General features: G+C 66.4%; 103 protein-coding genes and 1 riboswitch (2 of these 104 only partly in view). Of the genes, 63 read left to right on the forward strand and 40 right to left on the reverse strand.

The features are described 5' to 3' along the window. The 3 genes from KPB06_RS23510 to KPB06_RS23520 all read right to left on the reverse strand — a co-directional run. Positions 1 to 18 carry the 5' portion of a virulence factor gene (locus tag KPB06_RS23510; protein ID WP_230951166.1) on the reverse strand. The gene continues 1,464 nt to the left of window position 1, outside the view, so only the first 18 of its 1,482 coding nucleotides appear in the window; the start codon lies at positions 16 to 18; the stop codon falls past the left edge of the window. Then, a complete protein-coding gene (locus KPB06_RS23515) occupies positions 15 to 2,186 on the reverse strand; it encodes a T6SS effector phospholipase Tle3 domain-containing protein (RefSeq protein WP_420831956.1) in 2,172 nt (723 codons plus the stop codon). Before KPB06_RS23515 ends, KPB06_RS23510 begins: the two co-directional genes overlap by 4 nt. A 160-nt stretch (positions 2,187 to 2,346) precedes the next feature. Then, positions 2,347 to 4,965, reverse strand: coding sequence for a type VI secretion system Vgr family protein (locus tag KPB06_RS23520; protein WP_275906011.1), 2,619 nt, complete (start codon positions 4,963 to 4,965; stop codon positions 2,347 to 2,349). Between the two features lie 21 nt (positions 4,966 to 4,986). Between KPB06_RS23520 and KPB06_RS23525 the strand changes: the two genes are divergently transcribed. The 3 genes from KPB06_RS23525 (at position 4,987) to KPB06_RS23535 (ending at position 7,386) form a co-directional block, all read left to right on the forward strand. Then, a complete protein-coding gene (locus KPB06_RS23525; RefSeq protein ID WP_275906010.1) occupies positions 4,987 to 5,172 on the forward strand; it encodes a hypothetical protein in 186 nt (61 codons plus the stop codon). A 772-nt stretch (positions 5,173 to 5,944) separates the two neighbouring features. Beyond that, positions 5,945 to 6,733: a hypothetical protein gene (locus KPB06_RS23530; protein WP_306427098.1), complete on the forward strand. Its 789-nt coding sequence runs from the start codon at positions 5,945 to 5,947 to the stop codon at positions 6,731 to 6,733. A gap of 150 nt (positions 6,734 to 6,883) precedes the next feature. Further along, positions 6,884 to 6,987, forward strand: a riboswitch (SAM-I-IV-variant riboswitch). A gap of 42 nt (positions 6,988 to 7,029) precedes the next feature. After that, on the forward strand, positions 7,030 to 7,386 hold the full coding sequence (locus tag KPB06_RS23535) for a hypothetical protein (protein WP_275906009.1): 357 nt from the start codon (positions 7,030 to 7,032) through the stop codon (positions 7,384 to 7,386). Positions 7,387 to 7,508: 122 nt separating this feature from the next. Here the strand turns inward: KPB06_RS23535 and tcmP are convergent, their stop codons facing one another. Beyond that, on the reverse strand, positions 7,509 to 8,348 hold the full coding sequence (gene tcmP / locus KPB06_RS23540) for a three-Cys-motif partner protein TcmP (protein WP_275906008.1): 840 nt from the start codon (positions 8,346 to 8,348) through the stop codon (positions 7,509 to 7,511). Between the two features lie 116 nt (positions 8,349 to 8,464). Between tcmP and KPB06_RS23545 the strand changes: the two genes are divergently transcribed. Continuing rightward, complete coding sequence (locus KPB06_RS23545; protein ID WP_275906007.1) at positions 8,465 to 9,730, forward strand: three-Cys-motif partner protein TcmP; 1,266 nt, start codon at positions 8,465 to 8,467, stop codon at positions 9,728 to 9,730. Here the strand turns inward: KPB06_RS23545 and KPB06_RS23550 are convergent. Both KPB06_RS23550 and glmS read right to left on the reverse strand, forming a co-directional pair. Continuing rightward, positions 9,723 to 10,547 carry a DUF5131 family protein gene (locus KPB06_RS23550; RefSeq protein WP_275906006.1) on the reverse strand — a complete coding sequence of 275 codons (825 nt, stop codon included), beginning with the start codon at positions 10,545 to 10,547 and terminating at the stop codon, positions 9,723 to 9,725. The genes KPB06_RS23545 and KPB06_RS23550 overlap by 8 nt on opposite strands. A gap of 309 nt (positions 10,548 to 10,856) precedes the next feature. Continuing rightward, positions 10,857 to 12,686 carry a glutamine--fructose-6-phosphate transaminase (isomerizing) gene (gene glmS / locus KPB06_RS23555; protein ID WP_059579767.1) on the reverse strand — a complete coding sequence of 610 codons (1,830 nt, stop codon included), beginning with the start codon at positions 12,684 to 12,686 and terminating at the stop codon, positions 10,857 to 10,859. Between the two features lie 156 nt (positions 12,687 to 12,842). Between glmS and KPB06_RS23560 the strand changes: the two genes are divergently transcribed. After that, positions 12,843 to 13,334: an Lrp/AsnC family transcriptional regulator gene (locus KPB06_RS23560; RefSeq protein ID WP_059640479.1), complete on the forward strand. Its 492-nt coding sequence runs from the start codon at positions 12,843 to 12,845 to the stop codon at positions 13,332 to 13,334. Positions 13,335 to 13,402: 68 nt separating this feature from the next. Here KPB06_RS23560 and KPB06_RS23565 read toward each other — a convergent pair whose 3' ends face one another. Then, a complete protein-coding gene (locus KPB06_RS23565; RefSeq protein ID WP_275906005.1) occupies positions 13,403 to 13,936 on the reverse strand; it encodes a methylated-DNA--[protein]-cysteine S-methyltransferase in 534 nt (177 codons plus the stop codon). Between the two features lie 413 nt (positions 13,937 to 14,349). Here KPB06_RS23565 and KPB06_RS23570 point away from each other — a divergent pair, with 413 nt between their 5' ends. Next, positions 14,350 to 15,642 carry an MFS transporter gene (locus KPB06_RS23570; RefSeq protein ID WP_059579857.1) on the forward strand — a complete coding sequence of 431 codons (1,293 nt, stop codon included), beginning with the start codon at positions 14,350 to 14,352 and terminating at the stop codon, positions 15,640 to 15,642. Positions 15,643 to 15,722: 80 nt separating this feature from the next. Here the strand turns inward: KPB06_RS23570 and KPB06_RS23575 are convergent, their stop codons facing one another. Beyond that, positions 15,723 to 16,826 (reverse strand): LacI family DNA-binding transcriptional regulator, encoded by a 1,104-nt coding sequence (locus KPB06_RS23575; RefSeq protein WP_081066557.1) that lies wholly within the window; start codon positions 16,824 to 16,826, stop codon positions 15,723 to 15,725. Positions 16,827 to 16,897: 71 nt separating this feature from the next. On the opposite strand from KPB06_RS23575, the gene KPB06_RS23580 reads away from it, so the two are divergent. After that, the gene (locus tag KPB06_RS23580) at positions 16,898 to 17,734 is read left to right on the forward strand and encodes an NAD-dependent epimerase/dehydratase family protein (RefSeq protein ID WP_089465355.1); all 837 of its coding nucleotides are present in this window, start codon (positions 16,898 to 16,900) and stop codon (positions 17,732 to 17,734) included. 28 nt (positions 17,735 to 17,762) lie between these two features. Here the strand turns inward: KPB06_RS23580 and KPB06_RS23585 are convergent, their stop codons facing one another. Further along, positions 17,763 to 18,083: a DUF1330 domain-containing protein gene (locus KPB06_RS23585; protein ID WP_059579788.1), complete on the reverse strand. Its 321-nt coding sequence runs from the start codon at positions 18,081 to 18,083 to the stop codon at positions 17,763 to 17,765. Positions 18,084 to 18,259: 176 nt separating this feature from the next. Continuing rightward, on the reverse strand, positions 18,260 to 18,718 hold the full coding sequence (locus tag KPB06_RS23590; protein ID WP_275906004.1) for a MerR family transcriptional regulator: 459 nt from the start codon (positions 18,716 to 18,718) through the stop codon (positions 18,260 to 18,262). A gap of 77 nt (positions 18,719 to 18,795) precedes the next feature. Between KPB06_RS23590 and KPB06_RS23595 the strand changes: the two genes are divergently transcribed. Beyond that, positions 18,796 to 20,028, forward strand: coding sequence for an NADH:flavin oxidoreductase/NADH oxidase family protein (locus KPB06_RS23595; protein WP_275906003.1), 1,233 nt, complete (start codon positions 18,796 to 18,798; stop codon positions 20,026 to 20,028). Between the two features lie 94 nt (positions 20,029 to 20,122). Here the strand turns inward: KPB06_RS23595 and KPB06_RS23600 are convergent, their stop codons facing one another. From KPB06_RS23600 to KPB06_RS23615, 4 genes are all read right to left on the reverse strand, one after another. Then, on the reverse strand, positions 20,123 to 22,240 hold the full coding sequence (locus KPB06_RS23600; protein WP_089465356.1) for a TonB-dependent receptor: 2,118 nt from the start codon (positions 22,238 to 22,240) through the stop codon (positions 20,123 to 20,125). 40 nt (positions 22,241 to 22,280) lie between these two features. Beyond that, the gene (locus tag KPB06_RS23605; RefSeq protein WP_089465357.1) at positions 22,281 to 23,750 is read right to left on the reverse strand and encodes a PepSY-associated TM helix domain-containing protein; all 1,470 of its coding nucleotides are present in this window, start codon (positions 23,748 to 23,750) and stop codon (positions 22,281 to 22,283) included. A 243-nt stretch (positions 23,751 to 23,993) separates the two neighbouring features. Then, on the reverse strand, positions 23,994 to 24,479 hold the full coding sequence (locus KPB06_RS23610; protein WP_124659356.1) for a hypothetical protein: 486 nt from the start codon (positions 24,477 to 24,479) through the stop codon (positions 23,994 to 23,996). 124 nt (positions 24,480 to 24,603) lie between these two features. Then, positions 24,604 to 24,927, reverse strand: a complete 324-nt coding sequence (locus KPB06_RS23615; protein ID WP_034205546.1) for a hypothetical protein — start codon at positions 24,925 to 24,927, stop codon at positions 24,604 to 24,606. A gap of 589 nt (positions 24,928 to 25,516) precedes the next feature. Between KPB06_RS23615 and KPB06_RS23620 the strand changes: the two genes are divergently transcribed. Continuing rightward, positions 25,517 to 26,149 carry a LysE family translocator gene (locus KPB06_RS23620; protein ID WP_059579804.1) on the forward strand — a complete coding sequence of 211 codons (633 nt, stop codon included), beginning with the start codon at positions 25,517 to 25,519 and terminating at the stop codon, positions 26,147 to 26,149. A gap of 71 nt (positions 26,150 to 26,220) precedes the next feature. On the opposite strand, the gene KPB06_RS23625 is transcribed toward KPB06_RS23620, so the two are convergent. After that, complete coding sequence (locus tag KPB06_RS23625) at positions 26,221 to 27,849, reverse strand: NADP-dependent glyceraldehyde-3-phosphate dehydrogenase (RefSeq protein WP_059579806.1); 1,629 nt, start codon at positions 27,847 to 27,849, stop codon at positions 26,221 to 26,223. A gap of 805 nt (positions 27,850 to 28,654) precedes the next feature. Between KPB06_RS23625 and KPB06_RS23630 the strand changes: the two genes are divergently transcribed. Further along, positions 28,655 to 30,784 carry a TonB-dependent receptor gene (locus KPB06_RS23630; RefSeq protein ID WP_059579808.1) on the forward strand — a complete coding sequence of 710 codons (2,130 nt, stop codon included), beginning with the start codon at positions 28,655 to 28,657 and terminating at the stop codon, positions 30,782 to 30,784. A 60-nt stretch (positions 30,785 to 30,844) separates the two neighbouring features. Here the strand turns inward: KPB06_RS23630 and KPB06_RS23635 are convergent, their stop codons facing one another. Next, complete coding sequence (locus KPB06_RS23635) at positions 30,845 to 31,792, reverse strand: LysR family transcriptional regulator (protein WP_059579810.1); 948 nt, start codon at positions 31,790 to 31,792, stop codon at positions 30,845 to 30,847. A 224-nt stretch (positions 31,793 to 32,016) separates the two neighbouring features. On the opposite strand from KPB06_RS23635, the gene KPB06_RS23640 reads away from it, so the two are divergent. Beyond that, complete coding sequence (locus KPB06_RS23640; protein WP_275906002.1) at positions 32,017 to 33,045, forward strand: DUF1338 domain-containing protein; 1,029 nt, start codon at positions 32,017 to 32,019, stop codon at positions 33,043 to 33,045. Between the two features lie 239 nt (positions 33,046 to 33,284). Here the strand turns inward: KPB06_RS23640 and KPB06_RS23645 are convergent, their stop codons facing one another. The 3 genes from KPB06_RS23645 to KPB06_RS23655 form a co-directional block, all read right to left on the reverse strand. Next, a complete protein-coding gene (locus KPB06_RS23645) occupies positions 33,285 to 33,482 on the reverse strand; it encodes a CsbD family protein (protein ID WP_059579817.1) in 198 nt (65 codons plus the stop codon). Between the two features lie 53 nt (positions 33,483 to 33,535). After that, on the reverse strand, positions 33,536 to 33,886 hold the full coding sequence (locus KPB06_RS23650) for a BON domain-containing protein (protein WP_059579819.1): 351 nt from the start codon (positions 33,884 to 33,886) through the stop codon (positions 33,536 to 33,538). Positions 33,887 to 33,973: 87 nt separating this feature from the next. After that, positions 33,974 to 34,138, reverse strand: coding sequence for a hypothetical protein (locus KPB06_RS23655; RefSeq protein WP_006484627.1), 165 nt, complete (start codon positions 34,136 to 34,138; stop codon positions 33,974 to 33,976). Positions 34,139 to 34,536: 398 nt separating this feature from the next. On the opposite strand from KPB06_RS23655, the gene KPB06_RS23660 reads away from it, so the two are divergent. The 5 genes from KPB06_RS23660 to KPB06_RS23680 all read left to right on the forward strand — a co-directional run bounded on the left by KPB06_RS23660 (position 34,537) and on the right by KPB06_RS23680 (position 39,702). After that, complete coding sequence (locus KPB06_RS23660) at positions 34,537 to 36,069, forward strand: helix-turn-helix transcriptional regulator (protein ID WP_275906001.1); 1,533 nt, start codon at positions 34,537 to 34,539, stop codon at positions 36,067 to 36,069. Positions 36,070 to 36,209: 140 nt separating this feature from the next. After that, positions 36,210 to 36,401, forward strand: coding sequence for a CsbD family protein (locus KPB06_RS23665; protein ID WP_059579825.1), 192 nt, complete (start codon positions 36,210 to 36,212; stop codon positions 36,399 to 36,401). A gap of 421 nt (positions 36,402 to 36,822) precedes the next feature. After that, positions 36,823 to 37,974, forward strand: a complete 1,152-nt coding sequence (locus KPB06_RS23670) for a branched-chain amino acid ABC transporter substrate-binding protein (RefSeq protein ID WP_059640455.1) — start codon at positions 36,823 to 36,825, stop codon at positions 37,972 to 37,974. A gap of 150 nt (positions 37,975 to 38,124) precedes the next feature. Then, positions 38,125 to 39,297, forward strand: a complete 1,173-nt coding sequence (locus KPB06_RS23675; protein ID WP_059579830.1) for an NAD(P)/FAD-dependent oxidoreductase — start codon at positions 38,125 to 38,127, stop codon at positions 39,295 to 39,297. Between the two features lie 195 nt (positions 39,298 to 39,492). After that, positions 39,493 to 39,702 carry a hypothetical protein gene (locus tag KPB06_RS23680; RefSeq protein ID WP_059579832.1) on the forward strand — a complete coding sequence of 70 codons (210 nt, stop codon included), beginning with the start codon at positions 39,493 to 39,495 and terminating at the stop codon, positions 39,700 to 39,702. A gap of 168 nt (positions 39,703 to 39,870) precedes the next feature. Here the strand turns inward: KPB06_RS23680 and KPB06_RS23685 are convergent, their stop codons facing one another. Beyond that, positions 39,871 to 41,052: a serine hydrolase domain-containing protein gene (locus tag KPB06_RS23685; protein WP_275906000.1), complete on the reverse strand. Its 1,182-nt coding sequence runs from the start codon at positions 41,050 to 41,052 to the stop codon at positions 39,871 to 39,873. A gap of 276 nt (positions 41,053 to 41,328) precedes the next feature. Here KPB06_RS23685 and KPB06_RS23690 point away from each other — a divergent pair, with 276 nt between their 5' ends. The 3 genes from KPB06_RS23690 to KPB06_RS23700 all read left to right on the forward strand — a co-directional run bounded on the left by KPB06_RS23690 (position 41,329) and on the right by KPB06_RS23700 (position 43,651). Further along, positions 41,329 to 42,456, forward strand: a complete 1,128-nt coding sequence (locus KPB06_RS23690; protein WP_059579863.1) for an aminotransferase class V-fold PLP-dependent enzyme — start codon at positions 41,329 to 41,331, stop codon at positions 42,454 to 42,456. 96 nt (positions 42,457 to 42,552) lie between these two features. Next, positions 42,553 to 43,122: a YdeI/OmpD-associated family protein gene (locus tag KPB06_RS23695; protein ID WP_275905999.1), complete on the forward strand. Its 570-nt coding sequence runs from the start codon at positions 42,553 to 42,555 to the stop codon at positions 43,120 to 43,122. Positions 43,123 to 43,216: 94 nt separating this feature from the next. Continuing rightward, positions 43,217 to 43,651: a lysozyme inhibitor LprI family protein gene (locus tag KPB06_RS23700; protein WP_275905998.1), complete on the forward strand. Its 435-nt coding sequence runs from the start codon at positions 43,217 to 43,219 to the stop codon at positions 43,649 to 43,651. A 724-nt stretch (positions 43,652 to 44,375) separates the two neighbouring features. Here the strand turns inward: KPB06_RS23700 and KPB06_RS23705 are convergent. Further along, on the reverse strand, positions 44,376 to 44,951 hold the full coding sequence (locus tag KPB06_RS23705; RefSeq protein ID WP_099317061.1) for a TetR/AcrR family transcriptional regulator: 576 nt from the start codon (positions 44,949 to 44,951) through the stop codon (positions 44,376 to 44,378). Between the two features lie 146 nt (positions 44,952 to 45,097). Here KPB06_RS23705 and KPB06_RS23710 point away from each other — a divergent pair, with 146 nt between their 5' ends. Beyond that, positions 45,098 to 45,790, forward strand: a complete 693-nt coding sequence (locus KPB06_RS23710; RefSeq protein ID WP_099317062.1) for a glutathione S-transferase — start codon at positions 45,098 to 45,100, stop codon at positions 45,788 to 45,790. A 56-nt stretch (positions 45,791 to 45,846) separates the two neighbouring features. Here the strand turns inward: KPB06_RS23710 and KPB06_RS23715 are convergent, their stop codons facing one another. Then, the gene (locus KPB06_RS23715; protein WP_275905997.1) at positions 45,847 to 46,305 is read right to left on the reverse strand and encodes a GNAT family N-acetyltransferase; all 459 of its coding nucleotides are present in this window, start codon (positions 46,303 to 46,305) and stop codon (positions 45,847 to 45,849) included. A 587-nt stretch (positions 46,306 to 46,892) separates the two neighbouring features. Between KPB06_RS23715 and KPB06_RS23720 the strand changes: the two genes are divergently transcribed. From KPB06_RS23720 to KPB06_RS23730, 3 genes are all read left to right on the forward strand, one after another. Then, positions 46,893 to 47,117: a hypothetical protein gene (locus KPB06_RS23720; protein ID WP_089465370.1), complete on the forward strand. Its 225-nt coding sequence runs from the start codon at positions 46,893 to 46,895 to the stop codon at positions 47,115 to 47,117. 215 nt (positions 47,118 to 47,332) lie between these two features. After that, positions 47,333 to 47,707: a VOC family protein gene (locus tag KPB06_RS23725; protein WP_089465371.1), complete on the forward strand. Its 375-nt coding sequence runs from the start codon at positions 47,333 to 47,335 to the stop codon at positions 47,705 to 47,707. Next, positions 47,707 to 48,384 carry a hypothetical protein gene (locus tag KPB06_RS23730; protein ID WP_275905996.1) on the forward strand — a complete coding sequence of 226 codons (678 nt, stop codon included), beginning with the start codon at positions 47,707 to 47,709 and terminating at the stop codon, positions 48,382 to 48,384. The genes KPB06_RS23725 and KPB06_RS23730 overlap by 1 nt, the downstream gene beginning before the upstream one ends. Positions 48,385 to 48,389: 5 nt before the next feature. On the opposite strand, the gene KPB06_RS23735 is transcribed toward KPB06_RS23730, so the two are convergent. Continuing rightward, on the reverse strand, positions 48,390 to 49,361 hold the full coding sequence (locus KPB06_RS23735; RefSeq protein ID WP_059579885.1) for a LysR substrate-binding domain-containing protein: 972 nt from the start codon (positions 49,359 to 49,361) through the stop codon (positions 48,390 to 48,392). 134 nt (positions 49,362 to 49,495) lie between these two features. Between KPB06_RS23735 and KPB06_RS23740 the strand changes: the two genes are divergently transcribed. The 6 genes from KPB06_RS23740 (at position 49,496) to KPB06_RS23765 (ending at position 55,924) form a co-directional block, all read left to right on the forward strand. Further along, positions 49,496 to 51,796, forward strand: coding sequence for an NADP-dependent malic enzyme (locus KPB06_RS23740; RefSeq protein WP_275920514.1), 2,301 nt, complete (start codon positions 49,496 to 49,498; stop codon positions 51,794 to 51,796). A gap of 132 nt (positions 51,797 to 51,928) precedes the next feature. After that, positions 51,929 to 52,267 carry a hypothetical protein gene (locus tag KPB06_RS23745; RefSeq protein ID WP_143328742.1) on the forward strand — a complete coding sequence of 113 codons (339 nt, stop codon included), beginning with the start codon at positions 51,929 to 51,931 and terminating at the stop codon, positions 52,265 to 52,267. Between the two features lie 556 nt (positions 52,268 to 52,823). Continuing rightward, positions 52,824 to 53,468, forward strand: a complete 645-nt coding sequence (locus KPB06_RS23750; RefSeq protein WP_230951169.1) for a hypothetical protein — start codon at positions 52,824 to 52,826, stop codon at positions 53,466 to 53,468. A 370-nt stretch (positions 53,469 to 53,838) separates the two neighbouring features. Continuing rightward, positions 53,839 to 55,038, forward strand: a complete 1,200-nt coding sequence (locus KPB06_RS23755; protein ID WP_059579892.1) for an aminotransferase-like domain-containing protein — start codon at positions 53,839 to 53,841, stop codon at positions 55,036 to 55,038. 12 nt (positions 55,039 to 55,050) lie between these two features. Then, a complete protein-coding gene (locus KPB06_RS23760; RefSeq protein ID WP_059579893.1) occupies positions 55,051 to 55,242 on the forward strand; it encodes a hypothetical protein in 192 nt (63 codons plus the stop codon). A 94-nt stretch (positions 55,243 to 55,336) separates the two neighbouring features. Continuing rightward, positions 55,337 to 55,924, forward strand: coding sequence for a pyridoxamine 5'-phosphate oxidase family protein (locus KPB06_RS23765; protein ID WP_059579896.1), 588 nt, complete (start codon positions 55,337 to 55,339; stop codon positions 55,922 to 55,924). Positions 55,925 to 55,949: 25 nt separating this feature from the next. On the opposite strand, the gene gcvA is transcribed toward KPB06_RS23765, so the two are convergent. Further along, the gene (gene gcvA / locus KPB06_RS23770) at positions 55,950 to 56,840 is read right to left on the reverse strand and encodes a transcriptional regulator GcvA (protein WP_059579899.1); all 891 of its coding nucleotides are present in this window, start codon (positions 56,838 to 56,840) and stop codon (positions 55,950 to 55,952) included. A 134-nt stretch (positions 56,841 to 56,974) separates the two neighbouring features. Between gcvA and KPB06_RS23775 the strand changes: the two genes are divergently transcribed. Then, entirely contained in the window at positions 56,975 to 57,679 is a 705-nt protein-coding gene (locus KPB06_RS23775) for an SDR family oxidoreductase (RefSeq protein WP_059580315.1), read from the forward strand. A 204-nt stretch (positions 57,680 to 57,883) separates the two neighbouring features. Then, positions 57,884 to 59,161 carry an epoxide hydrolase family protein gene (locus KPB06_RS23780; protein ID WP_059579901.1) on the forward strand — a complete coding sequence of 426 codons (1,278 nt, stop codon included), beginning with the start codon at positions 57,884 to 57,886 and terminating at the stop codon, positions 59,159 to 59,161. A 53-nt stretch (positions 59,162 to 59,214) separates the two neighbouring features. Here the strand turns inward: KPB06_RS23780 and KPB06_RS23785 are convergent, their stop codons facing one another. Beyond that, complete coding sequence (locus KPB06_RS23785; protein ID WP_275905994.1) at positions 59,215 to 60,600, reverse strand: aminotransferase-like domain-containing protein; 1,386 nt, start codon at positions 60,598 to 60,600, stop codon at positions 59,215 to 59,217. Between the two features lie 164 nt (positions 60,601 to 60,764). Between KPB06_RS23785 and KPB06_RS23790 the strand changes: the two genes are divergently transcribed. The 13 genes from KPB06_RS23790 (at position 60,765) to KPB06_RS23850 (ending at position 73,894) form a co-directional block, all read left to right on the forward strand. Further along, entirely contained in the window at positions 60,765 to 62,051 is a 1,287-nt protein-coding gene (locus tag KPB06_RS23790; protein ID WP_099317069.1) for a hydroxymethylglutaryl-CoA reductase, degradative, read from the forward strand. A gap of 87 nt (positions 62,052 to 62,138) precedes the next feature. Then, complete coding sequence (locus KPB06_RS23795) at positions 62,139 to 62,636, forward strand: hypothetical protein (protein WP_104013043.1); 498 nt, start codon at positions 62,139 to 62,141, stop codon at positions 62,634 to 62,636. Next, complete coding sequence (locus KPB06_RS23800) at positions 62,636 to 64,015, forward strand: tripartite tricarboxylate transporter permease (RefSeq protein ID WP_104013042.1); 1,380 nt, start codon at positions 62,636 to 62,638, stop codon at positions 64,013 to 64,015. Before KPB06_RS23795 ends, KPB06_RS23800 begins: the two co-directional genes overlap by 1 nt. A gap of 254 nt (positions 64,016 to 64,269) precedes the next feature. Continuing rightward, positions 64,270 to 65,313 carry an alpha/beta fold hydrolase gene (locus KPB06_RS23805; RefSeq protein ID WP_059640422.1) on the forward strand — a complete coding sequence of 348 codons (1,044 nt, stop codon included), beginning with the start codon at positions 64,270 to 64,272 and terminating at the stop codon, positions 65,311 to 65,313. Beyond that, positions 65,313 to 65,855, forward strand: a complete 543-nt coding sequence (locus KPB06_RS23810; protein ID WP_059579916.1) for a cytochrome P460 family protein — start codon at positions 65,313 to 65,315, stop codon at positions 65,853 to 65,855. Before KPB06_RS23805 ends, KPB06_RS23810 begins: the two co-directional genes overlap by 1 nt. A gap of 280 nt (positions 65,856 to 66,135) precedes the next feature. Beyond that, positions 66,136 to 66,456, forward strand: coding sequence for a DUF4148 domain-containing protein (locus KPB06_RS23815; protein ID WP_104013041.1), 321 nt, complete (start codon positions 66,136 to 66,138; stop codon positions 66,454 to 66,456). Positions 66,457 to 66,540: 84 nt separating this feature from the next. Further along, positions 66,541 to 67,332, forward strand: a complete 792-nt coding sequence (locus KPB06_RS23820) for an alpha/beta fold hydrolase (protein WP_059580317.1) — start codon at positions 66,541 to 66,543, stop codon at positions 67,330 to 67,332. A gap of 76 nt (positions 67,333 to 67,408) precedes the next feature. Continuing rightward, on the forward strand, positions 67,409 to 68,809 hold the full coding sequence (locus tag KPB06_RS23825) for an amidase family protein (RefSeq protein ID WP_104013040.1): 1,401 nt from the start codon (positions 67,409 to 67,411) through the stop codon (positions 68,807 to 68,809). Between the two features lie 372 nt (positions 68,810 to 69,181). Next, positions 69,182 to 69,652: a rhodanese-like domain-containing protein gene (locus KPB06_RS23830; RefSeq protein WP_104013039.1), complete on the forward strand. Its 471-nt coding sequence runs from the start codon at positions 69,182 to 69,184 to the stop codon at positions 69,650 to 69,652. 28 nt (positions 69,653 to 69,680) lie between these two features. Beyond that, positions 69,681 to 70,631: a serine O-acetyltransferase EpsC gene (gene epsC / locus KPB06_RS23835; protein ID WP_059640414.1), complete on the forward strand. Its 951-nt coding sequence runs from the start codon at positions 69,681 to 69,683 to the stop codon at positions 70,629 to 70,631. Next, complete coding sequence (locus KPB06_RS23840) at positions 70,628 to 70,849, forward strand: helix-turn-helix domain-containing protein (RefSeq protein WP_011356215.1); 222 nt, start codon at positions 70,628 to 70,630, stop codon at positions 70,847 to 70,849. Before epsC ends, KPB06_RS23840 begins: the two co-directional genes overlap by 4 nt. A gap of 137 nt (positions 70,850 to 70,986) precedes the next feature. Next, positions 70,987 to 71,919: a family 2A encapsulin nanocompartment shell protein gene (locus KPB06_RS23845; RefSeq protein WP_006479760.1), complete on the forward strand. Its 933-nt coding sequence runs from the start codon at positions 70,987 to 70,989 to the stop codon at positions 71,917 to 71,919. Beyond that, positions 71,894 to 73,894, forward strand: coding sequence for a family 2A encapsulin nanocompartment cargo protein cysteine desulfurase (locus KPB06_RS23850; RefSeq protein ID WP_226232388.1), 2,001 nt, complete (start codon positions 71,894 to 71,896; stop codon positions 73,892 to 73,894). Before KPB06_RS23845 ends, KPB06_RS23850 begins: the two co-directional genes overlap by 26 nt. 265 nt (positions 73,895 to 74,159) lie before the next feature. On the opposite strand, the gene KPB06_RS23855 is transcribed toward KPB06_RS23850, so the two are convergent. The 4 genes from KPB06_RS23855 to KPB06_RS23870 all read right to left on the reverse strand — a co-directional run bounded on the left by KPB06_RS23855 (position 74,160) and on the right by KPB06_RS23870 (position 78,017). Then, the gene (locus KPB06_RS23855) at positions 74,160 to 74,774 is read right to left on the reverse strand and encodes a LysE family translocator (protein ID WP_104013036.1); all 615 of its coding nucleotides are present in this window, start codon (positions 74,772 to 74,774) and stop codon (positions 74,160 to 74,162) included. A gap of 185 nt (positions 74,775 to 74,959) precedes the next feature. Further along, positions 74,960 to 76,600, reverse strand: a complete 1,641-nt coding sequence (gene groL, locus KPB06_RS23860; RefSeq protein ID WP_059579935.1) for a chaperonin GroEL — start codon at positions 76,598 to 76,600, stop codon at positions 74,960 to 74,962. A 12-nt stretch (positions 76,601 to 76,612) separates the two neighbouring features. Further along, positions 76,613 to 76,903, reverse strand: a complete 291-nt coding sequence (locus KPB06_RS23865) for a co-chaperone GroES (RefSeq protein ID WP_011694564.1) — start codon at positions 76,901 to 76,903, stop codon at positions 76,613 to 76,615. A gap of 154 nt (positions 76,904 to 77,057) precedes the next feature. Continuing rightward, positions 77,058 to 78,017, reverse strand: a complete 960-nt coding sequence (locus KPB06_RS23870) for a LysR substrate-binding domain-containing protein (protein WP_059579937.1) — start codon at positions 78,015 to 78,017, stop codon at positions 77,058 to 77,060. A 183-nt stretch (positions 78,018 to 78,200) separates the two neighbouring features. Between KPB06_RS23870 and KPB06_RS23875 the strand changes: the two genes are divergently transcribed. The 3 genes from KPB06_RS23875 to KPB06_RS23885 all read left to right on the forward strand — a co-directional run bounded on the left by KPB06_RS23875 (position 78,201) and on the right by KPB06_RS23885 (position 81,476). Then, positions 78,201 to 79,322, forward strand: coding sequence for a M20 aminoacylase family protein (locus KPB06_RS23875; RefSeq protein WP_373453019.1), 1,122 nt, complete (start codon positions 78,201 to 78,203; stop codon positions 79,320 to 79,322). A 50-nt stretch (positions 79,323 to 79,372) separates the two neighbouring features. Then, on the forward strand, positions 79,373 to 80,155 hold the full coding sequence (locus KPB06_RS23880; RefSeq protein WP_059579942.1) for an ABC transporter substrate-binding protein: 783 nt from the start codon (positions 79,373 to 79,375) through the stop codon (positions 80,153 to 80,155). Positions 80,156 to 80,291: 136 nt separating this feature from the next. Next, positions 80,292 to 81,476, forward strand: coding sequence for a porin (locus tag KPB06_RS23885; protein WP_059579945.1), 1,185 nt, complete (start codon positions 80,292 to 80,294; stop codon positions 81,474 to 81,476). 72 nt (positions 81,477 to 81,548) lie between these two features. Here KPB06_RS23885 and KPB06_RS23890 read toward each other — a convergent pair whose 3' ends face one another. Next, positions 81,549 to 82,568, reverse strand: coding sequence for a zinc-dependent alcohol dehydrogenase family protein (locus tag KPB06_RS23890; RefSeq protein ID WP_059579948.1), 1,020 nt, complete (start codon positions 82,566 to 82,568; stop codon positions 81,549 to 81,551). A 131-nt stretch (positions 82,569 to 82,699) separates the two neighbouring features. On the opposite strand from KPB06_RS23890, the gene KPB06_RS23895 reads away from it, so the two are divergent. Next, on the forward strand, positions 82,700 to 83,629 hold the full coding sequence (locus tag KPB06_RS23895; RefSeq protein WP_059579950.1) for a LysR family transcriptional regulator: 930 nt from the start codon (positions 82,700 to 82,702) through the stop codon (positions 83,627 to 83,629). A gap of 94 nt (positions 83,630 to 83,723) precedes the next feature. On the opposite strand, the gene KPB06_RS23900 is transcribed toward KPB06_RS23895, so the two are convergent. Further along, complete coding sequence (locus KPB06_RS23900; RefSeq protein ID WP_059579953.1) at positions 83,724 to 84,437, reverse strand: hypothetical protein; 714 nt, start codon at positions 84,435 to 84,437, stop codon at positions 83,724 to 83,726. A gap of 275 nt (positions 84,438 to 84,712) precedes the next feature. On the opposite strand from KPB06_RS23900, the gene KPB06_RS23905 reads away from it, so the two are divergent. The 5 genes from KPB06_RS23905 to KPB06_RS23925 all read left to right on the forward strand — a co-directional run bounded on the left by KPB06_RS23905 (position 84,713) and on the right by KPB06_RS23925 (position 89,908). Continuing rightward, positions 84,713 to 86,662: an arylsulfatase gene (locus tag KPB06_RS23905; RefSeq protein ID WP_059579955.1), complete on the forward strand. Its 1,950-nt coding sequence runs from the start codon at positions 84,713 to 84,715 to the stop codon at positions 86,660 to 86,662. A 15-nt stretch (positions 86,663 to 86,677) separates the two neighbouring features. After that, on the forward strand, positions 86,678 to 87,727 hold the full coding sequence (locus KPB06_RS23910; protein ID WP_059579958.1) for a formylglycine-generating enzyme family protein: 1,050 nt from the start codon (positions 86,678 to 86,680) through the stop codon (positions 87,725 to 87,727). Beyond that, a complete protein-coding gene (locus KPB06_RS23915; protein WP_059579961.1) occupies positions 87,724 to 88,536 on the forward strand; it encodes a MetQ/NlpA family lipoprotein in 813 nt (270 codons plus the stop codon). The genes KPB06_RS23910 and KPB06_RS23915 overlap by 4 nt, the downstream gene beginning before the upstream one ends. Then, the gene (locus KPB06_RS23920) at positions 88,530 to 89,516 is read left to right on the forward strand and encodes a YkgJ family cysteine cluster protein (protein ID WP_059579965.1); all 987 of its coding nucleotides are present in this window, start codon (positions 88,530 to 88,532) and stop codon (positions 89,514 to 89,516) included. Before KPB06_RS23915 ends, KPB06_RS23920 begins: the two co-directional genes overlap by 7 nt. 65 nt (positions 89,517 to 89,581) lie before the next feature. After that, the gene (locus KPB06_RS23925; protein ID WP_059579967.1) at positions 89,582 to 89,908 is read left to right on the forward strand and encodes an antibiotic biosynthesis monooxygenase family protein; all 327 of its coding nucleotides are present in this window, start codon (positions 89,582 to 89,584) and stop codon (positions 89,906 to 89,908) included. 10 nt (positions 89,909 to 89,918) lie between these two features. On the opposite strand, the gene KPB06_RS23930 is transcribed toward KPB06_RS23925, so the two are convergent. After that, complete coding sequence (locus tag KPB06_RS23930; RefSeq protein WP_059579969.1) at positions 89,919 to 90,776, reverse strand: hypothetical protein; 858 nt, start codon at positions 90,774 to 90,776, stop codon at positions 89,919 to 89,921. Positions 90,777 to 90,931: 155 nt separating this feature from the next. Then, positions 90,932 to 91,864 carry a LysR family transcriptional regulator gene (locus tag KPB06_RS23935; RefSeq protein ID WP_059579973.1) on the reverse strand — a complete coding sequence of 311 codons (933 nt, stop codon included), beginning with the start codon at positions 91,862 to 91,864 and terminating at the stop codon, positions 90,932 to 90,934. A 205-nt stretch (positions 91,865 to 92,069) separates the two neighbouring features. Between KPB06_RS23935 and KPB06_RS23940 the strand changes: the two genes are divergently transcribed. The 4 genes from KPB06_RS23940 to pdeR all read left to right on the forward strand — a co-directional run bounded on the left by KPB06_RS23940 (position 92,070) and on the right by pdeR (position 100,564). Beyond that, positions 92,070 to 92,843, forward strand: a complete 774-nt coding sequence (locus KPB06_RS23940; protein ID WP_059579976.1) for a putative hydro-lyase — start codon at positions 92,070 to 92,072, stop codon at positions 92,841 to 92,843. Positions 92,844 to 92,927: 84 nt separating this feature from the next. Then, positions 92,928 to 94,226 (forward strand): MFS transporter, encoded by a 1,299-nt coding sequence (locus KPB06_RS23945; protein ID WP_059579978.1) that lies wholly within the window; start codon positions 92,928 to 92,930, stop codon positions 94,224 to 94,226. Between the two features lie 121 nt (positions 94,227 to 94,347). Continuing rightward, positions 94,348 to 97,986 carry a hydantoinase B/oxoprolinase family protein gene (locus KPB06_RS23950; RefSeq protein ID WP_059579981.1) on the forward strand — a complete coding sequence of 1,213 codons (3,639 nt, stop codon included), beginning with the start codon at positions 94,348 to 94,350 and terminating at the stop codon, positions 97,984 to 97,986. A 574-nt stretch (positions 97,987 to 98,560) separates the two neighbouring features. After that, a complete protein-coding gene (pdeR, locus tag KPB06_RS23955; RefSeq protein ID WP_275905993.1) occupies positions 98,561 to 100,564 on the forward strand; it encodes a cyclic di-GMP phosphodiesterase in 2,004 nt (667 codons plus the stop codon). A 48-nt stretch (positions 100,565 to 100,612) separates the two neighbouring features. Here the strand turns inward: pdeR and KPB06_RS23960 are convergent, their stop codons facing one another. Continuing rightward, entirely contained in the window at positions 100,613 to 101,476 is an 864-nt protein-coding gene (locus tag KPB06_RS23960) for a crotonase/enoyl-CoA hydratase family protein (protein WP_059579986.1), read from the reverse strand. A gap of 697 nt (positions 101,477 to 102,173) precedes the next feature. Between KPB06_RS23960 and KPB06_RS23965 the strand changes: the two genes are divergently transcribed. Both KPB06_RS23965 and KPB06_RS23970 read left to right on the forward strand, forming a co-directional pair. After that, a complete protein-coding gene (locus KPB06_RS23965; protein ID WP_275906032.1) occupies positions 102,174 to 104,090 on the forward strand; it encodes a transglutaminase family protein in 1,917 nt (638 codons plus the stop codon). Positions 104,091 to 104,158: 68 nt separating this feature from the next. Next, on the forward strand, positions 104,159 to 104,323 hold the full coding sequence (locus tag KPB06_RS23970) for a hypothetical protein (protein WP_180278226.1): 165 nt from the start codon (positions 104,159 to 104,161) through the stop codon (positions 104,321 to 104,323). Positions 104,324 to 104,375: 52 nt separating this feature from the next. Here KPB06_RS23970 and KPB06_RS23975 read toward each other — a convergent pair whose 3' ends face one another. Beyond that, on the reverse strand, positions 104,376 to 105,425 hold the full coding sequence (locus KPB06_RS23975; protein ID WP_060315850.1) for an AraC family transcriptional regulator: 1,050 nt from the start codon (positions 105,423 to 105,425) through the stop codon (positions 104,376 to 104,378). A 70-nt stretch (positions 105,426 to 105,495) separates the two neighbouring features. On the opposite strand from KPB06_RS23975, the gene KPB06_RS23980 reads away from it, so the two are divergent. Next, positions 105,496 to 106,698, forward strand: a complete 1,203-nt coding sequence (locus KPB06_RS23980; RefSeq protein ID WP_226221570.1) for an MFS transporter — start codon at positions 105,496 to 105,498, stop codon at positions 106,696 to 106,698. A gap of 50 nt (positions 106,699 to 106,748) precedes the next feature. On the opposite strand, the gene KPB06_RS23985 is transcribed toward KPB06_RS23980, so the two are convergent. Next, positions 106,749 to 107,627, reverse strand: coding sequence for an aldo/keto reductase family oxidoreductase (locus KPB06_RS23985; protein ID WP_275905992.1), 879 nt, complete (start codon positions 107,625 to 107,627; stop codon positions 106,749 to 106,751). A gap of 101 nt (positions 107,628 to 107,728) precedes the next feature. Here KPB06_RS23985 and KPB06_RS23990 point away from each other — a divergent pair, with 101 nt between their 5' ends. Then, entirely contained in the window at positions 107,729 to 108,628 is a 900-nt protein-coding gene (locus tag KPB06_RS23990; protein ID WP_059580001.1) for a LysR family transcriptional regulator, read from the forward strand. Between the two features lie 151 nt (positions 108,629 to 108,779). Here the strand turns inward: KPB06_RS23990 and KPB06_RS23995 are convergent, their stop codons facing one another. Together KPB06_RS23995 and KPB06_RS24000 are read right to left on the reverse strand one after the other, a co-directional pair. After that, positions 108,780 to 109,541 (reverse strand): isocitrate lyase/PEP mutase family protein, encoded by a 762-nt coding sequence (locus KPB06_RS23995; protein ID WP_275905991.1) that lies wholly within the window; start codon positions 109,539 to 109,541, stop codon positions 108,780 to 108,782. A gap of 146 nt (positions 109,542 to 109,687) precedes the next feature. Further along, positions 109,688 to 110,155, reverse strand: a complete 468-nt coding sequence (locus tag KPB06_RS24000; protein WP_104013024.1) for a MarR family winged helix-turn-helix transcriptional regulator — start codon at positions 110,153 to 110,155, stop codon at positions 109,688 to 109,690. Between the two features lie 81 nt (positions 110,156 to 110,236). Between KPB06_RS24000 and KPB06_RS24005 the strand changes: the two genes are divergently transcribed. Together KPB06_RS24005 and KPB06_RS24010 are read left to right on the forward strand one after the other, a co-directional pair. Continuing rightward, positions 110,237 to 110,605 carry a YciI family protein gene (locus tag KPB06_RS24005; RefSeq protein ID WP_059580008.1) on the forward strand — a complete coding sequence of 123 codons (369 nt, stop codon included), beginning with the start codon at positions 110,237 to 110,239 and terminating at the stop codon, positions 110,603 to 110,605. Between the two features lie 94 nt (positions 110,606 to 110,699). Further along, on the forward strand, positions 110,700 to 111,317 hold the full coding sequence (locus tag KPB06_RS24010; protein ID WP_059580010.1) for a glutathione S-transferase family protein: 618 nt from the start codon (positions 110,700 to 110,702) through the stop codon (positions 111,315 to 111,317). Between the two features lie 60 nt (positions 111,318 to 111,377). Here the strand turns inward: KPB06_RS24010 and KPB06_RS24015 are convergent, their stop codons facing one another. Then, positions 111,378 to 112,100, reverse strand: a complete 723-nt coding sequence (locus KPB06_RS24015) for an HAD family hydrolase (RefSeq protein ID WP_059580012.1) — start codon at positions 112,098 to 112,100, stop codon at positions 111,378 to 111,380. 24 nt (positions 112,101 to 112,124) lie between these two features. After that, positions 112,125 to 112,485, reverse strand: partial view of an ornithine cyclodeaminase family protein gene (locus KPB06_RS24020; RefSeq protein ID WP_059580014.1) — the 3' end only. It continues 611 nt past the right edge of the window; only the last 361 of its 972 coding nucleotides appear in the window; its start codon lies off the right edge, out of view; it ends in the stop codon at positions 112,125 to 112,127.

The following is a 112,485-nucleotide window of genomic DNA, read 5'->3' on the forward strand; positions in this document are numbered from 1 at the left end:
AACGATCAGCACCTTCATACCGCTTCCCCCACCTTCAGATAAAACTGTCCTTCGCGTTCGTCCGTGATCGCGATCGGCATCCTGCCTTCACTGTTCTCTGTACGTACCCATTCATGCATCGGAATCTCGTCAAGCTGTCCGCGCATAAAGTACTCTGCATATTTCTTGTTCGGCTTGTCGTCCGGAATACCGTCTCCCATCCTCCAATCGGCTTCAAGCCGTAGCACCTTCATTTGCTCCGGCGTCAGATAGCAAACCCCGATCGCCACATCGTACGCAAGCGCCTTTTCGGCGTGCTTCGGATTGGTCATCGTCGTGGAGTGATTCGTCGGGCTGTTGGTCGCGCCACGATCGAGCCAATCGACAATCTGCTGATCTCGCCATTCCTTGTAGCCCTCCGGCATTTCGCTCTTGCCGTCCTCGCCGATTACGTGGCCATCACCATCGAGCCATTCCGTATTCAGCGTTCGCCGCGCTTCCATCCGCATCAACGCGCGATCCTCATAACGCTGTCCGGCTTCGCTCTCTGCCGTCCCTTGCGCGACACTGTCCGCGTTCTTCGCCTCGTACTGATCGTAGGGATCGTCCGCGCGCTTGTCTGCCTCGCTTTTGCTTGCGTCGCGCCATGCGGCCGGCGGATCGTTGCCTTCGTTGAAGTCGCTTGTCGCATTGCCGTCCTTCGTTTCGATGGGCTTGCCGAACCGCAACGCCTTCGGCGCGAACGGTTCGTCGAGTGCCGGCGCGTCCGCCACCACGGTCCAGCCCTGCGGCGGAACGGCGTTCACGCGGAACATGTTCAATGCCGAGCTGATCTGGGTGACGAAAAACATGATCGGCGCCGATGCAAGCGTGGCCGCCACCCCGAACACAGACTCGTTTCCCTTGAGTGCACCGATGAGATTGAACTTGGCAGGCGGCGAAGGCGGATACCAGAATCCCGCCGTCGTTCCCTTTTTGCCATGCCGCCAGTCGTCTTCCCAATAGCGATAGTGCTTCTGCACGCCAACCCGGAAGCCGGAGGCAAAGACGCGCTGCGTCAGCACGCCGGGGACACCGATATCGTTCAGTTCGTTCTTGTCGATGCCGCGCCAACCGATGCCTTGAACCGTGACCGCCGAGATCACCTGATCATGCGGACAGCAATACGCGGTGACGCGACCATACGTCGATCCGTTCAGGCCGTGGCGTATCCGATCCTCTTGTGCTGCATAAGATTTCTTGCTGGTCGGCGATACCCGTTCGTTCGCCATGTCTTCATCGATCTTGTCGGCGGGCAGTTCGTAGGCCTTCCGCGTGCCGATGATCGACAGAAACTTGCCGAACGTTTTCGTGCGGGCGGTGTAGGTCTGCCGTCCGCGACGGCCGCCACCGTCCCGGGTCGCGCGTTGCGACCAAGTATCCATGAACGTATCGGATGGATTCGGGCCATCTGCGCGCGCAAGACTGTACGGCGCATTCGCCAGTACATAGGCATCCGCCACGCAATGCCCGCTGCGTCCCCATGGATCTTCGACATCGGGTAGTGCATCGCCGAAGAAGGCCGCGGTAAGGCCCACGATGTTGCCCTGGCTATGGCACACGACGGTGATCGGCACGTCGGCCTGCATGCGGCGAATCGACTCGATCAACCTCGCAAGGCGCAACGCCGCGAGCACGCCATATGCGCGGGGTGGCGCGCGATACAGCGGCCGATTGGTCGGGTTGATCCCCTGGACGGTCAACCACCCGGCCGCGCGGTCGTCGAGGCCGCCGTGCCAGAGATCGGGCAGGCTCGCGCAACCGTTCGTGAACGGGCCGCCGCCCCAATAGTCCTTCTCGTTCAGGAAGATCTTGTCGCCGTACTCTTTCAGCTCCGCAGCCGTTGCGCGATAGCCCCAGCGGAAATGAATGACGGGCGAGAAGGACGGGTCATGCTTGACGTAGTTGTCCGCAAGCAGCTTCGGGTTCAAAAACCCGTCCGGCGTCACGCTTTCCGTGTACTTCGCCGGCACCAGTTGCCCGGCATCGATGCCGTGATACTTCAACTGATCGTCCAGCCGCCCGAGCCGGCGATTCAGGCCATCGCACAGCCCCTGCTCGGCGGCCTCGAACCATTCGCCTTCGGAGTTCACGCCATGCACGAAGATGACGACACCCGGCAACGGCATTTGCTTGACGCAGATCAGGCGGGTGTCTTTCGTCCACATCGCGACCCCGTCGGTCCGGCCGACGACGATCTGCGGCGCCTCCGGGCGCGACGCGGCCGCGTCGCGCACGTCGGCCTTCGCGGCGTGCTCGTTGGTGCGGATGTCCTCTTCCGGTCGAGGATCAAGAGATGACTGATTCATCCGGAATCCTGCGCTTTCGTTAAACATTCTTCTTGGTGAACTGCACCGCCAGCCTCTCGAACCGGTCGGTGTCGACCGCCGGCAGTTCCCCGGCCGTGTCGGTCGTCAAATTCGACAGCGTTCCCGAAGCCTTTCGAACCTGCCCTTCGAACCCCGGCACCGCGTTGCCGTCCGTGGGGCGGATCAGCTTCGGGACACGGCCGAGCGTATGTCGATCGAAGGCCGGCAGATCGGCGCTCATGCTGGCGGGGCCGTCCCATGCGTGACCGTTGGATTTCACGGTGAACTTGCCGGGGCATCCGAGTTCGATATTGCTCCCATGCAGCTTCAGATACGCGCCGCCCGCCGTGACGAATACGACTTCGTCGCTCGCCGTGCCGGCAAGCTTGCCGCCGGCCGCGGTCAACTGAATGCTTTTGCCGGACTCGATTTGCGTGTCGTCGTGCTGCGATTGAATGGCCACTTTCCCCTGATGCGCGATCGCCGATACGCCATTGCCGTGCGCGAACATCGCGACGCCATGCCCGGCATGCAGATTGATTCGCTCGCCGCTCGTGATTTGCACGTGTTGCTGCGCGATCTGATCGATGTTCTCGCCCGCATACGTGACGTGCGTTTTCGGCGTGACGTTCAGCGAACCCGCTTGCGCGCCGAACGCCATGAATGCGCGGGCGTCGCCGGTAGCGCCGGATTCGGAACTGCCGGGTTTCCAGTGACGGAACGCATCGGCGAGGGTGTCCTGACCGGCCGTGTCGGCGGAATGCCCACCATGCTGGCCGGCATGATCGCCGAGCGACTTGAACAGCGCCGTGCATTGATCGAGCAAATGGATCAGCTCGTCGCGGTCGAGCTGACCGCCGGTTGCGTGCGAACGCGCATAGGTCGTCAACAGCATGCCTTGGGCGGCGCGCAACGCCGCGGCGGCGTCGGTGCGCAGCTCCGCGCCTTCGCCCCGATCGTCTCCGTGGCCGTCGATGCGCGGCTGCGTCAGGTAGCCGAGATTCAACTGCGTGTGCGCATGTTCGCTTGCCAACTGCGCGGAGATCTGCGACGGCGTATCGTCGAGGCGAAGCTGGTTGTGCCGGCGCCCCCTGATTTCCCGCGTCTTGATGCCGGACACGTAGCGATTGCCTGGAAGCGCGCCGGTATCGCTGAAGGTCGCCGGCGGGTTCGCACCGTTGCTCAACACGCCGATGATCACCAGACGGTCCGGATCGCCCGACAAGCTTCCCAGCAGGACTTCCATGCCGACACGCGGCAGGAACAGCGCGCCGAAGCATTCGCCGGCGAGACTCGCCGCGACGCGAATCGGCGCGCTGTCGCCGGCCAGGCCGTTCGTACCGGCGCCTTGCGCATGAGCGTGGTCCGCCGGATCGAGACCGTGAAGCTGCACACGCACGCGGCCGGCCTTGTCGCAAAACACCTGCTCGCCCTGCGTGCCGACGATCGTGCCGGTCAGCAGGTGAACCGGCGGCACGTCGATCGTCGGATCGTAGGCCGGCTTGAGCGGTACACCGCGTTGCACGCACGTGAAGCTGTTTTCGTAGCGCGTGTCCGTTTGTCCCGATGCATCGGGCAGCGGAACGGTTGGCGTCAGGTTGCGGCTTGCCGCGAACAGCCCGCTTGCGCGGCCCGACAGGTCTTTCGGCAGGTTGTTCCAGATGACGTGTCGAATCGACGTGACGACGAACCGACGGCGATCGATCGACTTCATATCCAGCTCGGGGTCGCCCGCGAGCGTGAATCCGTATCCGACCAGCATGTCGCGCACGGTGCCGATGCCTTCGAAGCGCGCAGCTTCGAACTGATGGGCCAGCATCCGGTCGTGCGCGATGCGTGCGTGATCGTTCCACGAGTCGCCGACGTGCGGGATGTCGATCGCGACGTCGGTCAGCAAACGCGCGAGATCGTTCCCCGACTCGCCCTGGTCGATGCCGGTGAAGGCCTCGAAATCGTCCACGCGCGCGGTCTTGTAATCCCACGACGGGCGGCGGACCTTGCCCGCGGACAGACGCTGGTCGTACGCGAAGAGCGTCACGGTGTCGCGTTGCTCGACGCCGGCGTCGAGCGGGTGAAGGCGTACGGTGCCCGCCGGTGCGTCCGGAAGACGATGCGGATCGTCGCAGAACACGAGCGTGTGAATCGGCCGCTCGTCGGTCACGCCGCGTCTGCCGCCGGCCGGGGCGGCCTTCGCAAAGACCGTGATGCCTTCCCGGCGCAGCAGGCGCCGGATGAAGCGTGCGTCGGATTCGTTGACCTGCCGCGTCAGCTCGCGTGCCGGATAGCGATCGGCCCGCAAGGTCGACAGGTCGAAATCGAACGCTCGCGCGAGCGCGGGGCTGCGCTGTTTCCACTCGTTCATCAGCGTCGCCAGAATGTCCGGCACGCTGCGCGAGCGGAACAGGCGCGCGTTCGTGCGACGATCCATCAGCGACAGGGCGTCGCATACATGCAACTGATAGACGGTCAGTTCGCCGTCGGATTGACCGGCCCGCACTTCGTGCACGATTGCGTTGATGGCCCGGATGTCGCCTCGATCGGTCGTCAGCCGGACCGATACGGGCAAACCGAGAAACAGCGCAGGCGGCAGATGATCGTAGGTGGACACGCAGGTCAATTGCCCTTCGATGCCCGACATGAGCCCCTCGCGGATATCGGCATGATGGAGCGCCAGCAGATGACCGACTGCGCGTTGCGCCTGACCGAAATGAAGGGAGACTGGACGCTTGTTCCGGTCGACGAGACCCGACGCAAAGTTTCGCAAAGTTGCTGCTATCGACATAACGACAATCTCGTTATTTTTTGTTCCGGATTCGGATGGGTTCGAATCCGCCTCTCAGGGTGACAAGGCGATGATCTTTGGAATTTCGGAGCGAAGAATAGCAAGCTATTTCTATCTTTAACTGATATTTTTATTTTGAGATGGAAAATAACTTCTTTTGAAACAATGGTTAATGTTTGTTTGGTTTAGGCGGGGATTTTGTGTGAATGAGAATGTGTCGATTCAACTATTCTGGATTGGTATTTGTCTCGACTCGTTTTCCAATATCGTCGAAGTAGGGCTTTTTTGTCCGGACATGATTGAGTGGTAGGTTGAAAAATCGGAATTGTCCCGACTCAATGCGAGCAGCGATATGTCATGCCATTGAAATCGATGCGAGCGGGCTTGCGCTCTGGCGCGCGATATGCCCACTCGCCGATCGAATGTCGAAAATGCAGGATGATTTGATCAGCACCGCGCTTCACTACCGGTTGTCGAAGCGGGCGATGCGGGTATGCGTCGCCGGACTATCGGCGGGCGAGTCGCGGCGCGAATGCGCGCGTGAATGGCGTGCCGGATCCGAACGTGTGTCGCGAGTCAGGCGATGGCGCGGGATGCGTTTGCGGATGCGCGACGGGCGCCGCCGCGCGCTTTGCGTCGGTTGTTGTCGCCAAGGCAACACGGTAGTGTTGCCCATTGACGTGCCGCCGGGCCGACAATGAATCTGTGGCGACGCGTGCCGGCATCGGCCAATTCCAGATGGCGGGTGCGTGGCCGATCATTCCACCCTATAGTGCTCGTCGTTGATCGATCTGGAAGCGTTCGGGAGTTCGTCGTGTTTCACCGGAGATTCAAATTGGGTTGTTCACGCTTCGCGTGCATCGTCGCCGTGGCGATGCTGGCGCCAGTCGCGGCGCATGCACAAGTGGAGGCTGGCGACGGCGCGACGCACGTCGCGGCGGCTGTCGATCACGGCACGTCCGCGGCACGACCGATCGTCGGCGACGATCCGGTTGCCATCCGCGATGCGTTGCAGAAGCTGCACGTCAATACGCTCCCGCCTTCGTTGCGTGATCGGATTCGCGGCGCGGTCTCCGGCGCCGCCGGCCGGCACGGCCCGGATCCCGACCTGGCGGCCGTCGGTCTGGATCGTGACGTGACATTCGTGGTGCCGGTGCGGTACGGGCTGAGATACCGGTCACGGCCGCACCTGCTGACGCTGGATGTCGACCTGTTCGATGCGGAGCGCGACGGCCGGGCAGGCATCCTGCTCAGAAGGGTGACGACGGGGCCGCGAGGGCGTGGGCTCGTGATTGCGCCGGAAGCGAAGGCAAAAGGGTACATCCAGCACGTCGACATCATCGAACTCGACGCCGGACAAGGCAAAAAGACCACGGTCAGGAGCCGCATGCGGCTTTCGGCCGCCGAGTACGCGCGGACGCAAGGCGACTTCGCACTCGTTTTTTCCGGGCGCCTGGTTCGGCCTTACCTGACCGAACAAACCGAACACGCCGATCCGAGTATCGAGGAGCCGACGGACATTTCGACGAGAATCTCCACGTTGCACATGGATCTCCGCGATATCTGGCTGGTGAGTCCGTCGAGCGGCGTCGTGGTGTCGAAGAAGCTGCGGTTGTCGAAGTAGCGGTTCCGGCGGGCCGGTCATGCAGGCGCACGGATAGGGAAGGGCCGGATCAGCGGAACCATCCCGCCGAAGCGGCGCGTTCCGGGGCCGCTTGTTCAACGCCGGGTTTTCGGTATAATGGACCCAAGTTCGGAATGTCGAACGTGAGAATTCAAGCATCCAGAGTCGGGTTTTCCGACGCCAACCTGCCCTCCCGGGCAAGGTGGACGCCCTCGAGGCGATGCGGCCGATTGACGGCAACGAAACGGGAGCAGCATGGCTGGCACCGGTTCGATAACCATTCATCCGGAGCAACCATGAGCCAAGTTTCCTCCGCTTCCCATCCGACGGTCTGTGAAGACTGGTCGCGTTTTCTTCCCGGTTTCACGTTGACGCATACGGTTCATCTCGTTTCGAGACGGAATCCGGGCATTGTTTCGACCGCGGCTGCCGTACTCGAAGGCGAAACGGCGACGGTCGACCGGTGGGCCATCACCCGCTGTGGCGACGTGCTCGAACAAAAGATCGTGCTCGGCGAGATGACGGAAGGGCAAGCGGTTCGGCTGCGTGAACGGCTCGCCGCGCTCGATGGCGTGCTCCGGACGAGGGTCGAGCATCATTTCGTTCGGGTGGGGGCGCCACGGGCCGGACATGTGTCGGAGGATGGTCGTTAGTCTGGCTGCAAGTCGTTGTCTGGGCAACGCAGTTCCTTGGGAGGTCACCGTGGTACAGCGATAGGTACATGGCGCTACCTATTACCCGTTGTAGCGGACGCAGTCATCCACGCAACCAGCAGTCACATACCAGGGAAAGACTGCTGATGCGATGCCGGCAACGCAGCGTCATTCCAAAGCTTTGTAGCGAGCGGATGACGGGCAAGATGGATGAGGCGATATAGCGGTCCCTTGTTCGAATTGACGAATAGTGGCTTGGACTGGGCAACCTGCATCTTAGTGAGGTCGGTGACCAGCGATTCCCAATACTCAAGATACGCGCTGACTTGTGCGTGCTTGGGAATCTCTTTCAACCGCAAATTGTTGCGCCACCCCGGCGCGGCCGCATCCAACCGAGAACAGGCTAGATTGAAGTCGGTACCGATGTTTCGCTGAACGTCCATTACGCTGAAGTGAATCAAGAGATCTATGTTCGGCCGAGCGGCAAGCTTGCGGATAATCTCGAAGTCCAAGTGCTCGATGTTGAACGGATCGAGGAAGGCGAAGTGTAAGCCCCTCGGAAGCGTCCCAAGCACCCAGTCAACGGTCTTGGATGCGTTGCCTACACGTGCCTGTACTTTCGCGCCTGCTGCGCGAAGTCGCGAGCTACAAGCTTCCACGCTTCCGGGATCGGCATCGGCGATGTATATCTCGTCGAATGGCGCTCCGCCGCGTTCCGACATGCGCCACGCTGATAACACACCGCCATCGGAGATAACTCCCGATTCACGGTTCATGACTCGTCCGGGACCCGAAAAAAGGTCGATAAACGAAGCATATGGCCATTTGGCGCGAGCTTTGCGGGCTGCGTCGACATAACGAGACAGCGCTACATGCTTGTCTTCCGACCAAGGACCAACCTTCATGACCGGCAGACCATCCGCCGGATCGATGACAAACTTGTCGTCATTTTTTGGGGCCACGCTTTGTCTCGTATTTTGGGGAGGCATGGTGATGTCAAATAGTATGCCGCTATTTCGAAATATTTACTAAAACCTGATAATCTTTCGGTAGACCAAGAGCCCGCATTACACCAAGCATGGCAAAAACAGAAGACAAGTATTTCTGGCAGGTTGGACATCCCCCGCCGCTTCTTGACCAGCACAGCGCCGTTAAGCACGCGATTGTCGAGGAGTATGTTCAGCAATACATCGAGACCCTGATGAGTTTGCCGACCATGCCCAAACTAACTTTGACATTGGTCGATGGGTTTGCCGGCGGCGGCGAGTACCTCAACGAACAGGCAAAATCAGTTGATGGCACGCCTCTGCTTATGATGCGGGGGACGCATCTGGCGCGAGCCGCTCTCAATGTTGGTCGGCGCACGCTGCGTGAAGTGGACACTGAATTTTTCTTCGTGGAGAAGAAGCGGGAATCTGCGGAGTATCTTTGTCAGCACTTGGAAAGGCGGCGAGCGGAAGGCGCCATCGCGCAGCAGGACTTCGAGCGGTCCAGAGTACTGAATAGTGGATTTCTCGATGAGCTACCGAGAATTGTGGAGCGTATCAAGGCACGCCGAGGCGGCGGCCGGGCGATTTTTCTGCTTGACCAGTACAGCTACAACGCCGTTCCGATGGACAAGCTTCGATGGCTGATGACCGAACTGCCGAACGCAGAAGTCATCATGACCTTCAATGTCGACTCGCTTCTTACCTATATCAGTGACAGAGAGGCAAATCGGAAGGCAGTGCGCAGTATCGGCATTGAGCAGTACATCCCATGGAAACAACTGGGGCAAATTAAGGCGGAGTCTGGACGGGTGGCGCTCCAACGTTACGTCGCGCATGGGATCAAAACCGAAACAGGCGCGCCGTACATGACACTGTTCTTTGTTCGGCCAGACTCGGCCAATCCGTGGAGCTACTGGCTTGTGCACTTGTCGCAGCAATACAAGGCCCACGACGTGATGAAGTCGCTGCACTGGGCGCACTCAAGCGAGTTCGGACACGAGCTTGAACCGGGACTCTTCATACTGGGCTACGATCCGAAGCGGGATGAGCAATATACTGGTCAGTCCATCCTCTTCGACGCTGGTGGGGCAGAACTCTGCATCGAGACATTGAAGGAAGACCTCGGCCGCATCTTGTCAGACCGCCAGCAGCCGCTCACCGTCCGGCAACTGCTCACTGACCACATTTCCAACACTATCGCAGACGAAACTCGGCTGCAAATGGTTATCCGGGGCTTGCATACATCAGGGAGTATTGTGGTGTCGAATAAAGACGACAGAGTGCGGCGGCCGTCAAAGCACTACAAGCCCTCCGATATCATCGAATACTCGCCGCAGCGAAAGTTCTTTACGTAAGCTGCACGCGGTCGGGCATATCGTCCCAGGTACGTCCTTCGAGGAGCCGCCCGTTCGCGCCCTTGGAGCGACGTACGCCGTCGCTGCCCCATGTACCCCACTGCTTGAAGAAGAATTTCACGCCTTGCTCCTCGCACTGGAGCTTGACGCCCTGCACCCACTCTTCGAGCATTGGGCGTGCCTTCGCGCCTGATTCGCCACCCACGATGACCCAGTCAATGTTCTCGAGATTCAGTGTTCCGAGGTCTTCGAGTAGCGGTTCGACGGACAGGAAGCGCACACCGCCTTGCACCGCCCGCAGCTCATCGATGCGAGGTACCCCATACCGACGGTCCTCTACAGTCACACCGAGCCAGGCGTTTCCCGGAATATCGCGACGGCTGCAGTAGTTCGCGAGCCGCTCAGCGCGCTTCGTGAGAATCTGGAACGTGTGCTGAGGGCATGCGCGAATCGCGTCGAATACCTGGGTGATGTAGGCGTCAGGGACTGAGCGGTGGAACAGGTCGGACATCGAATTGACGAAATACACCGTTGGAATCTTGCGCTTCAATGGTTCGTCCAGGCGATTCGGTAGAATCGTCAGTTTGAAGCCATTCTCATAGCCAGGAGTGCCCATAGCGTGCAATCGCTTCGCCATGCCTTCGGCGTAGCAGTTCTTGCAGCCCTTGGAAACTTTCGTGCATCCAACCGTTGGGTTCCAGGTGCGTTCCGTCCACTCAATCTTGCTTTGCCCGCCGCTCATTATTCGACCTCTCAATTTGGTTGCGATTTTATCGGGCTTCCGGCGGCTGTTGCGAAATAGCCATGCTTCTGTCATGTGCTCACGTTTTCTCGGTGCTCGAAAGCGCAGACACATAATCTCCCGCACTTCAACCCTCGAAGTATATAGAGAAGAACCGATCCTGTATATTTATACAGTGAATTGAGGAATGTGATTGTCTATTTCCGGCGTGGGGTGGTGCGCCGTGACGCATGGTCCACAATCACTGAGAACCAGGAAGCGAGTACGCCTGACCTTTTCACGACGTTTGGGCGAGCGGGCAGCGGCGGCGCGCGGCAATTCGCACCCGCCATGTTTGGTTCACAAGAGCTGATGACGCATGTTCAATAGGACGCGGCCCCGCCCTCACTCCACCGTCACCGACTTAGCCAAATTCCGCGGCTTATCGATATCCGTTCCCCGCGCGAGCGCCGCGTGATACGCGAGCAATTGCATCGGCACCGTATGCAGGATTGGCGACAAAGGCCCGTAGTACTCGTTCAGCCGAATCACCTCGATCCCCTCGCTCGGCACCAACCCGCAGTCCACATCCGCGAACACGAACAGCCGCCCATTGCGCGCACTGACCTCATGCATGTTCGACCTGAGCTTCTCGAGCAGCATGTCGTTCGGCGCGACCGCGATCACCGGCATTTCGTTGCTGACGAGCGCCAGCGGCCCATGCTTCAGCTCGCCGGCCGGATAAGCCTCCGCATGAATATAGGAAATCTCCTTCATCTTCAGCGCGCCTTCGAGCGCGATCGGATAATGCATCCCGCGCCCGAGAAACAGCATGTTGTCGCGTCGCGCGAGCAATTCCGACCACGCCATGATCTGCGGTTCCAGCGCGAGCACCTTCGACATCGCGTCGGGCAGGTGCCGCAGCGCACGCAGATGTTCCTTTTCTTCGTCGTCGCTCAGCCGCCCGCGCACCTGCGCCAGTGACAGCGTCAGCAGGAACAGCGCGACGAGCTGCGTCGTAAATGCCTTCGTCGAAGCCACCCCGATCTCGATTCCCGCACGCGTCACGAACTGCAACGCACATTCGCGCATCAGCGCACTCGTCGCGACGTTGCAGATCGCGAGCGTATGCATCATCCCGCTGCGTTTCGCGACATGCACGGCCCCGAGCACATCGGCCGTCTCGCCGCTCTGCGACACCGCAACCACCAGCGTGCGCGAATTCGGCACGCTGTCGCGATAGCGGAACTCGCTGGCAATCTCGACGCTGGCCGGCAGCTTCGCAATGCTCTCGATCCAGTACTTCGCGGTTAGCGCCGCGTGATAGCTGCCGCCGCACGCGAGCAGCAGCACCGAATCGACGTCATTGAACACGCGCCACGCGCCGTCGCCGAACAGCTCGGGCATGATCGACGAAACGTCGAGCAGCGTATCGGCCACGGCCTGCGGCTGTTCGAAGATTTCCTTCTGCATGTAGTAGCGGTACGACCCGAGATCGGCCGCGCCGCTATGCGCGGCGACGCGTTGCACCGCGCGCTCGACGCGCTGGCCGGCCGCATCGACGATCCAGTAGCGATGCAGTTGGATATCGGCGACGTCGCCGTTCTCCAGGTACGCAATGCGATCGGTGATGCCCGACAGCGCCATCGCATCGGACGCCAGAAAATTCTCGCCTTCGCCGGCCCCGACGACGAGCGGCATCCCGTCGCGCGCGCCGACGATCCGGTGCGGCTCGTCGCGGCACATCACCGCGATCGCATAGCTGCCGCGCAGTCGCGCGACCGCAAGCCGCACGGCCTCGAACAGATCGCCGTCGTACAGATGATCGATCAGGTGCGCGATCGCCTCGCTGTCGGTCTGGCTGGCAAACACGTAGCCGTGCGCCTGCAGCTCCGCGCGCAGTTGATCGCAGTTCTCGATGATCCCGTTGTGCGACAGCGCGATGCGCGCATTCGCGTCGCTCGGTGAGAAATGCGGATGCGCGTTGAGCGTGACGGGCGCGCCATGCGTGGCCCAGCGCGTATGCGCGATGCCGGTGTAACCGGACAACGCCTGCGCGGCGATCTCGCGCTGCAGATTCGCGACACGATCGACGCTTCGGGCGCGCGCCAGCGCGCGGTCGCGGTAGACCACGACGCCGCACGAATCGTAGCCGCGGTATTCGAGCCGCTTCAGGCCGTCGACGAGGTTCGGCAGGATGTCCCGCTGGGCTACCGCCCCGACAATTCCACACATATCGCGCTCCGTAAATGTCCTGTCTGGATCAGTGAGAGCGATGGTAGAGCCAGCGAGATGGAATTAAATTTCAAAAAATCATCATAGGTGAAATTAACCGTGGATAGATTATCATGTTGAAATTAAATTTCATTCGCTAACCGGAAGGAGCAGCCGATGCCTGGCATCACCCTCGACGATCTCGACCTGCGCATCCTCGCGATCCTGCAGGAGGATGCGTCGGTGTCGAACCTGCAACTGGCCGAGCGCGCGCTGTCGTCGCCACCTACCTGCATGCGCCGCGTGCGGCGGCTGACGGAGGCCGGCGTGATCCGCCGGCAGGTTGCGGTGCTCGACCCGGTCGCGATCGGCACGGCCGTCACCGCGCTGATCGAGATCAGCCTCGACCGGCAGACGGCCGAGGACTACGACACGTTCGAAGCGTACGTGTGCGCGGAGCCGGCCGTCACGCAGTGCTACCGCGTGTCGCCGGGGCCGGATTTCGTCGTGATCGCCGATCTGGCGGACGTGGCCGAATACGACGAATTCGCGCGGCGGCTGTTCACCGGCGCGTCGAACGTCCGCAACGTGCGGACGTTTTTCTCGACGCATCGCGCGAAATTCGAGGCGAACGCGCGGGTCGCGCATGCGATGCGCAAGCGCACATAGCGTGGGTGACCGGCAGCGCTGTCGCGGCTGTTCCGGCAGGACACGGGGCTGTCGTTCACCGAATGGCGTCAGAACGCGAGCGCCTGCTGCATCGGTTGATGCATGCCGCGCGAAAACCCGGCGCCTTCGAGCGACAGCAGCGCACGTTTGCGCTCGATGCCGCCCGCATAGCCGGTCAGGCTGCCCGATGCGCCGACCACGCGGTGGCACGGCACGATGATCGATATCGGATTGCGGCCGACCGCGCCGCCCACGGCGCGCGCGCCGCTCATCGGCAGCCCGACGCGCTCGGTGATGTCGCCGTACGACACGAGTTCGCCGAACGGAATCGCGAGCAGTTCCTTCCATACGCGTCGCTGAAACGCGGTGCCGCGCAGGTGGATCGGCACCGCGAACGTGTCGCGCGCGCCGGTGAAGTACTCGGCGATTTCTTCCGCGACCTGGCGCGCGATGGGCGACATCGCGTGCGCGTCCGCTTCGGTCGCGATCGCAAGCGACGGAAAGTATTTCTGGCCGACGAAGTACAGGCCGGTCAGCGCATCGTCCTCGATGCGTACGGCGATGTCGCCCAGCGGGCTCGGAATCAGGTGAGCGGGAGTCATCGCGACACATCTCCATGAAGGCGCCACATATGCAGTGCGGCATACGCGCGTCACGGCGCCCGGCGCGCCGCATGTGACGACTGTAAACCATCCTCGCCGTCGATTCCGGCCGGAATCGGTCGTGCGTTTCGGCGGCCGCGCGACCGCCACGCCGCGGCGGGAAAATCAGCGGAAAAACGGTTAATACCACTCTGCGAAACAGTCGTCTCTTTTCTCGCGACCAATTTGAGATGACTCATCGAAATCCCCGACTGACACGGTGCCGGTAGGCGGCCTATCCTTTGAAAAACGTTTTCCAGATTGGTTGGTGAAAGGGCCTGTGCGCGAGCGCGCGGGCCGTTCGCCCCGGCGCCGGTCGCCGGTCAACGAACTTGGTGCGGCGCGACGGGCGCGACCGCGCATCGGAGACATTCATGCCCTCTGCCGTCGTCGGCGCCGTGCGCGCGGCCGCGAGCCGCTACCGCTGGACCGTCTGTGCGCTGCTGTTTTTCGCGACCGTGATCAACTACATGGATCGGCAGATCCTCGGCCTGCTCGCGCCGATGCTCCAGCACGACATCGGCTGGAGCCAGGTGCAGTACGGCCGCATCGTGATGGCGTTTTCCGCGTTCTATGCGCTGGGCCTGCTCGGTTTCGGGCGCATCGTCGACTGGCTCGGCACGCGCGTGTCGTACGCGGTCGCGATGCTGGTGTGGAGCATCGCCGCGATGCTGCACGCGGCCGTCGGCTCGGTGGCGGGCTTCGCGTTCGTGCGCGCGCTGCTCGGGATCGGCGAGGGCGGCAACTTCCCGGCCGCGATCAAGACGACGGCCGAATGGTTCCCGCGCCGCGAACGCGCGCTCGCCACCGGCATCTTCAACTCGGGCGCGAACATCGGCGCGGTGTTCGCGCCGGCGATCATCCCGGCGATCGCGGTGGCCTACGGCTGGCGCGCGGCGTTCGTGATCATCGGCGCGATCGGCATCGTGTGGCTCGCGGTGTGGCTGGTGATGTATCGCACGGCCGACACGCGCGCGCTCGCCGCGGAATACGACGAGCCGCGCGACGAAGCCGAAGCGCTCGACGCGGCCAATGCGAACGCCGGCGCGCCGCGCTGGGGCGAACTGATCCGCAAGCGCGAGACGTGGGCCTTTCTGGTCGGCAAGTTCCTGACCGATCCGGTGTGGTGGTTCTACCTGTTCTGGCTGCCGAAGTGGCTCAACGAGTCGCGCGGGATGGACATGCAGCACATCGGCTTGCCGCTCGTCTGCATCTATGCGCTGACGACGGTCGGCAGCATCGGCGGCGGCTGGCTGTCGTCGATGCTGCTGCGTGCGGGCTGGAGCGTGAACCGTGCGCGGAAGACGGCGATGCTGATCTGCGCATGCTGCGTGCTGCCGATCGCGTTCGTGTCGCAGGTGCAGAGCCTGTGGATCGCGGTGCTGATCGTCGGCCTCGCCGCCGCCGCGCACCAGGGCTGGTCGGCGAACCTGTTCACGACGGCCTCCGACCTGTTCCCGCGCCGCGCGGTCGCGTCGGTGGTTGGTATCGGCGGGATGGCCGGCTCGATCGGCGGCGTGCTGTTCTCGGAAGTGATCGGCCAGGTGCTGCAGCGCACCGGCCACTACTGGGTGCTGTTCGCGATCGGCGCATCGGCCTACCTGATCGCGCTGGCCGTGATGCATGTGCTCACGCCGAAGATGAAGCCCGCGAAACTCGACGCGTAAGCGCATTCCGGCAAACGAATGCGCCGCCCTCGGGCGGCGCTTCCTTTTTGCGTTGGGGGAAAGGGCGCGTCGCGACCGCGTCAGCTCGCCGCGGCCGTCGACGCGCGCATGATCAGCCGCGGCTCGAACGTCGAATAGCTCGCGTCGGTGCGCCCGGCGAGCGCGTCGATCAGCTTCTGCATCGCGAGCTCGCCCATGTTCTCGCTCTGGATGTCGACGGTCGTCAGCGCGGGCGCCGCGTATGCGCCGTACGGCACGTTGTCGATGCCGGCGACGGACACGTCCTGCGGCAGCCGGAAGCCGAGCGACGCGGCCTCCTTCATGAAGCCGAGCGCGATCAGGTCGTTGTAGCAGATCACGGCTTGCGGGCGCTGCGGCCCGAGCATCACGCGCGAGCACGCGCGCTCGCCGGCCTCGGCGGTCGGCGCGTGCGCGTCGTGGACGTCGAGCGTGAGCCCCGCTTCGGCGAGGCAGTCGCGCGCGCCCTGGATCCGTTCGTCGTTCACGCGCGCGGTGCCGAAGCCGAGATACGCGATGCGCGTGTGGCCGAGGTTGAGCAGGTGACGCGCGAGCATGTAGGTCGACAGCCGGTTGTCGATGCCGACGCTCGGAATCGGCAGGCCGGGGCTGCGACGCAGCAGCACGAGCGGCTTGTTGAGGTCGAGCATCCAGCCGGCTTCCTCGTCGGGCATCCGCGTGCTGACGATCAGCCCGTCGACGCGCTGCGCGAGCGCTTCGATCAGCGAGCGTTCGCGCGTCTGGTTCTCCTCGGTGTCGACGAGCAGCAGCGTGTAGTCGTGCTGCAGCGCGACGCGGTTCGCGCCTTTCACGACGTTCGTGAAGTGCGGGTTGCTGATGTCGAGGATCACGAGGCCGATGGTGCGCGTGCGGCCGGTGATCATCGAACGCGCGAGCGGGTTCGATCGGTAGCCGAGCCGCTCGATGGCTTCCTTCAGCCGTGCCTCGACGGTCGGCGAGAAGCGCTGCGTGCCGTTCACGTACTTCGATACCGTCGCGACTGACACGCCGGCTTCCGCGGCCACGTCGCGGATCGTCGGGGAAACTTTTTTCATCCGAAGGGTAACGTTTTCGTTCGATAACGCCGGATTGTGGCAGAAAAAGCCCGCCCGCGGCCGTACGGCGATATCGGGAAAATGCGGATGGCCGCGAACAGGTCCGACCATTGACGTCCGGCGCGGCGTCCGCGTATAGTTGGAAAACGTTTTCCGGTTTAGATCAGATCCAAGGAGATTCGATGAACGCCTCATCCACCGCCGCGCGCAAACCGTTCGGCCGGCTGCTGCTGACGGGCGCGGCCGGCAACCTCGGCCGCCAGTTGCGCGGCGCGCTCGCCGACTGGGCCGACGTCGTGCGCGTCAGCGACATCGCGGCGCTCGGCGACGCGGCCGCCCATGAAGAGCTCCGCGTCGTCGATCTGGCCGATCGGCCGGCCGTGATGCAGCTCGTCGAAGGTGTCGACGCGATCGTCCATCTCGGCGGCATTTCCGTCGATGCGCCGTTCGACGATCTGGTCGGCGCGAACATCATCGGCACGTACAACCTGTACGAAGCCGCGCGCAAGCATGGCGTGAAGCGCGTCGTGTTCGCGAGCTCGAACCATGCGATCGGTTTCCATCCGGTCACCGAAGTGCTCGATGCCGATGCGCCGCTGCGCCCGGACAGCCTGTACGGCGTGACGAAATGCTTCGGCGAATCGCTGTCGCGCTACTACTTCGACCGCTTCGGGATCGAAACCGTATGCCTGCGGATCGGTTCGTCGTTCGAGGTGCCGAAGAATCCGCGCATGCTCGTCACGTTCCTCAGCTATCGCGATTTCATCGAGCTCGTGCGCTGCTCGCTGCTGACGAACCGCGTCGGGCACGCGATCGTCTACGGTGCGTCGGACAACCCGGTGAAGTGGTGGGACAACACGAAGGTCGGCTTCCTCGGCTTCCGCCCGCGCGACAGCTCCGAGCAGTTCGCCGGGCTGTTCCCGGTGACGGCGCCGACCGCCGAGTACGACGATCCCGCGCAGCGGTTCCAGGGCGGCGGGTTCGTCGTCGGGGAGCCGATGGAGCGGAAGGTGTCGTAAGCGCTGCCGGCGTCGCCGGCGTCAATCGTCAACGCAGGATATCGGTTGCCTTGTGCCGTTCGTCGACACCGTCGATCAGGATCAACGGGCCGCTCGCGTGGCGTGCGCGCAGCGGCTGGATTTGCCGGTACGCATCCGAGTCGTACCACGCGCGCGCCGCGTCGAGATCGGGAAACGCGATCGCGATCAGGTCGCCGCGCCACACGCCTTCGCGCACTTCGGGCCGTGCGCCGTGAATCACGAAATGGCCGTCGTACGGCGCGAGCGTGCCGTCGATCCGTTCGAGGTATTCGACGATGTCGTCGCACATCTCGACGTCGTGCAGGTGGGCGATGGCGTAGGCGGTCATGGCGGGCTCCTTGGCGGGATGCGGTGCGTGAGTCGATGGGGCCATGATCGCGGCGCGGGCGGCGCGCGTCGATTACCTGCGACGTAAGCAAATCGCGACAACCGCGCCGTGTCGCGCTTCAGGCCGCGAGCGCATCGATCGACGGACGACGCGACGCAATCCCGCAGCACACTCCATCACGCCCGCTTGCGTGCAGGCCGCACGACGGGCGCCGGTTCCAGCGGCTCGCTGGCCTGCTCGCACAGCCGGTCGAGCATCCGCTGCGCGGCGCCCGTGCAATCCTCGCCGGCCGGCTTGTTTTCGATCGCGTCGATCAGCGTTTCCAGATGCTGCCGGTTCTGCGCGAGACGCCGTTCGAGCAGCGCGATTTCGCCGACCTTGTGCCGCAGCGCGTCCAGCAGTTCGTCGTGCGGCCACGCGCCGAGATCCGGCGGCAGCACCGCACGAATCTCGTCGAGCGAGAAGCCCGCGCATTGCGCGCGGTCGATGATCGCGAGCCGCGTCAACGCTTCCGGCCCGTATTCCCGATAACCGTTCGCCTGCCGGCGGGCCGGTTCGAGCAGGCCGCTCGCTTCGTAGAAGCGGATGCGCGACGCGGCGAGGCCGCTCGCCTTCGCCAGTTCGCCGATTTTCATGGTGGGCTCCAAAAGGGCTTGACCTTAAAGTTGACTTTAAAGTTATCGTTGGGCATCGTCAATCGAGGATGCTCACCATGAATCTGTTTGCGCCCCTCACACTGCCCAACGGGGCGGTGATTCCGAACCGTCTGGCCAAGGCCGCGATGGAAGAAAACATGGCCGACGCGGACCACGCGCCGTCCGACGCGTTGCTGCGCCTGTACCAGGCGTGGGCCGACGGTCAGGTCGGCCTGATCCTGACCGGCAACGTGATGGTGGACGGCCGCGCGATGACGGGGCCGAACGGCGTCGTGCTCGAAAGCGACGCGCATCTCGATCGCTTCCGCCGCTGGGCGCAGATCGCGCGCTCGGGCGGTGGACACGTGTGGATGCAGATCAATCACCCTGGGCGCCAGATGCAGGCGGCGCTCGGCCAGACGACGCTCGCGCCGTCGGCCGTGCCGCTCGCGCTCGGCGCGCTGTCGAAGCAGTTTCCGGTGCCGAAGGAAATGACCGCAGCCGATATCGCCGACGTGCGGCAGCGCTTCGTGCGCGCCGCGCAGCTCGCCGAGCAAAGCGGCTTCACCGGCGTGCAAGTGCACGCGGCGCACGGCTATCTGCTGAGCCAGTTCCTGTCGCCGCTGACGAACCGCCGGCAAGACCAATGGGGCGGCAGCATCGAGAATCGCGCGCGCCTGCTGCTCGACATCGTGAAGGCGGTGCGCGCGGCGGTGTCGCCGGCATTCGTCGTCGCGGTGAAGCTGAACTCGGCGGATTTCCAGCGCGGCGGCTTCAGCGCGGACGACGCGAAGCGCGTGGTCGAACTGCTGAATCCGCTCGGCGTCGATCTCGTCGAACTGTCGGGCGGCAGCTATGAGGTGCCGGCGATGCAGGGCGAGGCGCGCGATGGCCGTACGCTCGCGCGCGAAGCGTATTTCCTCGAATTCGCGCGCGACATCACCGCCGTCGCGCGGATGCCGCTGATGGTCACGGGCGGGATCCGCCGCCGTGCGGTGGCCGAGCAGGTGGTGGACAGCGGGGTGGCGATGGTCGGCATCGCGACGGCGCTGTCGATCGACCCGAACCTGCCGCGCGACTGGCGCGCCGGCAAGGACAGCGCGCCGGTGTTGCAGCCGATCCGCTGGAAGAACAAGGCGCTGGGCGCGCTGGCGAACATGGCCGTCGTCAAGTTCCAGCTCGCGCGGCTCAGCGAAGGGCGCCGTACGCACCCGCAGGTGTCGCCGTTGCGCGCGCTGGTGCGGGAGCAACTGGCCGCGCAGTGCCAGACGCGGCGCTACCGGAAGTGGATGGCGGGCCCGCGTGCGTGACGGGCGCCTCCGGATTGGCGGCGGCGATGCCGAAGGCTGACCGGCACACCGCCGCGCCCGTGCCGCCTTGCACGTTGCGCGGCGGCGTGCGCGCTCAGAAGCGGTAGTTCGCCAGCACCTCGAACCGCCGGTCATTGCCGAGCAGATACTGCGTCTCGTTGTAGTACGCGGATTGCACGTAGCGGCGATTGAACACGTTGTACGCGCGCGCGGTGATCGTCGTGTCCTTGCGCGGCTTCCACGCGAGGCCGAGATCGACGGTCGTGTACGACGGCATCACGAGCTGGTTCGCGGTATCGGCGAACCGCTTGCCCACGTACTTGACGCCCGCGATGCCCGTCCAGTCTGGCGCGAAGCGCCAGCTCACCCACAGGTTCGCGAGCCGCTGCGGCACCGACACCGGCACGTTGCCCGCGCGCGACACGGTCGCGCCGCCTGACGACTGCTGGAAATCGTCGTATTTCGCGCGCAGGATCGACACGTTCGCATCGACGCGCCAGTCCTTCGCGATCTCCGCGCCGACCGTCGCTTCCAGCCCGCGCGACGACTGCTGGCCGACCTGGATCGACTGGTTCGGGTTCACCGGGTCGGCCGTCAGCAGGTTGCTCTTGACGATCCGGTACGCGGCGAGCGTCCATTCGGCCTTGCCGTCGAGAAACGACTGCTTGACGCCGATCTCGATCTGCCGGCCGGTCGCGAGCGTGAAGTTCGCCTTCGATGCATTCAGCGACAGCAGCGAGCTGACCGGATCGGCCGCGACCGAGTACTGGCCGTACACGGCGAGGCCCGGCCGCACGTCGTACACGGTGCCGATGCGCCAGCCGGTATTCGCGAACACCTTCGTGAATGCGCCGCCGTTCACGAGATCGTCGCGGTTCACGCTTGCATGGTCGTAGCGCAGCCCGCCGATCACCGACCAGCGCGGCGTGATCTCGAGCCGGTTCTCCGCGAACATCGCGTACTGGTTCGACTGGCTGCGGTACTTCGGAAACGTGCCGGCCGTATTGATGAAACGGCCCGGATCGAAGTCGAACGGATCGACCGTCGACGTGCCCGCATACGGCGAGTTGTTGTCGTGCTGGAACGTCGTGTGGTTGAACTCGACGCCCGCCGAAAACGTGTTGCGCATCCCGAGCAGCACACTGCCGACGGTGGCCGTCGTCACGTTGCCGTACTGCTCCTGGTCGTGAAAGATCTCGGTGTAGCTGCTGCGCCGGACTTGCGCGCTCGACGGCAGATACGTGTAGTACTCCGCATCCTTCCAGTGACGGTTGCTCTTCATCCGGTACAGCGTGCTCGTCACGTTCAGGCCGTCGCTCGGCTGCCAGTTCGCCGAGACTGTGGCCCAGCTGTCGCGGAACGCGATGTCGGCGTCACCGACGTTGTAGTTCTTCTTGTCGAGCGCACGATCGCGCGCACCGTTGACGAGCGGCACGCCGAAATACTGCATCGGATGCATGAAGCCCTGCGCGTACGATGCCGTCACGTACAGGTCGGGCGTCACGTCGTAGCGCAGCGCGCCGGAGACCGACAGGTTGCGCGAATTGCCGCGATCGACCCAGTTGGACGATCGGTTGCCGCTGATGTCGAAGCGGTACGACAGCTTGTCGTTGATCGCGCCGCCGCTGCCGAACGCGGCGCGCGCCGTACCCTCGGTGCCGCCGCCGATTTGCAGTTCGTTGCGGATCGGCGTGCGCGTCGGCTTCTTCGGGACGATGTTGACCACGCCGCCGATCGCGCCTTCGCCGTAGATCACCGAGGCGGGGCCGCGCAGCACGTCGATATGGTCGACCGACCACGTGTCGAACGGGAACGTGACGCCAATCGCGCCGTACGGGCGCACGCCGTCGTACAGCTGCGTGACCGACGACGCGCCGACGAAGCCGCGCGCGGCGAGCTCCGAGTTGCCGTTGCCCGGATGCGGCGACGCGCTGATGCCGGCGGCGCGGCTCACGGCGTCGATGATCGAGCTGTCGCCGCGCGTGTCGAGTGTCGCGCGGCTGATCTGTTCGACGCTCGCGGGCGTTTCGAGCGGCGACAGCCCGAGATGGCTGCCCGTGTCGAGCGGTTGCGTCAGGGCGGCCGCCTTGTGCGCGTCGACACGAATCGGTGCGAGCGTGGCGCCGGTGCCGTCAACGCCACTTTCCTGTGCCTGCCCGGCCGGCGACAGCGCCGCGAGCACGGCAGCAGGCAGCATCAATCTGAACTTCATTGTTTCGGGTTCCTTCGAATGGGGGAAGCGCTTGCATCGATCACGCCGCTGCGGCAGCCGCGCGGCCGAACAGCAGCCGGTCGATCAACCAGACCGCGACGATCGTCAACCCCATCAACGGGAATACGATGCCGAGCAGCACGAGCCCGGCGATCCAGCCGCGCATCGGCGGCGTGCCGCGTTCGCGCGACGGTGCGCCCAGCGTCCCGGCCGGGCGGCGCTTCCACCACATCACGGTACCCGTGACGGCCATCGCGGCCAGCCCGAGCGACAGCACCGCGCAGATGATCTGGTTCGCGAGCCCGAAATATCGGCCCATGTGCAGCGACGTGCCGTACGACACGGCTCGCGCTACCGCGCCGTAGTCGTCATAGCGGATGTCCTTCAAGACGGCGCCGCTGTACTGGTCGACGTAGATCGTGCGTTCGGCCTTCGGGTCGGCCGGAAAGTACGACGCGGTGAACACGCCGTCCGCGCCGGACGGCAGCGCGAGCGTGTAGCCGCTCGTCACGCCGAGGCCGGCGACGATCGCGATCGCGCGGGCCAGCGGCAGCGGCGCGGGCGTCGGCGCGGACGGCGAATGCGGCACGGGCACGTTGCCGACCGCCCACGGCGTCTGCGGCAACGGCAGGTCGTCCATCACCATTCCCGGCATCGCTTCCCCGGAATCGTGGTGATGGCCGGACGGCGCGGCCGCCTGCGCACGCGCAGTCTCGGGCGTCGCTGCGGCGCCGGGGCGCGTCGAGCGTACCGATGCACCGCCCCACGCGCCTTCCGGCGCGCCGAGGTTCACGGTCGCGGCGAGCGCCTTGAAGTTCTTGCCCCACGAGCCCGACCACGGCAGCCCGGACAGGATGAACGCGATCGTGCCGGCCGCGAGCCAGATACCGGCCGTCGCGTGAAGGCTCTTCCACAGCGGCCGGCCGCGCAGCGACAGGTCGGGCCGCAGCGCGCGCCCGACGCTTGCCGCGCCGCGCGGCCACCACAGCGCGATGCCGGTGCCGATCATCACGAAGGTCCAGCACGCGGCGAGTTCCATCAGCAACTCGCCGGTCTTGCCGAGCAGCAGCTTGCGATGCAGCATTCGGTCGACCTGCATGAAGCGGTTCTCGACGCTGAGCGTGCCGAGCACGCTGCCGTCGTACGGGTTCACGTACACGCTCTCGCGGCTGCCGTCGCGCAGCCGGAAAACGTACTCGGCGCTGCGATCCGGCGCGGTGGCGACCTGCACGGAAATCGGCGTCGCGCCGGCCGGCATCGCGGTGCGGGCGCGGGCGAGCAGCGTGTCGGCATCGAGTCGCGGCGTCGCGCGCGGCTCGACGATCAGCCGGTGCGGATACAGCAGCGGCTCGATCTGCGGCTGGAAGCAATAGAGCGTGCCCGTGATCGCGAGGATCACGAGGAACGGCATCACGAACAGGCCGGCATAGAAATGCCAGCGCCAGAGCGTCCGGTAACCGGCGCTGGCGGAACGGGCGGGCGAGATGGCCCGATCGACGGTGGTCGACATGGTGTGAACTCCTCGGGTTCGTCGAGCGGCGGGAGCGGCGTGGGCCGGCTGCCGTCGACGTGCGTCACACCCGCGTGCATGCATCGCCGCAGGCAGGCGGCGCGGCCCGCCGCGCAAACGGTGCGCGGGGCGGCGCCGCCCGCGCGAGGCGGGCATGCGAGTGAACGCGTGAATCAGGTCGGGTGAAACGAACGGCGTGAACGCGCATGCACGTCGACGTGCACGCGCCACGGGGCGGAACGTTCAGCAGAACAGAGGAGGCGCGCGGGAGGGCGGGCGATCGTCGAATATCGATCGCACGAAAGGAAGGCTGTCGAATTGAACGCGGAAGCGCCGCGGCGGCGCCGCGGGGAACAGCAGCACCAGCAGCGCGAACGATGCGAGCGCGGTGAACAGCGCGGCGCCGAATGCGCACGGGCCGTCGCCGTGGCCGGAGGGCGCGGCCTTGTCGGCGTGTGCGTCATGCTCGAGCGCGTCGACGAGCGCGCGCGCATCGTTGGCCGGCGTGATCGGCGCGCTCGCGTCGAAGCGGGCGGCCAGCGCGGCGCTCGTGACGATCAGCGGGCCTTGGCCGGAACACAGCACCACCGAGCCCGCATCCGGACCGTCCGGATCGAGCATCACGGCGCCCGACATCAGCGCGCGGGACAGCAGCGTCACGAGGAGGAACCCCCACAGCAACTGTCGCGCGACGCCTGGCCGGAGCAGGAAGCGGCGAAGTGCGTTCATGGCGCGCGATTGTACCTCCGTTTGCGCGGAGGGGCAGGCGGGCCGTGCGTGTGCCGTGGGGCGAATCACGCATGGCCGGCGTGGCCGCGCCGGTCCTGCGCGACCTCCGGTCGGTTGCGCCCGCTCACACCGGATACGCGTCGTCGACCTTCAGGTTCGCGAGCCGGAACAGCGTGCGCAGCGTCTGCGGATGGATGTCGCGGTGCGCGGCGAGCGACGTCAGCATGAAGTCGAGCACCTTCGCGTAGCGGAGCAGCACGAGGCAGCGTGCGAGATCGGGCGCGCGGCCGCGCATGTCTTCGGCGAGCGTGACCATTTGCGTCGACAGCGTGCGCGCCATCTCGAGTTCCATCTGCTGTTTTTCGGTCCAGTCGGGCAGCGGCTGTTCGAGCACCTTCGCGAGGAAGAGCTGGAACGACGAATCGGACGAGTTGGGCTGCGCATCCATGAAGAGCCTCGTTGCGTGTGCATATCGTACGGGCGGATCCGTGGAGCGCCCGAGGGTGAATCATGTCCGCGCGGTATGGGGCGCGGCTTCTGCCCGAACGGAATGCAGATTCCGTACCAGCCCCGTCGGACGATTGTTGAGCAATGTTGAGCCGTGATCCGGCATCGGTCGGCGAGTCCCGCCGGGACTGGATCGCGCAGGTGATCGACGAGGGTGTCTACGGGCGGGAGGTGGGCGGACCCGGGCGCCCGACGCGGCGCGACGATGCGAAATGCTTCATGTATGTAACGTAACGCGGACCTCGGGCGGGCCGCGCGTATCTGCCGGCGAACGGCCGGCATCGCGCGTGCCGTGCGGTTGCGCCACGCCCGCCGTGCGTCCGCTGCCGGGAAACGTCTGCATGGCGCGTGTGCCGCCGCGTCGCGCGAACCGGCGGCGCGCGCGCCGGTTGTTTCAAAACAGAGACGGTCCGGCGCGCGGCAATCGGTTGCATGGTCACGCAACTGGCCCAGCGAATCGCCGCGCAATTGTCCATGGGCACACGGTGCGGGTTTGCCGACAATCTCCCGATCATCTCCCGAGGTGCGACATGAACGCCCACGCCTTCTTCTCCGCCAACCTGCTGCTTGCCTACACCGCCTATTTCATCGGCACGGCCAGCCCCGGCCCCAGCAATCTCGCGATCATGTCAGTCGCCGCGAACCAGGGCCGCAAGGCGGCGCTCGCGTTCGCGCTCGGCGTGATTTCGGGGTCGATGTTCTGGGCAACGGTGGCGGCGCTCGGCGTCTCGGCCGCGCTGCTCGCGTGGTCGAAGCTGCTGGTCGCGATCAAGGTGTTCGGCGGGCTGTACCTGCTGTGGCTCGCGTTCAAGTCGGGGCGCATGGCGCTGTCGGGCCCGCCGGCTGCAACCGCGAACGCGGCGCGCGAGCAGCGGCTGTCGCGTTTCTACGTGCGCGGCGCGATGCTGCACCTGACCAATCCGAAGGCGATCCTCGTGTGGGTGTCGATCGTCGCGCTGTCGTCGAACGGCGCGGGCGGCGCGCACGGCGCCGTCGTGCCGGGCTGCCTCGCGATCGGCTGCGTGGTGTTCGGCGGCTACGCGCTGGTGTTCTCGATGGACGGTGCGCGCCGGCTGTACGTGCGCGGGCGGCGTGCGATGGAAGCGTGTCTGGCCGTCGTGTTCGGCGTGGCGGGCGTTCGGCTGCTGGCGACGAACGTTTAGCCGTGCAGCGTGTGCCGGAGCCTGCGCCGCACCGGCGTGCGACGGAGGCTCCGGCATCGGTCAAGCCGGCTTCAGAAAATGAAGCCCGTATTGATGAACTTCGAGTGGTGATCCGACACGATCGAGTCGAGCAACTGCTTGCTGCTGTCGGTCTGCTTCGCCGCGACCATCGAGCGAATCGAGAACGCGCGCAGCGCGTCGCTCACCGACAGCGTGCCTTCCGCCGAATCCTTGCGCCCCGCGAACGGGAACACGTCGGGCCCGCGCTGGCACTGACAGTTGATGTTCACGCGGCACACCTGGTTCACGAGCGGATCGACGAGCGCGCCGATCTGCGCCGGATCCGAACCGAAGATGCTGACCTGCTGGCCGTGCTCCGACGTCGTCACGTAGTCGAGCGCGGTATCGACGTCGTCGAACGGCGCGACCGGAATGATCGGCCCGAATTGCTCCTCGCGGTACAGCTTCATTCCTTCGGACACCGGATACACGACGGCCGGGTAGAACAGCGTCTTGCTGAACTCGCCGCCCTGGTGGTTGACGACCTGCGCGCCCTTCGCCTTCGCGTCGTCGATCGCGTCGGTCATGTACGCGGTGCGATGCATGCCCGGCAGCGGCGTGATGCTGACGCCCTTTTCCCACGGCATGCCGATCTTCAGCTGTTCGAGCGCGGCGGTGAAGCGCTTCAGGAATTCGTCGACGATCGAGCGATGCACGAGCAGCATCTTCAGCGCGGTGCAGCGCTGGCCGTTGAACGACAGCGCGCCGAGCAGGCACTCCTTCACGGTGAGGTCGAGATCGGCGTCGGGCAGCACGATCGCCGCGTTCTTCGCGTCGAGGCCGAGGATCGCGCGCAGCCGGTGCGACTTCGGGTGCTGCTTCTTCAGGTGATCGGCGACCTTGCTCGAGCCGATCAGCGCGAGCACGTTGATCTTGCCCGACGCGAGCATGTGCGGCACGACCACCGCGCCCGGTGCGTAGATCGTGTTGATCACGCCCTTCGGGAACGCGTCGCGGAACGCCTCGAGCAGCGGTTCGAACAGCAGCGTGCCGTACTGCGGCGGCTTGAACACCACGGTGTTGCCCATCAGCAGCGCGGGGATCAGCGTCGCGAAGGTTTCGTTCAGCGGATAGTTGTACGGGCCCATGCACAGCACGACGCCGAGCGGCGTGCGGCGGATCTGGCCGATGGTGCCTTCCGCGATCACGAAGCGCGAGTTCGCGTTGTCGAGCTCCTTCAGCGCGTCGATCGTCTGCGTCATGTAGGTGACGGTGCGGTCGAACTCCTTCTGCGAATCGGCGAGGCTCTTGCCGATCTCCCACATGATCAGGTTCACGACGAGTTCGCGCTGCGCGACCATCCGTTTGATGAAGTCCTGCATGCACGCGATGCGCTGCTCGACCTTCATCGTCGGCCACTCGCCGCGGCCGGCGTCGTACGCGCGCACCGCGGCGTCGAGCGCCGCGTCGCTTTCCGTTTCGCCCATCACCGGGTAGCTGCCGATCTCGACCTGCTCGACGCTGCCGTCCGCCTGCCGCACGCATACCGGCGACAGCACGGTCTTGGTGGCGCCGTCCCACGGTCGCAATTCGCCGTCGACGAGCGACACGCGCTGGTGGATCGGCGAAGCCAGCCGGAATTCGGCGGGAATCTCTTGTAACGCGGGAAACAGGTGCTGCAGGGAGGCGGAATCGGGCATGACGGTCTCGTTTGACGGGGTGTCCGGGAAGGACGGGCGATGCGAATCCTGAGCGGAATGATCCTCGATCCTGAATCGGCATCATGACGCGCACGCGGCTGCACGTCACGCGCGAATGTGGCCGATCCGGCGAATGGAACCAGTTCCATTTAAAAGGAACGCCGCAGCGAATGCAACAACGCGGAATCACGTCGCAATTACCGTAAGTATTTCGAAAGACTGTTTCCGAATCGCAGGTATAGCCATGCGGGTGCAATCGCAAACGTTTTACTTCGGCCGAATTGAGCGGATAATGGCGCGACGCGGTGAGGAAAAAAATGCAGTGAACCTGAGAGCAGACGCAGTGAAGAACAGAAGAAGATCCGCCGCGCCGCCGATACGAGGTCGGCTGCCCGGAGCGCCGGGTCGGGGTTGCCCGGTCCGGCGCGCACCGGACGATTGAATCGGTCGCGCCTGCTTGTCTCGATCCTTCGTGATCCTCTCCAGCTTCTCCATCGCCGTATCCCGAATCCCGCCTTTTACCGATCGCCGCCACACGAGACGATCGATTCAATTCTTTCGTTTACATTACGAATCAAGCCGCTCGACGGCCTGAAACAGAAAGGTATTCGTCAGGAATACAGAGCGCGCTCTGCGTCCGCGTTGCGGGCAGGCGACATGCCGCAAATTAATTAAAAACACGAATCATTCTCGTTTATTATTTCGCCGCATTACGAGCCGTGACCGGACGTCACGGCTTTTTTCGTGCCGGGTGCGCGGCCGGCGTGCCCCGTTCGTCGCTTTCTTCACTACCTCTACGTTCACGATGAAACTCAACAAGAGCGCGTGCCATGCGCTTCTGATCGCCACGTCGCTGGCCGGCGCCCGCACTTCGTTCGCGCAGGCGAGCGACGCCGCGGCGACCCTGCCCGCGATTTCGGTCAACGCGGCCGCCGAGCATGCGTCGTACGACGGCGGCCATTCGCGCGCGGCGACCAAGACCGACATGTCGCTGATGGACGTGCCGCAGACCGTGAACGTCGTGCCGCACGCGGTGATCGAGGATCAGAACGCGACGTCGCTGCAGGACGCGTTGCGCAACGTGCCGGGCGTCGGCTTCTCGGTCGGCGACGGCCAGCGCGACCAGATCACGATCCGCGGCTTCAACAGCATCACGGACCAGTACGTCGACGGCATTCGCGACGACGCGCTCTACTACCGCGACCTGTCGAACGTCGACCGCGTGGAGGTGCTGAAGGGGCCGGCGGCCGTGCTGTACGGGCGCGGCTCGGCGGGCGGCATCGTGAACCGCGTGCTGAAGCGGCCGCAGGCGAACCCGGTGAACGACGTGGGCGTGACGCTCGGCACGCGCGGCGAGCGGCGCGGCGAGTTCGACCTCGGCTGGAACGCGAACGACGCGGCGCGCTTTCGCATGACCGGCGCGGCCGAGAATTCGAACAGCTTCCGCGACAAATTCCAGCTCAACCGGCAGGCGATCGCGCCGTCCGCGCAGTTCAAGCTCGACAGCGACACGGTGCTGAACGTCGAATTCGACTACCTGCACGACCGCCGCACGTCCGACCAGGGGATTCCCGCGTATCGCGGCCGGCCGGTCGACGTGCCGATCAACACGTACTACGGGTCGGCCGACGGCGGGAACAGTTCGTACAACGACGTCTCCGCGAAAAGCGCGACGGTATCGCTCGATCATCGCTTCAACGATTCGCTGTCGTTCCACGGCGCGATCCGCGCGTACGACTTCTCGCTCGAGCGGAAGAACTACGTGACGTACGAGCCGATCAAGACCGCCGCGCACCCGGTCGTCACGCTCGACCAGTCGACGCGCCAGCGCACCGACCACGGCATCGACGGGCTGTTCGAGCTCACGCAGAAGACGTCGCTGTTCGGCATGCGCCACGAGCTGCTGTACGGGCTGGAGCTGTCGCAGCAGCAGAAGTTCGACACGATCTACAGCGTGACGAAGGTCGCGAACTACGATCTGTTCAATCCGCAGCCGGTCGTCCTGCCCGGCGTGCCGATCGGCGCGCGTGCGAAGACGAACGCGTCGACCGTCGTCGGGCTCGCGGGCGTGTACGCGCAGGACCTGATCTCGCTGACCGAACACTGGAAGGTGCTCGCCGGCCTGCGCTTCGACTACCTGAACCAGATCCGCCACGACTACACGTCGTCGAACGTCAATCTCGACCGCACCGATCACGCGTGGAGCCCGCGTGTCGGCCTGATCTACGAACCGCTCGACTGGCTCACGCTGTACGGGTCGTTCAGCCAGTCGTTCTCGCCGCTGGCCGACACGCTGATCAGTTCCGGCGCGTTCTCGAACGGCGCCGCGCTCGCGCCGCAGAAGACCACCGCGTATGAAGTCGGCTCGCGCTTCGACCTCGGCGGCAAGGCGACGGCCAGCGTCGCGCTGTTCGACATGCGCCAGACCAACCAGCAGATCGGCGACCCGGCGAATCCCGGCTATGCGCTGCCGATCGGCACGCAGCACGTGCGCGGGATGGAGCTCGGCTTCACCGGCGAGATCGCGCCGAAGTGGTCGGTGTATGCGGGTTACGCGTACCTGAACGGCACGGTGGACGGTTCCGCCCAATCGACGGCGGCTGGCCTCTCGCTGTCGAGCAACACGCCGGGGCTGATGCCGCGTCACAGCGCGAGCCTGTGGCTCAAGCGCGAGCTGCCGTACGGCTTCTATGCGGCGGCCGGCATGCAGTTCCAGTCGGCGCGCTATACGTCGGCGAGCGATCTCGTCACGCTGCCGTCGTTCACGGTGTTCAACCTGGGCGCCGGCTATCGCAGCAAGAAGGTCGACGTGACGCTCACGCTCGACAACCTGTTCAATCGCCGCTACTTCATCGCCGCGCACGGCAACGCGGACCTGTACAACATGCCGGGCGATCCGCGCACGCTGACCGCCACGGTGAAGTGGCACATGTGACGCACGCGGTGCGCCACGCCTGCGGCGCCACCGCGCCATGACGCCGGCGCGGCGGCGCCGTTATTCGACGTCCTCGTCGTCCGCCTCGTCGGCGTCGTGCGCGTCGCGCTCGGGCGCCGCATACGCGCTTGCCTGTTCGAGCAGCCACCCGCGAAACGATTCCAGCGGCTTGCTGTGGCTGAACTCCGTCGGATACACGAGGTAGTACGCCGAATCGCCGACGGTGGTCGCATCGCACGGCACGACGAGGCCGAGCTGCTGCAACTGTTCCTCGACGAAGAATTTCGGCACGAGCGCGACGCCGAGCCCGGCCGCCGCCGCGCTGATCAGCATCGTATGCAATTCGTAGCGCACGCCCTGCATCGTGCGGATGTCCTCGACGCCGTGCGTCTCGAACCACTGCGCCCATGCGCCGGGGCGCGTCGTCGAGTGCAGCAGCGGATACGCGAGCAGATCCTCGACGCGCTCGACGGGCCCCTTCAGCAGCGCGGGGGAGCAGATCGGCACGACTTCCTCGCCGAACAGGTAGTCGGACGACGTGCCGGGCCAGGTCGGCTTGCCGTAGTGGATCGCGGCTTCGAAGTGCGTGTCCTCGAACGAGAACAGGTCGGTGCGGCTGCCCATGTTCACGCGCACGTCGGGCGTGCGGTCGTAGAAGCTCTTGATGCGCGGGATCAGCCAGTGCGACGCGAAGGTCGGCAGCACCGCGAGTTCCAGGTAGCCGCCGCCGCTGCCGTGCGCGATGATCGACAGCGTGTCGCGGTCGAGCGCCTCCAGCGCGCGCCGCACCTGCGTGCCGTACAGCTTGCCGGCGCGCGTCAGCACGACGCGCTGCTTCACGCGCGCGAACAGCCGCACGCCGAGGCTCGCTTCGAGCGTCGCGATCTGCCGCGACACGGCGCTTTCGGTCAGGAACAGCTCCTTGGCCGCGTGCGTGAAGCTCTCATGGCGGGCAGCGGCTTCGAAGGCCACGAGCGCACCCATGTTGGGGATCTTGAATTTGCGCATGATGCTCGTTTTGTCTGATGGACGGAGCCGCCCGGCACCGGGGCGATGCCGGCGAAGAACGATCGATAATTCCAAAAACTCATCACATATCAATTTAATCTCGCTTTACGCGCCGCTGCAACCCTTTGAATAATGCTTGCCATGCAAGGTCAGGCGCCCGTGGGCGGCCGGCCGACGAGTGGCCGGCGCGCTTGCCGGCGGGTCCCCCCGAGACGAGAATCCCGATGCGCAATCCGAATATCGACAGCTTGCTGACGAAGCTGCTGGGACAGGCGAAGACCGACGCCCTGTTCTCGACCCTGAACATGCCGGCCATCCTCGAGGAATGGGAGGACGGCGTCGTGACCCGCGCGGAAATCGCGCAGGCGATGAACATGGCGCTGTTCGAGGGGCTGCTCGAGCGTTCGGCGAACGGCCGCGCGTACACGGCCGACGCGATCGAAAGCGGCGGCTCGGTCTATTTCGACCACGGCGCGCTGCGAACGGTGCGTTGGCCGCATACGGGCGCGCTGCCGCCGGGCGAAGCCGCATTCACGCGTATCCTGCGTCCGCTCGGGTTCCGGCTGAACGGCCGTTATCCGCTCGACAAGCTCGGCATGACGGGCCGCGCGTACGCGCACGAAGACGCGCCGGACGAAATCGCGCAGTTCTTCGTCAGCGAACTGCATCCGGAGCGCTTCTCGAAGGAATTCCAGCAGGCCGTGACGAACGTGGTCAGCTCGTCGCGCGACCCGCTGTCGCCGGCGGCCGTCGCGCTGCTGTGGGAGGTCGAGCGCGAAGGCTGGCTGCCGCTGGAAGCCGCGCACGCGCTGCTGCCGGAGATCGTCGGCGCGTTCGCGCGCCAGCACGACGTGCCGAACGAACTCGACTACGAGACGCTGCTGATGGAATCGGCGGAAATGGCGTGGATCGCGACCGAGGGCAATGCGTTCAATCACGCGACCGATCGCGTCCCGGACGTGTTCAAGCTGTCCGACGACGAGAAGGCGAAGGGCCGGCCGATGAAGCCGGAAGTCGAGCGCTCGCGCTCGGGCCGCGTGTTCCAGACGGCCTATCGCGCGGATACCGTCGAGCGCGAGTTCCGCACGCGCGACGGCGGCACCGTGAAGCGCAACGTGCCCGGTTCGTTCTACGAGTTCATCACGCGCAAGCGCACGTTCGACCAGACGTCGCGTCGCTGGGTGACCGACCTGCGCTTCGACGCGGGCAACGCGCAGGGCATCTTCAAGATGACGGCGAACGCGGCGAAGTAAGCGCTTCGCGTCGCGCGGCAGGGAGGAAAGCAGAAGGGCCGGCGGCTGGTTTCAGCCGCCGGCCCGTTTGCGTCGACGGGGCGTCGCGTGCGTCAGAACAGGTGCGTGACCAGATAAAACAGCACCAGCAGCCCGATCGGTACGCCGAGCAGCCATGCGATCAGATATTTGCCCATGTCGTTGTCCTCCGCGTGGCCGCGACGCGGCGTGCGTCGCGGCAGGGTGAGACGACTGGCGCGTTACAGCTCGCGGTCGAATTCCTTCAATTGCTTCTCGGCTTCGTCGCGGGCGATCCCGTAACGCTCCTGGATCTTGCCGGCCAGATAGTCGCGATTGCCTTCCGCGACCGCGAGATCGTCGTCGGTCAGCTTGCCCCACTTGGCCTTCAGCTTGCCGGTGAGCTGCTTCCACTGGCCCTGGATCTTGTCCTCGTTCATCGTGTACTCCTTTCGTAAGGGGAGAAAAGTGCGGCGCTCGGCCGCGGGGTAGCTCAGGCCTTGGCCTTCAGGCCGGACGCGTCGACGTGCTTCACGCCCTTGATCGCGCGGGTGACGGCGATGGCCTTCTTCACGGCGGTCTTCGTCTGCAGCACACCCGTCAGCGTGACGACGCCGTCCACCGTCTTCACGCTGATGTCAGTGCTTTCCACGCCCTTGGTGGTCGCGAGTTCACTCTTTACCTTGGTCGTGATCCACGTGTCGGTGACAGGCTGGTTCGATTCGGTCGCCATGCCGCTGTCGGTCGACGATGCCTGGGCATGCGCGTTCGTGAGCGGGGCCGCGGAAAGCAGGAACGCCGCGCTGACGGCGAGCAGGGTCGAAAGGTGCGAGGTCTTGTTCATTGATGTCCTCCTTCGATTGGCGGGTTGAATCAATCGGTGGGCGAGCACGGAGCGTTCCCGTGCGTTCCTACGCATGCATGGCGAGACTCAGCGCGCGATCGGCGTGTCGTAGCCGGGCTCGCGCGGCGGCATGTCCGGGCGCGGCACGTCGGGCGGCAGCGGCACCGGCGGATCGGTGCCGGGCGCCGGTTCGGGCGGATTGTCCGGGGCCGGCTCGGGCCGCGTCGGATCGGGTGTCTGATGCAATTTCATCCTGATGTCCTCCCTCTGCGGTATGAAAGGGCAGCGCATGAGCGCCGATGCAGTACCAGCGTACCGACGCGAACGCGAGCGGACATCGCGCAAATTCACCGGGTCGGCTAGTGCGTTTGCACCGGGGGACGGAACACAGGGGCGGGAACGGCAGATGCACCACCACCCGGGCAACCCGGTCTGGCGGGCGCGCGGGCCGTGCCGCCCCGTTCGGCGGGGCACCGCACGATCGGCGGCGGCGTGCGAATGTACTATTCGAGGTAGTGCATCCGCGCCTGTCGCGCCGTTGCCCGGCACACGATCATCGCCGCACGCGGCGGCTGGCATGTGCCGCCGCCACGGGCGCGCGGCCGGCGCGCATGTTGACCGCTCATGTTGACGACAGGGACGACGATTCGATGAACGAACCAGTAGACGAACAGGTGCTCAAGTCGCATACCGACCGGCGCCAGCTGCACCAGATCATCGCGGGCCTCACCGAGGGCGTGATCCTGATCGAGCCGGACCAGCGGATCGTCTGGGCGAACGAGGCCGCGCTCGCGATGCACGGCGTGACCGAACTGAAGGCGCTCGGCGCGGACGTCACCGAATACCGCGAGCGATTCCGGCTGCGCTACCGGAACAACCATCCGGTGCGCGACGGCCACTATCCGATGGATCGCGTGATCGCCGGCGAGGAGTTCAGCGACGTGACGGTCGAGGTCGAATCGGCCGCCGACGAGTCGGTGAGCTGGGTGCATCGCATCCGCAGCCTCGTGCTGACGAACGCGGCCGGCGAACCCGACTGCCTCGCGCTGGTGCTGCACGACGCGACCGAATGGGCGAGCGCCGAGGAGCGCTTCGAGCGCACCTTCAACGCGAATCCGGCGCCGGCCGTGATCTGCCGGCTCGACGACTTGCGTTACGTGAAGGTCAACCAGGGCTTTCTCGACATGACGGGCCACGCACGCGACGACGTGCTCGGCCGCTCGGTGTACGAGGTCGACGTGCTGGACCAGGCCGAGCGGCGCGAGCTGGCGATCGAGCGGCTCGGCGAAGGCGCGACCATCCCGCAGATGGAAGCCGTGCTCAAACTTGCCGACGGCAGCACCAAGGCGGTGGTCGTCGCCGGGCAGCCGATCGACATGAACGGCGAGGCGTGCATGTTGTTCACGTTCATGGATCTCGAGCCGCGCAAGCAGGCCGAACGCGCGCTGATGCAAAGCGAGGAACGCTTCGCGACGGCCTTCCGGATGGCGCCGGTCGCGACCGCGATCGTCACGGCCGACCGTTTCGAGCTGCTCGACGTGAACGATGCGTTTGCCGCGATGACGGGCCACGCGCAGACCGATCTGCTCGGCAAATCCGCGGACGAGATCGGGCTGTGGGCCGAACGCGGCGCGTGGTCGCGCATCGAAGGCCGGCTCGCGCGCGACGGCCACGTGCGCAACGTGGACGTGCAGATCCGCACGCGCGACGGCGACGTGCGCGATTGCGTCGTGTCGGCCGATCCCGTCGCGATTCACGGGCGCGACTGCCTGCTCGTCGCGCTGCTGGACATCAGCGACCGCAAGCGCACGGAGATGGGGCTCGTCTATGCGATCGAGACCGCGATGCAGGACGCGTCGTGGTTCAGCCGCACGCTGATCGAGAAGCTCGCGAACGTGCGGCGCGCGAACGCGCCCGATGCGGGGGCGCAACTGTCCGATCTGACCGCGCGCGAGCGCGACGTGTTCGACCTGCTGTGCCACGGCCTCGCCGACAAGGAGATCGCCGGCCGCCTCGGCCTGGCGCCGAACACCGTGCGCAATCACGTCGCGACGATCTACGCGAAGCTCGACGTGCACAGCCGCGCCGAGGCGATCGTCTGGGCGCGCGAGCGCGGCATCGTCGGCGCGGCCGAAACGAACGGCGCGCGCGGCGACAAGGGCGGCGCGAAAGGCACGGACTGACGGGATCGGTGCGAATGCACCATGCGCACTGGTGCATCCGCATCTGCCGCCCGCGGCCGCCGCTTGCGATCCTGTCCGCTCGGCGGTGCCGCGCAGGCCGCTGCATTGCCGGCTTTCCTCAACCATCGCAGGAGACGACCATGGACAGGAATCGCATCGAAGGCAAGCTCAAGCAGGTCAAGGGTTCGGTCAAGGAAGCACTCGGCAAGGTGACGGGCGACCGCGAGACCGAAGCGCAAGGCGTGGCCGAGCAGCAGGCCGGCAAGCTCCAGGAGAAGGCCGGCGAGGCCGCCGATGCGGTGCGCAAGCATACGGGCACCGATCGGCACTGACCGATGACGCGGCGCCCGCCGTGGGCGTCGCGAAGGCCGGCCGGGCCGGCGCCGCGACGATGATGCGCGGCCGGCATGACGACGACCGGCCTTTACCCTGCGGCGCGGCCGCCATTCCCCACGGAATACCGCCATCCACGGCCGCCGCCGGACGGCCGTCGATCGGCCATCAGCACGGAACTTGATGACAAATCCTCACGACATAGTTCCGATATTTCGTTTGCTGCACGGGTATTGGCTACCCACAATCCCTTCACCTCTTTCGCGATGAAAGGTTCTTCGGAGACGGAGCCGCGGTGATCGTCCGGCCGGATCGGCGTGTCGCACGCGCTCCGGCACGGAAAGGCATCACCGGCGCGCAGGAGGTTGCCGACGCGTGCCAGTCTCGCGTTGCATCCCGACCCATAGAAGAAGGATTGCCATGACGTTCCGCATTCGTTCGCTTTCCGGCGTCGCGCTGACCGCCGCGCTTTTCGCATTCCAGACGGGCGCGGCCCATGCGCAGGAGACGATCGTCAAGGTCGGCGTGGCCGGCCCGCTGACGGGCGGCGGCGCGGCATACGGCAAGGACATCGAGAACGGCGTGCGCATGGCCGTCGACGAAGCGAATGCGGCGCGGACGACCGTCGGCGGCAAGCCGGTGAAGTTCGTCGTCGCGTCGCAGGACGACCAGAGCGATCCGCGCACCGGCGTGCAGGCCGCGCAGCAGCTCGCCGATGCGCAGGTGGCCGTCGTGATCGGCCACTTCAATTCCGGCACGACGCTGCCGGCGTCGAAGATCTACGCGAAGGCCGGCATTCCGATGATCACGCCGTCGGCGACCAATCCCGACATCACGCGCGCGGGGCTCGACACCGTGTACCGCGTGATCGCGACCGACACGCAGAACGCCGGCAACGCCGGTGCGTACGCCGCGAGCGTGACGAAGGCGAAGCGCATCGCGATCATCGACGATCGCACCGCGTTCGGCCAGGGCGAAGCCGACGAATTCGAGAAGGCCGTGAAGGCGAACGGCGGCACGATCGTCGCGCGCGAATTCACGAACGACAAGGCCGTCGACTTCAGCGCGCAGCTCACGAAGATCAAGAGCGCCAATGCCGATCTCGTGTTCTTCGGCGGCCTCGACGCGCAGGCCGCGATGCTCGTGAAGCGCATGCGCCAGCTCGGCATCCGCGCGCAGTTCCTCGCGGGCGGCGGCGTGATGAACGCGAACTTCATCAAGCTCGCCGGCAATGCGGCGGAAGGCGCATCGGTATGGGAGTACGGGCAGCCGCTGTCGCGTCTCGCGAAGGGCAAGCTGTTCGAAACGAAATTCAGGCAGAAGTACGGCGTCGACATGCTCGCGTATGCGCCGTTCGCGTACGACGCGACGTGGATCGCGATCAACGCGATGCAGAAGGCGAACTCGACGAAGCCGGGCGATTTCAACGGCGCGCTGAAGGGCACGCGCTACGACGGCATCACGGGCACGATCGCGTTCACGAACACGGGTGACCTGAAGAACCCGAGCTCGACGCTGTACGAAGTGAAGAACGCCGCGTGGCAGCCCGTCACGACGAAATCGGCGGACTGAACGCAGCGCGCGAGCAGGCTTTCGCGGCGATGCCGGACGTGCTGAAATAGCCGGGGCGATCGCCCGCGAAGTTTGCTCGCGGGATGCCCGCGAGTCGCGGCACGCATCATTTTCAGGCCCTGAGCCTTTTACGTGCAACCGGAGTCAGTCGTGAGTTCTCAAGTCGTCATCGTCGGCGGTGGTGTGATCGGCAGCTCGATCGCTTATTTCCTGCGCGCCACCGATCCCACGGTCGCCGTGACCGTGATCGAACGCGACCCCACCTATGCCAAATCGTCGTCGGCGCTGTCGGCCGCGTCGATTCGCCAGCAGTTTTCCACGCCGTTGTCGATCGAGATGTCGCTGTTCGGCATCGACTTCCTGCGCACGATCGGCGAGCGGCTCGAAGTGGACGGCCACCGCCCGTCGATCGACCTGCACGAGGGCGGCTACCTGTTCCTCGCGACGCCGGCTGGCGACGCGACGCTGCGCGAGAACCATGCGCTGCAGACGCGCCTCGGCGCCGATATCCGGCTGATGGACGGCGACGCGCTGCGCGCGAAGTTCCCGTGGCTGAACGTCGACGATCTCGCGTCGGGCGCGTACGGCGTGAGCGGCGAAGGCTGGTTCGACGGCTACGGGCTCGTGCAGGCGCTGCGCAAGAAGGCGCAGGCGCTCGGCGCGCGCTACGTGCCGGCCGACGTGAAGGACGTGGTGCGCGACGGCCGCAGGATCACGCATGTCGTGACGGGCGACGGCGAGCGCTACGCGTGCGACACGCTCGTCAACGCGGCCGGTGCGTGGACGCGCACGCTGTCGTCGATGATGGGCATCGACATCCCCGTGTATGCGCGGCGGCGCAGCATCTTCAACGTATCGTCGCCGGCGAAGCTCGCCGATTGCCCGCTGCTGATCGATCCGACCGGCGTGTATTTCCGGCCGGAAGGGCGCACGTATATCTGCGGCACGTCGCCAAGCCCGGATCGCGACCCGGACGACCTGCCGCTCGACGAAGTCGACCACGACCTGTTCGACGACGTGATCTGGCCGACGCTCGCGCACCGCGTGCCGGAATTCGAGGCGCTGCGCGTCGAGCATTGCTGGTCCGGGTACTACGAGTACAACGTGTTCGATCACAACGCGATCATCGGCTACCACCCCGAACTCGACAACGTCGTGTTCGCGAACGGCTACAGCGGCCACGGGCTGCAGCAAGGGCCGGCGACGGGGCGGGGCGTCAGCGAACTCATTCTGGGCGGGCGTTACGACACGCTCGACCTGTCGTCGCTCGGCTGGGCGCGTGTGCTCGAAAACCGGCCGATCGTCGAGAAGAACGTCGTGTAGTGTAGTGCGGCGTAACCGCCCGGTATGGGGTGGGCGGGATTCTCCTTGTGTCTCAAACCCGTTGGCCCGACTTTGTCGGGCCTTTTTTCGTTGTCGGCGTGCCGCGCCGTGCGCGATGTCGCCGAGGTCGGAATATGGCAACATCGCGGAGGTTTTTACACACTATCTCTATGTGATCAAACGGGGCTTGCCGGGATGAGCGACATCGCTATCGATATACCGTGGCCGGTCATGATGCTGATTTTGGGCATCAGCTATTGGCCGTTGTGGCTGCTTGTCGGAGCAGGGTTGACGTATTTCGGTGTCACGCGTCTGCGCGGGATCAGGCGTGTTGCCTGTATGGTCGTTGCGGTCTTGTTCATTGCTTATGCCGGCCTGGGCTTGTACGTGATGCTTGACAGGTAGGGAAAACGTCAGCGACGGATTGCGATCACGATGCGGTCAGCCGGAACTGGCGTTACGTCGGTTCAGGGATGTCGCGGCACGTCATTCGACATGCTGAACGCGAGGAAGCGAGCGATCCGCATGGAACGATACTGGCCCGGCTTTGCCGGGCCCTTTCCATTCCGCTCGCTACCGAACGCCATAAATTGCATCACGCAGATCGAGCGTGTACTGCCCGTTCATCCCTTCGTAGAGCGTGTTCGACAGCGACACGACGGTGAGCCCGCGTGCGCGATCGACGAACCACGAATGACCGTAGACGCCGCCCCAGCGCCACGTGCCGACGGATTCCGGCGACGCGGCCGCCTGCGGGTCGCGCAGCACCGAGAAGCCGATCCCGAACCCCGCGCCCGGCAGGTCCGGCAATTCGAGATCGCCGGTCTGCACGCGGCCCATCTCGTCGACCAGCTCGGCCGGCAGAATCGCGCCGCCGCCCGCGCGCAGCGTGTCGAGCACCGTCAGCACGTCGCCGGCCGTGCCGACCATTCCGGCGCCGCCCGACGGGAACGCATGCGCATCGAGCGCGCGCGACGGCGAGTACGTGACGCCGACGAACCCTTCGTCGATGGGCACGGTTTCGTTCTCGGCGAGCCGGTGCGGCCGCGGCGTGTCGTTGACGTACGGCGTGGCGAGCCGCGCCGGATCGCGCGCGACGAAGCCCGTATCGTGCGCCCCGAGCGGACGCAGCACGAGCGCATCGATCGCATCGGCGAGCGGCATGTCGCAGACGACCTCGATCAGCGCGCCGACGACGTCGATCGACAGCGAGTAGTTCCAGTTGGTGCCGGGCGCGAACAGCAGCGGCACGCTCGCGATCCGGCGCAGGTTTTCGGCGAGCGTGATCGATGCGCGATCGAGCCCGTCGGAGACGCCCGCACGCGCATAGGGGCCGTTCGCGTCGGTTTCGTTGAAGCGATAGTCGAGGCCGGCGGTATGCACGAGCAACTGGCGCACCGTGATCGTCGGCACGCGGCCGTCGGGCAGCGCCGGGCGGAATTCGGGCAACCAGCGAGTGATGTCTTCGTCGAGCGACAGCTTGCGTTGCGCGACGAGCGCCATCGCCGCTGCCGAGACGATCGGCTTGGTGACCGACGCGAGCCGGAACAGCGTGTCCTCGCGCATCGGCGTGCGCGATTCGCGATCCGCGAATCCGGCCGCGCGGCGATAGACGAGTTCGCCGTCGCGGGCGACGAGCACCACCGCGCCGACGAGGCGCTGCGTGTCGAGCTGGCGGGACAGGACCGCGTCGATGCGCTCGGCGAGCGCGGGATCGGTTGACGACTGCAGTGACGATGCGGGAGAGGAGGTCATCGAAAGTTCCGTCGTGAAGGGGGCGATCGACATGTTAGGCGGCTGCGGCCGCACGCGTCGTTAACCCTTACACGGAACAGGGCGATGTGCGCGGTACCGGCCGGCGTCGACGAGCACCGGGCGCGGCGGCAGGCAAAATAGGCGCCAAGCGGCCGGCAGCGTTCGTTAGAATCTGCTTTCGTCGAGGAAATGACGCAGTTGCATGGTGCAGAGCAGTATCGAATCGAAGACGCTGCTTGTCCTGATTCCATCGTTCATCTTTCGCCGGAGGCGAGCATGCCAGGTTTACTTCCCGATGTTGACCGCGAGGGGCTCCTCGAATATTCGGTGGTGTACACCGATCGCTCGGTCAACCATATGTCGCAGCGCTTCCAGGGTGTCATGCGCGACATCTCCGCCACGCTGAAAAAAGTCTACAACGCGAAGTCGGTCGCGATCGTGCCGGGCAGCGGGACGTTCGGCATGGAAGCCGTGGCGCGACAGTTCGCGACGAACAGGAAGTGTCTCGTGATCCGCAACGGCTGGTTCAGCTTCCGCTGGTCGCAGATTTTCGACATGGGCGGCATTCCGTCGGAGGCGACGGTGCTGAAGGCGCGCCCCGTCGAAGCGGGCAGGCAGGCCGCCTACGCACCGGCGCCGATCGACGAAGTGGTCGCCGCCATCAAGGAAAACAAGCCCGATCTCGTGTTCGCGCCGCACGTCGAAACCGCGTCCGGGATCATGCTGCCCGATGCGTACCTGCGCGCGGTGGCCGATGCCGTGCATGCGGTCGGCGGCATGTTCGTGCTCGATTGCATCGCGTCGGGCACCGTGTGGGTCGACATGCAGGCGAGCGGCGTCGATATCCTGATCAGTGCGCCGCAAAAGGGCTGGAGCGCGTCGCCGTGCTGCGCGATGGTGATGTTCAGCCCGCTTGCGCGCGAGCGCATCGATTCGACCACCAGCACCAGCTTCGCGTGCGATCTGCGCAAGTGGCTGCAGATCATGGAAGCGTACGAGGGCGGCGGGTTCGCGTATCACGCGACGATGCCCACGGACAGCCTCACGACCCTGCGCGACGTGATGAAGGAAACCGACGCATACGGCTTCGACAAGGTGAAGGCGGAACAGCTCGAACTCGGCGAGCGCATTCGCGCGCTGCTGGCGGAGAAGGGGTTCAGGAGCGTGGCCGCGAAGGGGTTCGAGGCGCCGGGTGTCGTGGTCGGTTACACCGACGATGACGGGATTCGCACCGGGAAGAAGTTTGCCGATGTCGGTTTGCAGATCGCGGCGGGCGTGCCGTTGCAATGCGATGAACCGGAGGACTTCAAGACTTTCCGGCTCGGGTTGTTCGGTCTCGACAAGCTGCATGACGTCGATGGTGCGGTGAAGCGGTTTGCCGATGCGTTGAACCGGATTGTTTGAGGCGGTTGTGCGGCGAGGGTTGCTTCGGTGGCCGCCGCTCGTGTGTTGAGCGGCGGCTTTCGAGTCGTTGAAAACGCAACCATTCTGGATCGTGACATGACAGAAGGCGCTCTAACGTTTGCCAGTCAAGCCGAATGGGAAAGCTGGTTGGGGCGGAACGGCGGCACGTCGACCGGAGCATGGCTGCGGCTCGCGAAAAAAGGCGCGGGGCAGCGAACCGTCACCTATGAAGAGGCGGTGGAAAGCGCCCTCTGCCACGGCTGGATCGATGGCCAAAAGAAGGCCGAGAGCGAGCAATACTGGTTACAACGCTTTACCCCGCGCTCGGCGAAAAGCATCTGGTCCAAACTCAACAAGGACAAGGCCGAAGCGCTGATCGCCGCAGGCAGGATGCGCGCGGCCGGCATGGGCGAAATCGAGAAGGCGAGGAAGGACGGCCGCTGGGAGGCTGCCTATACGTCGGCCAGCAACTCGATCATGCCGGACGACTTGCAGGCAGCGTTGGATGCCAATCCGAAAGCCGGGAAGTTTTTTGCGACACTGAACAGCCGTAATCGCTATGCGATCCTGTTTCGGATACAGAACGCCAGGAAGCCGGAATCACGGGCGCGCAAAATCGCGGAATTCATCGACATGCTGAAGCGGGGCGAGACTTTTCATCCGTAGAGGGTGGGTTTCCGACGGAGATTTCGTCGAACGCGATCGGCGCGTGAATTGTTCCGATCGCCATATGAATGGGAAAACGGGAATGGGAGCAAGAATGCATATCCGTGCATCGGCGTTCAGCTTTCGTCGCGCGGCGCTGGGCGCCGCCATGGCGCTGACATTGTCGTGGTTCACCGCTGCGCAAGCGCAGGGCTGCGCACCGGATAGCGTAGCTCCCGAGTGCTTGCTGCAACGTAGTCAAGATGAATTTCAGCAAGCAGACGACGAATTGAACCGCACTTACCAAAAGGTATTGAAGTCGCTGTCTCGTCCACGTGACGAGTACGTCGACTATCCAGCACTCAAGGTGAAATTTGTCGCGGCTCAGCGGCAATGGATCCGTTTTCTCGGCGACGAGTGTTCCGCTTGGTATCTGATAAACGAGGCAGGCGCGGATCGTAATCTTGATCTACTGACTTGCGAAATCGACAGAACACGTGATCGTACGCGTCAATTGAACGCGTGGCTCAAACAAGTGAGCCATGGTTAGTGCGGCGCTAGATAAAGACAGAATGAGTGCCGGGAGCGCGGCTAGCGTCAGGCTTGTTACGTGGTGCACCGGGATGATAGCTCGGATATAACGGGGGAAACGAGCGATGGTGTCGAAAAGCGTCCGCAGAGCGACGGCAGACGATGTCCCGGTACTGACACAGATCCGGAACGATGCACATGCAAAGAAGGTCGCGCATGGCGACCACGTATGGGGCAAGGAACGCGACGGCTTCTCCGAACGGTGGGTACGAAACCACGTCGCCGAGAAAGCCGTGTACGTCGTCGAACAGGATGGCACGCTGGTCGGAACGTTCTCGCCCGACTTCGACGACGACAGGCACTGGGGGCCCACGCGCCGATTGCGGGCTACGTGCACGGCCCTGCGTGCGGAAAGGTTTCAACGGGCTCGGCAGCTTCATGCTCGACGGGTGCGCTCATGAGGTGAGCCGCTTGAACCGGCGTTTGCTTCGACTCGACTGCGGCGCTGAAAACATGACGCTCTGCGCTTACTACGAGTCGCTGGGCTTTGTCCGCGTCGGATTGCAAACGGACGGTATTGCCTGGTCCCTGTACGAAAAACCCGCCAGTTCGGTCCGCCGGTGATCGCGGGGGGGCAGCAGCAAACATCGGCGACGGATTCCACGTCAGCCGGGGTCACACGATCGAACATCATGCGTTCACGAACGATCGACGTCGTCCGAAGCCGCGTCACCGTTACCCTGCTACGCCGGCAAAAGGCCCGCTTTACGATAATTGTCGATCAGTGAGTCATAGAGCGAAAGATCGGCGCGACTCCGCGCGATGAGCTGGGCGCCGGCGATGGCGGCGAAGATTGCCCGCGCCCGCTGTTTGCTCTCCCGGGCGCTGACCACTGCCGCAGCGGACAGCACCTTGCTTAACCACGCCACGTTGACGTCGGCGAAGGCCAGAACTTCTTTCATCACGACTTCCGGCAGATCGTCGGTTTCGGCGGCCATGAAGCTGCAAAGACACAGGCGGTTGCCGGTCTCGAGCGCCTTGCGGAAGGTATCCGGATAGCGGCGCAGGCAGTCCAGCGGATCGCGCGATCGGGCCAGCATGTCCTCCAGCGCCGCCGCGGAATCCTCCCAGTAACGCCTCGCCACCGCGGCGCCGAGATCGGCCTTGCTTTCGAAGTGGTGGTAGATGCTCGCGGCCTTGATTCCCACCTCGCTGGCGAGATCCCGATAGTTCAACCCGCCGTAGCCGTGCGTCTGCGCGAGCCTCGTGGCGGCTGCCAGAATTCTTTCTCTCGAGTTCGAGCTCGCGTCGTTCGTCACTGCTTCAGCCTCCGCGTGCAGGAAATGGATGTTGACACCCCGGATTCTACCTTATATGGTTAACCTAACAAACGTTAGGTAGTTTCGCCGGCGACGTGTTTCCGCGTCGTCCGATCCAGTGCAACCGACTCCGGAGCGCCCCTGCAATGACTTCCAGTAACGTCGACTTCGACACAGCCCAGCTGCCCATGATGAAGATCCACGATTTCCCGACAGGGCCCTATCCGACACGCGTGCGCATTGCACTGGCCGAAAAGGGGCTGCAATCGCGCGTCCAGTTCGTGATGGTCGATCTTTACAAGGGCGAGCATAAAAAGCCCGAGTTCATCGCCAGCAAGAATTATTCGGGTACGTTGCCGGTTCTGGAACTCGATGATGGAACGTGCATTGCCGAGTGCACGGCCATTACCGAATACCTCGACGCGCTCGACGGCGTACCCACGCTCACCGGCACCACGCCACGCGAAAAAGGGGTCATCCACATGATGAGCAAGCGCGCCGAGTTGGAATTGCTCGACGCGATCAGCGTCTATTTCCATCACGGCACGCCGGGGCTGGGGCCCGACGTGGAGACGTATCAAAATCCGGAGTGGGGATTCCGTCAACGCGACAAGGCGTTGAGGGGCATGCGCTATTTCGATGCCGTTCTGCAACGGCAACCGTATGTCGCGGGCGAGACGTTCTCGATGGCCGACATCACCGTCATCGGTGGTTTGATCTTTGCGATGCTCGTGAAGCTGCCAGTGCATGAGGAATGCGAAGCACTTCGAGCCTGGTACGCGAGAATGCTGGAGCGCGAGAGCGTCAGGAACCAGCCGGTGTTTGCGATGCTGGCCTGAGCTGCCCCTGCGTCGGTCGATAACGGGCGGATGAGGCGAGCGAACGGACGAGCGCGCTACCGCGTCAAGCGATACAAAACATCGGGACAACGCTCCTCGTTTCTGCTTCCGTCGCTGTACGCAATGGCAACGAACCCGTGCTGCTCGTAAAACGCAGCAGCATCGTGGTTCATTTGAAACGTATGGAGCTGGAGCGAGCCGTCCGTTTGCGACTTCACCGATTCCAGCAGGGCAGTGCCCATCCCTTGCCGTTTGAATTCGGGGCACACGTACAATTGCTCGAGCCATGTCACGCCGTCGGTGGCAGCGTGTGCGGCCATGCCGATGATGTGGCCATCGTTCACGGCAACGGTAACGTTGCCCGACGGAACAAGCATGTTGGCAACCCAATCGCGGACGGTTGCTTCGGCGTGCGCGAGTGGCGCATAGGATGCCAGCGTGTCGCGCGACCGAAGATAGACGTCGGCCACCGCTGCGGCATCGGCCATCGTCGCGCGACGCAAGATCGGGGGCATGGTTCGGTCACCCCGAAGTCGTCAAGGAATGCTCGACGATAGCAGCATGGCATCGAACTTCCAAGGTCGTGCGGAATGCTGCTGAAGGGGCGGCGGAAATCGGCAAGTCCGCGCGATATATCGAGTTTGCAGCGCGGACAATTGGCGCAGTGTCCGGCCAATTGCGGCTACTCACCTGGCGCGCCTGATGGCTGCTTTCGGGTCGCAATCTGCCGTCGCTACAGCCCACTGGTGAGGCATGAATCGCAATCCGAGCATTTCGCGGGCGTATCGAGAATGGTGTAGAAGCTCTGAGTAAAATGGCATTCTTGTCGCGCACGGGACCCATATGTTCACACCGGAATTTGTAAACGAAGAACTGCGCCAGTTTGCCCTAGTAGCAAACCACAGCTTGGAAACGGAGGAAGCCGCTTGTCTAAGCATCGAGTACAACCGAGCGCGCATCGTGCACGTCGATCGCATCTGCCTTCGGCGTCCTGGAAATGTCAGCTTGTCTATGATGTTCGTGGGCAATCGGTGAGTGAAGTGACGATCGACCAGGTCAGGGCAGCGCTCTGCGACGTAGCTACTGTGGAGTTCAAGCGCTGATGGGCATTCAGGTCATAGTTTCCGCCGGGAGCCGAGCAGAGGTAGTAGAGAAATTGGGAAATGCGGCTCCATTCGCCGAGATCTTTCCATTGTCGGGAGGCAATTTCGGGATTTCCATCCCGTTCAAAGTCGTCGACGATATTGGCGAACAGCTCGTACTCGGCTGCATCTCGGCTCTCAAGTATTTCGATCTCTGGGCGGGCGAGTGGAAGCCACCGCAGTAGAGCCTACGCTCGCTTGCGAAAGAACAGCAATAGCTCGTACGCCACGTCATGAGGGTCGGCTTCCGGGTACCCAAACGGCCGTCGGCATCCTTGTTATCGAACGGCGGCAACGGGTCCTTTGGAGCCGGCACCGGACCACCGCCGCATGTGGCAACATTGCGGCCATCGCTACATCACACCACCGTGATGACTGATCGATCCATCGGAGGGAACTCATGTTCGACCACGTCAAGTTCGGCGTCAGCGACTACGCCGCCAGCAAGGCGTTTTTCCTGAAGGCACTTGAACCGCTGGGCGCCGAAATTGTCGGGGAAGGTGAGCCGTCGTACGGGATCGAGATCGGACTGCCCAGCAAGTCTTCACTGTGTTTGTTCCCGACCGACGAGAAGCCGGCGCCTCTTCACATCGCGTTCGCGGCCGACACGCGGCAGCAAGTCGATGCGTTCCATCGCGCGGCGCTGGAGGCGGGCGGCAAAGACAATGGCGCGCCGGGGCTGCGGCCGCGTTATCACGCGAACTACTACGCCGCATTCGTCATCGGTCCGGATGGACACAATATCGAGGTGGTGTGTCATCGGGCGGAGGGGTGATGCGCTGGATCGGTAAAACGCTCGCGGCGATCGCAAGCATGGCGCTCGTCGGCATCGCCTGCGTTCAAGCAGCGCCCCGCGAAACGGCATTCCCGCGCTTCACTCAGACGGAAGGCAAGCTCGACGGCGACGGGCTTCCGCTTTCCGGCGTGAAGCTCTGCGTGCTGCCCGACCGTGCACCGTGCTTCGAGATGCCGCCGGCGCCGCTTCCCCATTCTTCGAAGGAACTGTACCAGTTCGGCCTGAATCCGCGGTCCGAGCGCTTACCGATTGCATCGGGCGGCTCGTGGGTGTTCTTCTCGGGGATGTTCTCGGGCGGCGGCAGCGGGATGCTGGAGCGTGTGGCCGTGCTGCGTGTCGGCGCGAACGGCAAGATCGAGAACCTGATGCCGATCGTCACCGAAACGGAAATGGCCGACCGCGCGATGTGGAACTTGCCGGAGGTGTCGCCGTATCCGCTGTTCGTCCGAGCCGATTACGTATGGGGCAAGGACGAGGATCATTTCGGTCAGCACTTCTTCGACGTCGACGCGTGGATGTTCGATCCCGCCGCCAATCAATACGTGAAGCGCTTTTCCTACCGCACGAGCAAACGCTACGACAGGGGCGAGGGCGCGGACCACGTGTTGACCGCCGAGCGTCCGGAGATCCTGCGGCGCCTTGCCGCCGGCAAGTAACGCAGCTATCGACGCATTTCTCCGTACGTTTCCTTGCACACCTCGCGTAGCGCGTCGACGAGCAGATCGCGCGCGGGCGAATGCGAATCGGCGGAGCGCGTGAACAATGCAATCGGCGGCAGCGTCCACACCAGCGAATAAGGCACGATCGCCACGCCGGCGATCCTCACCAGTTCCTCCGCGATATCGGCCGGCACGATCGACACGGCCTCGTCGCTCGACGCGATCATTTCGCCGATCAGCTTCGACGAGTAGCTTTCGACGATCGGCACGGGCGGCGCGATGCCGGCCGACAGGAACAGGTCGGTCACCTGTTCGCGCATCGGCGTATGCGGCGCGCCGAGAATCCAGTCGAGCGCGTGCAGCTTGTGCCAGTCGAGCGGCGTGCGGGCGAGCTTGGCGGCCAGCCGCCGGCTCGCGATCATGCGCGGCTGCTGCTGGTACAGCACTTCGAACGAGACCTGCCCGAGATCGATCGCCGACGACGCGCGTCCAATCACGATGTCGACACTGTGATCCCGGAGTTGCAGCAGCAGCTGGTCGCTGGTGCCTTCGTGAATCGTCACGGTCAGGCGCCGCTCCATGCGCGCTTGCAGCCGCTTCAGCGCGGCCGACAGCATCTGGCCGGAGATGAACGGAATCACGCCGATGTGCAAATGGGCCGCATGCCCGGCGGCGACGGCCTCCATCTCGCGGGCGAGGTGGTCGAGATCCTTGATCATCGCCTTCGCCCGCTCGAGCACGACCGCGCCGAGCGCGGTGGGCCGCATGCCGCGCGACGAGCGCTCGAACAGCGGCGTGCCGAACATGCTCTCCAGCTCGGACAGCGCGTTCGTCACGGCCGGCTGGCTGCTTGCCATGTGCTCGGCGACGCGCGTCAGCGATCCGTGCTGCTGGATCTGCAGCAACAGCACCAGATGCCGAATCTTCAGACGCGCGCCGAGCCGCCTGACCACGTCGTTTGCATCGAAATTCATTGACTGGTCATGCATTCATCAGGAAAAAGTGATGGGCCGATATTAAAACAGAATCATCACGTTATGGAGGATCCCTAGAATCACCTTCATGGATCGCGCCGGGACTGGCCTGGCGCCCACGCCGGGACCAAAACATGAAACAGACAGAGACACAGCAGCAGGCCGCCTTCGACTATCACGAATTTCCGACCCCCGGGAAAATCTCGGTCGTCGCGAGCAAGCCGCTGGTGACCCAGCGCGATCTGGCGCTGGCCTATACGCCCGGCGTGGCGAGCGTGTGCGAGTCGATCGCCGCCGATCCGCTGCAGGCCCACCGCTTCACGAGCCGCGGCAACCTGGTGGGCGTGATCACGAACGGCACCGCCGTGCTTGGCCTGGGCAACATCGGCTCGCTCGCGTCGAAGCCGGTGATGGAAGGTAAGGCCGTGCTGTTCAAGAAGTTCGCCGGGATCGACGTGTTCGACATCGAGATCAACGAGACCGACCCGGACAAGCTGGTCGACATCATCGCCGGCCTCGAACCGACGTTCGGCGGCATCAACCTCGAAGACATCAAGGCGCCGGAATGCTTCACCGTCGAGCAGAAGCTGCGCGAGCGCATGAAGATTCCCGTCTTCCACGACGATCAGCACGGCACGGCCATTACCGTGTCGGCCGCGTTCATCAACGGGCTGAAGGTGGTCGGGAAATCCATCAAGGAAGTGAAGGTCGTGACGTCGGGCGCCGGTGCGGCCGCGCTGGCGTGCCTGGACCTGCTGGTCGACCTCGGGCTGCCGGTGGAAAACGTGTGGGTGACCGACATCGAAGGCGTCGTCTATCGCGGCCGTACCACGCTGATGGACCCGGCCAAGTCGCGCTTCGCGCAGGAAACCGACGCGCGCAAGCTCGCCGACGTGATCGGCGGCGCGGATGTGTTCCTGGGGCTGTCGGTCGGCGGCATCCTCACCGCGGAGATGCTCAAGCAGATGGCGGTGCGCCCGCTGATTCTCGCGCTGGCCAACCCGACGCCGGAAATCTTTCCGGAACTGGCGCATGAGACGCGCGACGACGTCGTGATCGCGACGGGCCGCTCGGATTACCCGAACCAGGTCAACAACGTGCTGTGCTTCCCGTACATTTTCCGGGGCGCGCTGGACGTGGGCGCGACGACGATCACGCGCGAGATGGAAATCGCCGCGGTGCACGCGATCGCGGGGCTGGCCGAGGAAGAGCAGAACGAAGTCGTCGCGGCGGCCTACGGTGCATACGACGTGTCGTTCGGCGCGCAATACCTGATTCCGAAGCCGTTCGACCCGCGCCTGATCGTGCGCATCGCGCCGGCCGTGGCGAAGGCGGCGATGGAAGGCGGCGTGGCGACCCGTCCGCTCGCGAATCTCGATGCGTACGTCGAGCAGTTGCAGCAATTCGTCTATCACTCGGGTGCGTTCATGAAGCCGCTGTTCGCGACCGCGCGCCAGCTCGTGCGCGACAGCGGCAAGGCGCGGATCGTGTTCACCGAAGGCGAGGACGAGCGTGTGCTGCGTGCGGTGCAGGTGATCGTCGACGAGAAGCTGGCGCGGCCGATTCTGGTCGGGCGTCCGGAGGTGCTGCTCGCGCGCATCGAGCGGTTCGGGCTGCGTTTGCGGCTCGGTCAGGACGTCGAAGTGACCAATCCGGAATACGACGAACGTTTCCCGCAGTACTGGACGAAGTATTGGGAAATGCGCTGCCGCGACGGTATCTCGAAGGAAATGGCGCGCGTGGAAATGCGCCGCCGCCTGACGCTGATCGGCGCGATGATGGTGCAGCTCGGCGACGCGGACGGGATGATCTGCGGGACGGTGGGCGAGTATCACAATCACCTGCGGTTCGTGGACGAAGTGATCGGCAAGAAGCCGGGTGCGTCGACCTACGCGGCAATGAACATCCTGTTGCTCGATCAGCGGACGGTGGCGCTGGTGGATACGCACGTGAACGACAACCCGGATGCGGAGCAGATCGCCGAATTCACGATCGCGGCGGCGCGGCAGATGGAATGGTTGAACCTGACACCGAAGGTCGCGCTGCTGTCGCGGTCGAATTTCGGGTCGGGGAGTGCGGCTTCGGGCGTGAAGATGCGCCGGGCGCTGGAGATCATGCGGGAGCAGGCGCCGGATATCGAGGCCGATGGCGAGATGCATGGCGACTGCGCGCTCGATGAAGGGCTGCGGGCGAAGCTGCTGCCGATGTCGCCTTTGAAGGGGGCGGCGAATTTGCTGGTCTGTCCGAATGTGGATGCCGGCAATATCGCGTACAACCTCCTCAAGACCGAGGCGGGGAGCAATGTGGCGGTGGGGCCTTTCCTGTTGGGGGTTAATGCTCCCGTGAACATCCTTACGTCCAGCGCCACCGTGCGGCGGATCGTGAATATGGCTGCGTTGACGGTGATTGAGGCGAATCGGGGTGTGGCGGGCTGATTGACTGGCTTCGTGGGGCGGCCGAGGCCGCCCATTGTTTGTCAGATTCGGCCAAAACGGGCCGTTCGACACCCAGCGCAAATTCGTCGACAATCAACGTTCCGACGCCCATCGCTGCCCGCGAGAAAGAGTATGGCCCGCCCGCTTCGTCCACCCGACCTGATGGTGAATTTTTCTCTAACCGCGCAGCGATCGGACGGCTCGTTGAAAGAGGTCGTCTCGGGCTATCGTCCCATCTACAAAGTGCGCGACGACTACTTGTCATCGTCACATCACGAATTCGTGGACGTCACAGGCGTCTGTACGGGACAGCAGGGCAGAGCGGAGGTCTGGCTATTATCGCCTGAGGCATACCCGCACACGTTTTGGATTGGCCGGCGTGTTGAAGTTGCAGAGGGTTCACGAGTGGTAGGGATCGCAGAAGTCCTACAGATCCTTAATCCATTGCTCGAATTGCGCGCAGATGGTTGAGTGATTTGGGTGCTGGCGGGAGGCCGTATGCGCGAGACGTCCGATCATCTATGTGATGAGCCCGGTGAAGGTACCATCTTCGTTGCCGCGCTCATCAAGATCCTGGCGGCCAGCCTTGCCGAGCCGTTGCGGCTTGCTCGGGTTTTCGGCTCGACTCCGCCACGAGGCGAATCTCAATATATGTCGATACTGAGGGTACTTCCTGGTGGATGATGTATTCCATATGAACCGCCTGAAGGCGGACGAGCAGAGGATGTGCGGTGCTCGATGAGCATCGCTAGGTCAGACCAACTTCGTTGAAGATCGGCATGCGTGCCCGCATCCAGATAACGATTGTTGGAGGGAAGGATGTCTTGTACTCCTTGCCATCGCCAGTGTTTCGGCACCAAGTCGCGTTAGGCTAGTACGGGCGACACCGCATGCCCTTTGAGAATTATCCTGATCTTCGCGACTTTCGCGTACTCGGATCGATTTAACAGTTGTTTTCATTACTATTGTGGACTTGCATGGGTATCGATTAATTTGGCGCGGATTCATTCAGAGGTGCTGGCTACGCGTGACCATCTTCAAAGTAGTCTTGTCCGTGATCGCCATATATCTGGTGGTCGATATCGGGTGGACGTTCGTGTGGGTTGACGTGCATAACGCGATCACGATTTTCGCGCTCCTGCATACGAAGCCGGCGATCTTCGCCATCACGTCGATCATCTTCGGTTTCTACCTGTACCGGCGCGTCAGAAATTTCAACCGTTTCAGCCGAGCGAAGCGCGCAGGCCTCGCGATCGTCACGCTCGTTTTTTTTGCGTTCGTCTACCTGGTAGGATTTCGCGGGATCATGGCTGACCGTACCGATTGTCAGCGCTTCAACTACAACGTCAAGATGAATGGCGGTGTCAAGCACGTTGACGGCACAACCTACATCATCAACATCTGCGGGAGTGGTGCTCCGGGCAATGGTTTTTTCGTGGATCAGAATGAGCAGGTCAAACTCGTCGTCAGCGATGCACACGGCTCGACGCTCGCCACTCGACTATTTTTCGTTTTTTGGGACGGCCGGCCGGGGGAAGAATCGACCATCATCCGTAAGAACAAGTTGATTTATTTCGACGCATCGGATGAGTACGACAGTGAAAGGTCGATCTCGCTGCCACCGACCACGCTCGATTGGATCGCGGCGAGAATTCCGATTTGGCTTCGCTGAGAACGCTCTCGATGCCGTGGTGGTCTTCGCGTTGAAGCGGCGCCGCCCACGATTCACGATTCTTGCTGAACCGCCCAAGCCAAGAAAGCCGTAGCGATCATCATGACCACCCGGGCGAAACAACCACGCGAATCAAACACCCGTTCGGCAAACCGCCCGGGAACCCCCGCATCATCCGCGCACCGCCAACACGCACCCCACCGCGATGTAATGACCAAACCGCAAGACCTAGTGCATAGATATCGTTTGCCGAGCCCTTAATGACTGTCGACAATCGTGGCTCGAATTCACCGCCGCGGCGCCAGAAGCGCCCTGGCGGCCGGCACTCGACGGCTATCCCGGCCGTCCGCGCCCACCCGCTCACGACGACATGTACGCGTTCACGCCCTCATTCCAAAACCCTGCCGGCTCGCCGATCCGCGAGTTGTTCAAGTACCTGTCCGAACCGGGCATGATTTCCTTCGCGGGCGGTTATCCGGCCAGCGACCTGTTCGACGCCGCCGGCCTGAACGCGGCCGCCGAACGCGCGTATGCCCAGCCCGTCCGCTGCCTGCAATACGGCCCGACCGACGGCCTCGCCGAACTGAAGCAGCAACTGATCGCGCTGATGGCGCGGCGCGGCGTCGCATGCACGCCGGCCGAACTGCTCGTCACGACCGGTTCGCAGCAAGGCCTCGACCTGCTGCTGCGCGTGATGGTGTCGCCCGGCGACGTCGTGCTGACCGAACAACCGGCGTACCCGGCCACGCTTCAAGCCATGCGTTTGCAACAGGCGCGCATCGTGACGATTCCCGTCGACGGCGAAGGCCTCGACGTCGATCGTCTCGGCGAACAACTCGCGTCCGGCGCGATCGCGCAGCCGAAGCTGCTCTACACGGTCCCTACCTTCGCGAACCCGACGGGCGCGACGCTCACGCGCGAACGCCGGCTGAAGCTGCTGCGTCTCGCGGTGCAATACCGTTTCCTGATCGTCGAGGACGACCCGTACGGCGACCTGCGCTTCGCGGGCGAACCGGTGCCGTCGATGCTCGCGCTCACCGGCGAGGTGGACGGCGCACGCGACTGGCTCGTGCATTTCGCGAGCCTGTCGAAGATCGTCGCGCCGGGGCTGCGCGTGGGCTGGACGATCGCGCCGGCCGAGATCGCGCGGCGCTGCGTGATCGCGAAGCAGACGGTCGATCTGTGCAGCGCACCGTGGACGCAGGCCACCGCCGCCGAATATTTGGCGGACGGCGCGCTCGAACGCCATCTGCCGCGCATCGCGGCCGCGTACCGGATCAAATGCGACGCGATGTGCGACGCGCTGCGCGACGGGTTCGGCGATGCGATCGAGTTCCATCGTCCCGAAGGCGGGATGTTCGTGTGGGCGCGAATCGGTGCGGTATCGTCGGACGTGCTGCTGCAACAGGCGATCGCGCACAAGATCGTGTTCGTCCCCGGCAAGGCGTTCTTCGCGGACAACGTCGACGCGGCGTCGCTGCGCCTGTCGTTCGCCGCGCCGGACGTCGACGCGATCCGGGAAGGCGTCGCGCGCCTCGTGCGAGCGTATGGTGCGGCGCGGGCCGCGTAAGGAGACATCGGCATGATCATCACCGTCAACGAAACGGCGTCGACGTGCGCAGCGGCGAGCGGCGGCGACAAGCAGCCGGCGAAGCATCGCTCGTCGCAGATCAGCGCCGGGCCGCAGTATGTGGCCGACGTGCTCGGCCGCTTCGGCGCGGAGCCGGCGACCGATGCCGGCGATGCGGCGCCGGTCGTGCTCGGCTACAACTGAGCGGCACAACGACGGCGACGCATCACCTGCGAGCCGTCGCCGAAACAAACGGTTAAGCTTGCGCGATCGAAACACCGACGATCGCCGCCGCCCCATGTCCGACTCGACCTCCGAATCGCTCGCGCAAACGTACGACCGCATCTGGTCCTGCCTCGAATCCGGCGTCAGCGTTCAGCGCTCGCCGTTCACGATGTTGCAGGCGGCGACGCTCGGTCTCGATGGCGCACCGAAGGTCCGGACGATCGTGTTGCGTCAGGTGAACCGCGTCGGGCGCGTGCTGTCGTTTCATACCGATGCGCGCTCGGCGAAGGTCGCGGAGTTGCGTCGCGATCCGCGTATCTCGATCGTCGCCAATGATCTCGACGCGCTCGTGCAGATTCGCGCGGAAGGAATTGCATCGGTCTGCGATGACGAAACGCAACGGCGCGCGCTCTGGGCATCGAGCCGCCCGCATACGCTGCTGCTGTATCGAGCACCGTTGCCGCCCGGCACGCCGGTCGCGTCTCCGGAAGCCGCACATGTCGACAGCACCGCACCAACCGGCGACGGCTACGAAAACTTCTGCCTGATCCACATGACGGTCACACGCATCGACTGGCTCGAACTCGCGCGCGCCGGCCATCGCCGAGCGGTATTCGACCTGAACGAAAACCGCTACGAAGCCCGCTGGATCGCGCCCTGAAGCGGGCCGAACGCGCTCGAGCCGCTCAAGGCCGCCCGTCCGACGCGGCTTGAATCATCCACTCGCGCATCACCGCGATCGCACCGTCGTCGCGGCGCTCGGCCGGATACACGAGATAGAACCCCATCGACAGCGGAAACGCGAAGTCGAACGGCTTGCACAGCCGTCCGGCGGCGATGTCGCGCTCGACGAGCGGCTCGGTCGCGAGTGCGATGCCCTGGCCGGCGACGGCCGCATCGATCGCGAGCGACGTCTGGTTGAAGCGCAGCCCCTTGTGCGGATCGACGTCGACCGGTTCGGGCATCGCCGCGAGGAACTCGGGCCACAGGTCGTGCGCGTCGTGCAGCAGCACCTGGCCGGCAAGCGCGCGCGGCGAAGCCGGCGCGGTCAGCAGCGAAGGGCTGCACACCGCGCACACGTCGAGCGGGAACAGCGCATGGGTGACGAGATGCTTGCCGAACGGTGGCTTGCCGTAGCGAATCGCGAGATCGACGCCGTCGTGGCGGAACGTCGCGATCTGCGGGTCGGCGATCACGCGCACGTCGTAGTCGGGATGCGCGTCGGTGAACTGCGCGAGCCGCGGGATCAGCCACTTCGACGCGAACGACGGCGTCGTGCTGATCGTCAGCGCGGCGCGCCGTTTCACGAGCTTGTCGGTGGCGTCGGCGATCGCATGCAGCGCGCGCTGCACGTCGGAAAAATAAGCGGCGCCGTCGTGCGTGAGCGCGAGACCGCGCGGCAGACGCTCGAACAGCTTCAGGCCGAGCACGTCCTCGAGGTGGCGCACCTGCTGCGCGACGGCGCCCTGCGTGACGCCGATCTCGTCGGCGGCGGCGCGGAAATTGAGGTGTCGCGCCGAGACTTCGAACGCGCGAAGCGCATTCAGCGGCGGCAGGCGGGAAGGGCGTGGCGGCATCGTAAGACTGTAGAAAAACTATCGGCTGGCGGCAGAAATACTGGTTCGACAGCCGGAATCGATGCGCCTACATTACCACCATGGCGCGCCGAATGGCGGCTGCGCGGCGGCGGAATCGGAGCAAGGAGCACATCGTGACTGTAGAAAAAGTGGCGTTGATCACGGCGGCGGGCAAGGGCATGGGCGCGGCGATCGCGCGCGAACTGGCGGCGACGGGCTATCGCGTCGCGCTGATGTCGCCGTCGGGCAGCGCGGTGGCGCTCGGCGAGGAACTGGGCGGGTTCGGCATCAAGGGCTCGGTGACGGACGAAGCCGATATCGACACGCTCGTGCAGGAAACGGTCGCCCGCTACGGGCGGATCGACGCGGTCGTGAACAATACCGGCCATCCGCCGAAGGGCGAACTGCTGGCGATCACCGACGACAATTGGCATGCGGGGCTCGACCTGATCCTGCTGAACGTGGTGCGCGTGATGCGCCGCGTGACGCCGATCTTCCAGAAGCAGGGCGGCGGCGCGGTGGTGAACATCTCGAGCTTCGCGGCGGACGCGCCCGAGCAACCGATGCCGGTGTCATCGGCGCTGCGCGCGGCGCTGAGCGCATGGACGCGCCTGTACGCGGAACGCTATGCGGCCGAGAACATCCGGATGAACGCGGTGCTGCCGGGCTTCATCGACAGCTGGCCGGAAACGCCGGAGATCGTCGCGCGCATTCCGGCCGGCCGCTTCGGCAAGACCGGCGAGATCGCGAAGACGGTCGCGTTCCTGCTGTCGGACGGTGCGGGCTACATCACCGGGCAGAACATTCGCGTCGACGGCGCGATCGTCAAGGCGCTCTGAGCGCCGCAGCGGCGAGCGAGCGGCGGCGCGGGCCGCCCGCTCGCGGTGCAGCCGCTACAAACGCGTACAAATCAGACAAATCCCGGATACATCAGACCTTTCAAATGGGCGACGCCGCGTGACGAGGGCGCGCCGGATCGAAAGCCTGGGCGCGATCCCGCGCGCGGCATCTTCACTTTCCACTTCACGAAAGGATGCCGAACGATGTCTTCCACACCGTTTTCCCCGATGCGTCGCCACCTGCTGGCCACTTCCGTGGCCGCCGGGGTCTCGGCGATGCTGCCCACCGCGCTGCATGCCGCGACCGGCGCGAGCGGCATACGCCCGTTCACCGCGCACATTCCCGATGAAGCCGTGGTCGACCTGCGCCGCCGCATTGCCGCGACGCGCTGGCCGGGCCGCGAAACCGTCGCCGACGAATCGCAGGGCGTGCGGCTCGCGCGCATGCAGGCGCTGCTGCGCTACTGGGGCACCGACTACGACTGGCGCAAGGGCGAGGCGCGCCTGAACGGTTTCCCGATGTTCATCACGGAAATCGACGGGCTCGACATTCATTTCATCCACGTGCGCTCGCGGCACGAGAACGCGATGCCGATGATCATGACGCACGGCTGGCCCGGCTCGGTCTTCGAGCTGCTGAAGGCGATCGGCCCGCTGACCGACCCGACCGCGCACGGCGCGAGCGCGGACGACGCGTTTCACGTCGTCGTGCCGTCGTTGCCGGGTTTCGGCTTCTCGGGCCGTCCGACGAAGACCGGCTGGGGTTCCGATCACATCGCGCGCGCGTGGGGCGAGCTGATGGCGCGGCTCGGCTATACGCGCTTCGTGTCGCAGGGCGGCGACTGCGGCTCGGTGATTTCGCACCGGATGGCGATGCAGCGCGTGCAGGGCCTCGTCGGGATTCACGTGAACATGCCGGCGACGGTGCCGCCGGACATCGCGACGCTGCTCCAGGTCGATGCGCCGGCGCCGGCGTCGCTGTCGCCGAAGGAGAAGGCCGCGTACGAGAAGCTCGCGACGTTCTACCGCGACAACTGCGGCTACTCGGCGATGATGGTCACGCGGCCGCAGACGGTCGGCTATGCGCTGGCCGATTCGCCGTCCGGACAGGCCGCGTGGATGTACGACAAGATCTCGCAGTGGACGTACAGCGGCGGCGTGCCCGAACGCTCGATTCCGCGCGACGAGATTCTCGACGATATTTCGCTGTACTGGCTGACGAACACCGCGACGTCCGCCGCGCAGATCTACTGGGAGGATCACTCGAACAACTTCAACGCGGTGGATATCTCGCTGCCGGCCGCGATCACGGTGTTTCCGGGCGAGATCTACCAGGCGCCGCGCAGTTGGGCGGAGCGCAGCTATCACAACCTGATCTACTTCAACGAAGTCGACAAGGGCGGGCACTTCGCCGCATGGGAGGAGCCGGAACTGTTTGCGCGTGAAGTGCGTGCCGGGTTCCGGCCGTTGCGGCGCGTGTAAGCGCGGTTGCACGACGAATGCGGGCCAGGCGGTGGCGCGGCCCGTGTTCGTTTTCAGGTAACCGCCTGCAAGGCCTGCGCAAACCGCTTGTCCGCGAGATACGCAACGTTGAAGCGGCAATACTTCGACGGACGATCGGCCTGCGGCGAAAACACCGCACCGGGCGCGAGAATCACGCCACGCTCGAGCATTGCCTGCGCGAGCTGCATCGAATCGGGCCAGCCGGGCAGCGCGGCCCACAGATACAGGCTCTGGTCACAGGGCCGATAGACCTCCGCGCCGAGGCGGCCGAGCGCATCGAGTGCGGTACCGGTCGCGCGCCGCAACTTCTCCTGAAGATGAATCGTATGCCGGAGGAAATGGCCATCGCTGACGATCGCGTCGAGCGTGCGTTCGCAGTATTCCGAGCTGCTGACGTGCGTCAGCATCTTCACGTCGGCGAGATCGCTGGCAAGCGCCGCATTGCACGCGAGAAACCCGACACGCAGGGCCGCCGACACCGATTTCGAAAAACTGCCGATATAGATGGTGCGGCGCAGCTGGTCGAGCGTCGCGATGCGCGTGAGCGAGCGCGGCCGCAGGTCGGCGAGCGCATCGTCCTCGACGATGATCAGATCGTGCGCGTCGGCGAGCTGCAGAATGCGGTGTGCCTTGGCCGCGCTCGTATCGGTCGCGGTCGGGTTGTGGCCGACCGATTGCGTGAAGAACAGCTTCGGCCGGTACGCGGCGACATGCTCGGCCAGTTTCGCGACGTCGGGGCCGTCGATCTCGCGCGGCACGCCGACGATGTTCGCGCCGCTCAGCTTGAGCTTGCCGAACAGCGGGTAGTAGCCGGGATCGTCGACGAGCACGGTATCGCCGGGACGCACGAAGTAGCGCAGCACGAGGTCCATCGCCTGGTTCGCGCCGTGCGTGAGCACGATCTGCGCGGGCGGCGCCTCGATCTCGTAGCCGGCGAGCTTCTGCTGCAGCGACTGGCGCAGCGGCAGATAGCCGAAGCGGCTGCCGTAGCGGAACAGCGACGCGGCGCTCGTGCGCATGATGCGCTGCTGGTACTGGTTCAGCCGCGTTTCCTCGAGCCACTCGATCGGCGGGAAGCCTTCGCCGAGATTGAGCACGTCGGGCTTCACGTGCAGTTGCTCGCGCATCAGCCACACGATGTCCATCGCGCGGTCGAGCGAGCTCGGCTCGTCGATGTCGGGCACGGCGGCCGCGCGCCGCGTGACGAAGAAGCCCGAGCCGCGGCGCGGCTCGATCAGGCCATCGGCCGCGAGCATCTCGAACGCGCTGATCACGGTGTTCTTCGAGCAGCCGGACGCCTCGGCGTATTCCCTGATCGACGGCAGTTTCGCACCGGCCGGCAACACCCCTTCTTCTATCTGTCTGGCCAGATTGTCCGCCATTGCGCCAGACAGGCTGGCTTTCGCACGCTGTTTCATCGGAATGTTCCGTCGGGGCCGGCCCGCTGTCATGGGTACGGGTGGATGACTGTCTGCGCCGTCTGTACCTTTTCAATGGGTACAGCGTGACTATTATTCGGCTATCCGCTGCCTGCCGCAAGCGCCGACGGGCTACACCGCCACCCCGAAACAGCCGACCCATCATGCCGATCGATTCCGCCTTGCCGAACTTCCGCTCGCTCACGCCCGAGCAACGCCTGTCCCACCTGTCCCGCATCGTCGGGCTCGACGACGCCGAGCACGCGCTGCTCGCGAAACCGGGCGCGCTGCCGCTCGAGACCGCGAACGGGATGATCGAGAACGTGATCGGCACGTTCGAACTGCCGATGGCGGTGGCCGGCTACTTCCGGATCAACGATCGCGACGTGATCGTGCCGATGGCCGTCGAGGAGCCGTCGATCGTTGCGGCCGCATCGTATATGGCGAAGCTCTCCCGCGCGGCCGGCGGCTTCCGCACGTCCAGCAGCGGCCCGCTGATGCGTGCGCAGGTGCAGGTGATCGGCGTCGGCGATCCGTACGGCGCGCGGCTCGCGATCCTGCGGCACGCGGCCGAACTGATCGCCCTCGCGAACAGCCGCGACAAGGTGCTGGTCGGCCTCGGCGGCGGCTGTCGCGACATCGAGGTTCATGTGTTCCCCGACACGCCGCGCGGCGCGATGATCGTCGCGCACCTGATCGTCGACGTGCGCGACGCGATGGGCGCGAACACGGTGAACACGATGGCCGAAACCGTCGCGACCCGCATCGAGGCGATTACCGGCGGCCAGGTACGGTTGCGGATACTGTCCAACCTCGCCGATTTGCGGTTGGCGCGCGCGCAGGTACGGTACTCGGCGGCGACGCTCGCGACCGACGATTACGCCGGCGAGGACGTGATCGACCGCGTGATCGACGCATACGTGTTCGCGGCGACCGATCCGTACCGCGCGGCGACCCACAACAAGGGCATCATGAACGGCATCGATCCGGTGGTGGTCGCGACCGGCAACGACTGGCGCGCGGTCGAGGCCGGCGCGCATGCGTACGCGAGCCGCAGCGGCCGCTATACGTCGCTGACGACGTGGGAGAAGGCCGCCAACGGCGACCTCGTCGGCACGATCGAGATGCCGATGCCGGTCGGGCTCGTCGGCGGCGCGACGAAGACGCATCCGCTCGCGCGCCTTGCATTGAAGATCATGAACGTGACGTCGGCGCAGGAGCTCGGCGAAATTGCGGTCGCGGTCGGGCTTGCGCAGAATCTCGGTGCGCTGCGCGCGCTCGCGACCGAAGGGATCCAGCGCGGACACATGGCGCTGCATGCGCGCAACATCGCCGTCGCGGCCGGTGCGACGGGGGCCGACATCGACCGGATCGCGCAGCAGATGGTCGCGGCGAAGGACGTGCGTACCGATTTCGCCGTCGCGTTGCTCGCGGGCCGCAGCGGCGGCTGACCCGCGCGCTGCACGCCGCGCGATACAGGCGGCGCGCTGCGCGCCGCGCCGGCATGGCCGGCGACATATCAAACCAGGAGGAGACACATGGAACAGACCGGTTCAAGCGCCGTCGCACCCGCGCCGCATCGCGCCCGGCCGTTGGCCGGCGCCGATGCGGCGGCCACGACGCTCGTCGAGGTATGGGGCGATACGGTGGCGACGAAGCATCTTGCGTGGTCGGTGCTGCTCGGCATCGCGATCAGCCTCGGCGCGTTCGAGGTCGGCCGCATCGCGCTCGCATCGTTCGTGCACGACGCGGCGATCGCACGCGCTTACGCGATGCTGATCGGCCTGGGCGGCTGCCTGCTGGCCGGTGCGATCTGCGCGCGGCTGTTCAAGCCGAAGCGCACGGTGATCGAACATGCGGCGGGCGGCGCCGAGCGCGACGACGCATTGCGGCAACTCGCCGAAGCATCGGGCGGGCTCGGCTCGACGAACGACCTGTCGCCCGCCGCGCGCGCCGAGATGGAGGAACTCGGGTTGCTCGACCTGTTCGCGTCGTACGACGCCTCCACCGGGCGCGCCCGCGCGGGAGGCCGCTGATGGACGCGCTGCTGCATGCATTGCCGGCCGCGTTCGCGATGGGGCTGCTGGGCGCGATCGTGTTCTCCGCCATCGGCCTGATCTCCGGCACCGACGAAACGACGACGATCGCGCCGCTCACGTTGCTCGTCGCGCTGCTCGGCGTGCCGCCGGCCGGCGTGTTCACGTTCTTCCTCGCGGGCGCGGTGGCCAAGCACATCACGCACGCGATCCCGACCGCGCTGCTCGGTATTCCCGGCGACACGATGGCCGCGCCGCTGCTGCAACAGGCGACGCTGCTGCGCGCGCTCGGCGTGCCGCACATCGCGCTGCGCAAGATGATCTCCGGCGCGATCGTCGCGGCGTTCGTCGCACTGCCGCTCGCGGTGCTGTTCGCGTCGCTGCTCGCGCCGTTCGGCGCGGCGATCGCGAAGGCGGCGCCGTGGGTGTTCCTCGCGGCGGCCGTCGGCATCGCGTATTTCTCCGCCGGGCGATGGGCGTCGGTACTGCTGCTCGTGCCGTTCGTGATGCTGGTGGTCGGCTTGCAGGCGCTCACCGGTCGTTACGGCGTGAAGCTGAGCGTCAGCTACTTCCTCGGGATCGCGATCGGGCCGCTGGTGGCCGACCTGTTCTCGATCCTGTCGCCTGCCGAGCGGCGGCGCATGCGTCGCGACGGGCCGTCGACGTTCGTGCTCGCGCCCGACGTGAAAAGCTGGCGCGGCTACTTCCCGAATCCGCTGAAGGTGCTCGACCGCAAGCAGGTCGCATGGACGGTCGGCACGGCCGCCGTGTCGAGCGCGACGTTCGTGTTCAGCCCGGTCGCGATGACGGTGCTGATGGGCGAGATCGTCGGTGCGCGCGTGCGTCATGCGTACCAGCGCCTGACGACCGTGATCGCCGCGCGCAACGGCGTGACCGAGGCGACCTACATCGCCGAAGCGCTGATTCCGCTGATCGCGTTCGGGCTGCCGCTGAGCCCGGTGGCGGCCGGCCCCGCGGCGCCGCTGTTCAATGCGCCGCCGCGCTTCACGGTCGATGCGGCGAGCGGGCAGATCCACAACCTGCATACGCTGATGAGCTGGCCGGCGTTCCTCGGCTACGGGCTGCTGTCGATCGTGCTGGCCGCGCTGATCGCGTATCCGCTCGCGATGCACCACGCGCACCGCGCGGCGTCGTTCGTCGCGCGCAAGCTGAGCCATGAAGCGATCATCGCGACCTTCGCGGGGCTGATCGTCGTGATCGGCGTGTGGGAAGGGCAACTGCTCGGGCTCGCCGTGATCGTGACGATCGGCCTGTTCGGCGGAATGCTGTCGCGCCTGTTCGCGTTCAACACGGGCGTGCAGTTCATGGGCTATTACGTCGCGGTGCTCAGCGTGCCCGCGATCGCCAAACTGTTCTGACGCACCGGCGCCGGTCGCGGATGCCCGGCCATCGCGGCGAAACGTCGCTTTTCCGACGATTTTTGAATCGCTTTTTGTCGTGTTCGCACACAGATACGTTGGGATACAAAGCGCCCGGTCCGTTCGGATATAAAACCGGTGAAGCGATTCACACGACGGCGCGGTGCGATGCGCCGCCGCTGCGAACGACGATACCGGATTGCCCGCACGTGCCGCGGGCCCCTTCCTTAGCGATCGACAATGGAGAACCAGTCATGTCCGATAACGTGAACACCCGCCGCCGCCTGATCCTGGGCTCGACGCTGGCGAGCCTCAGCCTGGCCGACCTCGGCTTCAGCGCGCTTGCGCATGCGCAGTCCGCGCCCGACGCATCGGCCGGCAAGCGTGCGGCCGGCGCCGCGTCGCTGGGCACGATCCACCAGATCGACGCGGGCGTGCTCAACGTCGGGTATGCGGATCTCGGCCCGAAGAACGGCCCGGCCGTGTTCCTGCTGCACGGCTGGCCGTACGACATCTACAGCTATGCCGAAGTCGCGCCGCTGCTCGTCGCGGCCGGCTATCGCGTGATCGTGCCGTACCTGCGCGGCTACGGCTCGACGACGTTCCGCTCGGCCGACACGGTGCGCAACGGCCAGCAGGCCGTCACGGCCGTCGACATCGTCGCGCTGATGGATGCACTGAAGATCGACCGCGCGGTGTTCGGCGGCTACGACTGGGGCGCGCGCACGGCCGACGTCATCGCGGCGCTGTGGCCGCAGCGCGTGAAGGCGCTGGTGTCGGTGAGCGGTTACCTGATCGGCAGCCAGGCGGCGAACGCCAAGCCGCTGCCGCCGAAGGCCGAGCTGCAGTGGTGGTACCAGTTCTATTTCACGACGGAGCGCGGCGAACTCGGCTACGCGCAGAACCGCGATGCGTTCAACAAGCTGATCTGGCAGCTCGCGTCGCCGAAGTGGCAGTTCTCCGACGAAACGTTTGCGCGCACGGCCGCGTCGTTCCAGAATCCCGACCACGTGGCCGTCGTGATCCACAACTATCGCTGGCGCCTCGGGCTCGCGAAGGGCGAAGCGCAATACGACGACATCGAGCGGCGTCTCGCGGCAGGCCCCGCGATCGCCGTGCCGACGATCACGATGGAAGGCGACGCGAACGGCGCGCCGCATCCGGAGCCGGCCGCGTACGCGAAGAAGTTCACCGGCAAGTACCAGCACCGGACGATCACCGGCGGCATCGGCCACAACCTGCCGCAGGAAGCACCGCAGGCATTCGCCGATGCGATCCTGCAAGTGGAGCATCTGTGATGCGGGCGCGCGTGGGAGTGTGGCGGCGCGGTGCGCGCCGGGTGGTCGCCGCGGGCGTGCTGCTGGCCGGTGCGTGGTCGGCGAGCGGGCCGGCCGCGTTCGCGGAACAGCCGAAGCCGGCCGCGGCCGCGTCGCCGATCTACGGCGTGACGATTCCGCCCGGCTATCGCAAATGGGAAATGGTTGCGCCGGCAGAGGAAGCCGCGCCGCTCGACGAGTTGCGCGTGGTGCTCGGCAATCCGGTCGCGATCCGCGCGCTCGAAAAGGCGACGCTGCCGTTTCCGGATGGCACGATCCTCGTGAAGCTCGCGTACAAGCGCAAGCAGTCCGACGAGTTTCCGCCGGCGACGGTGCCCGGGCAGGCGACGACCGTGCAGGTGATGGTGAAGGACTCGCGCCGCTATGCATCGACGGGCGGCTGGGGCTTCGGACGCTTCATCAACGGCGTGCCCGCCGACATCGGCCAGCATCAGACGTGCTTTGCGTGTCACCAGGCGCGCGTGAAGAATCACGATTACGTGTTCACGCGGCTCGCGCCGTGACGTGACACGGCGGCGTGAAGTGGATGGAAAGGCGTGCCTTGCGAGGCACGCTTTTTTTTCATGCGGTGCGCGGCGGGGGGGCGAAACGGATCACGCGCGTTTGTATCGCACTGTATCTGCGGTCGTTCCTGAAAAACTGGCATGCAGAACGCCCCGGTTTCGGAAACATGCCGGATACGTGCGCGGGTTCTACTGTCGACATGCAGCAAGCGTTCAGCGCCAGACGTTCACGCCGAATGCCAAGTGATCGACACCCCAACTTCCTTCAAGGAGAACTCTCATGAAAGCCGCTCGAATCCTCGCCGTTGCCGTCCTCGCCATCGCTCCGGCCCTGTCGTTCGCCGATACGGGCCACGGCCTCACGCGTGCCGAAGTGCGCGCCGACCTCATCCGCCTCGAGCAGGCCGGCTACAACCCGGCCGGCAGCGAAGCGCACTACCCGGACGATATCGCGGCCGCGGAACAAGCCGTCGCCGCCGCGCAGCAGGTCGCACGCTCGGACCAGAACGGCCCGTCGAAGTCGCAAGGCGACAACGTGGCCGATGCGTCGACGTCGGCCGGCCATCGCGACGCCGCCAACGACCTGTACGCGCATTCGTGATCGGTCGCCGCGCCTGCCTCACGGAGGTGTGGCGCGCACTGAAGCACTTCACTTGAACAACACGAAGAAGAAAGGAGCATGACGATGGCCGGTTTGATGAAACGCGTTCTGGTATCCGCCGCGGTAGTCGGCGGACTGTTCGGTGCGGTCGCGGCGCAGGCCGCACCGAAGGAAGACCTGAAGGGCACCAACGTCGTGCTCGTGCACGGCGCGTTCGCCGACGGGTCGAGCTGGAACCGCGTGATTCCGCTGCTCGAGGCGCGCGGGCTGCACGTGGTGTCGGTGCAGAATCCGCTGAGTTCGCTCGCCGACGATGCGGCCGCGACGAAACGCACGATCGACGAACAGAAAGGGCCGGTCGTGCTGGTCGGCCATTCGTGGGCCGGCGTCGTGATCAGCGACGCGGGCAACGACGACAAGGTGAAGTCGCTCGTGTACGTCGCGGCGTTCGCGCCCGACAACGGCCAGTCGATCGCCGACGTCACGCAAGGGCTGCCGGCGCCGTCGTGGGCGGGCGAGTTGCGCAAGGACGCGGGTGGTTTCGCGCGGCTGTCGGACAAGGCGATCGCGCAGGATTTCGCGCCGGATCTGCCGCCCGCGCAGCAGCGCATCGTCGCGGCGACGCAAGGGCCGTGGTACGGTGGCTGCATCTCGGAGAAGGTCACGCAGGCCGCGTGGCATGCGAAGCCGTCGACGTTCGTCGTCGCGACGCAGGACCGGATGATCGATCCGAAGCTGCAGGAAGCGATGGCGAAGCGGATCGGCGCGACGGTCGCGCGCGTGAACGGCAGCCATGTCGCGATGCTGAGCCAGCCGAAAGCCGTGGCCGATGCGATCATCGCCGCCGCCGAGCGCACGAAGCACGATACGCAGTGAGCGAATGCGGCGCCGCGCCTTCGTGAGGATGCGCGGCGCCTTGAGTGATGGCGATGTCTTTCCACCAGGAGAAGTGATGACGCAACTCTGGCAACTGTCGGCAACCGAACTCGCGAAGCGCGTGCGGCAGCGTGAAGTGTCCGCGCGCGACGTGGCGGAATCCGTGCTCGACCGGCTGGACGCCGTGAATCCAGCGATCAACGCGGTGGTCGAGCATCGCCCCGACGACGTGCGGCGGCAGGCCGACGAAGTCGATCGCGCGATCGCGCGCGGCGACGATCCGGGGCCGCTCGCGGGCGTACCCGTCACCGTGAAGATCAACGTCGACCAGGCCGGCTTCGCGACGACCAACGGTACGCGCTTGCAGGAGAGCCTGATCGCGCAAGCCGACAGCCCGGTGGTCGCGAACATCCGCAAGGCCGGCGGGGTGCTGCTCGGCCGCACCAATTCGCCGACGTTCGCGTTGCGCTGGTTCACGTCGAATCTCGTGCATGGCCGCACGCGCAATCCGCGTAATCCGTCGCTGACGCCGGGCGGATCGAGCGGCGGCGCGGCGGCGGCCGTCGCGGCCGGGATCGGCCCGCTCGCGGTCGGCACCGACATCGGCGGCTCGGTGCGTTACCCGGCCTATGCGTGCGGCGTACACGGCATCCGGCCGTCGCTCGGCCGCGTGCCGGCGTTCAATGCATCGTCGCCCGAGCGGGCGATCGGCGCGCAACTGATGTCGACGGCTGGGCCGATCGCGCGCACGATCGACGATCTGTCGCTCGCGCTGCGGGCGTTCTCCGCACCGGACGCGCGCGATCCGTGGCACGTCGCGGTGCCGTTCGACGGGCGCGCGGTGCCGAAGCGCGCGGCGTTGTGCGTGCGTCCGCGTGGCCTCGAGGTCGTGCCCGAAGTCGAGGCCGCGTTGCGCGATGCCGCGCGTCGGCTCGTCGATGCAGGCTGGACCGTCGACGAGATCGACGATACGCCGCCGATGCGCGAGGCGGCGCTGCTGCAGGAGCAGCTGTGGCTGGGCGACGGGTTCGACGCGCTGGCGAACGCGGTCGAGCAAGACGGCGATCCGGGCGCGGCCGCGGTGATCGCCGCCGTGCGCGGCAAGGTGCGCGACCTGCCGGCCGACGTGATCAGTCGCGCACTGGTTCGACGCACGACGCTGACGCGGCAGTGGCGGCTGTTTCTCGATGAATATGCGGTGTTGCTGCTGCCTGTTTCCGCGGAACTGCCGTTTCCGGACGATCTCGACCGGCAAGGGCCGGACGGGTTCGAGCGCGTGTGGGAAGCGCAGCTCACGTTGCGCGCGCTGCCCGCGATGGGGCTGCCGGGGCTGGCCGTCACGACGTCGCTCGTGAACGGCGTGCCGGTGGGCGTGCAGGTGGTGGCCACGCATCATCGCGAGGATCTGTGTCTGCTTGCCGGGCGCGATATCGAGGCGCGTGGCGCGCCGGTTGCGCCGGTCGATCCGGTGGCGTGATGTGTCGACGGCGCGCGCATCGGCGAGGCTCGGCGGCTTCGTCGGTGCATCGCGTGGCCCGTGTCATTTCGGATTCCATGACGACGCGCGAAATGCGCGTCGATCGTCCCCCTCCTTTCTTTTCACCCCCTTCGATGCACGACATCGAACGGCCATCGCCCTCCATTTCCAGCCCGCGATCGACCGCGCGCCGATAGCGCGCGTCCGCTATTGCATTCCCCGCGGCGCTGATTAGGAAATGAATTTTTATTGGTTCTGCTTCCCGGACCGCACTCGCATAGTGGCGCTGACGGCTATAGACAGCACGCAAGCTGCGACGGCCGCATTCCCGGTGTTTTTGTTCATACGAATCTGCGAGAACGAGGAAGTGTCATGACGGTTGAACTGCAAGAACGAACCGCTGCGCAGCAGGCGCTCGAAGACGCGCGCGCGGCAGCCGTGGCGGCCGGCACGCCCTACGCGGGCGGCGTCGCGCCGCAAGCCGCGTGGGCGCTGTTCGCGGCGGGCGATGCATTGCTGGTGGACGTGCGCACGGCCGAGGAACGGAAATTCGTCGGTTACGTGCCGGAGTCGCTGCACGTGCCGTGGGCGACCGGCACGAGCCTGACGCGCAACCCGCGCTTCGTGCGCGAGCTGGAAGCAAAGACCGGCAAGGATGCGGTCGTGCTGTTGCTGTGCCGCAGCGGCAACCGCTCGGCGCAGGCGGCCGAGGCTGCCACGAAGGGCGGTTTCACGCAGGTATTCAACGTGCTCGAAGGCTTCGAGGGCGACCTCGACGACCGGCAGCATCGCGGCGGCCGCAACGGCTGGCGCTTTCGCGGCCTGCCCTGGGCGCAGGATTGATTCACGGCCGTTACGGGGAGAAAGCAGCATGGCCGCGTTCGACATCGACGACATCGTTCAATCGCTGCAGACGGTGCGCCGCGCATGGCGCGAAAAGCAGCGGCGCTCGCTTGAACCGGGCGGGCGCGATTTGCCGGCGCGCGAGGCACTCGCGCAGATCGTCGGCGCGCTGAAGGGCGTGCTGTTCCCGATGCGGCTCGGGCCGCCCGACCTGCGGCAGGAAAGCGAGAACCTTCACGTGGCCCACGCGCTCGACGCGGCGCTGAATGCGCTGCTCACTCAAGTGACGCTCGAATTGCGCTACGCGGCGCGTCAGCGCAATGCCGACGGGCCGCTCGACAACCTCGACGAAGTCGCGTCGAAGGCCGTGCAGGCATTCGCCGCGCGCCTGCCGGAGATTCGCCGGCTGCTCGACAGCGACGTGCTGGCCGCCTTCCACGGCGATCCGGCGGCCGGCAGCGTCGACGAGGTGCTGCTGTGCTACCCGGGCATCCTCGCGATGATCCACCACCGGCTCGCACACGAGCTGTACGGGCTCGGCCTGCCGCTGCTCGCGCGGATCATCGCCGAGCAGGCGCATGCGGAAACGGGCATCGACATTCATCCGGGCGCGCGCATCGGCGCGGGCTTCTTCATCGATCACGGCACGGGCGTCGTGATCGGCGAGACGGCGATCATCGGCGAGCGCGTGCGCGTGTACCAGGCCGTCACGCTCGGCGCGAAGCGCTTCCCGCGCGATGCGGCCGGCCATCTGGAGAAAGGGCTGGCCCGCCATCCGATCGTCGAGGACGACGTGGTGATCTATGCGGGCGCAACGATTCTCGGCCGCGTGACGATCGGGCGCGGCGCGGTGATCGGCGGCAACGTGTGGCTCACGCAGGACGTGCCGCCCGGCGAAAACGTCACGCAGGCCGTGCTGCGCAGCGAAGCGAACGCCGCGCCGCGCACGGCGGCGCGCGTCGCCTGGGAGGCGCGATGAGCGACCTCATCCATCACTTCGGCGCCAACGTGCGCAAGCTGCGCGAAGCGCGCACGTGGTCGCAGGAGCAACTGGCCGAGCATGCGGGGCTGAACCGCTCGTACGTCGGCGAGATCGAGCGTGGCGAGGCGATCGCGTCGATCGTCACGGCCGACAAGATCGCGCGCGCTTTCGACGTGTCGATCTCGACGCTGCTGCCGGGCGCGTACGTCACCTGAGCTCGCGCCGCATCGTTTCCCCTTCGGTTGCACGCCCCTGACGGCTATAGCATGTTGAGCCGGCACGGGTGTGCTTCCGATAATCACCGAGCGTCATAAGCAATCCCGTTTTTCATCTTAAGAACCCGGAGCCACACATGTCGACCGTTGCAAGCGGCACGGCCGCGCTGAGCGATCACGCCGCCCGCCAACTAGCGAACGCTACCAAGACCGTCCCCCAGCTTTCCACGATCACGCCGCGCTGGCTGACCCATCTGCTGCAATGGGTGCCGGTCGAGGCCGGCATCTATCGGCTGAACCAGGTGAAGAACCCGGAAGCCGTGCGCGCCGCGTGCACGCAGCTCGAGGACGAAAGCGTGCTGCCGCAGACCTTCGTGCCGTACGAGGAACAGCCGCGCGAATACTTCCTGAACGCGGTGAGCACGGTGCTCGACGTGCATACGCGGATCTCCGATCTTTACAGCAGTCCTCACGACCAGATCAAGGAACAGCTGCGCCTGACGATCGAGACGATCAAGGAGCTGCAGGAAAGCCAGCTGATCAACAATCCCGATTACGGGCTGCTCGCGAACGTGACCGACGAACAGCGGATCTTCCCGCTGACGGGCGCGCCGACGCCGGACGATCTCGACGAGCTGCTGACGAAGGTGTGGAAGGAGCCGGCGTTCTTCCTCACGCACCCGCTCGCGATCGCCGCGTTCGGCCGCGAATGCACGCGGCGCGGCGTGCCGCCGCCGACGGTCAGCCTGTTCGGCTCGCAGTTCCTCACGTGGCGCGGCATTCCCCTGATCCCGTCGGACAAGGTGCCGGTCGCGGACGGCAAGACCAAGATCCTGCTGCTGCGCGTCGGCGACAAGCGTCAGGGCGTCGTCGGCCTGTATCAGCCGGGCGTCGCGGGCGAGCAGGGGCCGGGCCTGTCGGTGCGCTTCATGGGGATCAACAACCAGGCGATCGCGTCGTACCTGATCTCGCTGTATTGCTCGCTCGCGGTCCATTCGCCGGATGCGCTGGCTGTCCTCGATGACGTCGAAATCGCCAAGTTCCATGACTATCCCGACACCTATCGTTAATCCCGGCGTGGCCGCCGGCGACGCGCACGCGTTGCCGCACGCGCCGCTGCCGGCCGGGTTGCCCGATCCGGCGACGCTCGCGCGGCTCGCGTCCGAGTTCTTCGCGACGCCGCCCGGGCAGGCCACCGCGCCCGGGCTGTCGGCGGGCAGCGGCGCGGTCGGCGGCGTGCCGTCGGCATTGCCGGCGGCGGCGCCGATCCTCGCGTCGGTCAGCAACCCGGTGCCGGGCGGCTCTCCGCTTGCAGGCCCGGGCGGAGCGGGCACCGGCGTGCCGGGGCTCGCGCTGCCGCAAGGCAAGGTACCGGGCGCGAACCTCGCGCCGTCCGCACCGACGCATGTGCTGTCGCTCGGCAACCGCGCCCCCGCGCTCGCGCCGCATGCGGCCGCGCAGAACGGGCTGCCCGACAACGCCGTGTCGATCGCGCCCGCGCTCGAACCGCGGGTCGGCGGCGCGGCGCTCGGCGTGCCGCAGGTGAACGCGGCCGCACCGGAAGGCGCGACGAAGGCGTCGCCGTACTACTTCACCGACGGTTCGCTGCAGGGCTGGCAGGCGACGCCGCAGGACATCGTCGTGCCGTCGAACGGCCTCGCGTCGCCGGAAGCGTTCGGGTTGCCGGGCGACGACGCGCTGCGCGAACTGCTCGCCGTGCGTCGCGACGTGCCGGTGTCGCGTGGGTCGGGGGCCGACGTGCCGCGCTACTTCATCGACGACGCGCAGGCGGCCGAGCCGCAGGGCCAGCCGTATCGCGGCGCCCACCCGCCGTTCGACGTGAACGCGATCCGCCGCGATTTCCCGATCCTTCAGGAGCGCGTGAACGGCAAGCAGCTCGTCTGGTTCGACAACGCGGCGACGACGCACAAGCCGCAGGCCGTGATCGACCGCCTCGCGTACTTCTACGCACACGAGAACTCGAACATCCACCGCGCGGCCCACGCACTGGCCGGCCGCGCGACGGATGCGTACGAGCATGCGCGGGAAACGGTGCAGCGCTTCATCGGCGCATCGTCGCCCGACGAGATCGTGTTCGTGCGCGGCACGACCGAGGCGATCAACCTGATCGCGAAGACGTGGGGCGTGCAGAACGTCGGCGAAGGCGACGAGATCGTCGTGTCGCATCTCGAGCATCACGCGAACATCGTGCCGTGGCAGCAGCTTGCCGCGCAGAAAGGCGCGAAGCTGCGCGTGATTCCGGTCGACGATTCGGGGCAGGTACTGCTCGACGAATACCGGAAGCTGCTCAACGATCGCACGAAGATCGTGTCCGTCACGCAGGTGTCGAACGCGCTCGGCACGGTCGTGCCGGTGAAGGAGATCGTCGAGCTCGCGCATCGCGCGGGCGCGAAGGCGCTGGTCGACGGCGCGCAGTCGATCTCGCACATGCGGGTGGACGTGCAGGCGCTCGATGCGGATTTCTTCGTGTTCTCCGGGCACAAGATCTACGGGCCGACCGGGATCGGCGTCGTGTACGGCAAGCGCGCGATCCTCGACGACATGCCGCCGTGGCAGGGCGGCGGCAACATGATCGCGGACGTGACGTTCGAGCGCACGGTGTTCCAGCCGCCGCCGAACCGCTTCGAAGCCGGTACCGGCAACATCGCGGATGCGGTGGGGCTGGGTGCCGCGCTCGATTACGTGAACCGCGTCGGCATCGAGAACATCGCGCGCTACGAGCACGATCTGCTCGCGTATGCGACGAGCGTGCTCGCGCCGGTGCCGGGCGTGCGGCTCGTCGGCACCGCGCGCGACAAGGCGAGCGTGCTGTCGTTCGTGCTGAAGGGCTATGAAACCGAGGAAGTCGGGCAGGCGCTGAACGAAGAGGGCATCGCGGTGCGCTCGGGGCACCACTGCGCGCAACCGATCCTGCGGCGTTTCGGGCTCGAGGCCACGGTGCGGCCGTCGCTCGCGTTCTACAACACGTGCGACGAAGTCGATGCGCTGGTGAGTGTCGTCAGGAGACTGGCGGCGCGACGTTGACGTCGTCGTTCTCGTTGCGCCGATGTTGTCCACTTGCGGCGGCCTTCGCGGGCCGCCGCAAGCGTTTTCATGCTACCCGGTCAGAAGCGCACGACCGGCTTCTTCTCGACGTTGAACCCGTCGCGCAGCACGCACGTGATCGAACGCACGCGTTGCGATGCGCGATGACCGTATCGACCTCGTGTTCAGGCGTGCGCGGGAATGCGCGCCGGCGCGGTACGGCAGGTGAACGGCGAGCATTCGAAACGGACAAATATGCAGCGAATCAACGTCCGGCCAGCATCCGCCCGCCGACCCCTATCAGCAACAGCCCGGCCGCCGTATCGAGCACGGCCTTGCGCTGGACCAGCAGCCGGCGCACCGACGGGTGCGACGCGAGCAGCGCCATCGTGCAATACCATGCGGCCGAGATCGCGACCGACAGCGCGACGACCGACAGATCGAGCCACGCCGGCGCGTGGGCCGGCACCATCAGCGCGAAGATGCTGCCGTAGAACGCGACGGATTTCGGGTTCGTCATGCTGACGACGTAGCCCTTTCTCGCCGCGTGCCAGTCGGACATCGCGGCCGGCGCGGAAACGGGCAGCGGCTTGCGCGCGGTCGCGATCATCTTCAGGCCGAGCCAGATCAGGTACGCGGCGCCCGCCAGCCGCAGTGCGGTGTGAACCCATGCGACGTGCGTGACGAGCAGGCTCAACCCGCCGATCGCGATCGCGGCCCAGGTGCCGGACGCCGCGGCCAGGCCGAGCCCCGTCATCACGCCGGCGCGACGCGACGCGACCGCGGTGGAGGTGACGATCACGAAGTTCGGGCCCGGGCTGGCGACGCTCAGCAGCAGGACGCCGGCGAGCGGCAGCAGGGTGTTGGCGATGGGTGACATGGGGTGGAAGCGGCGTGGCGGAACGGATCTTGATCTTACCCGAGCGCGGCAGGCGGCTTCGTCGAACCCGGCATTCCGTGGCGCCAAAGCAAACAACGCGTGACGACTTCCGTCGCCACGCGTTGTTGCAGGATTCTGCCCAACCGCGCGCACGCCGACAAACCGGCGCGCACGCTGCCGCGTCGTCAGAAATCGAACCCCGGCCCGCCCGCACCCGGGCCGCCCGGCGCGGCGGCCGGCGCCGCGTCCTTCGGCGCTTCGAACACGGTCGCATCCGTCGTCAGCAGCAGCCCGGCCACCGACGCCGCGTTCTGCAGCGCGGTGCGCGTGACCTTGGTCGGATCGAGCACGCCCGATTCGACGAGATCGCCGTACTCGCCCGTCTGCGCGTTGTACCCGAAGTTGCCCGTGCCTTCGGCGACCTTCGCGACGACGACGCTCGCTTCCTCGCCCGCATTCGTGACGATCTGGCGCAGCGGTTCCTCGAGCGCGCGCAGCACGATCTTGATGCCCGCGTCCTGATCGGCGTTCGCGCCCTTCAGTTCGCGGATCGCCTGCCGCACGCGGATCAGCGCGACGCCGCCGCCCGGCACGATGCCTTCCTCGACGGCCGCGCGCGTGGCGTGCAGCGCGTCGTCGACGCGGTCCTTCTTCTCCTTTACCTCGATTTCGGTCGCACCGCCGACCTTGATCACCGCCACGCCGCCCGCGAGCTTCGCGACGCGTTCCTGCAGCTTCTCGCGGTCGTAGTCGGAGGTCGCCTCGTCGATCTGCACGCGGATCTGCTTCACGCGCGCCTCGATGTTCTTCGCATCGCCCGCGCCGTCGATCACCGTGGTGTTTTCCTTGCCGACCTCGATGCGCTTCGCCTGGCCCAGTTCTGCCAGCGTTGCCTTCTCGAGCGTCAGGCCGGTTTCTTCCGCGATGACTTGACCGCCGGTCAGGATCGCGATGTCCTCGAGCAGCGCCTTGCGGCGATCGCCGAAGCCCGGCGCCTTGACCGCGACCGTCTTCAGGATCCCGCGGATGTTGTTCACGACGAGCGTCGCGAGCGCTTCGCCTTCGACGTCTTCGGCGATGATCAGCAGCGGCCGGCCCGACTTGGCGACTTGTTCGAGCACCGGCAGCAGGTCGCGGATGTTCGAGATCTTCTTGTCGTGCAGCAGGATGTACGGGTTTTCGATCTCGGCGATCTGCTTGTCCGGATTGTTGATGAAGTACGGCGACAGGTAGCCGCGGTCGAACTGCAGCCCTTCGACCACGTCGAGCTCGTCGGCGAGCGACTTGCCGTCCTCGACGGTGATCACGCCTTCCTTGCCGACGCGGTCGATGGCCTCGGCGATGCGCTGGCCGATCGATTCCTCGCCGTTCGCGGAGATCGTCGCGACCTGGGCGATTTCCTTGCTGGTGGTGGTCGGCTTGCTGATCTTCTTCAGTTCGTCGACGGCCGATGCGACGGCCTTGTCGATGCCGCGCTTCAGGTCGAGCGGATTGAGCCCGGCCGCCACGTATTTCTGGCCTTCTCGGACGATCGCCTGCGCGAGCACGGTGGCCGTCGTCGTGCCGTCGCCGGCCGCATCGCTGGTGCGCGACGCGACTTCCTTCACGAGCTGGGCTCCGATGTTCTGCAGCTTGTCCGCGAGTTCGATTTCCTTCGCGACCGACACGCCGTCCTTCGTGACGACGGGCGCGCCGAAGCTGCGTTCGAGCACGACGTTGCGGCCCTTCGGCCCGAGCGTGACCTTCACCGCGTTCGCGAGGATGTTGACGCCTTCGGTCAGCTTCGACCGGGCGATGTCGCTGAAAATGATTTCCTTGGCTGCCATGATTGCGCTCCGTTATTGATTGACGACCGCGACGATGTCTTCCTCGCGCAGCACGAGAAACTCGTTGCCGTCCACCTTGACGGCTTGCCCCGCGTACTTGCCGAACAGCACGCGCTCGCCGACCTGAAGGTCGGGCACGATGCGCTGGCCGTCCGTGTCCTTGCGGCCGGGGCCCACGGCGATGACTTCGCCCTGATCGGGCTTTTCGGCGGCGCTGTCGGGGATCACGATGCCCGACGCGGTGGTGGTTTCCTGATCGAGTCGCTTCACGATCACGCGATCGTGCAAGGGGCGTAGGCTCATTGGTTCGTCCTGTGCGGTTCTGTCGAAATTGGCTGGCACTCTTTGGCAGAGAGTGCTGACGAGTATAAAAACGCGCGACGGCGCGATCCAATAACGGATTTCGAAAAGCATTTGCGCGAATGCGCTATGGACGAACAGCAGCCGGTGCAGGCCGTCAGATCAGCAGCGACACCGTCTTGAACAGCGCGAGGTCCTCCTTGCGCGCGGATCGCGCGTGCCGGCGGATGACATGCAGCAGGCAATCGATGAAGCAGCGCGCGGCGTCGCTGAGCGTGCTGCTGCGGCGCGTGACGATGCCGAGCTCGCGCGGTTCGAACGTCTCCTTCAGCGACAACGCGCGCATCCGGTCGCCGGACGGCGGCACGGCCGCGAGAATCGTCGGGCACCACGTGCACATGTCGGCCTGTTCGAGCATCGTCTGCAACATCGCGACCGACTGCGCGCGGACGATGCGCCGCTCGTCGATCCGGGCGCCGTGGCGCGTGAACAGATAGTCGACGAGCGCGGCCTGCCCGTCGGCCGCGAAGTTCAGCACCCAGTCGTTGTCGAGCAGGTCGTGGATCGACCGCGCGCGTTCGAGCGGATGGCCGGCGCGCACCATGACCGACGTCTCGTAGCGCAACATCGGCTCGCATGCGAATTCCTGCGTGCCGCCCGGCTGCACGTGCCCGAGCGCGAAATCCATGCTGCCGTCGCGCAGCAGCGGTTGTGCGACGGCCATCAGCGCGTCGTAGAGTTCGAGCCGCACGTCGGGCATGTGCTCGCGAAATCGCAGCACCGCTTCCGCGAGGAACGTCATCGTGAGCCACGGCGTGACACCGATGCTCAGTCGGCCCTCGACGCGGCCGCGCATGCGTTCGAGATCGCTCTGCGCGTGTTCGAGCTGTTTCAGCACGAGCCTCGCGTGCGTGAGCAGCGTCTTGCCGTAGTCGGTGAAGCCGATCCCCTCCGGCGCGCGCACGAGCAGCGGCAGGCGCTCGCTCGCCTCCAGCTCGCGCAGCGCACGCGTGACGGCCGCCTGCGACAGCCCGAGCGAGCGTGCCGCGCCGCGAATGCTTCCAGCCTCCGCGCTGGCGACGAGCGCCTGCAACTGATGCAGCTTGATCGTGCTCATGGTGCGATACCCGACAACGAAAGGTTGTCATCATAACGAAACCGAGGCTGTTCGACGGGATTTTCGCTACCTACGATTAGGGCACGATCGGTCATTCGGGCGATCGGCAACCGGAATGCATCGAGGAGAATTGGGTTGGACCATTCATCCATTCAGCCGGAAATGGCGGCGATCGAGGCGGAGATGATCGCGCTGCGGCGCCGGCTGCACGCGCATCCGGAGCTGGGTTTCGACGAGCATGCGACGAGCGATCTCGTGGCCGAGCATCTGACAACGTGGGGTTATCGGGTGACGCGCGGGCTCGGCGGCACCGGCGTGGTCGGCACGCTCACGCGCGGCGCCGGGAAGCGGCTCGGGCTGCGCGCCGACATGGACGCGCTGCCGATTCGCGAGGCCACCGGGCTGCCGCATGCGAGCCGGCACGACGGCGTGATGCACGCGTGCGGTCACGACGGTCATACGACGATGTTGCTCGCGGCCGCGCGCTGTCTGGCGGAACGTGCACGCTTCACGGGTACGCTGAACCTGATCTTCCAGCCGGCGGAGGAAGGGCTCGGCGGCGCGAAGCGGATGATCGACGACGGGCTGTTCGTGCGCTTTCCCTGCGACGCGGTGTTCGCGATGCACAACGTGCCGGGCCTGCCGGCCGGCGTGCTCGGCTTCTGCGACGGCCCGGCGATGGCGTCGGCCGACGAGGTGCGGGTACGTGTGACCGGGCGCGGCGGGCATGGCGCGACGCCGCACCTGACGGTCGATCCGGTGGTCGTTTGCGCGTCGATCGTGATGGCGCTGCAAAGCGTCGTGTCGCGCAACGTCAATCCGCAGGATCTGGCCATCGTCACGGCCGGGTCGATTCATGCGGGCACGGCATCGAACGTGATTCCCGCGCATGCGGAGCTCGCGCTCAGCGTGCGAGCGCTTTCGCCCGACGTGCGCGCGCTGCTCGAAACGCGCATTCGCGAGATCGTGCACGGGCAGGCCGCGAGTTACGGCGCGACGGCCGAGATCGATTACCGCCACGACTATCCGGTGCTGGTCAATCACGCGGCGGAGACCGCGTTCGCGCGCGACGTCGCCCGCGAATGGGGCGGCGATGCGGCGCTGATTCCGCACCTGAAGCCGATCGCGGCCAGCGAGGATTTCGCGTTCATGCTCGAAGCGTGCCCCGGCAGCTACCTGTCGATCGGCAACGGCGACGGTGTCGGCGGTTGCGGGCTGCATCACCCGGGTTACGACTTCAACGACGCATGCGTCGCCATCGGCGCGAGCTACTGGATTGCGCTGGCGGAGCGCTACCTCGCCTGAGGCGCCCGCACGCTTTCGATCGACGATTCACACACGCAAGGAGACTGGCAATGAAGACATGGATGGCGGCGCTCGCGGTGGCGCTGGCGGCAGGAACGGCGCAGGCGGGCGACTGGGCGGGCAAGGAGATTCGTCTCGCGGTCGATCCGACTTATCCGCCGCTCGAATACAAGCTGCCCGACGGCACGCTGACGGGCTTCGGGATCGACATCACGAACGCGTTGTGCGCGGAGTTGCGTGCGCGCTGCGTGTGGGTCGAGTCGAGCTTCGACGGGATGATCCCCGGGCTGCTCGCCCGCAAGTTCGACGTGATCGCATCGTCGATGACGATCACGCCGAAGCGGATGCAGCAGATCGCGTTCACGAACCGGATCTCGAACGCGCCCGCGCGGCTGATCGCGCGCAAGGGTTCGCCGCTGCTGCCGACGGCCGCTGCGCTGAAGGGCAAGCGGGTAGGTGTCGAGCAGGGTTCCGCGCAGGCCGATTACGCGATTGCGAACTGGCAGCCGGCCGGCGTGCAGATCGTGTCGTATCAGAACCAGGACCAGGTCTACGCCGATCTCGTGACGGGCCGGCTCGACGCGGCATTCCAGGCGTCGATCGCGGCCAGCGACGGTTTCCTGAAGAAGCCGCAGGGCAAGGACTTCGCGTTCGTCGGCCAGGCGATCGACGACGTGAAGTACTTCGGGCAGGGCGACGGACTCGGGCTGCGCAAGCAGGACAACGATCTGCGCGAGGCATTCAACCGCGCGCTCGCGACGATTCTCGCGAACGGCACGTATCAACGGATCAACCGGAAGTACTTCGACTTCGACATCTACGGCGCGAAGTAACGCGCGGGACCGGCACGAGGGGACGGTGCGCGGCGAGCCGTGCACCGGAAACGGAAGCAGCATCGCACCTGTGCGAGCGGCGGACCATGAACCGCCGGCTCGTCACGGTAAATCATATCGATAAGGATTACATATAATGAAATGGAGATTCGTTTTCGTCGCGATTCCGGCGCTGTGCGCGGCGCCTGCGTTCGCGCAAGGCAGCGTCACGCTTTACGGCCTCGTCGACGCGGGTATCGACTATACGAACAACGTCGGCGGGCACGGCGCGTGGCAGATGGCAAGCGGCTTCGCACAGGGTAGCCGCTGGGGGCTGAAGGGCACCGAGGACCTCGGCGGCGGCTACAGCGCGCTGTTCCAGATCGAGAACGGTTTCAACGTCAACAGCGGCACCCTCGCGCAGGGCGGCCGCATGTTCGGGCGGCAGGCGTACGTCGGGCTCGGCAGCGCACGGTTCGGCACGCTGACGCTCGGCCGGCAGTACGACGCGCTCGTCGACTATCTGGCGCCGACCACCGCGAACGGCAGTTGGGGCGTCTATCCATTCTCGCATCCGTTCGACAACGACAATACCGGCAACACGTTTCGCGTGAACAACACGGTCAAGTACGCGAGCCCGGATTTTTCCGGATTTTCGTTCGGCGGCACGTACAGCTTCAGCAACGACACGGGCTTCGCGAACAACCGGCAATGGAGCGTCGGCGCGCAGTACGAGCACGGCGGCCTGCTCGTCGGCGCGGCGTTTCTCAACGCGGACAACCCGGGTGCGACGTCGGGCGGTGCGATCGCCGGTTCGGGGGCGGTCGGCGCCGATGCCAATTTCGCGTCGGCGCGGTTGCGGATCTTCGGCGCGGGCATCAACTACACGGCGGGGCCCGCGACGGTCGGCTTCGCTTACACGAACAGCAACGTCACGCGGCCGGGCGCGAACGTCGGCTACCTGTTCGGCGACGAAACGATCGAGCCGGTGACGGGCCCGCTTGCGGGCGGCACGGTCACGTCGATCAAGTACCAGAACTTCGAAGTGAACGGCAAGTATCAGTTCACGCCGGCGCTGTTCGTCGGTGCGCAGTACGTGTACACGACGGTGCGCTATGACGCGACGACGGGCTCCGCGAAACCGAAGATCCATTCGATCGGGCTGATGGCCGACTACAACCTGTCAAAGCGCACGGACGTGTACCTGATGGGCGCATTCCAGCGCGTGGCGGGCGACGCGACCGGCTCGTCGCTCGACCAGGCTTACATTCCCGGTGCGGCGGATCTGTCGTCGACGTCGAAGCAATTGATGGTGCATGCCGGGATTCGTCACAAGTTCTGACGAGGTCATCCGGGAAGCGGCGAGCGCGGCACGAGGCCGTCCGTCGCTCGCCGCCCGTGCATCTCGCGTCGCTCATTGAGCGACGCGAATCACGACCTTGCCGAAGTGCTGCCCCGACTCCAGGTACGCATACGCCTGCGGCGCTTCGTCGAAGCCGAACACGCGATCGACTACCGGCTCGATCCGTTTCGCGTCGACGAGCCGCACGACGTCGTCGAGCATCGTGCGGCTGCCGACCATGAAGCCGTGCAGCCGCCGGAAGCCGCCGATCAGCGGCAGCAGCGCGAGTTCCGGGCCGCCGAAGCTGCTGAGTCCGCCGATCACCGATACGAGGCCGCCCAGCTTCGTCGCGGCGACCGAGCGCGGTAGCGTGTCGCGGCCGCCGACTTCGACGACCAGATCCGCGCCGGCGCCGCCGGTGAGCCGCAACACTTCGTTTTGCCATTCGGGTGTCGCGCGATAGTTGATCGTTGCGTCCGCACCGAGTGCGCGGGCGCGTTCGAGCTTCGCGTCGCTCGACGAGGTCACGATCGTGCGCAGCCCGGCCGCCTGCGCGAGCTGCAGCGCGATGATCGACACGCCGCCGGTGCCGAGCAGCACGACGGTCGCGCCCGGCGCCAGCCCGCCGTCGACGAACAGCGCGTTCCACGCGGTGACGCCCGCACACGACAGCGTCGCCGCCTTGTCGTAGTCGAGATGCGCGGGAATCGCCACCAGCGCCGTTTCGTCGGCGACGAAGCGTTCGGCCAGCACGCCGTCGAATTGCGCGCCGGGCGAGCCCGATACTTTGTGCGGCGTCGGCGGCCCGTCGATCCAGCGCGGGAAATAGGTATTGATCACGCGGTCGCCCGGCTTGAAGCGTGTGACGTCGCGGCCGGTCTCGACGACTTCGCCGGCGCCGTCGGCGACCGGGATCAGCGCTTCCTTTCCGATGCCGAGATAGTCGCCGCGCGCGAACATCAGGTCGCGATAATTCAGCGCGGCCGAGTGGATCTTCACGACGACGTCGGTCGGCCCGACCGGATGTTCCGTCGCATCGACGCGACCGAGCCCGGCAATGCCGTCGCCCGGTTTGATTTGCCATGCATGCATGTCGGCTCCTTTTCGAGATAGTCGGGACTATCATAGTGTCGCGCCCGGGGACGCATTGGCGAGAATTCGGCCAACGATTGTCGCCGGTGTGGACACAACCCTGTCATCCCCTTTCATCGGAGCGGAACGACATGGACGAACGGCTCAGAGGCGTCGCCGAATTCGTCGACGTGGTGGAATCGGGCAGCTTCGCGGCGGCGGCGCTGCGCCTCGGCATGACGCGCTCGGCGGTCGCGAAGATCGTCGCGCGGCTCGAACAGCGTCTCGGCGCGAGGCTGCTGCAGCGTACGACGCGCCAGCTCGGCCTGACCGACGAAGGGCACGTCTATTACGAGCAGTGCCGGCGGCTGCTCGCCGAACTCGGCGAGACGGAGGCCGCGCTCGACGCGGGCCGCCGCGAGCCGGTCGGGCGCGTGCGCATCAGCGTGCCCGTGCTGTTCGGGCGGCAATGCGTGGCGCCCGTCGTGCGGCGCCTCGTCGAGCGTCATCCGCGGCTCGAAATCGACGTGTCGTTCAGCGATCGCGTGGCCGACCTCGTCAACGACGGTTTCGACCTGGCGGTGCGCATCGGCGAGCTGGCCGATACGAGCGCGCTGGTCGGCCGCAAGCTCGGCGTGCAGCGCATGGGCATCTGCGCATCGCCCGCGTATCTCGCGCGTCACGGCCGGCCAGCGGGGCTCACCGAACTCGCGTCGCACGTCGGCATCGCGTATTCGCGCGGCGGACAGCCGGCGCCGTGGCGGATCATCGGCGCGGACGGCGCGGTGCACGACCATCGCGCGGCCGGCCGCCTGCGGTTAGACGACCTGCAGGCGATCGCAGACGCGGCCGCCGCCGGTGCGGGCCTCGCGTGGCTGCCGTGCTGGCTGATGGCGCCGTACGTGCGCGACGGCCGTCTCGCGCTCGTGATGGACAGCGACAGCGTGTCGGGCGCCGAGGTGTTCGCGGTGCGGCCGGCTGCGCGTCACGTGCCGTCGAAGGTGCGGGTGGTCGTCGATGCGCTGGTCGACGAGATTCCGCGGATGCTGGCGTCGGACGACGCGAATGGGGAGCGCGCATGACGGCGGCCGGTTCTCCAATGACGGCGCGCAATCCGGTTGGCTGCACGTCGCGCTTGCTCTCGTCTCACATATCGAGAAGGTAACCGGTAAGGCGCTACGTATTCTTTTCCATTGTCTCCAACGCTCGGTGTAACAATGTCAGTTCGATCACTTCGAGTTGGTACGCGAAGCGCGACTGGACCCGCCTCATCATCATGGAGCCGACGGACAATCCAAAGACGAGGGCGATACCCCAGAGAATCGCCGTGTTGATGAAGTTTCCGGAGACGAATCCGCTCGCCAGCGTATTCCCCAGCCACGGCAATCCACCCGCATCCTTAATGTTGGTGAACGTGATGGCAAGAAGCGCATATGCTGCCGCGCCGCTACCAAAGAATGAAGCGACACGCGAATCGAGGCGTTTCACCTTGATCTGCAGGCAATGCTGCGCGCATTTGAGGGTGTCGTCCGCATAGCTGTTCAGCAATCGGGCGTTCTTTTCGTCGGTTTCTATCTCGCGGATGAGCGTATCCAGCGCTTCTTGCTTCCAGTGACACATCTTTACGACGCCGACGATGGGTTCCACAACGAGAGAGAGCAGGCTGAGGACGACTGTAAAGGCATAGAGTGTGACTGCCGGAATCACCTGCCACTCGGCAGCCGCCAATTTATGCCACCCGGCTAACAAGAGGAGCAGCAGAAAGCAGAAGCCGCCACTGCCAAGGAGAAGTGTGGAGGCCTTCCGCGCGCGCTCCATAGACAACGTTTTTATTGGACGGTAAGGCTCGCAAGTATCGAGCGTTTTCAGTAGTTCCGTGATTTTCGACATGACGACTCCGATGAAAATTCGATGGCTGGATGGCGTGCCTGCATGGTCTTGAAAGCGACATCAACATGCGGATGCGCGCGTGAACGACGGCGCACGACGGGATGATGGGGCCGGGATGCGCATTCCTGTCTCGATTACGGTTTGGAAAGCATGGGCAAGCACGCGCTGCTTGAGCCGCATATTCCCGCACCCCGTTAGCATGTGACGAATCCGACTTTGGGCGCCGCGCGAGCAACGCTAAGATCGCCGCTCCCGTAGCTCGAGCGTCAACAAAAATGAAAAAGTCCGCGTCGCCGTTGCATGCCGTTCGTTTCCGTGTCGTCTGCGCCGCGATTGCCGGCGCGGTGTCGCTCGCGTCGTGCGGCGGCGTCGACAGCAATCCGCCGCCGCAGGCCAGCGCGACGCCGTCGGCCAAGCGCCCGAACATCCTGTACATCATGGCCGACGATCTCGGCTATTCCGACATCCACGCATTCGGCGGCGAGATCAATACGCCGAACCTCGACGCGCTCGTCGCATCGGGCCGCATCCTGTCGAACCATCACACGGGCACCGTCTGCGCGATCACGCGCGCGATGCTGGTGTCGGGCACCGATCACCATCTCGTCGGCGAAGGCACGATGGGCGTGCCGACCGACGAGCGGCGCGGGCTGCCCGGCTACGAAGGCTACCTGAACGACCGCGCGCTGTCGTTCGCGCAACTGCTGAAGGACGCCGGCTATCACACCTATATCGCGGGCAAGTGGCACATCGGCTCCGGAATCGTCGGCAGTACGACGGGTAGCGGGCAGACGCCCGACCAGTGGGGCTTCGAGCGCAGCTACGTGCTGCTCGGCGGCGCGGCGACGAACCACTTCGCGCACGAGCCGGCCGGCTCGTCGAACTACACGGAAGACGGCCGCTACGTGCAACCGGGCCAGCCCGGGCAGCCGGGCGGCGCGGGCGGCAGCCCGGCCGTGTTCTATTCGACCGATTTCTATACGCAGAAGCTGATCTCGTACATCGATGCGAACAGGCAGGACGGCAAGCCGTTCTTCGCGTACGCGGCCTATACGTCGCCGCACTGGCCGCTGCAGGTGCCCGATCCGTGGCTGCACAAATATGCGGGCGTCTACGACGCCGGCTACGATGCGATCCGCAACGCGCGGATCGCGCGACAGAAGGCGCTCGGCCTGATTCCGGCGGATTTCAAGCCATTCGACGGGCTGCCCGAGACGACGACGGCATCGCCCGCGACCGCGAACAACGGCACCGCGAACGCGAAGTACATCAGCGCGGTACATTCGGCCGCGGACGGCTACAGCGACTACGGCAGCGGCAAGGTCGACAAGCTGTGGTCGAGCCTGTCGCCGGCCGAGCGGAAGGCGCAGGCGCGCTACATGGAGATCTACGCGGGGATGGTCGAGAACCTCGACTACAACATCGGACTCCTGATCCAGCATCTGAAGGACATCGGCGAATACGACAACACGTTCATCATGTTCCAGTCGGACAACGGCGCGGAAGGCTGGCCGATCGATTCCGGCGCGGACCCGACCGCCACCGACACCGCGAACGCGCAGGAGCCGGTCTATTCCGCGCTCGGCACCGACAATGGCAAGCAGAATGCGCAGCGCCTCCAGTACGGGCTGCGCTGGGCCGAAGTGAGCGCGGCGCCGTTCCGGCTCACGAAGGGCTATTCGGGCGAAGGCGGCGTATCGACGCCGACGATCGTGCACCTGCCGGGCCAGTCGCAGCCGTTGCCGACGCTGCGCGCGTTCACGCACGTGACCGACAACACGGCGACGTTCCTCGCGGTCGCGGGCGTCACGCCGCCGTCGCAGCCGGCGCCGCCGCTCGTCAACACGCTGACGGGCGTCGACCAGAACAAGGGCAAGGTCGTCTACAACAACCGCTACGTGTATCCGGTCACCGGCCAGTCGCTGCTGCCCGTGCTCACCGGCTCGGCGACGGGCGAGGTGCACACGACGCCGTTCGGCGACGAAGCGTACGGTCGCGCGTACCTGCGCAGCGCCGACGGCCGCTGGAAGGCGCTGTGGACCGAGCCGCCGCTCGGGCCGCTCGACGGTCACTGGCAACTGTACGACCTCGCGTCGGATCGCGGCGAGACGACCGACGTGTCCGCGCAGAACCCGTCGGTGGTCGGCACGCTCGTCGACCAGTGGAAGGCCTACATGAGCAACGTCGGCGGTGTCGAGCCGCTGCGTCCGCGCGGCTATTACTGATCGCGGGGCGAGACGATGCGGTTGCGTTTCTGGACGATCGGCGCGGCGCTGGCCGCCACGCTGTTCGCCGCCGCGTTCGCGGCGGGCTATGCGAATCCGGCGGCGCCGGCAGGCGACGCGTTCGACGAGCTGAATCGCGGCCGCGCGCTCGCGCCGCTCGGTTCGGAGCGCGCGTGCGAACGCTATTCGGGGTTGCCCGCGAAGTGGCGCGACGATCCGAAGGCCGGAATGGTGCATCTGCGCGGCGGCGCGTTCGTGTTCGGCAGCACGCGCGGCTATGCGGACGAGCGTCCGGCGGGCGACGGGCGCGCGCGTGTCGGCGGCTTCTGGATCGACCAGACCGACGTGACGATCGCGCAGTTCGCGGCATTCGTGCAGGCGACCGGTTACGTGACCGAGGCCGAGCAGCAGGGCGGCGCGGCGGTGTTCCATGTGCCGACGCGCGACGAGTTGAATGCGCGCGACCTCGCGTGGTGGTCGTGGGTGAAGGGCGCGTCGTGGCGGCATCCGCGCGGGCCCGGCAGCAACGTGGACGGGCTCGGCAACCTGCCGGTGACGCTCGTCACGCAGCGCGATGCGCTCGCGTATGCGCACTGGCTCGGCCGCGACCTGCCGACCGAGGCCGAATGGGAATATGCGGGCAAGGCCGGCCGCGACGACGCATCGCTCGATGCGGCGCCGCGCGATGCGCACGGCAAGCCGGCCGCGAACTACTGGCAGGGTGCGTTTCCGGTGCTCGACTCGGCCGAGGACGGCCATGCGGGGCTGGCGCCGGTCGGCTGCTATGCGGCGAACGGCTTTCGTCTTTACGACATGATCGGCAACGCGTGGGAATGGACGAAGGACGCGTACACGGGCCCGCATCAGTCGCACACGAACGGCGATACGGCGGCCGTCGCCCCGCCGACGCACCGGCACGATACGCCGATGGTCATCAAGGGCGGCTCGTTCCTGTGCTCGCGCGATTACTGCGTGCGCTATCGCGCATCGTCGCGCGAACAGCAGGAAGCCGATCTCGGCGCGTCGCATATCGGCTTCCGCACGATCCTGAGGGACGCGTCATGACGACGCGCATCGGGCGTTGGGTGGCGGCCTGGCTGCTGGCCGCATGTGGCGTCGTGCATCACGGCGCGGCGATGGCCGCCGAAGCCGCCGCTCCGGCCGTGCGCGTGGGCGTCACGCGCGGCGTGCATGCGCAGATTCTCGACGAAGTGAAGCGGGTGGCGGCCGCGCGCGGGCTGAGCGTCGACGTCGTCGAGTTCGACGATGCGTCGCGCATCGACACGGCGCTGGCCGACGGGCGCATCGACGCGGCCAGCTTCGAGGATGCGCAACAGCTTGCCGCGACGCGTGCGCGCAAGCGCTATGCGCTGACCGAAGTCGCGCCGACGGTCACGCTGCCGATGGCGTTCTATTCGCGCAAGCTGAAGCGCCTGAACGAACTGCAACCCGGCGCGACGGTCGCGCTTCCCGCCGATCCGCGCGGCTTGGCGCGCGCGCTCGTGCTGCTGCAGAACGACACGCTGGTGACGCTGCGCGAAAAAGCCGGCCTGCATGCGACGCTGCGCGACGTGACGGGCAACCGGCTCGGGCTCAAATTCGTCGCGCTGCGCCGCGACCGGCTTTACGCGGCGCTCGATACGGCCGCGTTCGTCGCGATCGACAGCGACGACGCGGCCCGCTTCGGGCTGCAGCCGGCGCGCGACAGCATAAGCCTCGAGGACGCCCGCTCGCCGTATGCGAACGTGCTGACGGTGCGCGACGCCGATCGCGCGAAGCCGTGGGTCGCGCAGCTCGTCGCCGCGTATCACTCGGACGACGTCGCGCGCTTCATCCTCACGCGCTACCAGGATTCGGTGCGGCGGCCGTGGTAGACACCTGGCTGCTCGCGTGCAACGCGTGCGGACGCTGCTGCAACAGCGCGCCCACGTTGTCGTTGCGCGAGCTGTTCCGGCATCGGCATCGCTTCGTCGGCGCGTTGACGATTCGCCGCGTGCCGAAGCGGCGGATCGGCGAACGCTGGCAGGCGGGCGGGCGCGAGCATGCGCTCGATGCGGCCGACGTCGCGGCCGCCGATGCGCTGGCGGACCGGTTGTTCCACCGCGGCGGCGGCGTGCATGGCGAATGGCTCGCGCTGACGCTGCAAGGCTACGACTATCCGTCGCTGGGCCGCTGCGCGGCGCTCGCCGACGACGGCCGTTGCGGCGTGCACGCGAACAAGCCGTCGATCTGCCGCGCGGTGCCGCTCGATCCGATGCTGCCCGACCGGTTGCAGTCGCGCGTGCTCGTGGCACGGCGCGACGATGCGGCGTGGCTGGGCGCGAACTGCATCGTCGAGGCGGGAAGCGGGCAATCCGCCGGCGAGCGGGCGTTTCCGATTCCGCTGGTGACGGCCGGGCAGGTCGCGGATCGTGCGGCGCTCGACGCGCATCGCGATGCGCTCGTGTTCGAGCGTGCGGTGTGGCGCGACGCCGTGTTCGCATCGTTGACCGATGGCGGGCACGACGTGCGTCATGCGCTGTCGCGGCTTGCGCCCGGCGGCTACCTGACCGTGTCGATCGTGCCGGTGCTGTTGGCCGTCGCACCGGTTTCCGCACGTTGTCGCGCACTGTGCATCGACTTGATCGATGCTCAACTCGCGTTGATCGGCACCCGCATCGAAGCGGCGCTCGCGCGCCGACGAGCCGACGACCGGCCGGCGACGAGCGAATTGCGCGGCTTCGCGCAGGCGCTGGAACGGGCGCGACGCGCGCTTGCGGCCATGCCGGCTCCGGCAGCCGCAACGCATGAGGACGCGCCGCGCATCGACGCGTGGCTCGACGATCGCGTCGACACCGATTCGCTTGCCGCCTGACGATCGCGGTACGCCGCGCGTGCCTTACACTTGGCGCTCTTTCAATCGTTGCAGAGCGAGCGGACATGTACGCGTCGACCTTCATTTTCCGTGCCGGGCAGTACGACGACGAATTCCACCGGCTCGACCGGCAGATCGCCGACGTGGCGCGCGCGACGCCCGGCTATCTCGGCGAGGAAACGTGGGAGAACGCGGAAGCTGGCCTGATCCAGAACGTCTACTACTGGGAATCCGAGGCGGCGCTGCGGCAATTGATGCAGCATCCCGCGCATCTCGAAGCCAAGGCGAAGCACGCGCGCTGGCTGGACGGGTATCGCGTCGTGATTTCGCAGGTGCTTCGCGAGTACGGCGACGGCAAGCTGACGCCGCCGCATGCGGGGCCCTCCGCGTAACGGCTGCCGGTCAGGCGGTCGCGCCGGCGTCTCCCGGCGTGGCCGGTTCGCGCGCCGGGCGCTCCCAGATCGGGAACGTCGCGTTCTGGATCGACGTCTGCGCGTCGATGACCTTGCGGTGATCGATGCCGGGCAGGTCGAGCAGCCGATCGACCGCCGCCTTCGCGCCCTCCGCATCCTGCGGGAATGCGCACGCGAATTGCCTGTTCGTATCGAACAGGACCCACCAGACATCCGACGCGAACGGCCCCTGGTCGTTGGTTTCGATCAGGATCGCGCCGAGGTCGGACAGCGCGATGCCACGCGTCGCTCCGGTCCGGTCGGTCGACTCGATGCGCGTATCGGTTGCCGTCACGGTCCAGCCGCGCGGCCGGGCATTCGGCCGGGCCGCGGTGCGGGGGCCGGTGCCGGTCGGCACGGCCGCGTCCGCGGCGCCGGCGGCAAGGCCCGGCGCACCGCCCTCCTGCGCCCCCCGCCCGTCGATCCACGGTAGCGCGGCGGCGCCCGCGATCGCTGCAACCCACAAGTAGTATCCGGCCCCGAACGTACGGATCGTTTCGTAGTTCGCGTCGGTCGGGATCGTATGCCACCCGAGCGCAAAGACCACGACGACGGCCAGCAACGCCGACACGGTGCGGCTCGGCCTGAGCAGCGCGACGACGAGCAGCGGGTTGCCGAGCCATGCGAATTGCAGGTCGAGGATCGCGAGCGGCCCGAGCGCGAGCACGGTGTAGCCGTGCCACCAGCTCACCGCGCCGGCCGCATTCGGCGGTTCGGCCGCGACGGGCAGCAGCAGCGACGCGACATACAGCGCGACGATCACGATGCGCGCGAGGTTCAGGCGGGGCGAAGCGGAGCGAATCTGCATGTTGCCTTCTCGTGGTGCACGATCATGCGAAGCGACGAATGCCGGACGGCGGGGCCGTCATTCACGACGCGCGGCGCCGATGTGGCGACGCGCCGAACGCGATTGTGGGCGATTCGCGCCGCGATGTCGAACGCGCGATATCCGGCGCGTCACGGTCAAAGCGCTTCGACCAGCAACCGCGTGCTCTTCTCGCAATACTCGTGACATGCCGCGCGCGCGGCGATCGATGCGCCGTGCACGAACCGCGGCGCGTCGGCCCGCCGCGACATCGACACGACGATCGACGGCGGCGACGGCTGCAGCGGCAGCTCGACGACTTCGCCGCTTTCGATCAGCGCGTCGACGAACAGCACCGGAATCGCGGCGACGCCGAAGCCGTCGCGCACCAGTTGCACGATCACCGAGATCGACGGCGACCCGGTGATGCGCGTCTCCGACAGCGGCACGCCGTGCGCGTGCGCGAGCGTGCGCACGATGTCTTCCAGCGCGCGATGGGGCGCGGTGCCGCGCCCGTAGGTGAGGATCGGCTGGCGCAGCACCTGCCGCGCGAGGCCCGTGCGCGTGTTCGGCAGCAGCCCGGCGCGCGCGATCCAGCGCACCGGGTAGTTCGCGAGCGCATCGCATACGACCGACGCCTCGTCGCTGCCCTCGACGCGGATGATCAGGTCGAGCTCGCCGGCCATCAGCCGGCGCTGCAGCACGACGCTGACGTCGACGGTCAGGTCGATCTCGAGCTGCGGATAGTCGGCCGCAAGCCGCCGCATGTAGTGCGGCAGCCAGCTGTGCACGACCGTCTCGATCACGCCGAGCCGCAGCTTGCCGCGCAGGGCGCTCTCGCCGGACGCGGCGGCCTGCAGCTCCTGCGTCGCCTCGACCACCGCTTTCGCATAGCCGAGCAGGTATTCGCCGTTCGGCGTGAGCCGGAATTCACGGCTGTCGCGATCGACGAGTACCGTGTGCAGTTCGTCCTCGAGCGCCTTCAGGCGCTGCGAGATCGCGGCCGGCGTCGCGTGCAGCGCAGCCGCGGTCGTGCGGAAGTTGCGCAGCTTCGCGAGCGTGACGAAGGTTTCGAGAAAACGCGTGTTCATGGTGGTCGAGCGAGCAGTGGATGCGCAGCTTGCCGCCGACGAAAAATGAACGGGACCGGGGAAAACCCGCGGATCCGTTAAGAAATTCTATACAGTGGGCGCAAAAAAACTCGTTGGCGACAAAATTTTTTCCTTTCTATTCTTCGCCGTATCCGATGACACACCACCGTCATCGCCACGTCATCCCGACCCGAGACCGATTCTCATGATGCCTTCCGAATTCCGCCAGTCCGTGCGCCGCGGCGCGTTCCGCGGCCCGACCGCCGGCCATTGCGGCCCGTTTGCCCAGGCGAACCTGGCGATCCTGCCCGATGCGTACGCGCACGATTTCCTGCGCTTCTGCCAGGCCAACCCGAAGGCCTGCCCGCTGCTGGGCGTCGGCGAACCGGGTGCGTTCCGGATCGACGCGCTGGGCGAGGATCTCGACATCCGCACCGACGTGCCGAGCTACAACATATATAGGGACGGCCGCCTGACCGAGCGCGTCGAGTCGCTCGAAGCGCTGTGGCGCGACGATTTCGTCGTATTTGCGATCGGCTGCTCGTTCTCGTTCGAGGACATGCTCGCCCGCGAAGGCATCGGGCTGCGCCATGTCGAAGAAGGTCGCAACGTGCCGATGTACCGTACGTCGATCGCGAACCGCCGCGCGGGCATCTTCGGCGGCCAGCTGGTCGTGTCGATGCGGCCGCTGCGCGGCGCCGACGCGATCCGCGCGGTGCAGATCACGAGCCGGTTCCCGGGCGTGCACGGCGCGCCGATCCATATCGGCCACCCGCGGGAACTCGGCATCGAGAATCTGAACGCGCCCGAATTCGGCGACGCGGTGACGATTCGCGACGGCGAACTGCCGGTGTTCTGGGCGTGCGGTGTGACGCCGCAAACCGCGCTGATGGACGCGAAGCTGCCGATCGCGATCGCGCATACGCCCGGCCACATGCTGATGACCGACATCCCGAACGCGTCGCTGGCCGTGTTCTGACGCGGCCGGCATCCGGTACGCCACGCACATACGACACACCGCACCCCACGCCCTTTGACGGCGCACAACGACAGGAGCACCACCATGGAAAGCAAGACCTTCGCGGCGCCCGCCGCCGAGCCCGCGAGCCGCGAGCGCAGCGGCCTGTTCTCGTGGTACGCGGATGCGCAGCCGCGCGAGCGCCGCGCATTCTGGAGCTGCAAGGTCGGCTACATGCTCGACGGGATGGACACGCAGATGCTGTCGTTCGTGATCCCGACGCTCGTCGCGACCTGGGGCATCTCGCTCGCCGACGCAGGCTTCATCGGCACGGTCACGCTGCTCGCGTCGGCGCTCGGCGGCTGGATCGCCGGCATCCTGTCCGACCGGATCGGCCGCGTGCGCACGCTGCAGCTCACGGTGCTGTGGTTCGCGGTGTTCACCGCGCTGTGCGGGCTCGCGCAGAACTACCACCAGCTGGTCGCGGCGCGGGCGCTGATGGGCTTCGGCTTCGGCGGCGAATGGACGGCCGGCGCGGTGCTGATCGGCGAGGTGATTCGCGCGCGCGACCGCGGCCGGGCCGTGGGCCTCGTGCAATCGGGCTGGGCGATCGGCTGGGGACTCTGCGCGCTGCTGTATGCGCTGCTGTTCTCGGTGCTGCCGGCCGAGCAGGCGTGGCGCGCGCTGTTCCTCGTCGGGCTCGCGCCCGCGCTGCTGGTCGTCGCGATCCGTCGCTACGTGAAGGAGCCCGACGTCTACGAGAAGGAAAAGGCCGCGCAGGCGAAAGTGGCCGACGCGCCGCGCCTCACCGAGATCTTCGCGCCGAAGCTGATCACGACGACGCTGCGCGCGGCACTCCTGACGACCGGCGCGCAGGGCGGCTACTACGCGATCACGACGTGGCTGCCGACCTTCCTGAAGACCGAGCGGCATCTCACCGTGATGGGCACCGGCGGCTATCTCGCGATGATCATCTTCGGCTCGTGGGTCGGCTACCTGACGAGCGCGTACCTGACCGACCGCCTCGGCCGCAAGCCGAACTTCATCCTGTTCGCGGTCGGCTCGATGGTGATCGCGTTCTCGTACACGTCGCTGAACCTGACCAACGCGTCGATGCTGTGGCTCGGCTTCCCGCTCGGCTTCTTCGCCTCGGGTATCTTCTCGGGGATGGGCGCGTTTCTCACCGAGCTGTTCCCGACCCGCGTGCGCGGCTCCGGCCAGGGCTTCTGCTACAACGTGGGCCGCGCGATCGGTGCGCTGTTCCCGTTCCTGATCGGCGCGCTGTCCAGGCAGTACGGGCTCGGCACGAGCATCGGCATCTTCGCGGTCGCCGCCTACGGCGTGGTGATCGTCGCCGCGCTGACGCTGCCCGAGACCCGCGGCCGCGAACTCGACGCCGCCTGACCGACGGCGGCGGCCGGCCGTTCGTTTTTCTTCCCCATTCATCGACACCGTGACACGGTGCGCGACGCGCGCCGTGCGGCGGCGCTCGTCCCTCGAATCAACGACGCATCGACCCGACATCATGACCGATCGACACCTTTCCCCCGTTTCCTCCGACGCCGCACGCTGGCAATTCTGGATCGACCGCGGCGGCACGTTCACCGATATCGTCGCGCGCCGGCCGGACGGCACGCTCGTCACGCACAAGCTGCTGTCGGAGAACCCCGAGCAATACCGCGACGCGGCCGTGGCCGGCATCCGCCACCTGCTCGGCCTCGCGGCCGGCGAGCCGATCACGCCCGAGCGCGTCGACATGGTGAAGATGGGCACGACGGTCGCGACCAACGCGCTGCTCGAACGCAAGGGCGAGCGTACCGCGCTGGCGACGACGCGCGGCTTTCGCGACGTGCTGCGCATCGCGTACCAGAACCGGCCGCGCCTGTTCGATCTCGACATCGTGCTGCCCGACGCGCTGTATGAGACGGTCGTCGAGATCGACGAGCGCGTCGGCGCGCATGGCGACGTGGTCGTGCCGCTCGACGTTCAGGGTGCCGAAGCGTCGTTGCGCCGCGTGTTCGACAGCGGCGTGCGCGCGCTCGCGATCGTGCTGATCCACGGCTACCGCCATACCGCGCACGAACGCGCGCTGGCCGAACTCGCGCGCCGCATCGGCTTCACGCAGGTGTCGGTGTCGCACCAGGTGTCGCCGCTGATGAAGATGGTGTCGCGCGGCGACACGACCGTCGTCGACGCGTACCTGTCGCCGATCCTGCGCCGCTACGTCGAGCAGGTCGCGCACGAGATGCCGGGCGTGAACCTGCAGTTCATGCAGAGCAGTGGCGGGCTGACACGCGCCGATGCGTTCCAGGGCAAGGACGCGATCCTGTCGGGCCCGGCCGGCGGCATCGTCGGGATGGTGCGCGCGGCCCGCGCGGCCGGCTTCGACCAGGTGATCGGCTTCGACATGGGCGGCACGTCGACCGACGTGTCGCACTACAACGGCGAATTCGAGCGCGTGTTCGAGACGCAGGTGGCCGGCGTGCGGATGCGCGCGCCGATGATGAGCATCCATACCGTCGCGGCGGGCGGCGGCTCCGTGCTCGGCTTCGACGGCGCGCGGCTGCGCGTCGGGCCCGAATCGGCCGGCGCGAACCCGGGGCCGGCCGCGTACCGGCGCGGCGGCCCGCTGACGGTGACCGACTGCAACGTGATGCTCGGCAAGATCCAGCCCGACCATTTCCCGCGCGTGTTCGGCCCGCAGGCGGACCAGCCGCTCGACCGCGACGGCGTGGTCGCGAAGTTCGCGGCGCTCGCCGACGAGATCCACGCGGCGACCGGGCGGCGCGAGACGCCCGAGGCGCTCGCCGAAGGGTTCCTGGAGATCGCGATCGGCAGCATGGCGAACGCGATCAAGAAGATTTCCGTGCAGCGCGGCCATGACGTATCGCGCTACGTGCTGACGACGTTCGGCGGTGCGGGCGGCCAGCATGCGTGCGGCGTGGCCGATGCGCTCGGGATGACGCAGGTGTTCGCGCATCCGCTCGCGGGCGTGCTGTCCGCGTACGGGATGGGGCTTGCCGACCAGACGGCCATGCGCGAGCGCGCGGTCGAGGCCGTGCTGACCGACGAATCGCTGCCGGCGCTGAATGCCGCGCTCGACCGGCTGGCCGACGAGGCCATCGGCGCGCTGCTCGAACAGGGCGTGCCGCCGGAGCGGATCGCGACCGAACGGCGCGTGCACCTGCGCTATCAGGGCACCGACTCGGCGCTCGACGTGCCGGCCGGCAGCGTCGCCGCGATGCAGCAGGCGTTCGAGGCCGCGTATCGGCAGCGCTACGCGTTCCTGATGCCCGGCACGCCGCTCGTGGCCGAGCTCGCGTCGGTCGAGGCGATCGGCCGCTCGGACGCGCCGGTCGATATCGCGCCGCTCGCACCGCGCGAGGTGGGCGCGGCGCCGCAAGCGCACGCGGCCGTGCGCTTTTATTCCGGCGGCCAGTGGCACGACGCGGCGCTGTACGTGCGCGACACGCTCCTCGCCGGCGACGCGATCGACGGCCCGGCGATCGTCGCGGAGCAGAACGGCACGACTGTGGTCGAGCCCGGCTGGCGCGCCGGGATGACCGCGCAGGGCAACCTCGTGCTGACGCGCACGACGCCGCTGCCGACGCGCCGCTCGCTCGGCACCGACGCCGACCCGGTGCGGCTCGAGATCTTCAACAACCTGTTCATGTCGATCGCCGAGCAGATGGGGCTGCGGCTGCAGAACACCGCGTACTCGGTAAACATCAAGGAGCGGCTCGACTTCTCGTGCGCGATCTTCGACGGCGACGGCAACCTGATCGCGAACGCGCCGCACATGCCCGTGCACCTCGGCTCGATGGGGGAGAGCATCCGCACCGTGATCGAGCGCAACCGCGGCCGCATGCGCGACGGCGACGTGTTCATGCTGAACGACCCGTACCACGGCGGCACGCACCTGCCGGACGTGACGGTCATCACGCCGGTGTTCGCGGACGGCTCGGACGCGCCGCTGTTCTACGTCGGCTCGCGCGGCCACCACGCGGACATCGGCGGCACGACGCCGGGCTCGATGCCGCCCGATTCGACCCATATCGACGAGGAAGGCGTGCTGATCGACAACTGGCAGCTCGTGTCGGCCGGCGTGCTGCGCGATGCCGAGACACGCGCGCTGCTGGCGTCGGGCCGCTACCCGGCGCGCAACGTCGAGCAGAACATGGCCGACCTGCGCGCGCAGGTCGCCGCGAACCAGAAGGGCGTCGACGAGCTGCGCCGGATGGTCGCGCAGTTCGGCCGCGACGTCGTGCTCGCGTTCATGGGGCACGTGCAGGACAACGCGGAAGAAGCCGTGCGGCGCGTGATCGGCGCGCTGCAGGACGGCGCGTACCGCTACCCGCTCGACAACGGCGCCCAGATTCGCGTCGCGATTCGCGTCGATCGCGCGGCGCGGCGCGCGGAGATCGATTTCACCGGCACGTCCGCGCAGCTCGACAACAACTTCAACGCGCCGAAGGCCGTCTGCATGGCCGCCGTGCTGTACGTGTTCCGCACGCTGGTGGGCGACGACATCCCGCTGAACGCCGGCTGCCTGAAGCCGCTGACCGTGATCGTGCCCGCCCGCTCGATGCTGAACCCCGAGTATCCGGCGGCCGTCGTGTCGGGCAACGTCGAGACGTCGTCGGCGATCACCAACGCGCTGTACGGCGCGCTCGGCTGCGTCGCGTCGAGCCAGGGGACGATGAATAACTTCACATTCGGTAACGATCGCTACCAGTACTACGAGACGATCGCGGGCGGCAGCGGCGCGGGCGACGGCTTCGCGGGCGTCGGCGCGGTGCAGACGCACATGACGAACTCGCGGCTCACCGATCCGGAGGTGCTCGAATGGCGCTACCCGGTGCGGCTCGATTCGCACCGGATCCGCGCCGGCTCGGGCGGCGGCGGGCGCTGGCGCGGCGGCGACGGCGCGGTGCGGCGGATTCGCTTCCTCGAGCCGATGACGGCGTCGATCCTGTCGAACAACCGGATCCACGCGCCGTTCGGCGCGGCGGGCGGCGAAGCCGGCGCGCTGGGCCGCAACACGATCGAGCGGGCGGACGGCACCATCGAGACGCTCGATCACATCGGCCGCGCGCAGATGGCGCCGGGCGACGTGTTCGTCGTCGAAACGCCGGGCGGCGGCGGCTACGGCGCGGCAGGCTGAGCTGTGCACCCGGCGCGAACGTCTCGCGCCGGGGGCGCACGGCGGGTGGACGACATTGCAACGAACTGTGGAATAAAGCCGCGCATTCGCGCACAAATTGAATCAAAAACAGCAAAAAACGGAATCGCGGCATCCGGGTCGACCTGGCCGCCACAGCATCGCCGAAAGATCTGGCCCGATATTCGCGGATCGGCCGCGACCGCCCGCCCGTCGGGCCACGCGGCGTGGCACGCGGCGCCCGGCACGCGCCGTGTCGCCCGCCCATTCGCACGCTGCCAATCATGAAAAATCCGGCTTGCCAATCGAGTCCCAATTCCTTGACACTCTGCTCTAAATGTGAGTGCCAATCCTCATCGTCATTTGATAAGATGGCTCTCATCATTCATTCGTAAGGCAGAACCTGCGCATCACGCGCGAACGCCGGTCGCATCAGCTGCAAACAAGTACGGGACGAGACTCGCCGTCACGGCAATCACGTCCGCCCTGCCGGCCCGCGCACCGCGCGTCCCGGGAAGGCGGCCGGCCCGCTCGCCTCCGTCTACACTGTGCGTTTTTTCTGGATCGGGGCGTGTCCATGGATGACGAAAACGATAGCGCGGTGCTCGAGGCGCATGTCGGTACGCGCAGCCCCTGCTGGCGTCTCGGCAGCGACAGCAACGCGCTCGAACTCGCCGCGGTGCGCGGCCTGACCAACGTCGCGGTCGCGCTGACGGCCGAGCAGGCCGCGCGCATCCGCGCGCTCACCGGCGTCACGTCGCACCTCGTGCTCGACATCGTGCTGTACGGCAGTCCGGTCAGCCTCCATCTCGTCGGCAGGAAGGTCAACACGGTCGACTGGGCCGGCACGGCGTCCGCCTATTCCGATACCGAATCCGTCGCCGGCGATCTGTCGCACGGGCTCGCGTTCGCCGAGCAGGTGGTGTCGGAGGTGAATTCGCTCGTCGTGATCCTCGACCGCAACGGGATGGTGCAGCGCTTCAACCGCCTGTGCGAGGAAGTGACCGGCAAGCGCGAGGTCGACGTGATCGGCCGCAGTGCGTTCGAGCTGTTCATGAGCCCGGAGCAGGGCGCGCAGTCGCGCAGCAACATCACGGGCTTCTTCGCGAGCAACCAGTCGTTCGCGGTCGAGCGCTACATCAACACGGTCAACGGGCCGCGCCTGTTCCAGTTCCGCAACAAGTTCGTGCAGAGCGGCAGCGGCGTCGACGAGCAGTACCTGATCTGCTCGGGCATCGACATCACCGAGGAGCGCAACGCGCAGCAGCGGCTCACCGAGCTCGCGAACACCGACGTGCTCACCGGGCTGCCGAACCGCCATGCGATCAGCGAGCGCATCCACGCGGCGATCGCGGAGGAAGACGCCAATACGCGCGGCCAGGTCGGCATCCTGTTCCTCGATCTCGACAACTTCAAGCGCGTCAACGATCACTACGGGCACATCACCGGCGACCGGCTGCTGCAGGACGTGTCCGCGGTCATCGGCGGCTGCCTGCCGTCCGGCGCGACGCTCGCGCGGCTCGGCGGCGACGAGTTCCTGGTGCTGTTCGAGCACGGCACGCGGCCGCTGCTCGAGGCGACCGCGCAGATCATCCTCGAGCGGCTGCGCACGCCGATCCACCTCGGGCTGGTGGAGGTCTACACGAGCTGCTCGATCGGCATCGCGATGTATCCGCAGCACGGCGATTCGCTCGAGACGCTGATCCGCAGCGCCGATACCGCGATGTACGTCGCGAAGGAAGAAGGCAAGCACACGTACCGCGTGTTCTCGCTGGAGATGAACCAGAAGGTCGCGAAGTACATGTGGCTCGACACGAACCTGCGCAAGGCGCTCGAGGAAGAGCAGTTCGTGCTGCACTACCAGCCCGTCGTCGACATCGCGACGGGCGACGTGCACGGCGTCGAGGCGCTGATCCGCTGGCAGTCGCCCGATCGCGGGCTCGTCGCGCCGGTCGAGTTCATCCGTTTCGCGGAAGAGTCGGGGCTGATCGCGCCGCTCGGACGCTGGGTGATGCGCACCGCGGCCGCGCAGGCCGCCGCGTGGAAGGCCAAGGGGCTCGGCATCCGGATCGCGGTGAACGTGTCCGCGCGGCAGTTGCAGGACATGAACATCGTGCACCAGTTCGCATCGATTCTCGACGGCGCGGGGCTCAAGCCGAGCCTCGTCGACATCGAGCTCACCGAGAGCAGCTTCATCGAGGACGAAGAAGCGGCGATCGGGCTGATGCGGCAGTTCCGCCAGCTCGGCGCGGAAATCCACCTCGACGATTTCGGCACCGGCTATTCGTCGCTGTCGCAGTTGTCGCGCCTGCCGCTCGACGCGATCAAGCTCGACCGCACCTTCATCACGGCCATCGACCGCAATCCGCGCTCGCAGGCGCTGGTGCGCTCCGTCGTGTCGCTCGCGAAGGCGCTGAATTTCGCGGTGATCGCCGAAGGCGTCGAAACGCATGCGGAGGCCGAATTCCTCAAGCAGCTCGACGTCGATCACGCGCAGGGCTACTACTACGCGCGGCCGATGCCGGCGCAGGCGTTCGAGGCGTGGCTCGCGGAGACGAGAAAGCTCAGGCTGATCGCCTGAGCTTCGTTCCGGAAAAAGGCGCCGCCGACGGCCGGCGGCGCCGTCGCATTACACCGTGCGCAGCTTCGACACGCGCCGGTTCTGCAGCATCACCAGGCGTTCCATGTACGCGAGATCCTTCGGCTCGATCGTGAACGCCGCATGCACCCACGCTTCCGTGATGTCCATCAGCTCCGAGCGCGACAACTGGAATACGCGCTCGCGCGCGCGCAGCATCGCGCGGATGCCGTTCAGCTTGGGCTTGGTCACGTCGATGAAGGTGCGCGTCGCAAGATACGCGTCACCGGCGTCGAACGTCTCGTCGATCAGCCCCTGGTCTTCGTACCACTCGGCCGCATGCGCCTCGCCGGTCGCGATCAGCGATTCCGCGAGGCCGCGGTTCGCCTTGCGCGCGACGAGCGAATAGCCGCCCATGCCCGGGAACAGGTTGAACGCGATCTCCGGGAACCCGAGTTTCACGCCCTTCTGCGCGAGCACGTAGTGATGCGCGAGCGCGGCCTCGAAGCCGCCGCCGAGCGCGCTGCCCTCGACCATCGCGATCGAGATCGCGCCGGTGCCGAAGCCGGTGTAGATCTCGTACACGCCGTCGATGCACGAGCGCGCGTAGGCCATCAGCTGATCGCGCCGGCCGCTGCGGATCGCGTCGACGAAGAAGCTCAGGTCGCCGCCGACGTTGAACAGCTCGGGGACGAGCGAGCCCGTCACCCAGAAGTCGAACGTGAGGCCCGAGTCGCGTGCGACGCGCGCGAGATGGATGATGTCGGTGACGAGTTGCTGGTTGAAACACGGCCGCGGCTCCGATCGCAGCATCATCCACATGACGTTCCGGCCTTCTTCGTAGAAGGCCGTCAGTTGCGAGAGTTCGCCGGCTTCGTAAAACGGGCGGCACGCCGGATGGGATTGGAGTTGCATGGTATGTCCTCGTGAGATGTGGTTTTTGAAGACCATCGCGCCCGGCGCCCTGCGGGAATCGGGTTGCCCGCCGGGCGCCAGGCGCGAGGCATCGCCATTGTTGCGCGCGCACAAATGTCGAAATGCGGGGAACAACGCACGAGCGGGACGCCGGTGCGGATCGCGTCCGGGCGACGGGGCGGGTGGGGTGGATTGGGGATGAGGGGCCGAGATCGGCGGGGGACGGCGGCGCGAGCGGAGCGGCGCGCCGGCGATGAGGCGGCCGGCGACGCCGGTCGCTTGCGCGCCGAATATCACGTCGGGACGTCGATCGACGGTTGCGGGTCGGGCCGATCGGCGTGGCGGCCCGCCGATTCGCCGTGAGCGATCGCGCAGCGCACATGACCATGCGGCGCCGATCGGTATCGGGTGTCGCCGTTCGAGATGCGGCGCCGTCGGCAAGAGGCCGAACGGGATCACGCGCAGCCATGCGAACGCACTCACGAGGTCGCCGATTTTGAAATCGGTGTTGCTCCGCATGAGGTCTGCTTCCCGATGGCGCGGCTTGACGCTCGCCGGCACGTCGCCCACACTGGGTCGCACGACGGCCACGCGTGAGGGTGGCGCGGGCGGCCGTCATGCGCGCGTCATGCGGGTCGGGCCGCCGTGCCGGCGCTCGGTGCTGACGCCCGGCAACGAACGCGCGGGGAGCTTCGACGTGGTGCGCTTTCCTTCCCGATGGACCGGCTGCCTGCTCGCATGCGCCATCGCGCTCGGCGCGGGGGCGGCCGCGGCCGATACGCGCGACTCACACGACACGCGCGATGCTCGCGACGCGGGCGATACGGCGCCCGTCACGCTCGTCAGCGACGTTCACGAATTCGTGATCCAGCGCGACGGTTCGCTCGACGAGCACGACGATTCGACGCTGCGCGCGAACGACGCGAACGGCATCGACGCGGTCGCGCAGCGCTACGTGTGGTTCGACAAGAATCTCGAGAAGGTGGAGTTGCTCGCGGCCGAGACGATCGACCGCGACGGCGTCGCGCACCCGGTCGGCGCGGACGGCATCCGCGACGTGCAGGAGCCGCGCTCGGCCGGCGCGCCGACGTTCCAGGACGGGCTGCTGCGCACCGTCGTGTTCCCCGGCGTCGAAGCCGGGTCGAGCACGCGCGTCGCGTTCCGCAAGACCCGCACGAAGCCCGTCAATCGCGGCTATTTCGGCTACACCGTCGAGCCGTCGCGCGAGCCGGTCGACAACCAGCGGCTGATCTTCGACGTGCCGGCCGACATGCCGCTGTACGCGGATGCGCGCGGCTACGTCGCGCTGCCGCCCGTCACGGCGAACGGCCGCACGCGCTACGAATTCGACTACCGGCACGGCGCGTACGATCGCATCGAGAGCGGCGCGGTCGGCTACCCGACCTACGGCGACCGGCTCGTCGTGTCGACGCTGCCCGACTACGCGGCGTTCGCCGCGCGCTACCGCAACGCGGCCGTCGATCCGGGCGCGAACGATCCGGCCGTCGTGCAACTGGCGCGTGCGCTCACGGCGGATGCCGTCGCTCCGCGCGACAAGGCGCGCATCCTGTACGACTGGGTGCAGGCGAACGTGCGCTACGTCGGGCTGTTTCTCGGCGAAACGGCCGCCGCGCCGCATCGCGTCGCCGACATCCTGCGCAACCGCTACGGCGACTGCAAGGATCACGTCGCGCTGTTCGGCGCGTTGCTCGCGGCGGTCGGCATTCGCAGCGAACCGGTGCTGATCAATCTCGGCGCCGTGTACACGCTGCCGTCGGTGCCCGGCTACGGCGCCGGCGCGATCAATCATGCGATCACGTGGCTGCCCGATCTCGGCCTCTACGCGGATACGACGACGGCCGGCATCGCGTTCGGCTACCTGCCGCCGATCGTGATGGACCGCCCCGCGCTGCTGGTCGATACGGGCGTGCTGTCGCGCACGCCGGCCACGCAGCCGCGCGGCCGCATCGCACGGATCGCGATCGATGCCGCGCAGCCCGGCCCCGCGCGCGTTCAGGCCTATGTCGAGGACGACGGCTGGACGGCCGAGCTCGAGCGCAACCTGTTTCGCCGCGCGTCGCGCGAGCGCATCGCGCAACTCGCGAACGAGCGCCTGCGGCAAAGCGGCCTGCGCGGCCGCGCGCAACTGTCGACCAGCGACCGGCGCGGGTCGACAGGCCCGTTCGACGTGACGATTACCGGCACGCTCGATCATTTCGTGTGGCCCGACGGCACGACCGCGTTGCCCGCGCTGTCGAGCGTCACGGGCGGCATCGCGACACAGGTCGAGACGTGGCTGGCCGAGCCCGTGCGCACGCAGCCGTGGGGTTGCCTCGGCGGCACGTTCGACGAGAGCGGCCAGATCGCGCTGCCGGCGGGCGTCGCCGTGACCGACCTGCCGGCCGATACGGCCGTGCACGACCGCTTCGTCGACTTCACGTCGCATTACGTGTTCGATGCGGCCGCGCGGGTCGTGCAGGTCACGCGGCGGATGAACGCCGATTTCGGCCGGCAGGTCTGTACGCCGGCCGAATTCACGGCGCTGCGCGCGTCGCTCGAGCGCATCGAGCGCGACACGCAGGCGCAGATCGTCGTGCGGGCGAAGCAGCGTTGAGCGGCGCGGGCACGGCATTCGCTCCGAACGGGCGAATCACCGGAATCGCCGACGCGAAGGAGGACATCATGACGGAACGGGATCACGAGATCGCCGAACTCTCGAAGGAATTGTTGGGCAGGATCGTGCAGGGCACGGTCGCGACCGGCGCGGCAGTCGACGCGGAGCAGTGCGCGGCGCTCGCGGTGCGGTGCGCGACGGCGCTGGTCGACCGGCTCGACGCGTTGAAGTGACGCCCGCGGGCCACCGCCGCCGCGGCCACCACCGGCGCCGCGCGTCGGCGCGTTACGCTTCGGCGTGCACGTTGCCGTCCGCGCGCACGGCGCCCGGCGGCTTGCCGACCACGCGCTTGAACGCGCGGCTGAACGCGGCGAGCGAACCGTAGCCGAGCCGGTACGCGACCGCTTCGATCGTCTCGCGGTCGCGTGCGATCCATTGCGCGGCGAGCCGCATCCGCAGCTCGGTCAGGTAGCGCACGGGCGTCATCCCGGTGGCCGCGAGAAAACGCTCGGCGAACACCGAGCGCGACACGCCCGCTTCGGTCGCGAGCTCCGCGACGCTCCAGTTGCGGCCCGGGTCGCGATGCAGCGCGACGATCGCGCGGCCGAGCTTCGGCTCGCGCAGCGCCTGCACCCAGCCGGTCGCATCGCCGCATCCGCACTCGACCCAGCCGCGCACGATGAACGCCGCGACCACGTCTGCGAGCCGCGCGAGGATGCCCGCGAAGCCCGCGCGCGCCGTGCACGCCTCGCGCTCCATCGCGTCGAGCATCGGCCGGATTTCCGGGTAGCGCGCGAGCAGCGTGCCCACGTGCATGAATGCGGGCATCGTGCCGACGAGCGGCTGCATGCCGCCGAGGTCGAGTTCCATGCACGCGCTGAAGATCAGCGCATCGCCGGCGCCGGGTTCCGTCGTCGCGCAGGTCGGGGGCGACATGCCGGCCGACGCGACCGACGCCACCGTATCGCAGATCTTCCTGGCCTCGAAGCCGTTGATCTCGCGGCACGGCACATCCGGATCGGACACCAGCGCATGCATGCCGCCGTGCGGCAACAGGATCGCGTCGCCGGCCTCGAGCCGCATCGTCTCGCCCGACGCGTCGCGCAGCAGCACGGGCCCGCGCACGACGAAATGGAACTGCGCGCGGCCCGGCGCATGGCCGAAATTCAGCCCGAACGGCCGCGCGACCTGGATGCGGCGGTACTGGACGCCGCTCAGGCGCATCCCCAGCAGCAGCTCGCTGACGAGGTCGTGCGCATCGGGAATCGGCGGCAGAAGGGGTTCGGACATCGTGAGATACGGACGATCGATCAACAGGAACGGATTGTATGTCATAGACCGTCCTGCCGCTGTTCCTTACGATACGCCCTCATCAGTACTTTCCCTAACCGACACGGAATCCCGCATGAATCCCGGAATCTCCTCGGCCGCCTCGACGGCGGCCCCCCGCGAACCGGCCTGGGGCGCGGTATTCGCGATGGCGCTCGGCGTGTTCGGGCTCGTCACGGCCGAATTCCTGCCGGCGAGCCTGCTCACGCCGATGGCCGAGAGCCTCGGCGTGACCGAAGGCGTGGCCGGGCAGGCCGTGACGGCCACCGCCACGGTCGCGCTCGTCACGAGCCTGCTGATCTCGGCGCTCACGCGCACGATCGACCGGCGGCGCGTGCTGCTCGTGTTTTCGGTGCTGCTCGTGGCGTCGAACCTCGCCGTCGCGTTCGCGCCGAACCTGGGCGTGCTGCTGTTCGGCCGCGTCGTGCTCGGCATCGCGCTCGGCGGCTTCTGGACGATGGCCACCGCCACCGCGATGCGGCTCGTGCCGACGGCGATGGTGCCGCGCGCGCTGTCGATCATCTTCAGCGGCGTGGCGGTCGCGACCATCGCGTCCGCGCCGATGGGCAGCTACTTCGGGCACCTGATCGGCTGGCGCAACGTGTTCCTGATCGCGGCCGTGCTCGGCGGCATCGCGTTCGTGTCGCAGCTTCTCACGCTGCCGTCGATGCCGCCGAGCGGCACGACGCGGCTGCGCACGCTGATCGACGTGCTGCGCCGGCCGACCGTCGGCCTCGGGATGTTCGCGACGATCCTCGTGTTCACCGGCCATTTCGCGTTCTTCACGTATCTGCGGCCATTCCTCGAACAGGTGGCGGGCGTCGGCGTGAACGGGCTGTCGGCGATCCTGCTCGGCTACGGCATCGCGAACTTCGTCGGCACGTCGCTCGCGGGCCGCGTGCTCGAACACCGGTTGCGGCCGATGCTGATCGGCATGCCCGCGTTGATGGTCGTGCTCGGCATCGCGCTCGTCGCGCTCGGCCGTGCGCCGATGATCGACGCGGTGCTGGTCGCGTTGTGGGGGATGGCGTTCGGCGGCGTGCCGGTCGCGTGGTCGACGTGGGTCACGCGCACCGTGCCCGACGAGGCCGAGAGCGCGGGCGGGTTGATCGTCGCGGCGATCCAGCTCGCGATCGCGACGGGCGCCGCGGCCGGCGGCGTCGTGTTCGACGCGAACGGCGCGGCGGGCGTGTTCGTCGGCGCGGCGATCGTGCTGGCGGTGGCGGTCGCGACGATCGTCACCGGGGTGCCGAAGCGCGTCGGCGTGGCCGCGTCCTGACGGGCGTGGCGGCCCGCGTTGCACGGGCTGCCAGGCGGATTATCCGCGCGTCACGCGGCGTCGGCGTCCGCGATGCGGTCGAGTTCCGCGAGCGCGTCGGCCGGCAGATCGAGGTCGGCTGCCGCGAGATTCTCGCGCAGGTGCGCGACCGACGACGTGCCCGGAATCAGCAGGAGATTCGGCGCGCGGCGCAGCAGCCATGCAAGCGCGACCTGCATCGGCGTCGCGCCGATGCGCGCGGCCACGCCGGACAGCGTCGACGACTGCAGCGGCGAGAAGCCGCCGAGCGGGAAGTACGGCACGTAGGCGATGCCGTCGCGGGCGAGCGCGTCGATCAGCGCATCGTCGCCCCGGTGCGCGATGTTGTAGTGGTTCTGCACGCACACGATGTCACAGATCCGGCGGCCTTGGGCGACCTGCGCGGGCGTGACGTTGCTCAGGCCGATGTGCCGCACGAGCCCGCGCCGCTGCAGCTCGGCGAGCGTGGCCAGCGGCGCCTCGATCGATCCTTCGGCCGGCCCGTGCGTGTCGAACATGATGCGCAGGTTCACGACGTCGAGCACGTCGAGCCCCAGGTTGCGCAGGTTGTCGTGCACGGCCCGTTCGAGTTCGTCGGGCGCGAAGGCGGGCAGCCACGACGCGTCGTCGCCGCGTCGCGCGCCGATCTTGGTGACGATCACGAGATCGTCGCGATACGGATGCAACGCGTCGCGAATCAGCCGGTTCGTCACGTGCGGGCCATAGAAGTCGCTGGTGTCGAGATGGTCGACGCCGGATTCGACGGCTTCGCGCAACACGTTCAATGCGGCTTCGCGATCTTTCGGCGGGCCGAATACACCGGGGCCTGCAAGCTGCATCGCGCCGTAGCCGATTCGTCTGACGGGGCGATCGCCGAGCCTGAAGGTGGCGGTATGGCGAATATCGGGCATGACCTTACTCCTGTCGAAGAGATGAATGCGTTCAGCATAAGGACGAGTCGGCTGCGCGATAAGCGGGCATAATTCGCACGGGTTGTACGAAAAGGCGAACAATGCAAACCGATCTGGGTGATCTGAACGCATTCATGGCCGTCGCACGCGCGAGCGGATTCCGCGACGCCGCACGCATGACGGGCCTCAGCGCGTCGGGGCTGAGCGAAGCCGTGCGCCGGCTGGAAGCGCGGCTCGGCGTGCGGCTGCTGCACCGCACGACGCGCAGCGTCGTGCCCACCGAGGCCGGCGAGCGCCTGCTCGCGCGTCTCGAGCCCGCACTGACCGAAGTGGCGGCAGCGCTCGACGGTATCGATGAATTCCGCGGCCGACCGGCCGGCACGCTGAAACTCAACGTGCCGGTCAGCGCGTCGCGGCTCGTGTTGCCGGCGATCGTGCCGCGCTTTCTCGATGCGTATCCGGACATCCGGCTGGAAGTGACTGCCGACGAAAATTTCGTCGACGTGCTCGCGGCCGGATGCGACGCGGGCATCCGCTACGACGAACGGCTCGAACAGGACATGATCGCGGTGCCGATCGGCCCGCGCATCCAGCGGTTCGCGACCGCGGCGGCGCCCGGCTATCTCGACCGGCACGGCCGGCCGCGGCATCCGCGCGACCTGCTCGCCCATCGGTGCCTGCGCGGGCGCTTCGCGAGCGGCGCGATGCCGCCGTGGGAGTTCGAGCGCGACGGCGAGGTCGTGCGGGTCGAGCCGGCCGCCGGGCCGCTGCTGGTCCAGATCGGCGGGGCGACGGAGCTGCTGGTCGACGCGGCGATCGCCGGGACGGGCATCGTGCATCTGTTCGAAGACTGGCTGCGTCCGCATCTCGACAGCGGCGCGCTCGAACCCGTGCTCGATCCGTGGTGGCGGCCGTTTTCGGGGCCCTTTCTGTATTATCCGGGGCGGCGTCTCGTGCCGCCGGCGCTACGCGCGTTCATCGATTTCATCAAGGCATCCTGAGCGTTCGACCGCGCCCCGGGGCATGCGCGCCCAGCGGGCCGCGTGCCGTCGCCGCTCATATGGCCGGCCGATGCGCGATGCACGCGCTGCAGCAAGCGGCGCGACGGCCGAAGCGCGGGAGCGGGCGTGCCGCGCCGCCCCCGCGGATCCGTCAGCCGCCTTGCCTGACCAGCGCCGCCAGCGTCTTCATCGCCTGCAGATACGGATACGGCCCGTGGCTGATGCGCGCCACGCCGTAATCGGCGAGCTCCGCGAGCGTCGGCGTTTCCGACACGCGCATCACGTTCACCGGCAGCGGCGACGCGGCCGTCAGCGCGCGAATGAGCGCCGGCGCGCGCAGGCCCGGCACGAACAGGCCGTCGGCGCCGGCCGCCGCATAAGCACGCGCACGTGCCAGCGTCGCGTCGAGCAATCGTTCGTCGTGCGTATCGGCTGACGCCTTGAAGAACACGTCGGTGCGCGCGTTGATGAAGTAGTCGGCGCCCGTGCGATCGGCCGCCTGCCGGGCCGCCGCGAGACGGGCCGCCGCTTCGTCGGCGTCGCGCAGTTCGCCCGTCGCCGGAAAACTGTCTTCGAGATTGCAGCCGATCGCGCCGGCCCGGATGCTGAGCGCGATCGTTTCGGCGACATCCTCCGGCCGCGCGCCGTAGCCGCTTTCGAGGTCGACGGTGACGGGTAGCGCCGTCGCGCGCGTGATCCGCTCCAGCACGTCCATCATCAGCGCGCGCGGCATCTGCTCGCCGTCGACGAAGCCGTTGGCTGCCGCGACCGACCAACTGCCGGTGGCCAGCGCGACGGCGCCGGCATCGGCCGCCGCGCGCGCACTGCCGGCGTCCCACACGTTGAACAGCACCAGCGGCTGGCCCGCGCGGTGAAGCGACCGGAAAGCCGCGCCTTTCTCGTTGTTGCCCATGCTCGTCTCCTTGTGAATACCGGATCGGTTGTCGTGCCGAGCGATATTGCCACCGAACCGGGCGGTGCGACGCGTGCCGGCAATGTCTGCTGACAGCGCGTGGCAGGAAGTAGGCATGAGCGCCGCGCGGCGATCGGCGCGCCGGCTCAGCCGCGCGAACCCGGATCGATCGACAGCGTGCGCAACTGGCCGCGCAGCTGGTCGACTTCGCCGGGCGCGAACGGCCGCTCGATCTCGGCATGCGTCTGCCGCCACAGCGGGAACGCTTCGGCCAGCAGGTCGTGCCCGGCCGGCGTCAGTTCGAGCAGGCGGCTGCGCCGGTCGTCCGGATCCTGCACGATCGTGACGAGGCCGCGCCGCTCGAGCGGCTTGAGCGCCGCGGTGAGCGTGGTGCGGTCCATCGCGAGCAGCGACGCGACCGATTTCATCGAGGCCGGTTGCGGCCGGTTCAACGACATCAGCAGCGAAAACTGGCCGTTGGTGAGGTCGAGCGGGCGCAGCACATCGTCGAAGATGCGCGCCAGATTGCGCGCCGCGCGCTGCATGTGCAGGCACAGGCAGCAATCGCGCACCATCAGCGTCGTCTCGAAGGGAAGCTTTTCTTTTCGTGCCATGTTGCAATTGTGTTGATATCAACCTATCTTGTCAAGGTCGAGGCGCGGCAACCCGCCGTGTCCGTCATCGGAGGGGAAGGCATGAGTGCGCAACAACAGTTGTATCTCGCTGTATTTCTCGGGACCCAGGATAGCCCGGCGATGAAGGCATGGCTCGCGCTGCCGGATGAAGAGCGGCGCACGCGCGAGCGCGACGGCATCGCCGCATGGCATGCGTGGGTCGAGCGGCATCGCGACGCGATCGTCGAGCTCGGCGGGCCGCTCGGCAAGACCAAGGCCATCGATGCAGGCGGCATCCGCGACACGGCCAACGCGTTGACCGGCTTTACCGTCGTGCGCGCGGCGTCGCACGACGCGGCCGCCGCGCTGTTCGAAGGTCATCCGCATTTCACGCTGTTCCCGGGCGTGTCGGTCGACGTGATGCCGGTGCTGGCGATTCCCGGCGCATGAGCGACGCGTGATACCGGGCACCGTGCGTCGCGTCGTTCGATGCGCGGTAGCCCGGATGGAGACATCTTCCCGACATTCTGGATGGAGACAGGCGATGAAGCTTTACGGATTTGCCGGCACCCGCTCGCAACGCGCGCTGTGGGGGCTGAAGGAACTGGATGCGGACTTCGAATTCGTGTCGGTCAACCTCCTCGAGGGCGAGCACAAGCGGCCCGAATTCCTGCGCCTCAATCCGGCCGGCAAGGTGCCCGTGCTGGTGGACGGCGACCTCGTGATTCCCGAATCGGCCGCGATCGTGCTGTATCTCGCGGACAAGTATCCGGAGAAGGCGCTGCTGCCCGTCGATCCGGCGCTGCGGGCGCAGGCCTATCGGTGGATCATGTTCGCGGTGACGGAGCTCGAGCAGCCGCTGTGGCGGATCACGCGGCATACGTTCCTCTATCCACCGGAGAAGCGCTCGCCGGCCGATATCGAACTCGCGCGCGAGGATTTCACGACGATGGCCGCGATTCTCGACACGCATCTCGAAGGGCGCGCGTTCATCGTCGGCGATACGCTGACGGTGGCCGATTGCGTGACGGCCTATCTGATCGACTGGGCGAGCGAATGCCACCTGATCGAGCCGTTTCCGCAATTGCGCGCGTATCTGGAACGGCTGTATGCGCGGCCGAAGGCGCCGCAGCGGATCGCGGAGGCGAGGAAGGCGGCGTGAAAGTGAAACGGGTGCCGGGTCGTGTGCCGCATCGGCATGACCCGCCGCGCCCGCCTGCGATCACGAAACCGTATCGGGTCCACCCAGCGCGTGACACAGCGTCACCAGATCTCGCAACGTAAGATGCGGCGTCACCGCGTGCCGTGAAGCCTGTTCTCCTTGCCCTCGCGGCTCGCGTACGACCCACGCCGCCTGCAGCCCCGCATTCAGCGCGCCGACGATATCGAGATGAAAATCGTCGCCGACATGCAGCAATTCGCCCGGCCGTACGTCGAGCGCATCCGCCGCCGCATGGAAGATCTCGGGTTCCGGCTTCGCGAAGCCGAACTCACGCGCACTGAGCGTCGTGCGAAAGAATTCGCCGCCGCCGGTCAGCCGGAGATCCGCGTTGCCGTTGGTGACCGCGATCAACGGAAAGCGCTCGCTCAGCCACGCGAGCGCCGGCAGCGCGTCTTCGTAGAATTCGACGCGGTTGCGCGCCGCATAGAACACGTCGTACGCACGATCGGTCAGCGAGACATCTTCGTTCGCGCGTTCCAGCGCCAGCCGGATCGACCCGATTCGCATCGCGCGAAAGTCGCCGGCAAGCTCTGGACACAAACGTTCGTATTCGTCACGTAGCGCACCAAGTGCCTGTTGCGTGGGCAGCACGCGCTCGGTGTTCGGCGCGTGCTCGATCAACCATGCGCGAAGCGCCGCCTCGGCCCGTACGACGGACGGCCCGAACGGCCACAGGGTGTCGTCGAGGTCGAACGAGAGGGCGGAGACTTTGGCGAGACGCATGGCGGTTGAAAGCGGGAAGTCGTTTTACCAGGGCCACGGAACGGCGGTGCCGGTGCCGTTGTCGAGCGCGTGGCGATACAGGAAGCGCGCGACGGTCAGATCCTGCAGCGCGAGCCCCGTCATGTCGAAGACGGTGATCTCGTGCGCGGCACGATCGATCGATGTCGCACCCGCGAGGATGTCACCGATTTCCGTGCGCGGCAAATCTGGCGCCCACTGGCACTCGCCGATGCCGCGCGCCTGCTCGTGATCGTCCACGACGATGCGCGCGCGTTCCAGCACGCCCGCCGGAAGTTCGCGCTTGCCCGCGGTATCGGCGCCCACGCAGGTCAGGTGGGTGCCGGGCTGCACGGCATCCGCGTCGAACAACGCGCCGCCGCCCGGC

Source organism: Burkholderia semiarida, assembly GCF_029268935.1.
GTDB lineage: Bacteria > Pseudomonadota > Gammaproteobacteria > Burkholderiales > Burkholderiaceae > Burkholderia > Burkholderia semiarida.

What these genes read in the sequence shown, in the direction of transcription:
- KPB06_RS23515 (WP_420831956.1), bottom strand. Translation starts at nt 2,186, where the DNA reads ATGTGGACGAAAGACACCCGCCTGATCTGCGTCAAGCAAATGCCGTTG.
- KPB06_RS23520 (WP_275906011.1), bottom strand. Translation starts at nt 4,965, where the DNA reads ATGTCGGGCATCGAAGGGCAATTGACCTGCGTGTCCACCTACGATCAT.
- KPB06_RS23525 (WP_275906010.1), top strand. Translation starts at nt 4,987, where the DNA reads ATGATGGAGCGCCAGCAGATGACCGACTGCGCGTTGCGCCTGACCGAA.
- KPB06_RS23535 (WP_275906009.1), top strand. Translation starts at nt 7,030, where the DNA reads ATGAGCCAAGTTTCCTCCGCTTCCCATCCGACGGTCTGTGAAGACTGG.
- KPB06_RS23545 (WP_275906007.1), top strand. Translation starts at nt 8,465, where the DNA reads ATGGCAAAAACAGAAGACAAGTATTTCTGGCAGGTTGGACATCCCCCG.
- KPB06_RS23550 (WP_275906006.1), bottom strand. Translation starts at nt 10,547, where the DNA reads ATGACAGAAGCATGGCTATTTCGCAACAGCCGCCGGAAGCCCGATAAA.
- glmS (WP_059579767.1), bottom strand. Translation starts at nt 12,686, where the DNA reads ATGTGTGGAATTGTCGGGGCGGTAGCCCAGCGGGACATCCTGCCGAAC.
- KPB06_RS23560 (WP_059640479.1), top strand. Translation starts at nt 12,843, where the DNA reads ATGCCTGGCATCACCCTCGACGATCTCGACCTGCGCATCCTCGCGATC.
- KPB06_RS23565 (WP_275906005.1), bottom strand. Translation starts at nt 13,936, where the DNA reads ATGACTCCCGCTCACCTGATTCCGAGCCCGCTGGGCGACATCGCCGTA.
- KPB06_RS23570 (WP_059579857.1), top strand. Translation starts at nt 14,350, where the DNA reads ATGCCCTCTGCCGTCGTCGGCGCCGTGCGCGCGGCCGCGAGCCGCTAC.
- KPB06_RS23575 (WP_081066557.1), bottom strand. Translation starts at nt 16,826, where the DNA reads ATGGTCGGACCTGTTCGCGGCCATCCGCATTTTCCCGATATCGCCGTA.
- KPB06_RS23580 (WP_089465355.1), top strand. Translation starts at nt 16,898, where the DNA reads ATGAACGCCTCATCCACCGCCGCGCGCAAACCGTTCGGCCGGCTGCTG.
- KPB06_RS23585 (WP_059579788.1), bottom strand. Translation starts at nt 18,083, where the DNA reads ATGACCGCCTACGCCATCGCCCACCTGCACGACGTCGAGATGTGCGAC.
- KPB06_RS23590 (WP_275906004.1), bottom strand. Translation starts at nt 18,718, where the DNA reads ATGAAAATCGGCGAACTGGCGAAGGCGAGCGGCCTCGCCGCGTCGCGC.
- KPB06_RS23595 (WP_275906003.1), top strand. Translation starts at nt 18,796, where the DNA reads ATGAATCTGTTTGCGCCCCTCACACTGCCCAACGGGGCGGTGATTCCG.
- KPB06_RS23600 (WP_089465356.1), bottom strand. Translation starts at nt 22,240, where the DNA reads ATGAAGTTCAGATTGATGCTGCCTGCTGCCGTGCTCGCGGCGCTGTCG.
- KPB06_RS23605 (WP_089465357.1), bottom strand. Translation starts at nt 23,750, where the DNA reads ATGTCGACCACCGTCGATCGGGCCATCTCGCCCGCCCGTTCCGCCAGC.
- KPB06_RS23610 (WP_124659356.1), bottom strand. Translation starts at nt 24,479, where the DNA reads ATGAACGCACTTCGCCGCTTCCTGCTCCGGCCAGGCGTCGCGCGACAG.
- KPB06_RS23615 (WP_034205546.1), bottom strand. Translation starts at nt 24,927, where the DNA reads ATGGATGCGCAGCCCAACTCGTCCGATTCGTCGTTCCAGCTCTTCCTC.
- KPB06_RS23620 (WP_059579804.1), top strand. Translation starts at nt 25,517, where the DNA reads ATGAACGCCCACGCCTTCTTCTCCGCCAACCTGCTGCTTGCCTACACC.
- KPB06_RS23625 (WP_059579806.1), bottom strand. Translation starts at nt 27,849, where the DNA reads ATGCCCGATTCCGCCTCCCTGCAGCACCTGTTTCCCGCGTTACAAGAG.
- KPB06_RS23630 (WP_059579808.1), top strand. Translation starts at nt 28,655, where the DNA reads ATGAAACTCAACAAGAGCGCGTGCCATGCGCTTCTGATCGCCACGTCG.
- KPB06_RS23635 (WP_059579810.1), bottom strand. Translation starts at nt 31,792, where the DNA reads ATGCGCAAATTCAAGATCCCCAACATGGGTGCGCTCGTGGCCTTCGAA.
- KPB06_RS23640 (WP_275906002.1), top strand. Translation starts at nt 32,017, where the DNA reads ATGCGCAATCCGAATATCGACAGCTTGCTGACGAAGCTGCTGGGACAG.
- KPB06_RS23645 (WP_059579817.1), bottom strand. Translation starts at nt 33,482, where the DNA reads ATGAACGAGGACAAGATCCAGGGCCAGTGGAAGCAGCTCACCGGCAAG.
- KPB06_RS23650 (WP_059579819.1), bottom strand. Translation starts at nt 33,886, where the DNA reads ATGAACAAGACCTCGCACCTTTCGACCCTGCTCGCCGTCAGCGCGGCG.
- KPB06_RS23655 (WP_006484627.1), bottom strand. Translation starts at nt 34,138, where the DNA reads ATGAAATTGCATCAGACACCCGATCCGACGCGGCCCGAGCCGGCCCCG.
- KPB06_RS23660 (WP_275906001.1), top strand. Translation starts at nt 34,537, where the DNA reads ATGAACGAACCAGTAGACGAACAGGTGCTCAAGTCGCATACCGACCGG.
- KPB06_RS23665 (WP_059579825.1), top strand. Translation starts at nt 36,210, where the DNA reads ATGGACAGGAATCGCATCGAAGGCAAGCTCAAGCAGGTCAAGGGTTCG.
- KPB06_RS23670 (WP_059640455.1), top strand. Translation starts at nt 36,823, where the DNA reads ATGACGTTCCGCATTCGTTCGCTTTCCGGCGTCGCGCTGACCGCCGCG.
- KPB06_RS23680 (WP_059579832.1), top strand. Translation starts at nt 39,493, where the DNA reads ATGAGCGACATCGCTATCGATATACCGTGGCCGGTCATGATGCTGATT.
- KPB06_RS23685 (WP_275906000.1), bottom strand. Translation starts at nt 41,052, where the DNA reads ATGACCTCCTCTCCCGCATCGTCACTGCAGTCGTCAACCGATCCCGCG.
- KPB06_RS23690 (WP_059579863.1), top strand. Translation starts at nt 41,329, where the DNA reads ATGCCAGGTTTACTTCCCGATGTTGACCGCGAGGGGCTCCTCGAATAT.
- KPB06_RS23695 (WP_275905999.1), top strand. Translation starts at nt 42,553, where the DNA reads ATGACAGAAGGCGCTCTAACGTTTGCCAGTCAAGCCGAATGGGAAAGC.
- KPB06_RS23700 (WP_275905998.1), top strand. Translation starts at nt 43,217, where the DNA reads ATGCATATCCGTGCATCGGCGTTCAGCTTTCGTCGCGCGGCGCTGGGC.
- KPB06_RS23710 (WP_099317062.1), top strand. Translation starts at nt 45,098, where the DNA reads ATGACTTCCAGTAACGTCGACTTCGACACAGCCCAGCTGCCCATGATG.
- KPB06_RS23715 (WP_275905997.1), bottom strand. Translation starts at nt 46,305, where the DNA reads ATGCCCCCGATCTTGCGTCGCGCGACGATGGCCGATGCCGCAGCGGTG.
- KPB06_RS23720 (WP_089465370.1), top strand. Translation starts at nt 46,893, where the DNA reads ATGGGCATTCAGGTCATAGTTTCCGCCGGGAGCCGAGCAGAGGTAGTA.
- KPB06_RS23725 (WP_089465371.1), top strand. Translation starts at nt 47,333, where the DNA reads ATGTTCGACCACGTCAAGTTCGGCGTCAGCGACTACGCCGCCAGCAAG.
- KPB06_RS23730 (WP_275905996.1), top strand. Translation starts at nt 47,707, where the DNA reads ATGCGCTGGATCGGTAAAACGCTCGCGGCGATCGCAAGCATGGCGCTC.
- KPB06_RS23735 (WP_059579885.1), bottom strand. Translation starts at nt 49,361, where the DNA reads ATGAATTTCGATGCAAACGACGTGGTCAGGCGGCTCGGCGCGCGTCTG.
- KPB06_RS23740 (WP_275920514.1), top strand. Translation starts at nt 49,496, where the DNA reads ATGAAACAGACAGAGACACAGCAGCAGGCCGCCTTCGACTATCACGAA.
- KPB06_RS23745 (WP_143328742.1), top strand. Translation starts at nt 51,929, where the DNA reads ATGGCCCGCCCGCTTCGTCCACCCGACCTGATGGTGAATTTTTCTCTA.
- KPB06_RS23755 (WP_059579892.1), top strand. Translation starts at nt 53,839, where the DNA reads ATGTACGCGTTCACGCCCTCATTCCAAAACCCTGCCGGCTCGCCGATC.
- KPB06_RS23760 (WP_059579893.1), top strand. Translation starts at nt 55,051, where the DNA reads ATGATCATCACCGTCAACGAAACGGCGTCGACGTGCGCAGCGGCGAGC.
- KPB06_RS23765 (WP_059579896.1), top strand. Translation starts at nt 55,337, where the DNA reads ATGTCCGACTCGACCTCCGAATCGCTCGCGCAAACGTACGACCGCATC.
- gcvA (WP_059579899.1), bottom strand. Translation starts at nt 56,840, where the DNA reads ATGCCGCCACGCCCTTCCCGCCTGCCGCCGCTGAATGCGCTTCGCGCG.
- KPB06_RS23780 (WP_059579901.1), top strand. Translation starts at nt 57,884, where the DNA reads ATGTCTTCCACACCGTTTTCCCCGATGCGTCGCCACCTGCTGGCCACT.
- KPB06_RS23785 (WP_275905994.1), bottom strand. Translation starts at nt 60,600, where the DNA reads ATGAAACAGCGTGCGAAAGCCAGCCTGTCTGGCGCAATGGCGGACAAT.
- KPB06_RS23790 (WP_099317069.1), top strand. Translation starts at nt 60,765, where the DNA reads ATGCCGATCGATTCCGCCTTGCCGAACTTCCGCTCGCTCACGCCCGAG.
- KPB06_RS23795 (WP_104013043.1), top strand. Translation starts at nt 62,139, where the DNA reads ATGGAACAGACCGGTTCAAGCGCCGTCGCACCCGCGCCGCATCGCGCC.
- KPB06_RS23800 (WP_104013042.1), top strand. Translation starts at nt 62,636, where the DNA reads ATGGACGCGCTGCTGCATGCATTGCCGGCCGCGTTCGCGATGGGGCTG.
- KPB06_RS23805 (WP_059640422.1), top strand. Translation starts at nt 64,270, where the DNA reads ATGTCCGATAACGTGAACACCCGCCGCCGCCTGATCCTGGGCTCGACG.
- KPB06_RS23810 (WP_059579916.1), top strand. Translation starts at nt 65,313, where the DNA reads ATGCGGGCGCGCGTGGGAGTGTGGCGGCGCGGTGCGCGCCGGGTGGTC.
- KPB06_RS23815 (WP_104013041.1), top strand. Translation starts at nt 66,136, where the DNA reads ATGAAAGCCGCTCGAATCCTCGCCGTTGCCGTCCTCGCCATCGCTCCG.
- KPB06_RS23820 (WP_059580317.1), top strand. Translation starts at nt 66,541, where the DNA reads ATGGCCGGTTTGATGAAACGCGTTCTGGTATCCGCCGCGGTAGTCGGC.
- KPB06_RS23825 (WP_104013040.1), top strand. Translation starts at nt 67,409, where the DNA reads ATGACGCAACTCTGGCAACTGTCGGCAACCGAACTCGCGAAGCGCGTG.
- KPB06_RS23830 (WP_104013039.1), top strand. Translation starts at nt 69,182, where the DNA reads ATGACGGTTGAACTGCAAGAACGAACCGCTGCGCAGCAGGCGCTCGAA.
- epsC (WP_059640414.1), top strand. Translation starts at nt 69,681, where the DNA reads ATGGCCGCGTTCGACATCGACGACATCGTTCAATCGCTGCAGACGGTG.
- KPB06_RS23840 (WP_011356215.1), top strand. Translation starts at nt 70,628, where the DNA reads ATGAGCGACCTCATCCATCACTTCGGCGCCAACGTGCGCAAGCTGCGC.
- KPB06_RS23845 (WP_006479760.1), top strand. Translation starts at nt 70,987, where the DNA reads ATGTCGACCGTTGCAAGCGGCACGGCCGCGCTGAGCGATCACGCCGCC.
- KPB06_RS23850 (WP_226232388.1), top strand. Translation starts at nt 71,894, where the DNA reads ATGACTATCCCGACACCTATCGTTAATCCCGGCGTGGCCGCCGGCGAC.
- KPB06_RS23855 (WP_104013036.1), bottom strand. Translation starts at nt 74,774, where the DNA reads ATGTCACCCATCGCCAACACCCTGCTGCCGCTCGCCGGCGTCCTGCTG.
- groL (WP_059579935.1), bottom strand. Translation starts at nt 76,600, where the DNA reads ATGGCAGCCAAGGAAATCATTTTCAGCGACATCGCCCGGTCGAAGCTG.
- KPB06_RS23865 (WP_011694564.1), bottom strand. Translation starts at nt 76,903, where the DNA reads ATGAGCCTACGCCCCTTGCACGATCGCGTGATCGTGAAGCGACTCGAT.
- KPB06_RS23870 (WP_059579937.1), bottom strand. Translation starts at nt 78,017, where the DNA reads ATGAGCACGATCAAGCTGCATCAGTTGCAGGCGCTCGTCGCCAGCGCG.
- KPB06_RS23875 (WP_373453019.1), top strand. Translation starts at nt 78,201, where the DNA reads ATGATCGCGCTGCGGCGCCGGCTGCACGCGCATCCGGAGCTGGGTTTC.
- KPB06_RS23880 (WP_059579942.1), top strand. Translation starts at nt 79,373, where the DNA reads ATGAAGACATGGATGGCGGCGCTCGCGGTGGCGCTGGCGGCAGGAACG.
- KPB06_RS23885 (WP_059579945.1), top strand. Translation starts at nt 80,292, where the DNA reads ATGAAATGGAGATTCGTTTTCGTCGCGATTCCGGCGCTGTGCGCGGCG.
- KPB06_RS23890 (WP_059579948.1), bottom strand. Translation starts at nt 82,568, where the DNA reads ATGCATGCATGGCAAATCAAACCGGGCGACGGCATTGCCGGGCTCGGT.
- KPB06_RS23895 (WP_059579950.1), top strand. Translation starts at nt 82,700, where the DNA reads ATGGACGAACGGCTCAGAGGCGTCGCCGAATTCGTCGACGTGGTGGAA.
- KPB06_RS23900 (WP_059579953.1), bottom strand. Translation starts at nt 84,437, where the DNA reads ATGTCGAAAATCACGGAACTACTGAAAACGCTCGATACTTGCGAGCCT.
- KPB06_RS23905 (WP_059579955.1), top strand. Translation starts at nt 84,713, where the DNA reads ATGAAAAAGTCCGCGTCGCCGTTGCATGCCGTTCGTTTCCGTGTCGTC.
- KPB06_RS23910 (WP_059579958.1), top strand. Translation starts at nt 86,678, where the DNA reads ATGCGGTTGCGTTTCTGGACGATCGGCGCGGCGCTGGCCGCCACGCTG.
- KPB06_RS23915 (WP_059579961.1), top strand. Translation starts at nt 87,724, where the DNA reads ATGACGACGCGCATCGGGCGTTGGGTGGCGGCCTGGCTGCTGGCCGCA.
- KPB06_RS23925 (WP_059579967.1), top strand. Translation starts at nt 89,582, where the DNA reads ATGTACGCGTCGACCTTCATTTTCCGTGCCGGGCAGTACGACGACGAA.
- KPB06_RS23930 (WP_059579969.1), bottom strand. Translation starts at nt 90,776, where the DNA reads ATGCAGATTCGCTCCGCTTCGCCCCGCCTGAACCTCGCGCGCATCGTG.
- KPB06_RS23935 (WP_059579973.1), bottom strand. Translation starts at nt 91,864, where the DNA reads ATGAACACGCGTTTTCTCGAAACCTTCGTCACGCTCGCGAAGCTGCGC.
- KPB06_RS23940 (WP_059579976.1), top strand. Translation starts at nt 92,070, where the DNA reads ATGATGCCTTCCGAATTCCGCCAGTCCGTGCGCCGCGGCGCGTTCCGC.
- KPB06_RS23945 (WP_059579978.1), top strand. Translation starts at nt 92,928, where the DNA reads ATGGAAAGCAAGACCTTCGCGGCGCCCGCCGCCGAGCCCGCGAGCCGC.
- KPB06_RS23950 (WP_059579981.1), top strand. Translation starts at nt 94,348, where the DNA reads ATGACCGATCGACACCTTTCCCCCGTTTCCTCCGACGCCGCACGCTGG.
- pdeR (WP_275905993.1), top strand. Translation starts at nt 98,561, where the DNA reads ATGGATGACGAAAACGATAGCGCGGTGCTCGAGGCGCATGTCGGTACG.
- KPB06_RS23960 (WP_059579986.1), bottom strand. Translation starts at nt 101,476, where the DNA reads ATGCAACTCCAATCCCATCCGGCGTGCCGCCCGTTTTACGAAGCCGGC.
- KPB06_RS23970 (WP_180278226.1), top strand. Translation starts at nt 104,159, where the DNA reads ATGACGGAACGGGATCACGAGATCGCCGAACTCTCGAAGGAATTGTTG.
- KPB06_RS23975 (WP_060315850.1), bottom strand. Translation starts at nt 105,425, where the DNA reads ATGACATACAATCCGTTCCTGTTGATCGATCGTCCGTATCTCACGATG.
- KPB06_RS23980 (WP_226221570.1), top strand. Translation starts at nt 105,496, where the DNA reads ATGAATCCCGGAATCTCCTCGGCCGCCTCGACGGCGGCCCCCCGCGAA.
- KPB06_RS23985 (WP_275905992.1), bottom strand. Translation starts at nt 107,627, where the DNA reads ATGCCCGATATTCGCCATACCGCCACCTTCAGGCTCGGCGATCGCCCC.
- KPB06_RS23990 (WP_059580001.1), top strand. Translation starts at nt 107,729, where the DNA reads ATGCAAACCGATCTGGGTGATCTGAACGCATTCATGGCCGTCGCACGC.
- KPB06_RS23995 (WP_275905991.1), bottom strand. Translation starts at nt 109,541, where the DNA reads ATGGGCAACAACGAGAAAGGCGCGGCTTTCCGGTCGCTTCACCGCGCG.
- KPB06_RS24000 (WP_104013024.1), bottom strand. Translation starts at nt 110,155, where the DNA reads ATGGCACGAAAAGAAAAGCTTCCCTTCGAGACGACGCTGATGGTGCGC.
- KPB06_RS24005 (WP_059580008.1), top strand. Translation starts at nt 110,237, where the DNA reads ATGAGTGCGCAACAACAGTTGTATCTCGCTGTATTTCTCGGGACCCAG.
- KPB06_RS24010 (WP_059580010.1), top strand. Translation starts at nt 110,700, where the DNA reads ATGAAGCTTTACGGATTTGCCGGCACCCGCTCGCAACGCGCGCTGTGG.
- KPB06_RS24015 (WP_059580012.1), bottom strand. Translation starts at nt 112,100, where the DNA reads ATGCGTCTCGCCAAAGTCTCCGCCCTCTCGTTCGACCTCGACGACACC.